Source organism: Pseudomonadota bacterium, from assembly GCA_016719885.1.
Lineage (GTDB): Bacteria > Pseudomonadota > Gammaproteobacteria.
The window spans coordinates 1-101141 of the sequence record JADJYF010000017.1 but is presented as its reverse complement, the minus strand read 5'-3'; the positions used below and the strand labels follow the sequence as shown (position 1 = coordinate 101141).

Genomic DNA, 101141 nt, shown 5'->3' with positions numbered 1-101141 from the left:
CCGGATCGTCGCTCGAATACGCACTGGCGAGGCCGCGGCGAGCGTGCGGGAGCGCGGCGTCAGACCACACCGGCGGCATCGTCGAAAAGCTGAACGCCACCAGCGTGCTGGCATGCACGGCGGAGCATGGGGGCGAGACACAGGCCGGAAAGACCGGCGCGCAGGCGCCGAGGCGTGAAAGGATATCCATATCCAAACTCCTTTGATGAATGCAACGCCGTCCACGGCGTTGGACGCAGAACGATTAACAGAACGGCGACCGCGCGAGATCAGAGACGCCGGCGGCGGGCAGCAAGCCTGATGCGGATCTTCGAGCAAGGCGGCGGTGCGGCCCGGACCGGTTTCGACGGTGGACAGGTTCCGACTGCCGCTTGGCGCCAAACGAGATGAAGATGTGCTTGAGATAGGTGCGCGCAGTGTTGACCGCGATGCCGATGACATGCGCGACCACTCTTCGGGCTGGCCGCTGGCGAGTGCCTGCACCAACGATTTCGGCGCGCGTAGGCCCGTAAGATCTGCTGCAGCACACAGGCCGACAATGGCCGAAGCCCAGCGGGTGATTCGAACACCAGCAGCGCGACCGTCACGTTACCGTCAGCCCGGCACCGGCGTGGCCACGGGGATCACGCGGCGATCGATACTCGGCGCGGATGTTACCCAGATCTCGCTCGTGACCGTCGGGCGCCTGTTGCTGACCGCGCCACGCGCGCACCACGCCGCACAGGCTGGCGCGTGGTCGTGGTCGCTGGTCGCACGCAGGTGGCCGCGCGTCACTGACACCGTGGCGTGGTTTCAGGGATCTCGTCGGCCATCAGGTGTGACGTAAGCAGCAGCTTCGACTGCTTGTCGACCGGCACAGTAGCCATCAACGCTAATCGAACCCTGAAGCGCACAGCGCATTGCTGGCTTCTTGACGGCGCGGCGGGGGCTCGCGCGGGTGGTCGATTCGCTCGTACGCAGCGCGACATGAAGGCTTACTGGCCGCGGGCGTCGGTGAGGGCTTCAAGGTGTCGTTGCCGCGCTGGTGTCGTCGGCCAGCACCGCCTGTTCGGCATTGAGTTTGAAGGTGCGTTTAACCGCGCTAGCATCGTTGGCGTTTCAACTCGTTACAGCGTCGCGAGGGAATGTTAGCTGCGTTGCTGGCCGACCAGCGCGTCACGCGTCGGCCAGTCAGGCGTTCGGCACGACGATTGTTGAAAGTGATGCAGGCGTCGCGATCGGCGGTGATGGATCCTTCCTGGTCCTTGCCCTCGCGGTTGCCGACCTCATCCTGCTGACGCCTCTTCCTGCTTGTGCAGGGCGAGGTTGATGGTGGTCAGCAGGTCCTTGGTGGTGAACGGCTTGTTGATGAAGCCGGCGGGGCAGGGTGTCACTCGCTCGATCGGATCCGATCGCGGTCGGCGTAGCCGACAGCGGCTTACCCACCGGGATGTCGTACTGGGTGCGGATGCGGTGTTCGGCTACGATGCCGTCATGCCATCGCCGAGGACGGATGTCCATCAGGATCAGATCGGGACGCAGTTCGCGCGCGCGTTCTATCGCCCCTCGTTGCCGTCTTTGGCGATGCCGACCGACTCGTGACCGAGCCCGCGCAGGCGCCAGCGCAGGAGGGCGCGCGACCGCGCGCTGATCTTCGACGACAAGTATGTTTGCTCCGCCGCTTCTTTATACCGCCGCTGCTGTCAGCCGACTGACGAAGTGTCACGCGGATATCGTCACTCGACCGTACTATACCGCATCCTGCTCGTTGCCATGGCCGCGACGCGTGGCGGCAATTTCGGCGCGACGGGGCGTCGCGACCGAACTCAACGATCGTCGCGAAACAGCTTCTGGGAGAACTCGCGGCGTTCCACCGCGCGTCGACCGTGGGCGTAGCGATCGGACGCCTCGAAGCGCGCGGACCGATGTCTTCACCGGTCTCTTCCGCCCGAGACCCATGGCAGCCGTTCTTCGATGAGCCAGTGGCGTCGTCGATCTTCTTGAGCAGCTTGCGGTAACGATCGCGCGTGCCAATTCCGAGGATGTTAGTCCGACTCGCGGCTGGCGCAATTCCAGCTTCGTCGCCGACGTCGCGGATCTCGGAACACCAGATGATCGAGGGGTTTCCTGTGATTCGGCGGTCAATCCGTCGCGCCAGTTGCAGCTTGTTGCGGAAATACAGGAGCTGCATGGGGTTCGTATACTCTGCGTCCTTGCTCGACGCGTAGCCGGCGGCGCAACCAACTTCGTCGAGATTGATCCTGCGGGCGCGCGGCGGCTTGCTTCGGCTCATGCGTCGGGGCCTTGGCCTATCGCGGTCGCGGCGCGCCACCTGGGCAGGCGGGGTATCGGTGTCGCTGGCTTTCTTGCGCACGCGGGTCTCTTTGGCAGGGGTAACTTTCTTGGCGGCCTTGGCCAGCGCCGGTGCCGCAGCGGGAGCGGGGGCGCGGCGACGGGCTTAGTGGCGCTGCCGCCTTCGGCAATTCGGGCTTCTTCATAACGGGCTTCGGAGCAGGTCTTGGGCGCAGGCGTCTTGGCCGGCGCGGCTTTTCGGCGGCGCGGACCGTGGTCACTGCGGGCTTGGCTCGGCGGCGGGCCTGGGCGCCGCTTTGGCGACGACCTTCTTCGCTGCCTTTCATGGTTTGGCTGGCGTGTGGGGCGGGGCGGCCTTCTTGACCAGCGCCTAATAGAGCTTTTTTTCGCGACAGCCTTCTTGGCCGGTGCTTTCTTGGCCGCCGCCTTGGCAGGCGCAGCCTTCTTGCCTGGTTTCGACGCCGGCGTCTTCTTCTTTACCGGGGCACGTGGGCTTGCCTTCTGCTTGGCGGAAGATTTCTTCTTTGCGTTGGCCGTTAACCACCTCTTGTCCGTGTCGCGCGCATTGCTTCGACGTCACGTATTATCCACGTTTCCCGGCAAGACAGGTCATAAAACCAGGGCGCAACGTTAATCATTTTCAGCGGTCAGCGCAATGCTGCTGGGTGTCGACAGGCGTCGTCCGCCGCGCCGGATCAGGCCGCGATCGGGGCCGACTCCAATCGTCGGGTTCCATCACCAGCAGGCCCGCTTGGGACCCTTGGCGCTGGTCTGTTCAGTGGCGTTCCCTCCGCACAGGCCGACGCCCGGCGCATGCCGCTCCACGCGTCGTCGCTTCGAGTGTGCGTGGCGCCGACGCCGTTGCCGGATCGCTGTCGGCCTGGCCCTGGCCTTCGAGCAGCAGGCAGCGCTCGAAGTCGCCAGCCGGCGTGCTGGCAACTGCGTCGAGCGCCGCGACGCGGAAGCGCATTACCAGCGGCACCTGCACGCGGAACAGCGTCTCCACGGCGCCGCCGAGCTCTCAGCACGGCGGTGGCGCTGCGGCCTTCCACTCTTGCGCAAGCGCCGGATGCAGCAGCATGACCATTTGTGGTTGGTCGTCGTCGGCGGCGCGCGGACCACGGCTGCGCTCGACGCCGACGCGCCATGTGCCGTCGTCGTTGATGCGATAAAGATAGCGTTGCCCGTCGAGCGTCGCGCGCACGCGCAGATCGGCCGGCTGATTGGCGAGCGGGTCCAGCACCGACAAGGCGTGACGCAGTTCGCGGCGGCCATCCATGGTGGTGCGCTCGACGCGATACTGCCAGCGGCTGCCGGGCTCGAGCGGGAAATAGCTGTCGTCATGCTTGCCCTGGCCACACGCCGCGACACCCAGCACCAGCAGCAACAGACACAGGCGCGCGACGGCGCCGCGATGGATGGCAATGATCGACATGTCCAGCGATGGTAATGGAAAGCACGCGTGGCCCGCACCGTCGATGCGAATGCGCCTCAGCTTCCACTCGGCAGGCGGGTCTGGTAGTATTCGCGCGTTCGCGCAGACTGCCCTCGTGGCCACGCGCGGATGGCGGCTGCGGGTATGGGGTACCTGCTGGCGTCGAGATGGACGGTGTCGTGGGGTGGCTCGGCGGTGCCGGCGACGGCCGCCGCCCCACGCTGTCACTCAGCGGCGCGCCACGCGCCAGTCAGATCAAACAACACAAGACTGTCACGGTGCGCCGTGATGGCTACCGTCGCTGGCGTCGGCGCCGGCAGAGGGACCTGATGAATTTGCGAAAGAGCTCGGGTCTTCACCGCCGTCCTGCTGCTGCCCGGCTCCGCCAGCGCGTTGCCGATGGCGATGCGGCGGCCGGACGCAAAGGCGGAAACCTGCCTGGGCTGCCATGCCGTGCGGGCTATTTCAATGTGTATCCCCAGCTATCGTGCCGATGCTGGGCGGACAGAGTGGCAAGTACATCGAGTCGCGCTCAAGCAATACCGCGATGGCGGCCGTCAGCACGACACCATGCATGCGAACGCGGCCAACCTGAGCGATCAGGACATGGCCGACATCGGCGCTTACATCGAAAGCTACCGCAACAAGTAGTCGGTCAATAAGGTCGCCGGAGTACCACGCATGAACACCAAATGATTTTCTCTTTCGTCTGTGCGCTCGGCCTGGCCGCGTTCACCAATCTCGCCAGCGCCAGACAAGCGGCCGCCCCCCGCCGGCAACGGCATGACTTCGACGACACCAGCTCCAGGCCTGTGCCGCCTGCCAATGGCGAAGGGTGACAAGCCGCTGGCGCCGACTACTCGGTGCTGGCCGGTCCCCACGCCGACTATCGTGCAGTCGCCACGAAGAACTATCGCGACGGGCGCCGCAATCCTGCCGATCATGGGCATGCAGGTCAAGGCGCTCGGCCTCACCGACGAAACATGGTCAAGCTTGGCCAGCACTTCGCGCAGCCAGACCGGCCTGAAGACGCTCGATATCAAGTAATCCGGCGGTTTATTGTGCAGGTCGACTTCAGTCGGACCACAATCATTTCTGCCTCTCACGCGCTCCTGACCGCTCTGCCTGGGCCAAGGCCCCCACTCGCTCGTCGTCAAATCCCAATTCCTCAGCAACGCCTGCGTATCCTCGCCGAGGCGCGGCGCGCCACGGCGTATGTCGCCCAGGGCGTGACCGAAAGCGCGCCGCAGGCCACTGGCGCAGCGCGCCAACCTGCGGGTGTTCGGCATCCTGCAGCGGATCGTTGGCCAGCACCTGCGGGTGTTGAATCATCTGGTTGCGCGTCAACACCGGCGCGCAAGGCGCCTTCCGCTTCGAGGCGCCAGCCGTATTCGGCGCTGTGGCTACGCAGTCGTTCCTGGATGAGCGCGAGCCGTCGATAATACGATCCCGCAGGGCCGGCGTGGCGAAGCGCGGGATCGTCAGCCACGCAGGGCGTGTCGGGGCGCGGGTGAGTGGCGCGCCATTCCTCTATCCGACGGCATCACCGCCACTTGATATGGCCGCTGGCGGTGTCATAGAGCTGGATCGATGAAACTCGCCGCCGCCTGTTGCGGAATGTCGGCGCCGACCGGTCTCTGGCTGCCCATGTCGGACTGCCACAGAAAGCGACAATCGCGTCGAGCATCGACAGCGCACGTCCAGCCGGGCGCGCCGCGGCGCGCGCGAGCAGCGCGGCGGTAATGATCGCCTGCGCCATCAGGGCGCTGACCTTGTCCGGCACGATGGCGGGTGCACCGAGGCGCGGCCGCGCTTCGTCGAGCCGGAACCTGCGGTGGCGAGTCCCGACAGCGCCTGGATCAAGGGTCGTAGACCGGTCGCGACGCGTAAAGGGGCCATCGAAGCCGAAGCCGGCGATGGACACGTACGATGTCGGAGGCGCGCCGCACGCACCACCGCTTCACCCAGGCCCGTACGTTCGATGACGCCGGGCCGGAAATTCTGCACGAACACATCCGCGCCGCGCGCGGTTCCAGCAGCAGCGCCGCGCCGCGCAGGTCTTTCAGATCGAGCGCCGGTAAACGCTTATTTACGGTTGTTGTTGAGAAGGCGGCCGAGAAGTCACCGCGCCGGTTGCCGGCGCATTGCACGTAATCACCGCCGTCAGGATTCTCGACCTTGATGGCTTCCCGCGCCTTGGTCAGCCAGCATCATGGTCGCGGGCAAACCGGGATCATCGACGTCAGGTCGATGGCACGGGCGCCGTGCGGGGACCGGGCATGTGGCGATTCTCCGCTGCGGCTGAAAGGTTCGATGGCCGGCGTCGCGTAAGTCGTCCGCCGTGGCTATCATCCCGGCTGAGGATGGGCCATCATCGCCGATCATTGCCATCGAGAAGGGAGTTCGTCATGTCGCATCACGTTCCATTCGCCGCATCATGCTCGCGGCCGTCATCGCCGCGTTGCCCGCAGATGACGCCCGAGAACTTCCAGAAGTTGAACGCGGTGGTGCCGGGCATGAGCGCCTATCTCGGCGCCGCGCCCGCCTTCCTGCCGGGCGAACAGGCGTCGGCGACGACGACACCGGGGGGCGGGCTGGCCCAGGGCGCGGCGCTCGCCGGCGCGGCGGGCGCGGGTACCTCGGTCGGCGCGCTGGCGGCGGCGGCCGGTGGTCGTTCGACGGCCGGCACCTTGGCGGCCGCAGCCGCCGGTGGTGCTCCCGCCGGCAGCCTCGCGGCGGCGGCGGGCGGTGGTTCGACGACGGGCGCGCTGGCGGCGGCTGCGCTCGGTCAGCCGGTGTCGCCGACCGACGCGCTCAAGGGCGCGGCGCGCGACAAGCTGGCGGCTTCCGTGGGCGGTGCGGTACCGGGCGCGCAGGGCGGACTCGCCGGCGTCGCGGCCGGCGCCCTGGCCGGCAATGCCGGTGGGCAGAGCGGCGTCGGCGCGGCCGGCGCATTGCTCGCGGGCACCGCGGTGGGCGACAAGCTGCAGGCCGTGCAGGCGCTGGCGCCGGCCTTCTCACAGCTCGGCATGAACCGGGACTCGGTCGCGCAATTCCCGCCGATCGTGGTCGGCTACGTGAAGTCGGTCGGCGGCAAGTCGTCGTCAGGGCTATTGACCCACGCGCTGGGGCTATAGCGCGACCATGCAACGCTGACGAGATGCGCGGGCGAGGCGCATGACGATGGCGCAAGTGACACCGATGCAAGCCGGGCCCGGCGCTGCGCCCGCCACGCCGCGCCGCGCCATTACGTGCGCGTGACACGCGCCAATCATCGCGGCTACACCGAGTTCCAGTTCTCCATCGGCGACCCGACGTTGTACCTCGAAATGACACTGCCGCCGGCGGCCTTCGCCGAATTCTGCGCCCGTCACCAGGTGGTGCACTTGACGCCGGCCGAAGCGCGCGCGGTCGATGCCGCGTCGCGACGCTGGCAGGCGGACGACGAGCACGAGGAGCAAAACCGTGTCGATTGATCTCAAGACCACCCACGTCGAGCCGCTGCGTCGCACCTTCGATCACATCGCCGACAAGCTCGGCGGCGACAAGCCCGCCACGCGCTACCAGGAAGCGGTCTGGGGCCTGCAGCCGAACGTGAATTTCCACTACCGCCCGACCTGGGACCAAAGCCACGCGCTGTACGACCCGCGCCGCACCGCCGTGGTGATGAAGGACTTCGACGATCTCGTCGACCCGCGCCAGTACTACTACGGCACCTGGACCATACAGCGCGGCCGGCAACAGGTTCCAGGAACGCAATTTCGACTTCGTCGAGAAGCGCGGCCTGCTGGCGGCGCTGACGCCGCAATGGCGCGAGCGCATCACGCGTTTCGTGCTGCCCATGCGTCATGTCGCGTGGGCGGCCAATACCAACAATTCCTATATCTGCGCCTACGGTCACGGCGGGCCGCTGACCTCGGCGGCCGGCATGCACATGATGGATGAACTCGGTGTTGCGCAGTACCTGTCGCGCGCCGGCCTGATGCTCGGCGACAACGACCCGACCTTGCTCGACGTCGCCAAGGCGGCGTGGATGAGCGACGTGATGTGGCAGCCGCTGCGGCGCGTGGTCGAGAACTCGATGGTGACGCGCGACTGGTTCGAACTGTTCGTGGCGCAGAACCTCGTCATCGATGGACTGGTGCATCCGCTGGTGTTCGAGCGTTTCGACGCGCGCCTCATCCAGCAAGGGGGGGCGGTGTTCTCGATGCTGTCGGAATTCATGGTCGACTGGTACGCCGAATCGAGTCGCTGGGTGGACGCGGTGCTGAAGACCGCCGCCGCCGAGGCGGCCGACAATCGCGCCTTGCTGCAGGGCTGGACCGCGCGCTGGCTGGGCGACGTCGCGCAGGCGCTGCTGCCGCTCGCGGACTACGCCTTCGACGGCGACGGTGCGGCCGAGGTGGCCGCGCTCGACAGCGCCCTGCGCGCGCGCGTCGCGCGTCTCGGCTTTGCCCTCGAGGCTTGAACCATGGCCGACAAAGTCTTCATCTCCCTGCAGAACAACGCCGAGGCGCAGCCCATCATCACCGCCATCCTCGCCGACAACCCGGCGGCGGTGCTCAACGAATCGCCGGGCATGGTCAAGATCGATTGCCCTTCGCGCCTCGTGATCCGGCGCGAGTCGGTCGAAGCGGCGCTGGGTCGCGAATTCGACCTGCAGGAAATCCACATCAATCTCATCTCCCTCGGCGGCAACATCGACGAGGACGACGACGAGTTCGTGTTGTACTGGCAGGCCTGAGCGGCCGCCGCGTCCACGTCACGCGCACACGGGAATAGATCATGGCCAAGAAGCTCGGACTCAAGGAACGCTACGCACTGCTGACGCGCGGCCTGGACTGGGAAACGACCTACCAGCCGATGGGCGCGGTGTTTCCTACGACCAGTACGAAGGCATCAAGATCAAGGACTGGGACGCGTGGGCCGATCCCTTCCGTCTGACCATGGATGCCTACTGGAAATACCAGTCGGAGAAGGAGCGCAAGCTCTACGCCATCCTCGACGCCTTCCAGCAGAACAACGGCCAGCTGAATATTTCCGACGCGCGCTACCTGTCGGCGGTGAAGCTGTGGCTGCAGGGCATCACGCCGCTGGAATACGCCGCCCATCGCGGCTTCGCCCATGCCGGGCGCGCGTTTCGCGGCGCCGGCGCGCGCATCGCCTGCCAGATGCAGTCCATCGATGAACTGCGTCACGCCCAGACCCAGCTGCACGCGTTCAGCCACTACAACAAGTTCTTCAACGGCTTTCACGGCTTCGCGCACATGCGCGATCGCGCCTGGTACCTGTCCATCCCCAAGAGCTTCTTCGAGGACGCGATGACGGCCGGCCCGTTCGAGTTCGTCACCTCGATCTCGTTTGCCTTCGAATACGTGCTGACCAACCTGCTGTTCATGCCCTTCGTGTCGGGCGCCGCCTATAACGGCGACATGGCCACCACCACTTTCGGTTTTTCGGCGCAGTCCGATGAATCGCGGCACATGACCCTCGGCCTCGAGGTGGTGAAGTTCATGCTGCAGCAGCACGAGGACAACGTGCCGATCGTGCAAGGCTGGCTGGATAAATGGTTCTGGCGCGGTTACCGGCTGCTGGGCCTGGTCGGCACCATGATGGACTACATGCTGCCGAAGAAGGTCATGTCATGGGCCGAGGCCTGGGGCATCTACTGGGAAGAGAACGGCGCGGCGCTGTTTCACGATCTCGGCCGCTACGGCATCCGCCTGCCCAGGCACCACGAAGTCGCGGCCAAGGAAAAGCAGCGTCTGACCCACGAGATGTGGACGGTGCTCTATCAATACGGCAATGCGCTCAGCCTGCATACCTGGGTGCCGGACGACGAGGAAATCGCCTGGCTCAGCGACAAATACGGCGCGACCTTCGACACGCTGTACAAACCGCGCCTCCTGTTCCTGCGTGAACGCGAACAGCGCGGCGAGCGTTATTACAACAATCGCCTGCCGATGGTGTGCCAGGTGTGCCAGATCCCGATGTTTCTACACCGAGCCTGACGATCCGCTGACCCAGAGCGTGCGCATCGTCGAGGCGGCCGGCACCCGGCACCATTGCTGTTCCGACGGCTGCGCCGACATCTTCAATCACGAGCCGATGAAATACGTGCAGGCGCTGATCCCGCCGCAGCAGATCTATCGCGGCGAGGCGGGCGGCGCGCGCGACATCTTCGAATACGCGGCCTGGCTGCATCTCGAACGCGATGTCGATACCGGCGAGTACCGCGGTTCGCCCGATCAGAAGAACTGGGACGCCTGGCAGGAAGCACACAAGACCAAGCCGGCCAACGCGGCGTGAGGGGGCATCGATGAGCACCCGGTATCTCGGCGAGCGCTACGAATATCTCTCGGAGAACCGCGTAGAACAGTACGGCGGCGACATCAACATCTACGTGCGTTGGGAAAAGCATTTGATGTTCGCCTGTCCGTCGGCCTACCGCGTAGCGACCGCGATGCGGCTCGGCGACTTCCTCGAACAGATGCTGAAGCCCGACTATGCCGCCCACCCCGACTGCGCGGCGCTGGACTTCGCGCGCTGCGCCTGGAAGCTCGACAAGGCGCCGTGGCAGCCCGACTTCGACAAGTCCATCGCCGACAACGGCGTCGGCCACATGAGCTATATCGAGTTTCACGCGCCCGGCCTCGACGGTCTCAACGGCCTCGGCTACTGAGCGCAGCGCCACGCCGTGGGCTACCAACTGACCATCGAGCCGCTCGGCGAGACGCTCGAAATCGAGGACGGCCAGACCATGCTCGATGGCGCGCTGCGCGCCGGCATCTACCTGCCCTATGCCTGCAATCACGGCCTGTGTGGCACCTGCAAGGTGACGGTGCTGGATGGCGAAGTGGAGCATCATCACGCCTCGTCGTTCGCGCTCATGGACGTCGAGCGCGACGAAGGCCGGGCGCTGGCCTGCTGCGCAACGCTGTGCTCGGACGTCACCATCGAGGCCGATGTCGATGAGGAGCCGGACGCCGAGCGCTTGGCGGTCGGCGACCATCGTGCGCGCGTGTCGCGCATCGAGGATCTCACGCCCACCGTCAAGCTCATCGGTCTCGCGCTCGAAGACGGCGCGCTGTCCTTCCAGGCCGGCCAGTACTTGAACCTCCATGTTCCCGGGCTGGACCAGCCGCGTGCGTTCTCGATTGCGAGCGCGCCGTCGGCGCGGCGCGACATCGAGTTGCACGTGCGCAGGCTCGAGGGCGGCGCCGGCACGACTTACCTGCACGAGCGCCTGCGTTGCGGCGACGAGCTCACCTTCACCGCGCCGCTCGGGCGGTTCTTCATCCGCAAGTCAGCGCCCGGGCCGGTCTTGCTGCTGGCCGGCGGCTCGGGCGTGTCGAGCCCGAAGTCGATGATTCTCGACCTGCTGGAGACCGGCGACCAACGCGCCATCACGCTCATCCATGGCGTGCGCAATCGCGGCGAGCTGTATGACCAGGCGCTGTTCGAAACGCTGGCGCAACACCATCCCCACTTTCGCTACGTGCCGGCGCTGTCCGATGGCACGCCCGACGATGGCTGGATGGGGGAGCGCGGTCACGTGCACGAAGTCGCCGAGCGCCTCTTCGACGCGCGCTTCGCCGGCCTGAAAGCCTATTTGTGCGGTCCGCCGCCGATGATCGACGCCTGCCTCACCAGCCTCATGCGCGGCCGCCTGTTCGAAGAACACATCTTCATGGAGCACTTCTTCACCGCTGCCGATGCCGCGACGCCGGCGCGCCGCAGCGCGCTGTTCAAGAAGTTCTAAACCGTGGGCACGGGCACGGAGTTCCTCATCACGCTGGCGGAAGACGGCGCATCCTTCCCGTGCAAGGACGGTCAGAACGTGCTGGCGGCCATGGAAAGGCTAGGCCGCCGCGGCATTCCGGTGGGCTGCCGTGGCGGCGGCTGCGGTATATGCCGCGTGCAGGTGGTGGACGGCACGCGCTATCGCACCCAGAAAATGAGCCGTGCCCAGGTCAGTGAAGAAGATCTCGCGGCCGGCATCTGCCTCGCCTGCAAACTGATTCCCGAGGGCGATCTCACCGTGCGCGCCCTCGGCCTCCTGCGCCGCTACGGCGGCTAGGCGCGGCGCGCGGCTTGCGCGGCGCGCTACGCGCTGGCAGCGGCGGCAGCCTTGCCGCGACTTCCACTACCGTCTCGCGCAGCCAGCGATGGGTCGCATCGTCGTCGTATTGCGGATGCCAATAGAGCTCGAGCTCGAGATCCGGGTAGGCGATCGGCGGTGTGACGAGTTTGAGCGGCACGCGCTCGGCCATGAAGCGCGCAAGGCGCTCCTGCATCACCGCCACGCCACGGGTCTCGGCGACGATCAGCGGAATGGCCATGTAGTGGGGCGTCAGCACGCGGTTGCGGTAACGCACGTTCAGCGCATCGAGGTGCAGGGTCTCGTGGCTGTACTGGCGCTTGGGTTCGATGGTGTAGCCGACCTGCGGCAGGCGGCGGAAGTGCTCGAAGTCCATCCCTTCGTGAACCTCGGCGTTGTCGCGCGCGGCGACACACACGTAGCGATCACGAAACAGCGGCGCCGAACGCAGCGCGGCCGCGTCGATCGCGCCCGACGGCACGATGAAGAACTCCATCTCGGCCGCGCGGCGGCGCTCCAGCATCCGCGGGTTCACATCGACGAAGAACAGCGTGAGATTGGGCGCCTCGTCCTCCAGGCGCCGCATGAGCTGACCGCCGAGCAGCCAGTCGATGTAGTCGGCGGTGGCGATGGTGAAGTCGCGCTGCGCGAGGCGCGGCTCATCGACGCCGGACTCCAGCGTCTCGTGCACCTGCTTGATGATGGCGCGGATGCGCGGCGCGAGCTGTTCGGCGCGCGCTGTAGGCTGCATGGCGCGACCGCTCCAGCGAAACAAGGGATCGTCGAAGGCCTGGCGCAGCCGTTCGAGCGCGAGGCTGACGGCGGACTGCGTGCGCGACAGGCGTCGCGCGGCGACGCTGACGCTGCGCTCGGTCCACAGCACGTCGAACACGCGCAGCAGGTTCAGATCGAGGTTGCGCAGGGTGGTGGCCATGGCGCTTGCCTGTGCATGAATGAGTTTCGATGATACTAGATATTGAAAGTATCAAATTGAACAATTTCATGGCTTCCTTAAGCTGCTCCTCACCACGACGTTCGCGAGGGGAGACGCATGAACACACGAGTCCAATCCATCACCGCCGTGCCTACGGGCGATGAACTGCGGCGCCGCGCCCATGCGCTGGTGCCGGTGCTGCGCGAGCGCGCCGCCGACTGCGAACGCCAGGCCAGCGTGCCGGCCGCGACCATCGAAGCGTTCGAGGGCGCCGGCTTCTTCCGCATCCTGCAGCCCGCCCTCTACGGCGGCTACGAGATGTGGCCGACCGAGTTTTTCGAAGTGGTCACCATCCTCGCCCGCGGCTGCCCGTCCAGCGCCTGGGTGCTGTCGGTGCTCGGCATCCACAACTGGGAGGCGGGCCTCATCGACCCGGCGGTCGCGCAAGCCCTGTGGCGTGACGACCCCGAGGTGCGCTTCTCGTCCTCCTATGCGCCTTTCGGCAAGGCGCGCCGCGTGTCCGGCGGTTATCGCCTGGAAGGGCGCTGGCCGTGGTCCAGCGGCTGCGACCACGCGACCTGGGTGATCCTCGGCTGCGACGCCGAACAGGACGACGGCTCGTTCAACCGCGTGGCCTGCATGGTGCCGCGCGATGGCTACGAGATAGACGACTCGTCCTGGCGCTCGGCCGGCATGAGCGGCACCGGCAGCAAGGATATCGTGGTGCGCGACGCTTTCGTCCCGGCGCGCCACGTGCACAACATCCAGCGCGCCATCGAACTCAACGAACCCGGCACGCGCAGCTTCACCGCCGACACCTACAAGCTGTCCTTCGGTGTGTGTTTCGCCTACTCGCTGGCGAGCGTCGCGCTCGGCATCGGCGAGGCGGCGATCGCCGACTACCTGCCCTACATGCGCAAACGCTGCGCCGCCTACGACGGCAGCCGCTTCCAGGACGACCCGGTGGTGCAGCGCACGCTCGCCGAGGCACATTCGATGGTCGACAGCGCGCGGCTCAAGTACGAGCGCGACTTTCGCGAAATGGCCACGTTCGTCGCGCGCGGCGAGGCGGTGCCGCTGGAGCGGCGCATCTTCTACAAGTGGAACTCGGCGGCCGTCGCGCGCCTGTGCCGCGACGCGGTGAATCTCCTGATGCCGAGCTGCGGCGGCTCGGCGTTCAATCTCGCCAACCCCATGCAGCGCTATTTCCGCGACATCAACTGCGTTGCCCAGCACCTCTATCTCAGCTTCGACCGCGGCGCGTGCAACTACGGCATGCACCTGCTCAGCGGCAGTAACAAAGACGTGATGGTTTGAAGGGGCGGCCACCATGACACTCAAAGTGGGATAGCTGGGATTCGAAGTCTCCGATCTCGCGGCCTGGGAGCGCTTTGCCGGCCTGGTGGGCCTAGCTGGCGCCCATCATGGCGACGTGACCTGCCTCCTGGTCGACGACGCCTGGCAGGTCGTCGAGTGCGACAACTTGAGCCTGTGGGCACCAGCGCGCCGCGGCCTGAATGGGCCACGGCCCTGGCGCGCAGACCATGAACGGTGCTGGCGGTCTTCGAATCCGCCACCAGCCCGCTAGGTCGCACCGCCTGTTTTGATTATCCTTGCCCGACACAGCGCGCCCCGAATCCCGGGCTGCGAGCAACAGGGGAGACGCGTGCCATGTCATTCACGGGAGTCTTGCGGCCCGGCCATTGCGCCATCCGGGTCATGGAAATGGGCCCGGCGCTGACGCATTACATCGATCGCCTCGGCATGCTCAAGACCGGCGAGGACGCCCAGGGCCGGGTGTATCTCAAGGGCTGGGACGAACACGATGCGTTTTCCATCGTGCTGCGCGAGGCCGATGCGCCGGGGCTCGACTATCTCGGCTTCAAGGTGCTTTCCAACCAGGACCTCGACCGCCTCGAACTCGCGCTGCGCAATCATGGCTGCGCGGTCGAGCGCATACCCGCCGGCGAACTCAGCGGCTGCGGCCATCGCGTGCGTTTCCAGATCCCGACCGGCCACATGCTCGAGCTCTACGCGGACAAGGACTACGTCGGCACGCTGACCGGCAACCACAATCCCCATCCCTGGCCCGAAGGCTTGAAGGGCATGAAAGTGTGCCGCTTCGATCACTGCCTCTTGTACGGGCCGAATCTCGCCGACACCGCCGACCTGTTCATGAACGTGCTCGGTTTCAGTCTTTCCGAGCGCGTCGTCACGCCCGATGCGAAGATGATCGGCGCCTTCTTCACCTGTTCCAACAAGGCCCATGACATCGCTTTCATCGAGCATGCCGAACCCGGCAAGCTGCACCATGCATCGTTTCTCCTGAATACCTGGGAAGAAGTGCTGAACGCCGCCGATCTGATGAGCATGCACGACATTCCGATAGACATCGGCCCGACCCGCCACGGCATCACGCGCGGCCGCACCATCTATTTCTTCGACCCGTCGGGCAACCGCAACGAAGTGTTCTGCGGCGACTACACCTGGTATCCGGATCGCGAGCCCATCACCTGGGAGACCGAGCAGCTCGGCCGCGCGATCTTCTACCACGACCGCAAGCTCAACGAGAATTTCCTGGGCGTGGTGACCTGAGATGGCCGCACAAACGGAATTGAAGAACTTCATCAACGGCGAATTCGTCGCGGGCGCCGCGCAGTTCGATGATTTCGATCCGACCACCGGCCGCGTGCATGCGCGCGTGCACGAAGCCGACGAGGCGGCGGTCGATCGCGCGGTGCGCGCCGCGCGCGCGGCGATGAGCGGCCCGTGGGGGCGCATGAGCATCGCCGAGCGCAGCGAGCTGTTGTTCAAGGTCGCCGATCGCATCAACGAGCGCTTCGATGAATTCCTCGCCGCCGAATGTCTCGATACCGGCAAGCCGTTCTCGCTGGCGCGTCATATCGACATCCCGCGCGGCGCGGCCAACTTCAAGGTGTTCGCCGACATCATCCGCAACGTGCCGACCGAATGCTTCCGCATGGAAACACCGGACGGCGCCGGCGCGCTCAACTACGGCGTGCGCGTGCCCAAGGGCGTGATCGCGGTCATCTGTCCGTGGAACCTGCCGCTGTTGCTGATGACCTGGAAAGTCGGGCCGGCGCTGGCCTGTGGCAACACGGTGGTGGTCAAACCTTCGGAGGAGACGCCCTATACCGCGACCCTGCTCGGCGAGGTCATGAACGAAGTCGGCGTGCCGCCCGGCGTATACAACGTGGTGAACGGCTTCGGCGGCGATTCGACCGGCGAGTTCCTGACGCGCCATGCCATGGTCGACGCCATCACCTTCACCGGCGAAACCATCACCGGCACCGCCATCATGAAGAACGCCGCGGTCGGCGTGCGCGATGTCTCGTTCGAACTCGGCGGCAAGAACGCCGGCGTGGTATTCGCCGATTGCGACTTCGACGCTGCGCTCGACGGCATCGCGCGCTCGACCTTCGCCAACTGCGGCCAGGTGTGTCTCGGCACCGAGCGCGTGTACGTCCAGCGACCGATCTTCGAGCGCTTCGTCGAGGCGCTGGCGGCGCGCGCCAAGGCTCTGAAACCCGGCTTGCCCGCCGATGCCGCCACCGGTATAGGCCCGATGGTGAGCCGCCAGCAGCGTGACAAGGTGCTGGGCTATTACCAGCGCGCCAAGGCGCTGGGCGCCAACATCGTCACCGGCGGCGGCGTGCCCGCCATGCCGGAGGCCTACGCCAACGGTTACTGGATCGAGCCCACGCTGTGGACCGGTCTGCCGGAAGACTCCCCCATCATCCGCGAAGAAATCTTCGGCCCCTGCGCGCACCTCAGGCCTTTCGACGACGAGGACGAAGTCATCGCACTCGCCAACGACACGCCCTATGGCCTGTGCACCACGGTGTGGACGCAAGGTGCGGCGCGCGCGCACCGCGTGGCGGAGAAGATCGACGTTGGCATCACCTGGGTGAACTGTTGGTTCCTGCGCGACCTGCGCACCTCCTTCGGTGGTGCCAAGCATTCCGGCATCGGCCGCGAAGGCGGCGTGCATTCGCTGGAGTTCTACACCGAGTTGCGCAACGTCTGTTTGAAACTTTGACGCGCGAGCGCGCCAACCCACGGAACCTTCGACCCATGGATCAAAAGCAAATCACGGCCTTTGGCGACGCCCTGTTCGACGCCATGACCACTCGCACCACCATCGCGCCGCTCACCACCCAGGCGCCCGACATCAGCATCGATGATGCCTACCTCATTTCGCGGCGCTTCCTCGAGCGGCGCCTCGCCACCGGCGAGCGCGTGGTGGGCACCAAGATCGGCGTGACCAGCAAGGCGGTCATGACCATGTTGAACGTGCACCAGCCGGATTTCGGCTACCTCACCGACAGCATGATGTTCGCGACCGGCTCGGAAGTGCCGGCCAGCCAGACCTTGATCGCACCGCGCGCCGAAGGCGAGATTGCCTTCATCCTGAAAAAGGATCTGTGCGGCCCCGGTGTCACCAATGCCGACGTCATCCGCGCCACCGATTTCGTCATGCCGTGCTTTGAAATCGTCGACTCGCGCATCACCGACTGGAAGATCAAGATCCAGGACACCGTCGCTGACAATGCGTCCTGCGGCGTGGTGGTGCTGGGCGACAAGGCGGTGCGTCCGACCGCCGTCGACCTGTCGACCTGCGGCATCGTCGTCAGCTTGAACGGCGAGATCGTCTCGACCGGCGCCGGCGCCGCGGCGCTGGGTTCGCCGGTCAACTGCATCGCGTGGCTGGCCAACACGCTGGGCGCGCGCGGCGTCACGCTGAAAGCCGGCGAAGTGATCCTGTCCGGCTCGTTGGTGCCGCTGCAGCCGGTCAAGCCCGGCGACAACATGCACATGGCCATCGGCGGTATCGGCCAGTGCTCGGTTCGATTTACCTGACATACGTTCCGTCGCGAAATAGAAAAGGAATCCTCATGCCCATCAACGCAGCCCTGATCGGTTCCGGCAACATCGGCACCGATCTCATGATCAAGGCGCTACGCAGCAAGCTCATCAACCCGGTGTGGATGGTCGGCATCGACGCCTATTCCGACGGCTTGAAGAAGGCGCGCAACGCCGGCCTCAAAGTGACGAGCGAGGGCATCGAAGGCCTTCTGCCGCATCTCGAGGAAGACAACATCCAGATTGCCTTCGATGCGACCTCGGCCTACGTGCACGCCGCCAACGCCAAACCACTGATGGCGCGCGGCGTGCTGGTCATCGACCTGACGCCGGCCGCCATCGGTCCTTACTGCGTGCCGCCGGTAAACCTGCGCGAGCATGTCGGCAAGATGGAAATGAACGTCAACATGGTGACCTGTGGTGGCCAGGCGACGATTCCGATGGTGGCGGCGGTGTCGCGCGTGCAAAAAGTCGACTACGCCGAGATCGTCGCGACCGTCGCGAGCCGCTCGGCGGGCCCGGGCACGCGCAAGAACATCGATGAATTCACGCGCACCACCGCTGGCGCGGTCGAACAGGTCGGCGGCGCCACGCGCGGCAAGGCCATCATCATCCTCAACCCCGCCGAGCCGCCGCTGATCATGCGCGACACCGTGCATTGCCTGACCGCCGATACGCCGGACGAGGCCGCCATCACCGCCTCGGTGCACGCGATGATCGCGGAGGTGCAGAAATACGTGCCTGGCTATCGCCTGAAGAACGGCCCGGTATTCGACGGCAAGCGTGTCTCCATCTATCTCGAAGTGGAAGGCCTCGGCGATTACCTGCCGAACTACGCCGGCAATCTCGACATCATGACCGCGGCGGCCTTGCGCACCGCCGAGATGTTTGCCGAGGAGATCCAGGACGGCAGCCTGCAATTGACCGCCGTCAACGCCTGAGGCACGGAGGAACAGAAATGAATCTCAAAGGAAGAAAAGTCGTCCTGCACGACATGACGCTGCGCGACGGCATGCATCCCAAGCGCCACCAGATCTCGCTCGAGCAGATGATCAACGTCGCCAGCGCCCTCGATGCCGCCGGCGTGCCGCTCATCGAAGTGACGCACGGCGACGGCCTCGGCGGCGCATCCATCAACTATGGTTTCCCGGCCCACCAGGACGACGAGTACCTGAAAGCCGTGGTGCCGCACATGAAGCAGGCGCGCATCTCGGCGCTGCTGATCCCCGGCATCGGCACGGTCGAGCACCTGCACATGGCCAAGGATTGCGGTGTCGGCACCATCCGCGTCGCCACCCATTGCACCGAGGCCGACGTCTCCGAACAGCACATCGCGCGCTCGCGCGAGCTCGGCCTCGACACCGTCGGCTTTCTCATGATGGCGCACATGGTGTCGCCGGAAGAACTGCTGGTGCAGGCCAAGCTCATGGAGAGCTATGGCGCCAACATCGTCTATTGCACCGACTCGGCCGGCTACATGCTGCCGGAGGATGTCACCGCGCGCATCGGCAAGCTGCGCCAGGGCCTGCGGCCCGAGACCGAGGTCGGTTTTCACGGCCACCACAATCTCGCCATGGGCGTGGCCAATTCACTGGCGGCGGTGGAAGCGGGCGCGGCGCGTATCGATGGCTCGGTGGCGGGGCTCGGCGCGGGCGCCGGCAACACGCCGCTCGAAGTGTTCAACGCGGTGCTGGCGCGCATGGGCGCCGAGACCGGCGTCGACGTCTACAAGCTCACCGACGTCGCCGAAGATCTCGTGGTGCCGATGATGGACCACCCGATACGCGTCGACCGGGATTCCTTGATCCTCGGCTATGCCGGCGTCTATTCCTCCTTCCTGCTGCACGCCAAGCGCGCCGCCGCCAAGCACGGCGTGCCGTCGGCCGAGATCCTGGTCGAACTCGGCAAGCGCAAGACCATCGGTGGCCAGGAAGACATGATTGAAGACGTGGCGCTCAACCTGCGCGCCGCACGCGCGAGGACCGCACCATGACCTTGGACAAGACCACCATCGCGGCGCTGGCCGCGCGCCTCGAAGCGGCGGAACACCAGCGTGCGCCGCTGACCAAGATCACCGACGAGTATCCGAACCTCGACTGGGATGACGCCTATGCCATCCAGGACGCGATTCGCGCCTCCAAGCTTGGCGCCGGCGTGCGCATCGCCGGCCTGAAATGCGGACTCACTTCGCAGGCCAAGATGAAGCAGATGAACGTCACCGAGCCGGTGTTCGGGTTCCTGTGTGACTACGGCGCCTATGCCGATGGCGGCGACGTGCCGTTCGACAAGTTCATCGCACCGCGCATCGAGGCCGAGGTGGCGTTCGTCACCCACACCGAGCTGTCCGGCCCCGGTTGTCACATCGCCCAGGTGCTGGCCGCCACCGAGTTCGTGATGCCGGCCGTCGAGATCCTCGATTCGCGCTACCGCGATTTCAAATTCGATCTGATCAGCGTGGTGGCCGACAACACCTCGGCGGCAGGTTTCGTGACCGGTGGTCGCGCGCGGTGTGTGGATGAACTCGACCTGCCGACCCTGGGCCTGGTGGTGGAGAAGAACGGCCGCATCGTCGAACTGGCGGCCGCCGCCGCGGTGCTGGGACATCCGGCGGCCTCGGTTGCCATGCTCGCCAACAACCTCGCGCGCCGCGGCCAGGTGATCCCGGCCGGCAGCTTCATCATGACCGGCGGCATCACCGCCGCGATCGGCATCGAACGCGGCGATGCGATCAGCGTGCGTTTCCAGGATCTGGGGTCAATCTCGTTGCGGTTTGTTTAGGCGCGATCGCCTTGAAGCGTCAGACTGAAGTCTGACCCACAATCATGCCGCCACCGACCTGTGGGTCAGACTTCAGTCTGACATTCATCGCGTAGCGGGGCAGAGGTGAAAAAAAGAGGGCGCCATCGGCGCCCTCCTGTCCCTACGGCCTTCTGTGTCGAAGGCTCCCCTGGTCGTGATCGTGCTTGCCGTCAACGCAGATCGGCGTTCTCCAGCATGAATTCCAGCAGCTCTTCCGCCACCGCCAGCGGGTCCAGCGTGGCGTTCCAGTCGTACTCGCAGCCATAGACGAACTCGATGCCGTCGATGTGGCGGTGGCGCACATGACAGGCGATGCGCCGTACGCCGTCGCGTCCCGGCAGACGCAGAGTCAGCGACAGTTCGTCGTGCTGGCTCAGGTACTGGTTGGCGCCGGCGTTGATCCTGAGGCTGATGCCGACATTGGAAAGATTGCGCACGGCCACCGGGTATACGCGCAGGCTGCGATCCGACGCTTCGGCGGGCGTGACTTCGGCTTCGAGGTTGATACCCGCCGCCGGCACGATGCCGCGCTGCAGGGTGCGGCGATTGAACAAGGCGAAATGTTGATTGCTGTGCATGGGCATGTCCGCATGGGCACCTTCGAAGGCCAGGTGCACGGTCTGCGCGCGATCGCTGTCGCGGAGCGAAACGATACGGGCGAGCATGTGATTCTTGTACCGGTAGCGCGGCGAGTGCAGCGCCAGCGCGACCTGCGCGCCGGGCATGAGGGCCGTCTCGCTGGCTGCGGCCCGGGCCAGCCGCACGCACACTCCGCCGAAGGCCACGTCATGCACCACCGCCATCACGAGCTGGCGATGCGTGTTCAGAATCGCGATATCGAGCGGGTTCTCCGCGTCGGCGACCACGCGATAGGCCGCGCGGCGGTTGCTCTGGTCGAGGGTGGAGGCGTACGCCATGCTGTCGGTTCGGGTGTTCATCGCTCTGATGCTCGAATTCTATTGCCGCGCACCGCCGGGGAAGCTAAAACCCCACACACAAATGGCCGGGAATCGGTTATAGATTGTTAAATCGCCATGAGCGGCGCGAGTCGTTCAGGCCGCGGTGGCGATTCGAGCGGCTCGACATCCCTGCGCGGCGCGAGAGGCAAGGTGGACACATGAACAGCACAGCGCGGCTCGCCGCCATACACTCGCTCGATCATTTCGCGCTGCGCGTGCCGGACTTGAACGTCGCCGCGTCCTTTTACGAGGCCTTTGGCCTCTCCGTCGCGCGCGTCGGTGAAGTGTTGACCTTGAAGTGCGCCGGCAGCGGTCATGTGTGGGGGCGTGTCGTGACCGGTGCGAGCAAGGGCCTGGCGTGGTTGTCCTTCGGCTGTTCCGATACCGATTACCGTGGACTGTTACGGCAGCTCGAGGCCTGCGGCGCGCAGCGTCAGGACGGGCCGCGCGAAGCCGAGTCGGGCGGCAGCTGGTACACCGATGTCGACGGCAACCTGCTGCAGGTCAAGGTCGGCCCCAAGGTCTCGCCCGGCGCGCGTCGCACGGCGGTGGCCAATGTCGTCGAGCGCGCGCGGGCCGTCGAGCCGGGGCGCCGCGTCGCGCCGCGCGTGCGGCCGACGCGACTGTCCCACGTGCTGCTGTTTTCCCACGATGTGCCGCGACAGACCGCCTTCTACGCCGACGCGCTGGGCCTCGGCGTGAGCGATACCTCGCTCGACCTGCTGGCGTTCCTGCATGGTCAGCACGGCTCGGATCACCACCTGCTGGCCTTCGCCAAGTCAGCGCGGCGCGGCTTTCATCACGTCGCGTGGGAAGTGCCGGGCATGGAGGAATGCGGCCTCGGCGGCATGCAGATGCGCGACGCCGGCTATCGCCACGGCTGGGGCGTCGGCCGTCACGGTGTCGGCTCCAATCATTTTCAATACGTGCGCGATCCTTGGGGCTCGTACTGCGAGTACTCCGCCAACATCGACTTCATCGCGGCCGGCAGCGCCTGGCAGAGCGCGCAACACGACCCGCTCGACGCCCTGTGCTACTGGGGGCCGGATCTGCCGCAGGCATTTCTCGAAAACGACGAAGCGCAGGACTGATCCGATGTGGCGGGGGCGGCGCCAGGCGCGCCTGCCTGTACTCGTTCACCGGCCGCCAGCACAATAGCCCGCGTGCGACCGCAGCCCGGCGCGCCGTCATCATCACCGCCAGGGGAGAGCAAGGTGTGAAAGACTTTACCGTCGAGAATCTGACCGAAGAAGTGATCAAGGCCTACAGCGCGAATACCGCCTCGCCACGCATGCGCGAGATTTTCGCCTCGCTCATCACGCACCTGCACGGCTTCGTCAAGGATGTGCAGCTGACCGAGCCCGAATGGTTCGCCGCCATCCAGTTCCTCACCGACACCGGCAAGAAGTGCGACGACAAGCGCCAGGAATTCATCCTGTTGTCCGACACCCTGGGGGTGTCCATGCTGGTCGACGCCATCAACCATCCCAAGGGCGGCGCCGGCACCGAGTCGACGGTGCTCGGCCCGTTCTTCGTGCCGGGTTCACCGGACCTGCCCCACGGCGCGGATATCCGTCGTCGCCATCTCGACGCCGCCGAAACCTGCCTCGTCACCGGCAAGGTCACCGATCAGAACGGCAAGGCCCTGGCCGGCGCCACGCTCGAAGTGTGGCAGACCGCCGCCAATGGCTTTTACGACGTGCAGGACGCGAGCGCGCCGGAATGGAACCTGCGCGGGCGCTTCACCACCAATGCCGAAGGCGAATACGCGCTGGTCACCGAAAAGCCGGTGTCCTACCCGGTGCCTACCGATGGCCCGGTCGGCCGCATGCTCGACGCCGCCGGTCGCCACGCGTTCCGTCCCGCGCACCTGCATTTCATGGTCAAGGCCGAGGGCTGCGAGCCCTTGATCACCCACGTGTTCGTCAAGGGTGATCCTTACCTCGATTCCGACGCGGTGTTTGCCACCAAGGAAAGCCTGGTCGGCGATTTCACGACTTGCGGTGACGTCGCCGAAGCGGCGCGTTACGGCATCACCGCGCCCTATAGCCGTCTGCGCTTCGATTTCGGCCTGATGCGCATGTAGGTGCGAATTCATTCGCGCATTCAGGGGCGCGGTCTCGACCGAATGTCAGGCTGAAGCCTGACCCACAGGAAGATCGCTTGGCCCAATTGTGGGTCAGGCTTCAGCCTGACATTAAAACCAGGTTCGCCATCCGTCGGTAAGGCTCGAATGTGCGAATGAATTCGCACCTACAAGGCATCGCGTGCCGCGAACATGCCGGCCAGCTCCACGCCCAGCACCGTCAACCAGGTCGCGATCGCGATGCCGGCCGCGGCGGCGGCAATATCCTTGATGACTTTGATCTTCTCGTTGTGCCGCGCCTCGACGAAATCACACAGCGCCTCGATGGCGCTGTTGAAGATCTCGGCCACCAGCATGAAGGCGGTGGCGACCAGGATGAGCAGGAAATCGAGGGTCCCACGCGCGACGAACGCGGCCACCAGCACCAGCGCCGACAACACCAGCTTGTAAGTCACCGACAGGTCGTAGACCACCGCGTAGCGCAGGCCGGAAAAAATCGTGCGCAGTTTGCGTAGCGGGTTGTAGCCCGGTGTGCCGGTGCCGAGGAACTTGTTTCTCATGGACGTTCGCCAACGGCGTCGAAAGCCAGGCGCAGCGCCACCACCCACAGCGCGCCGGCCGTCACCGCGAACAGCACGTCGCTTGGGTAATGCACCTGCAGATACAGGCGCGATGCGCTCACCACCGCCACCGCGAGGGTCAGTGCGACCAGGCTTGCGGGCCGCGCCCGCGAGCCCGGGCGCAGCAGCCAGGCACAGGCGAGAGCGGTCACCTGCGCGGCATGGGCGCTCGGAAAGCTGTTGTCGGCGGGCAAGGCGATCAAGGGTTCGAACAGCCCCGGTCGCGGCCGCTCGACGACCAGCTTGGCGATGTGCACCAGCGCCCAGGTGCTGAGCAAGGCCAGCGGCACGAAACTGCGTCGCCACGCTGAGGCGGCGCGCTCGCGCGCCGCCGCCAACAGCGCGAGGGGCATCAGCATGTACATCGAACCGCCCCAGGTCAGCGTGGCGAACAGCAGGTCGAGGCCGGGGGTGCGCCACGCGTGCATGGCCGTCAGCACCGCGTTGTCGAAGGCCAGGGCGCGACAGTGAGGGCCGCCGCACACCATCAGCGCGCCCACTTTCAACAGCGCCAGGCTCGTCAGCGCGACGAGCGCGGCGCGTCTGGCGCGACCGGCCGGCGTCATGCGACCGAGCGCGTGGCGGCGGGTGCGGCGCTGCGCCGCAGTGACAGCACCACCGAGACCGCGATGATCATTGCCACCACGCCCAGCGAGACCGCCACCGGGATCTTGTAGACCTCGAGCAGCAGCATCTTCACGCCGATGAACATCAAGACCAGCGCCAGGCCGTACTTCAAGAGCGTGAAGCGACTCGCCATGTCGGCCAGCAGGAAATACATCGCGCGCAGACCGAGGATTGCGAACACGTTGGAGGTCAGCACGATGAAGGGATCGGTGGTGATGGCGAAGATGGCCGGAATCGAATCGACCGCGAAGATGACGTCGGACGCTTCCACCAGCACCAGCACCAGGAACATCGGCGTCGCATAGCGCACCCACTTGCCGCCTTCCTCGCGCATCACGAAAAAGCGTTCACCCTCCAGGCCGTCGGTGATCTTCATGTGGCCACGCATCCATTTCAGCAGCGGGTTGTTGGCGAGATCCGGCGCATGGTCGGCAAACAGCCACATCTTGATGCCGGTCACGAGCAGGAAGGCGCCGAACACGTAGAGCAGCCAGTGGAACTTCGCGATCAGCCACACGCCCGCGAAGATCATCACGGTGCGCAGCACGATGGCGCCCAGCACGCCGAACAACAGCACGCGCTTCTGCAAGTCCAGCGGCACGGCGAAGAACGAGAACAGCATCAGCCACACGAACACGTTGTCGACGGCGAGAGATTTTTCGATGAGATAGCCGGTGATGAATTCCACCGACTTGGCGTTGGCGACCTCGCGGCCGACGGTACCGTCGAGATACCACCACAGGCCGCCGGCGAAGGCCAGCGACAGCACCACCCAAACAACCGACCAGGTGGCGGCCTCCTTGACGCTGACGCGATGCTCGCGGCCACCGCCGACCATGAACAGGTCGACCGCCAGCATCACCAGCACCACCACCGTGAAGGTCACCCACATCGAAGTCGTGCCCACGCTTTCCATGACAGCCACCCGTAATGATTGATGCGGGGCAGTATAGGCAGCGTGGCTTGTATGCCTTAGTCGAATATAAAGACAAGACTGTTCGGCTTTGCCGAATCAGGCGGGCGCCGCGACGCGGCTAGATCTTGATGTGAGCCCAGCGCTGGCCGTGCCAATAGCCGGCGAAGATCAGCGCCTGCAGGCAGCGCGACAGCACCTGCAGCGCCCACAGCGCGGTCAGACCCATGCCCAGCACCGGGCCGACCATGTAGGCCGCCGGCAGGAACAGCAGCCATTGATTGGCAATGGTGGTCAGCATCACGCGCCGCGTGTCGCCGGCGCCGAGCAGCGAGTTCTGCAGGATGGTACCGACAGCCTCGAACACCATGCTCAGGCCGACCAGCCGCAGCGGCCACAGCGCCACCTCGAGGGTTTCGCGATTGAGGCGGTAGATGCTGTTCAGCACCGCTTCCGGCGCCAGCACCATGGGCAGGCCGATCACCGACATCGCCAGCAGGGCCACGCGTACCACGTCCCACGCCCAACGCGCTGCGTCGTGCGGGTCGCCGCGGCCCAGCGCCTGGCCGACCAGGGTCGCGGCCGCGAGGCCAAAGCCCATGCCCGGCAGGTAGGCGACCAGCATCAGATTCATGAGCACGTTGGCGGCCGCCACTTCGGCGGTGCCGACCTTGCCGATGATCCAGAACAGGGCCAGGAAGCCGGCCGAGAAGAACATCTGCTGCACGCCGTTCGGCAGCGACAACTGCACCAGGCGCTTGATGTCCGCACGCGCCGGCAGGCGTTGCAGGAAGCCATGGCCGCGCGCCCAGCGCATGCCCAGCCAGAAATAGATGGCGGTGCCGAAGCCGAGCGCGATCACCGAGGCATAGGCGGCGCCGCGCACGCCCAGCGCCGGCGCGCCGAAGTGACCGAAGATCAGGTGGTCATGTACAGGCGCGTCAGGTCGACCGCGTTCCAATAGCCGCGAAAGGAGAAATTCATGGCCACGAAGATGATGCCGGCCGAGCGGATCTGCAGATAGGGCACGCCCAGCGCGATCACTTCCGGATCGTGATTGATGTAGGGATACAGATGCGGAATGAGCTGGTACAGCGCTACGCTCAGCAGCGGCGCGACCAGCGCGATGATGATGAGGGCGGCGTTGAGGAAATGGCCGGTCTCGTCGAGTCGGCCCTGGCCCTTGCGTCGCGCCGCCGAGGCCTGCACGCCGGTCGAGAGGCCGAGGATGATCGATTGCGCGAGGAACAGCGCGAAGCCGCCGTAGCCGACCGCCGCCAGCGCGGCGTCGCTGTTGGGCAGACGGCTGACCATGGCGGTGTCCACCAGGTTGAGGACATTCTGCGACACCATGCCGGCGATCACCGGCATGGCGAGGTTCATGATCCGTTGTAGCCGTTCTTTGGCGGGCAAGGACAAGGGCGCTGCTTTCGGGCTTCGGGTTGAGAGCGCGCCACCCGCGCCCGGCGCCGGCATTCTACATGAGCCACGCGCCGGCCGGCGGGCCTGCGCCAAATTCGAACACCCGGCCTGCCGCCGCCGCCGCCGTGGCGCAAGCATTGATGTGGATCAAGCCTCCCGCCGCCGCCCTCCGTGAGCATCCCCTGCACGCGCCGCGCGCGCGGTGACGATTTTCTTCAACGCAGGGGCAAGCCCCGGGGAGTGCAGCATGAAAGTTGGCGCATTTTATTTGCCGTCCATCGGTAGCTTTGCCGATATCCAGAAAGGCATGGCCGGGCGCCGTACCGACCTCTACCAGAACATGCTCGGCGAGCTGTCCGAGCAGATCTGCTACATGGACGAACACGGTTACTACGGCGTCGGCTTCACCGAGCATCACTTCCATATCGAAGGCGAGGAAGTGTCGACCAACCCGATCATGCTCGACCTCTACTTCGGCATGCAGACCAAGCGCATCAATGTCGGCCAGCTCGGCCTGGTGCTGCCTTCGCACAACCCGCTGCGCATCGCCGAAGACGTGGCAATGCTCGACCAGATGACCAAGGGCCGTGCCTTCGCCGGTTTCGCGCGCGGTTACCAGCCGCGCTGGGTGAACGTGCTCGGCCAGCAGATCCGTGGTCTCGACGGCGCCTTCAGCGAAGAATCCTACGAGGCGCTGAAGAAGGATCTCTATTACGATCATTTCGAGATCATCAAGAAGTGCTGGCAGAAGGACGCCTTCTCGCACCACAGCCCGCATTGGCAGATCCCGGCGCCCAACACCAAGTGGGCCGCGGCGCACGTCACCCGCAACTACGGCACCGGCATCGACGACAACGACATGCTGACCGAAATCGGCACCGTGCCGGCCACCTACAACAAGCGCATGCCCGACCTGTTCCAGCCGTTCAGCGTGTCGGAGTCCTCGATCCGCTGGGCGATGGAAAACAACTGCGTGCCGGTCACCATCCTCACCCATCCCGAGGTCGCGCTGTCGCAGTTCCGTGCCGCGCAGGACGCCGCCAACAAGGCCGGCAAGAACTACAAGCTCGGCGAGAAGATTGGCCTCGTGCGTGAAGTGATCGTGGCCGACACCGATGCCGAGGCCGAGGCCATCGCGCGCCAGGCGGGTTCCATCATCTGGTGCAACTTCTTCGCGCCTTTCGGCTTCAACGCGGCGGTCGCCAATCCCGGCGAAGGCGCGTTCGACGTGCCGAACAACTTCGAGACCATGGCCGAGCGCGGGCTCGTGATCTACGGCAGCCCCGACACCGTCAAGCGCAAGCTCGCGGACCTGTTCGAGAAGCTGCCGGCCGAGTATTTCTGGATGTTCACCTACAACGGCCTCATCCCGCAGAAGCAGATGATGCGCCACCTCGAACTCGTCACCACCAAGGTGCTGCCGGAGTTCTGTGACGGCGTGAAATAAACGCAAGACGCTTTCCCCGCTGACTCCCCTTTGCGCCCCGGTCGTCATCAAGGCCGGGGCGCCCTTTGTCACACGCCGCGCCTGGTCTAGAGCTGGTCTCAGAGTTATTCGCGCGCGCCGGCAGCCATTTTCGCGCAGTCCTAGGCGCGAGGAGCGTGGTTTTGCACCGCTAAATGAGCGACGAGCAACGACGGAATGCGTGAAAATGGCTGCCGGCCCTCCGGGTTGCCCAGCGAAAAACGCCCTGGCCGCGTTGCGGCGCTTGGAAATAGAACCACTATTCCCCGCGCACCGCGCCTTGCCATGACGCTTTTCGCGGCGCAACGCGCACGTGAATAATTCTGAGACCAGCTCTAAACTGCGGTCGTTCACACCATCATCGTTCAGCCACTTTCAGCGCCCGCGCGGCGCACCAGGGGAGACCATGCCTAAGATCACCGGAACGCCCGAGGACCGCGAACAGATCCGCGAACTCTACGCCCGCTACGCCATCACCATCGACAACGAGCGCTTCGAGGACTGGGTGCAGTGCTTCACTCCCGATGGCACGTTCGACAGCCCCATCTTTGGTCAATTTCCCGGCCACGAAAAGCTGCGCGAGTTTTCGCAGTCCTACTACCGTTCATGGGAAGGCGGCAAAGTGCGGCACATGATGGTCAATGTCAGTTTCGACATCGACGGCGATACCGCCACCGGCTTTTGCAACCTGATTTATTTCTCGCTCAAGGGCGGCAAGACCGAGCTGACCGCGGTCGGCGGCTACAACGACAAGCTGCGCAAGGACAACGGCGAGTGGCGCTTCACCTACCGCAAGGTGCACATCGATCACTGAAGATGGGCGAGTGATACTGCCGGTGCGAATTCATTCGCACATTGCTGGCGTTGCACGGCGCCTCGTTACGGTTACAAGGTGCGAATGAATTCGCACCTACGGATCTTTCTTTCCCAATAACCCCGCCAGCGCCGCGAACGGCTGGTGAGTGGCGACATTCGTGCCGCCCGCCGCGCCTTTGGTCGGCCCCAGCTGTTCGAGCAGGCGTGCGTGCTCGTTGTCGTGGCAATACAGGCACAGCAACTCCCAGTTGCTGCCGTCGGCGGGATTGTTGTCGTGATTGTGATCGCGATGATGCACCGTCAGTTCAGCCAGATTGGCGCGCGTGAATTCGCGCGCGCAACGGCCGCATATCCACGGATAGAGCTTCAAGGCCTGCTCGCGATAGCCGCGCGCGCGTTCTTCGCTCGCGCGGCGTGCCTCGGCCACCACCTTGTCGAGTTTGCCCTCGTCCAGGGGCCCGCGCTGCCTGGCCATCAGGCGTCGAGCTCGGCGATGTTGCGACCGCCAGCGTGGCGCAAACGCACTTTGCGCCCAACCTGGTTCTCACCGCCGAAGGCCGCGAAACTCGCGGCGCTGCCGTCGGTGTTGGCGACGAAACGCAGGCCCGCGTCGGTGCGGCCGTAGAGCAGGGCGCGCGCCGGCTGCTGCTCGCGATCGTAGATGACGGTGTAGGTCTCGATGGTGCCGGCGCCGCTCGCCTGGTCGGCGATGGCGACCGGCGCCGCGCCGGCTTCGGGATGGGCTTCGTCTTCCAGGTCATGAGCGCTGACATCCACGCCGTTGGGCGTCACGCCATAGAGGCCGACCGCGTACTTGTGCATGAACCAGCCGAGCGCGGTGGTCATGCCGCTGCGGTAACGGCCAGCCGCCAGCGCTTCGGCCATGGTCGCGACGCCGTGCAAGGCGTAGTTGCTGCCCGGGCCGCCGAAGAAGCCGAGGCCGCCGGTCAGGGTCAGGGGGCGTGGGTCGCCGTCGTCGAGGCCGAGCGTATTGCGCGCGACGCTCACCGCGCACGGAAAGCAGCTGTACAGGTCGAAGCATTCCACGTCGTCGGCGCCGAGCCCTGCGCGTCGCTGCGCCTTGTCGGCCGCCTGCTCGAGCGCCGGGCTGCGCGTGTAGCGCTCCTTCTGCACCATGAAGCGCTGCCTGTCCTTGGCAAAGCCGCCGCCGAGAAAGTACACCGGCATGCCGGCGCCGCCGCGCATCGCGGCCGCGCGCTCGGCGGTGGTGAGAATGATGGCGGCGCCGATGTCGGCCATCACCAGCGACACCATGCGCTTGGTGTAGGGCAGGGCGATGGGGCGATTGTCGGGGCCGGGCGTGGTGATGTCGCTGGCGCTGAGCGGTGTGCGCGTCCAGGCATTGGGGTGACGCGCCGCCGCTGCGCTGAAACCCGCCCACATCGCGCCGACCTTGGCCAGCCACGCGTCGCGCTTCAAGCCCGACTGCGCCCACAGCGCGACCTCGAACAGCGGAAAGCCGTGGATGGGCAGGGACAGGCCATGGCGCATCTCGAGTTCGTTGCTGCCGACCGCGTCCTCTTCGCCATAGTCGGCGGGGATGCCCTGGATCAAGGCCTGCTCGCCGCGCACCGCCTCGGCGCTGCGCGGGTAATAGGTTTCGGCGCCGACCAACAGCACGGTGTCGGCTTCGCCGCGTGCCAGGAGGCCGGCCGCGCGGTTGACGTACTGCTGCGGTACCTGGCCCCCGATGCCGGACAACTCGATGCGGCGCGGCTGGATGCCGAGACGTCGCGCCAGCTCCTCGCCCGGCCGGTCCGGCACGCGGCTCTGCGGACGCACCACCAGGATAGTGTCGATGGCGCTCAAGGCGCCGATGCCGGCCTGCGCGGCGGCGTCGCGCGCGGCGCGCTCCATCATGTCGATGGGCTCCATGTAGGGCGGCGTGGCCTCTTTGCGCTGCGTGACCTGGCCCCAGCCGGTAATCATGATGGCGGACGTCATGGATGATGCTCTCAAAGTGCGGGTTGCAGGTCTTCGACGCGTTTGGCCAGGTTGTCCAGCCACACCACGCGCACATCGTCGAGGGCGACCTTGGCGTCGAGTTCCAGCTGCGCGAACGACTGGCCGCGCTGCGCGCGCTCGATTTCGGTCAACTCGAGACCCGCGTGGCCGTGGTAATAGACATAGCCGGTGTGGGCCAGCGCGATTTCGTGGCCGCCGGTATCGCGCAGGCGGGCGGTGACCGAGCCGAGCGGGTTGCGGGCTTCGAACCGGGCCGGCGCGGCGCCGCGCACGAACAGCACCATGCGCACGCCCGCGCCGCGCGCGATCATGGCCTGGCGCAGTTCCACGCGCTGGTGTCCGACGCCGACATCGAAGGGCGCGATCGGCAGACCGTCGGGATGCAAAGGCAGCGCGCCGGCGATGGCGAAACAGAACACGAGGACGTTCATCGAGTGCGTTCCTGATGGCCTTTGCATCGAGTATACGGGAAGCGCCGTGGCGGCGGCCGTCGCGCGCCGCGCGCGAGTTCCGCCCTCGCCCCGGCGCGGTTACTCTATGGCCTGGGGTCGGCGCGCGGTGCGCCGGCACACGCTGCGGCGAGGCCGGCGCATCATGCGCCGGGCTTAGCGCGACGGGACAGACGACTCACCATGACAGACACCACGCGTCGTAGTCCGCGACGCTCTCTCGAGGCGGTCGCCGAGGCGCTGGGACAGTGGCTGGCCACGCGTCCCGGCTACGCCGGCGCGGTCGTGCAGGGCCTCGCGCGCCCCCAGGGCGCCGGTCTTTCCAATGAAACCTACCTGTTCGACTGCCAGCTCGGTCGTCGCCGCGAAGCCCTGGTGCTGCAGGTCGGCCCGGCCAGCGGCGGACTGTTCCGCGATTACGACCTCGGCGTCATGGCGCGCGTGCAGCAACGCGTGGCGGAAACCTCGTCGGTGCCGGTCGCGCGGGTGCGCTGGTACGAGCCCGACCCCGCCGTGCTCGGTTCGCCGTTCTACGTCATGGACCGCGTCAGCGGCCAGGTGCCGTCGGACAATCCCTCCTACCACAGTGGCGGCTGGCTGGCCGAATTGCCCGCCGCCGCGCAGGCCGAATGCTGGTATTCGGGCATCGCCGCGATGGTGGCCTTGCACAGCCTCGAGCCTCTCGCCGATGGATTCGAATTCCTGGTCGATGCGCCATGGGGCATGGCGCTCGATGCCGATCCGCCCTTGCGCCGCATCGAGCAATGGCGTGACTTCATGCACTGGGGCGCGAGCCGGCCCCTGCCGCAGCTCGAAGACGCCCTCGATCGACTGCGTGACTGTCGTCCGCCCGCCGTGCGGCCACGCGTACATTGGGGCGACGCCAAGATCAGCAACTGCGTGATCGAGAACAACGCGGTGCGCGCGCTGCTCGACTGGGAACTGTGCGGCCTGTCGGATCCGCAGGAGGACCTCGCCTTCTGGCTGCTGCTCGACTATGCGCAGTGGCGCTCGCTGGGCCTGCGACGGCTGCCGCACCTGCCGTCGCCGCAGGCGAGCGTGGTGTATTACGCGGCGCTGGCCGGGCAGCCGCAGAATCACGTGCTGTGGTGGTTCAAGTTCGGCCTGGTGCGCCTGGCCATCATCTATCATCGTTTCTTCGAACGTCGCATCGAAGCCGGGCGGCTCGCCGCCCACGAAGACCTGGCCGCACTGAACCCGATGTGCGCGCTGTTGCCCGAAGTACTCGCCTTGGAACAATTGCCATGACCCGCACCGCCACCGCCATGCACCCGGACGATGAATTCCATCCGCCGCTGGACGGCGATCACGAGCGCACCGAAACCTGCTGGTTCACGTTCACGGTGCCCGAGCATCGCATTTCAGGCCAGCTCTATCCGTTCTTCCGCCCCAACCAGAAAGTCATGGCCGGCGGCGTGTATTTCTGGGACGAGCACGGCGACCAGCACTGGAACTGCCTGTACGCGAAAAATTTCTGGCATTTGCCGCTGCCCGGGCAACCGCTCTCGAACATCGTGTGCCCGAACGGCATACGCATTCGCTGCCTGGAGCCGCTGACGCGCTACGAGGTTGGCTACAGCGACCCGGACGGCAATGACGAGATTGAAGTGCAGCTCACCTTCACCGCCATTGCCAAGCCCCATTACCTCGGCAAGGGCCATCTCGACCAGCCGGGTCGCTACCAGGGTCGTATCGTGCTGCACGGTCGCGAGTATCCAGTCGATTCCTTCGGCTTTCGCGATCGCTCCTGGGGTCAGCGCTCACAGTTCGGGCGCGGCCTGGTGCCGAAGGGGCCGACGCGCGGCGGCTATACCTACGCCACGGCGTCGGCCAACGATGCCTTCCACACCATCACCGCCTGGCGCGGCGGACACTTCGAGTCCTACCACGGGTATCTCATACGCGACGGCGAGTGGTCCAAGCTCGCCAGCGGTCGCCGCGAAGTGCTGGAGCGCGACAAGGCGACCGGCTACCCGACGCGCGTGCGCTTCACGGGGGTCGACGAGTTGGGTCGCAAGCTCAACGCCGAAGGTCGCTGCCTGAACAAGCTCGGCGTGCCCCTGAATCCCAACATGCTGTCGATCAACTGCCTGACGGAATGGGAGTTCGATGGCGTGTCGGGCTATGGTGAGGATCACGAGAACTGGACGCCGGCCGAGGGCCGCAAGTTCTTTCGGGAGTTCCTGGGGTATTCGAAATAGGTACGGGCGGCGCGAATGAGACTTCGCACCTTGCCAATGAATCGTCAGCTGAAGGCTGACCCACATTCAGGTCAAGCCCCACCTCGCCGCCTCAAACCATCGCCTCGGCGCGCGCCAGGTCCGCCTGCAGATGCTTGCCGCCGAGATAGAAATGCCACGCCACCCACAGTCCCAGCACGCTGAAGCCGAGCAGGCTGTAGCGCAGTGAATCGGCGCCGTAGCTTGGCGCGAGCAGGTCGCTGACCGCACCGATGGCCCACGGCCCGGCGCCGAGACCGATGATGTTGGCAATGAAGAGCAATATCGCCGAGGTCTGCGCGCGCATGCGCAGGCGCACCATCGACTGCGCCTGGGCGAGCGTGGTGGCCTGCCAGAAATTGGCGGCGATGATCGGCGGAATGAACAGCGCCAGGGCCAGGTGCGGATCGGCGGCCAGATAGGCCGCCACCCCGAAAGGCAGTCCGACGAGATTCGCGACCGTCACTATCCACGCGCTCCAGCGCGTGTCACGGGTGCTGAAGCGGTCCGCCAGCACACCGCCGACGAACATGCCGATGCCGCCGACCACGCCTATCAACAGGCCCAGCCACAGACCGATGTCGGTGGTTTTCATGTGGTGCGTGCGAATGAGGAAGGACGGGAACCAGGCGATGAAACCGTAGCCGACGAAACAGGCCAGCGCCGCGCCGAAGGACAGGTGCAGGAAGGCCGGCCGACGTTTCAGGAAGCGCACCGTCTCCATGATGCTCGGCCGCTCTTCGCTGTCGCTGCGCGCATCGGCGAGGCCGCGCTTCGGTTCGGGCACGCTGAGTCTTACCAGTACCGCCAGCGCAAGGCCGGGCAGACCGACGATGAAGAATGCGCGCCGCCAGCCGAACAGCTCGTTGATCCAGCCGCCGATGAACAGGCCGAACATGATGCCGAAAGGAATGCCGAGCGCGTAGATGCCGATGGCGGTGGCGCGTTCGTTGGGCGGGTAGTAGTCGGAGATCATCGAGTGCGAAGGCGGGCTGCAACCTGCTTCGCCAATGCCGACGCCGACGCGCGCCAGCGCGAGGTGCATGAAATTCTGGGCCAGGCCGCAGGCCGCCGTCATCGCGCTCCACAGCGCCAGCGACGCGGCGATGAGATTGCGTCGATTGCCGCGATCGGCCCACAGCGCCATCGGTATGCCGAGCGTCGCGTAGAAGGCCGCGAACGCGAAACCCGACAGGAAGCCGAGCGCCTGGTCCGAGAGACCCAGATCGCGCTTGATGGCTTCGAGCAGGATGGAAAGGATCTGGCGATCGATGAAGTTGAAGGTGTAGACCACCAACAGGATGCCGAGCACGTAACGGCGCACCCACGGCGTGGAGGTAGCGGTATTCATGGCGACGGCCGCGCCGGATCAGCCCAGCGGGCCGCGGGTGATGGCGGAGAGCTCGGAGTTGACGTCGAACAGGCAGGCGCGGATGCCGGTGATGCCGAACGACGCGAGCCGCGCGCTGTGCATGCCGAGATAGGCTTCGGCGCTGGCCTTGTCGTCGAACAGGTAGATGCCGCCGGCCGTGCCGCTGGCGGCGTTCTCGGTCCAGATCTTCCAGCGGAGGCCCGCTTCCTTTTCGATCGACTCGGCCAGTCCGCGCAATTGTGCGGCCATCTCGGCGCCGAACGGTCCGGCAAACGGGAAATCGATTTGCAGCAGCTGCGCCATGGTGGTCCCCCCCATTATTGTTGCGGCCATGCTAGCCGCTCATGCCGGTCTTGGGTATGGGCACGTCGAACCCGCGCGCCGCGCACGGCGGCCAGTTCAAGGCGCGGGTGGGATGGCGGCTCAGGTGCCGGTGAGATTGAGCGTGGCGTTGGACAGCCACGCCAGGGCGCTGGCGCGGTCGGTGAAGCAACGCACTTCGAAGCCACGGTTGGCGCAGGCGTTTTCCCAGAACGTCGCGTCGTTGGCGCGTTCCGGCAGGGCCGGCAGGATGATGGCTTCACGCGCGCCCGGCGGCAGGCCGAGCGCGTGCAGGCTTTCGGCCAGGCCGTAGAGATCAAACACGGTGTGGCCGCCGACCAGGCCGACCGCATCGCACAGAAACCGCAGCGTGCCGTGGGTCTTGGCCGCGGCGAGCGAAGCAATGATGCTGTCGGTGAGATCGGCGCGGCTGAGTTCGCCTTCGAGCCGCACTTCAACGCTGCGCCGGTCGGTGAGATACGAGACTTGCCACGGCATGGTCTGTCTTCCTGTATGAACTCGAGCGCCGCCGTGCCGCGCTGCCGGTTTGATGTTCGACAGGCCCATTGCCCGCCGTCCCTGACAACACCGAAATAGGGGCGGCGTGCGATTAATCAAGTGTCATCGGGCTCATCCCGATGAAATTCGCCATACGCCGGCGTTTAGTAGCCGATGGCCTGGCCCTCCTTGCGATGGTCCGAGCCGCCGACGTAGCCGTGTGCCGCGCGCAGGATCAACTGCGCGCCGCCAAAGCCGCGCGCGACAGGATCGACTCTCACCACGTGTCCGCGCGCGCTGAGTTCGGCGGCCACGCGCGCATCGAAGCTGCTTTCAAGCGCGACGCTGAAATCGGGCTCGACGCGCCAGCGTGGCGCGTCGCTGGCGGCCTGAGGATTCTGAGCGTAATCGACGAGGCGCGTGACCATCTGCACGTGGCCCTGGGCCTGCATGTGCCCACCCATCACGCCAAAGCTCAGCAGTGGCTCACCGCCCCGTGTGACGAAGCCGGGAATGATGGTGTGAAAGGGACGCTTGCGCGGTGCCACGCAGTTGGGATGCGCGGGGTCGAGGGAAAAGCCATGACCGCGGTTCTGCAAGGCGATGCCGGTGTCCGGCACCACGATGCCGGAGCCGAAGCCGTGAAAGTTCGACTGTATGAACGACACCATCATGCCGCTCGCATCGGCCGCGCTGAGATACACAGTGTCGTGCGAGATTGGCAGCGAAACCGGCGGCAAGGCCATGGCATGGCGACCGATGCGCGCGGCGGCGCGTGCCACGCTGCCGGGCTCGAGCAATTGTTCCGGCGTCACGCGCATCGCGCGCGGGTCGGCGAAGTGCTGGGCCGCCGCGCCGAGCGCGAGCTTCATCGCTTCGATCTGCTGGTGCATGGCGTCCGCGCTGTCGAGCGGCGGCACATCGAGATGCGCGAGTATCGCCAGCGCGATCTGCGCGGCGAGGCCTTGCCCGTTGGGCGGGATCTCGTGCAAGACCACGTCGCGATAGGGCTGCGCGATGGGCGTCACCCAGTCGGCGTGATGTTCGGCGAGGTCGTCCACGGACAGCGCACCGCCATCGGCGGCGGCCGCCGCCGCCATGCGCGCCGCGAGTTCGCCGCGGTAGAACGATTCGCCCTCACTGGCCGCGATGTCGCGCAGCGTGCGCGCGGTGGCGGGCAGGCGCACGCGTTGGCCGGCGGCCGGCGGCTGACCGAAATGACGCGCGAATTCCGGCCAGGCATCGAACTGCGCCGCGTCTTCGCGCCATTGACGAGCCGTGACCGGTCCGACCGCATAGCCATGCTCGGCGTAATGGATGGCGGGCTCGAACAACGCGGCGAATGGCAGCTTGCCGTGACGCCGTGAAAGCTCGACCCACACGCTGACCGCGCCCGGCACCGTCACCGCGTCCCAGCCGAGTCGCGGCATCACCTTGTGACCGGCAAAACGTTGCAGCGTCCACGCCGCCGGTGCGCGCCCCGAGCCGTTGATGCCCGTGAGCCGCGTGCCGTCCCACAGCAGCGCGAAGGCATCGGAGCCGAGACCGTTGCTGGTCGGCTCCACCACCGTCAGCGTAATGGCGCTCGCCAGCGCCGCGTCCACCGCGTTGCCGCCACGTTCGAGCATGAGCAGCCCGGCGCGCGCCGCCAAGGGCTGCGAGGTGGCGACCATGTTGTCGGCCAGCAGCGGTGCACGGCGTGAATCGTAGGGCAGGGCGTCGTTGAACATGCGCTTGGCTCGCTTTGGAAATCGGCGGATGACCTGCGCCGATTGTAGCGCCACGCGACGCCTTGGCCGGGCTGTAACTTTTTCGGCGCGCGTCGCGAACTAGCCCAAGACGGTCGCATCGACCGACACCACGGCCCTGGTATTCGGCGTCCCGCTCGATGTCATGCGTGCCTGCGTACAACCAGCTAGAGGTAAGCCATCATGAAAAAATTCAACGTCAATTCGCGGGCGGCCATCATCGGTACGTCCTTCGCCGTCACGCTCGCCGCCAGCCCGCTGGCCGGCGCCAACGACAATCCCTTCGGCATGAGTGAACTGCGCGGCGGCTTCACCGTGGCGGCAGCGGAAGAGAGCCGTCAATGCGGCAACTTCTGCGGCGGCAAGAACCCGACCTTCACCGACAAGGGCGAGATCGTCAAATGCGGCAGCAGCTGCGGTGAAGTCGCCAAGTGCGGCAACATCTGCGGCGGCTTCGGCGCCAAGAACCCGACCGCGCCGGGCGTCGCCATGAAGGATGGCGAAGTGGCCAAGTGCGGCAACATCTGCGCGGCCGCCAAGTAGGCCACGCCGTCACGACCCGCACTGTCACGAGGGCGACCTGATGACTTCGAAGCTCCCATCATTACCGCGCGACAGTGCGGGTCTCGGTTTGCGACGCGTGCATTTCGACGATTTGCTGGACGCCGTGCCGTCCACCATCGACTTCATGGAGGTGGCGCCGGAAAACTGGATGGACGTCGGCGGCGCCGGCGGCCGCAAGTTCCGCGCGCTGGCCGAGCGTGTACCGCTGGTATGCCACGGCCTGGCACTGAATCTCGGTGGCCACGCGCCGCTGGACGCGGCGTTTCTCGGCCGCCTGCGCGGCTTCCTGGCCGAGGTCGGCGCGCGCTGCTACTCGGAACACCTGAGCTACTGCGGCGACCACGCGCATCTGTACGACCTCATGCCCTTGCCCTTCACGCAGGAGACCGTGCGCCACGTGGCGGCGCGCATACGCCAGGCGCAGGACATGCTCGGCATGCGCATGGCGGTGGAAAACGTGTCTTACTACGCGCAGCCCGCCACCGATCTTACGGAAATCGAATTCCTGAACGCGGTGCTCAGCGAAGCCGATTGCCTGCTGCATCTCGACCTCAACAACATCTACGTCAACAGCATCAACCATGGCTACGATGCCGCGGCCTTCGTGCGCGCGGTGCCGGGTGAGCGCATCGTCTATGCGCACGTCGCCGGCCATCATTACGAATCGGAACATCTGCGCATCGACACCCACGGCGCCGATGTCATCGAACCGGTATGGCAACTGCTCGAGCTCGCCTATGCCGAGCACGGCGTGTTCCCGACCTTGCTCGAGCGCGATTTCGACATACCGCCGCTTGCCGAGGCGGTCAAGGAAGTGGAGATCATCGCGGCCGCCCAGGCCCATCACCGCGCACCGCGCATGCGGAGGTTCGCCCATGTCTGAGTCGATACACCAGGGCTGCGACGCGCCCGGCCTGGTGGCCTTCCAGCGCGCCTTCACCGGCTACGTGCGTGACCCCGAGCACGCCACGCCGCCCGCCGCGATACCGCTGGAGCGCATGCGGCTCTACGCCGAACTCGTGTTCGGCAATGTCGAGCGCGTGATGGGCAACATGTTCCCGGTGCTGAAGTCGCGGCTCGACGCCTGCCTGTGGCATCGCCTCGCACGCCAATTCTTTCGCGATCACGACATGCACGACCCCTTGTTCCAATCCATGCCGCGCGAATTCCTGAGGTTTCTCGAACAACGCGCCCGTCACCCGCGGACCCGCCCTACCTGCTGGAACTCGCCCACTGGGAATGGGTGGACTATGCGCTGTCGATAGACAGCACCGAGATCACGCTCGATGGCATCGAGCGCGACGGCCTCCTGCTCGACGGCCTGCCGGTGTTGAACCCGCTGCTGTGGATGCTGCGCTACGAGTTCCCGGTGCACCGCTATCGCGACGAAACGCCGGGCAATGAAGCGCCAACCTATCTCGTCGCCTGGCGTGACCTCGACGACCGCGTCGGATATCTCGAGTTGAACGCGCTGACGGCGCGCCTGCTGGAAATGTTGGATGGCGCGGAGCACGGCCGCGGCGCGCAGGTGCTCGAGGCCTTGGCCGCCGAGATGGGTCGGGACTGCGATGAACCATTCCTGCGCGCGGGAAAGGAGATCCTCGAAGACCTGCGCCAGCGGCACATCGTGTTGGGTGTGCGTGAGATGTCAGACTGAAGTCTGACCCACGAATCCAGGCACTCTCCGCGCGTCCGACGCCAGTCTGGTCTTCCTGTGCCCAACCCCGGTCGGCATGCTCATGCGCTCTTCAGTGCCAGCAGCCGCACCAGCACGATCGCCGCCAGCGGCACCACGAGACCAATCAAGGTGCAGGTCAGCAACAAATCGCCGAGCTGGCTGTAGTCGGCCGGCACGCTCACCACGTGGGTCTTGGGGTCGGTCACTTCGCGGGTGACTTCGAACACCTGGTTGAGATACTTGGTGCCGAGCTGCGAGGCGGACAGCGCGAGATTGGTGAACGACGCCATCACCGCGAAATAGGTGGCCTTGAGATTGTCCGGCGCGGAGCGCGCGATCCAGGCCAGCATCGGCACCATCGAGATCTGGCCGAGCGGCGATTCCAGCGCGGTGTCGACCAGCGCGATGAAACGCGCGTCGACCACGCCGCCGGTATGCGCGGCGGTCCATTCGTGCAGGCCGTGGTACATGCCGAGCACCGGCAGCGACAACACGGTGCCGGCGACGGTGAGGAAGGCGACGATGCGTGTGATCGGGCGCTCGGCCATGAAACGCCGGAACAGGAACAGGCCGGCCAGGGTCAGCACGCTGGCGATGGCCGACAGCCGCGCCAGGAAGGATTCATCGAAGTGCAGCTGGTCGATCATCCACCAGGTCGAACCCGGGCCCGGGCCGGGCATGGCGCGGAACACGAAGATCACCACCGCGGTGCCGACCAGGGTGGCGCGCGCATCGGCGTCGAGCGCGCCCAACAGGCGCCACATCAGGAACAGCACGATGCTGAGCGAAGCGCCGAACACGATCTCCTGCGCACCCGGTACGCCCAGCAGGCCGACCGTCAGCGACACGCAGGCGAAGCCGAGACCGCCGAGCAGTATCGACCAGTTCACCTCGGGGCGTTCGCCGTGCACGCTCATGAGGTTGTCGATCTGCGCGGCGCTGAAGCCGCGCGCCGCCAATCGCTTTTCATCGCGCCGGCGAATGCGGCCGGCGAGCGCCACGCCCAGCACCGACACCAAGGGGATCAGCATGGCGTATTCGTAGATGCGCAGGTAGGCGGCGAGTTTGCCGTCGGGCGGCAGGCTTTCGACGCCCGCCAGCAGCACCACGTTGACCAATGACACCAGCACGCCGCCACCGATGATGGCGACACGGCCGAGGGTCTGCATGGTGGTGTGCATGAGCGTGCGCTGCTCGTTGGGCAGACTACGGCCATCGGCATCGACGCGTGGCACGGCCTCGACCGTCATGGCATCGGCCACCACGTCCTGAATGACATAGCCGATGGGCGCCAGCAGCGCCGTCAACACGTACCAGGCCTCGGCCGGCATCACCGCGCGCATGGCGTCGGGCGCGGACAGCAGGCCAATCATGATGCCGAGACTGGTCGCGATCAGCGCCGCGCCCAGCACCACCAGCAGGCCTTTCCATTTCCACATGAGATCGACCAGGTGGCCGAGCGGCATCTTGAGCGCCCACGGCAGGCCGGCCCAGAAGCCGAGCGCGGCGAGAAATTCCGCCGACAGGCCAAGGTAGCTCTTGACGAAGAACGTGCCGACGATGCCGGTCAGGCCGGAGATGCCGGCCGCCACGTACACCATCAGCGGCGGCAGGTAGGACAAGCGCATCTCGCGGCCGAGCGCGAGCACATTGCGCTCCCACCAGCCGCGTGCGTCGTGGGTCGATGATGAGGTGTTGGTCATGGTGTGAGGCAAGCGCGAAACAGCGTGGCACGGTCGCCCGGGTGCGCACGGGATGGAAACGTGGCGCGCTGCACGCCGCGCCGTCTGGCGGCAAATGATGCGCGAATGCACAACGCGCGTCGACCGCGTGCCGTGCGCGACTTATCCCCTACAATGCCGCGCCATGAATGCCGCCCTCGCCCGTATGAACCGTAAAGCCCTCATCGCCGCCGTTGCCGGCATCCTGTGTGTCATCGGCAGCTGCGCGCCGCTCGGCAAGGCCGCCTGGCACACCTGGCAGGGGCAGGCGCCGCGCGTGCTGCCCGTGTCGCCCGCGGCGCCCCTGCAAGCGGTGACGGTCGAAGTCGAACCGCGGCGCCATGCGCGCGTGGCCTTGCTGATCGCGCTGAAGGCGAGCGAGCAGGCCTCGACGTCCAGCGCGGCCGCGGTGCCGGCCACGATCCGCGTGCGCGACAGCGCCGGCCGCGTGCTGCTGGAAGAAACACGCAACACCGCGAGAGGCGCCGCGCGGCATCAACATGCGCGCATCGCCAAGGCCGGTGACGGCCATCTGAGTCTGCATTACGACTTTGCGAAATTCGCGGCGCCCGCCGATGGCCGCATCGTGCTCGATGTGACGCTCGCCGCGCAGCGCGATGACGGCGCCGCGCTGGACAAGGCCGAAGTGACCATCAACGACGACATCGGTGACTACGCGGTGGGGGTGACGTTCGGCGTGTTCATGCTGCTGGCGGGCTGGATAGCGGCGGTGGCCGGCGTGCTTACGCTGCTCGGCAACCCGGCGCCGCCGGCGCCGCAGTCGGTGGTCGCACCCGACGATCGCCGTCTCGCGCGCCGCGCTCACCTGCTCGGCCTGCTGGCCTACCCGCTGCCGCTTGCGCACCTGGTGGTGATGGCGGTGCACTGGCTGCGCGTGCGCAGCGCGTCGCCGTTCGTCGAGGAGCACGGCCGCGAAGCGCTCAACTTCCAGCTCTCGATACTGGTCTACCTGCTGATCGCGTTCACCTTGAGCATGGCCCTCATCGGCTTGCTGATGCTGCCGCTGGTGCTGTTGATGCAGGTGGTGATGAGCATCGAGGCGGCCACCCAGGCGCGCGCCGGGCACCGCTTTCGTTATCCCTTGACGTTCAGGTTCCTGCGCGCGCCGTGAGGCGGACTTGCAGGCTCGTCGTTGTGGGTCAGGTTGCTGCATTTTGCGCCGTGCGGCGCGAGTGCGATGAATCGGCCTAAGCCTGACCAAGTTTCGCGCCCGTTGCCGCTCAGCGCGGCATCACCACCGTCGAATCGGGATCGAAGTTCATGTGCTTCTCGAAGAAGTTCAGCGTGCGATCGAGCGCGATCGAGGCGCTGGTTTCGTCGTAGCTGGCGCGTTCATCGCAGTTGAAGCCGTGGTCGGCGTCGTAGACGAAGATCTGCACATCGGGCTGCGCGCGGCGAATGGTCTCGACATCGCTCATGGGGATGTGCTTGTCCTTTTCGCCGAAATGCATCATCACCGGGCAGCGCGGCCGGCGTTGGGCTTCCTTGGCGGTGCCGCCGCCGTAGTAGCAGGACGCCACCGCGACCTTGTCCAGTGCGCAGGCCGACAGCCAGGTCAACAATCCGCCGAAGCAATAGCCCACCACGCCGACACGGCCGAACTTGGCTACATGGTCGATGGCGGCCTGCAGGTCGAGCAGGGTGTCGGCAATCTTGAGATCCTGAAAGGCGATGCGCAGGCCCTTATCGAAATCGGGTTGTTCGGTGTAACCGAGTTCGACGTTGCGTTCGACGCGGTCGAAGATCTGCGGGGCGATGGCGACATAGCCGGCCGCCGCATAGCCGTCGACCACGGCGCGGACGTGGTGATTGACGCCGAAGATTTCCTGGATGACCACCACGCCTCCCTGGGCATCGCCCTTGGGCTTGGCGACATAGGCGCCGAGCTTGAAGCCGTCGGCTGCGGTCAGTTCAACATTTGCCATGAATCGCTTCTCCGAGGGTGGGAAAAAGGGTGGAGACTGTGGCCGTCAGTATAGCCCCGTGCCTGCCGCCGAACTGGTTACCGGTAGACGTAACGCCGATAGTCGCTGGCGGCGGTGGCGCCCAGCAGCACCGCCGGCCGCTGATGGTGCAAGGCCTTGGCGCGATGCGCGGCGTCGTCGGGCTGCGGGCCGATGTAGCTGCCGAGATCGCGACTCCAGGCCACGGTCGCGCGCGCATAGGCGAGACGCGCATCCTGCCACGCCGCGAGCGCGTCGCCGCCCTGGTCGAGCGCGCGGGCGAAGGTCGCGGCATCGACCGCCGCTTTCGACACGCCCATGCCGCAATGGGGGCGCGCGGTGGCGGCCGCGTCGCCGAGCAGTGCAACGCGGTCGTACAGGAAACGCGGCGCGCAGAAGTCGTACATGCCCTGCAGGAACGGCCGCGCGGTGGCATCGATCACCGTTTGCACCTGTGGCGGCAGCCAGGCGTGCGCTTCAGCGCGCATGGCGCTGATCAATTCGGCGCGGATGAGATCGTGCGGGATGCCATTTTCATGGTGGCGACCGCCGGCGTCGGTCAGGTGGTCGCGCAGCGTCGCGGCGCTGGCGGTGCGATACCAACCCCAGTTGTACCAGCGCCGGCCGGGTTCCAGGGCATCGTCGGGGCCGGCCACCAGGTAGCCCAGCCAATGCCCGCCCGGCGCCATGGCGAAGGCCATGCGCTGATCGAACTGCGCCAGCACTGCCGGCGCTACCAGCGCTTCGTCGATGAGTCCGCGCCAGCCGAAATAACCGCAGTATTGCGCCGGCGCCTCGGGCGCGACGATGCCGCGCACGCTGGAACGCGTGCCGTCCGCGCCCAGCAGCCAATCGGCTTCGACGCGCACGCCGTTGTCGAACACCGCCACCACGCGTTCACCGCGCTGCTCGATGCCGCACAGCGTATGACCGTTGTGGTAGTGGGCATCGTCGACCTGTGCGCGCAGGAATCGATAGATGAGTCCCCACGAGGTCATGATCTGCGGCAGGTCGTGGCTGCCGAGCAGCGCGCCGTCGCGGTCGAACATGATGCGGCCCTTGGAGCGCACCCCCATTTCTTCGCGCAGATCGATGCCCGCATCGCGCACCGCGGCGTAGAGCTCGTCATGGGTGGCGATGCCTGCGCCGCGGTTGGCCAGCGCTTCGCCGGCGCGTTCGTAGATGTCGGCCTGCCAGCCCAGGCTGCGCAGGGTCACGGCCGCGAACAGGCCGGCCATCGATCCGCCGATGATGATGACCCGGCCCTTGCCCGAACCTGATGCCGTCATGTCTCGAGCCTCGCGGACCTTGCTGGCGCGATGGCGATTCAGCCGCCGTCGACCAACAGCGCGCGGCGCAGCGCCGCGGCGGCGTCGTCGAGCGCGGTCAAGGCGCGATCCACGCGGCCGCCCATGCGCATGAATCCATGCACCATGCCGGCGTAACACTTGCGCTCCACCGCCACCCCGGCGTGTTCCAGGGTGTCGGCATAGACGTGCGCTTCATCGCGCAGCGGATCGAATTCGGCGCTGAGGATACACGCCGGCGGCAGGCCGGAATGATCGGGCGCGAGCTGCGGTGAGGCGCGCGGATCGGTGCGCGCGATGCGCGTCGGCAGGTACCAGTCGATGAACTGCTCCATGGCGTCGCGCGTCAGCAGGTAGCCGCTGGCGTTTTCGCGCATCGAGGCGGTGTCGGCGGTGAAATCGGTCGACGGGTAGAGCAACAGCTGCAGGCGCAGCATCGGCCACGCCTCGTCGCGGATCGCCAGCGCGCAGGCCGCCGCCAGGCTGCCGCCGGCGGAATCGCCGCCCACCGCCAGGCGTTTGGCGTCGACCCCGAGTTCGTCGGCGCTGGCCGCCACCCAGCGCACCGCAGCCACGCAATCATCGAAGGCAGCCGGGAACTTGTGCTCGGGCGCGAGCCGGTAATCGACCGCCACCACCACCACGCGCGCCTGGGCCGCGAGGTAGCGACACAGGTGATCGTGGGATTCGAGATTGCCGACCACCCAGCCGCCGCCGTGGAAATACACCAGCGCCGGCGCCGGTGCAGCGACACCCCGTGGGCGATAGATGCGCACCCTGATGTTGTCGGTGGGGCCGGCGAACACCACGTTCGCGACGCTGTTCAAGGGCGGCGTGTCGTGACGATAGACCAGCGTGCCGGCATCGTAGCCGCGCCGTGCGGCGCGCGGATCGCTGCTGTCGAAGGGCGAGCCGCTGCGCGCCGCGGCATCGACCAGGGCCTGGCATTGGGGATCGAGAGGCATGGCGGCGCGACCGTCGCTGACTATTCGCCGCCGAGGATGAACACGCTGTCCATGCCTTCGGTGCGTGCCGGGATCGCGGCCTGGTATGCGGGCGAGTTGTACCAGGCGGTGGCGGTGGCGCGGTCCGGGAATTTCAGGATCACCATCACGCCGTGCGGGTTGGCGCCCGACAGCACTTCGCTCGCACCGCGGCACACGAATTCGCCGCCGAAGCTCGCCACCGTCGGCGCGGCGGCGGCGCCGTATTCGGCGAGTTTCTCGGCATTCTTCACGGTGGCGTGAACGACGACATAAGCGGTCATGAATCATTCCTCGATTGGGTGCATAGGGCAGGGCGCGAGCCCCGGGGCGCGTTCGATTGTCTGCACTTCGCCAAGTCGTCGCAAGTCTTGGCGGGCAGGGGGCTCAACGCCGTTCGCGCCATATCCGTAGGTGCGAATTCATTCGCACACGCCACGGCGCGCCTTTCAGTGTGCGAATGAATTCGCACCTACAGCCAGGCCGCGAGGCGTTCCTGCGATGCATTCCACAATGCGTCGACCAAGCGGCTGTCGCGCGCGCGACGATCGGCGTCGCGTTGGCGGCAGTCGTCGAAATAGGCGCCGGTGACCGTGGCCAGCGTGGGAGACGTGGCAAGAAACACCGAGGTGCGCGCACCGTCGGCCGGCGCCGCGCCGCGCATCGCAAACGCCGACTTCAAAAGCTTGGTGCCGATGACGCCGGGGTGCAGGGCGTTGGCCGTGACACTGGCGTGACGCACCGCCAGCGCGCGCGTGAACAACACGTTGGCGAGCTTGGACGTCGCATAGGCGCCATAGGCACTCCAGCCACGCGTGAGGTCGAGATCGTCCATCGCCAACGCCGCGCCGTCATGGGTCATGGAACTGACGTTGACGATGCGTGCGCCCGGCGTCGCGCCGAGCAGCGGCAACAGGTGATGGGTGAGCAGGAACGGCGCGAAATGATTGACGCCCATGGTCAGTTCGAAACCGTCGACCGTCATGCTGCGCGTCTTGGCGTAGAGCCCGGCGTTGTTGATCAGCACGTCGAGTTTGGGCGTCAGCGCGCGCACCTGCGTCGCCAGCTCCCGCACTTCGGCGAGATGCGCGAAATCACCCCATACCGGCAGCGCCGCGCCGCCCGCCGCGGCGAGCCGCGCGACGCCGTCCTCGGCGCGCTGGCGGTGACGACCATGCACCAGCACGGTGTGACCAGCGCCGAGCAGCGCACGCGCGGTTTCGAAGCCGATGCCATCCGTGGCGCCGGTCACGAGCAGGGTCTTGGCGGTCATCGCGGCTGGCGACAGGACGAACGGCGCTGCATGCCTATTCAGGGCATGGGGATGGTGGCGGCGGTCGGCACGCTGTAGCCCCGTATCACCGCCGGCCGCGCCGCGAGCTCGCGGTACCAGCGCAGCACGTGCGGGAAGTCGTGCAGCGACACCGCCTGCCACTCGTAGCGCGCCACCCACGGCCAGATGGCGATGTCGGCGATGCTGTAGTCCGCGCCGGCCACGTAGGCGTGCGCCGCCAGCCGGCGATCGAGCACGCCGTACAGGCGCTGCGCCTCGCTGGCGTAGCGCTCGCGCGCGTAGTCGGATTTGTCCGGGTTGAAATGCACGAAGTGATGGGCCTGGCCGAGCATGGGGCCGAAACCGCCCATCTGCCACATCAGCCATTCGAGCGTGGCCATGCGTGCGTGGGGCGCGCGCGGCAGCAGGCGATCGGCGCGTTCGGCGAGGTAGATGAGGATCGCGCCCGACTCCATGAGCGTGAAGCCGCTCTCCTCGTCGACGATGGCCGGGATCTTGTTGTTGGGGCTGATGGCGAGGAAGTCCGGCGCGAACTGCTCGCCCTTGGTGATATCCACCGTGTGCACGGTGTACGGCCAACCCAGCTCCTCGAGCAGGATGGAGACCTTGCGGCCGTTCGGTGTCGACCAGGTGTAGAGATTGATCATGCGCTGCGCTCCTCGCCGTCCCGCTTTCCATCATAGGGGAGGCCTTGGGCCGCGCCCAGCGCGGTGCGGCGCCGCGCCCGGCGTCAGGGCGGCTTGCCTTGCCGCTGGCCAGAAGCGCGTGCTAGCTTGGCGCGGCCTTGCAGTCGGCCGTTCGAGTGCCATTGCGCGCCAGGTCGCGGCAAGCGCAGCCGTCACGAATCCTCATTCAAACGAACGGAGAGCGCCCATGTCAGCAACGCCCGGCAGCTTCATCACCCGTCATCATCACATCACCATCGCCACCGGCGGTGCGCAGCAGGATTACGATTTCCACACCAAGGTGCTGGGCCTGAAGAGCGTCAAGAAGACCGCCTTCTACGACGGCGAGGCGCCCATCTACCACCTTTATTACGGCAACGACGCCGGCGAGGAGAGCTCGCTGGTCACCACCTTCCCGGTCGCCCACACCGGTGTGAAGGGACGCAAGGGCAGCGGCCAGATCAGCTACGTGAGCCTGTCGATTCCGCCGGCGGCGCTCGACTTCTGGCGCGAGCGCCTGGGCGCGCACGGCTTCGAGGTCACCGACAACGAGCGTTTCGGTGAGCGCTATCTCGACTTCCAGCACCCCTGCGGCGTCGACTACTCGCTGGTCGCGGTGGCGGACGATGCGCGCAAGCCGCACAGCAAGGGGCCGGTGCCGGCGGAACTCATGATCCGCGGCACGCATTCGATTTGCGTGTCGACGCGCGACGCCGAGCCGATGGAAGAATTCATGCAGCTCGGCTGGGGCGGCACGCGGGTCGCCGCCGATCGCAACCTTCTGCGCTACCAGCTCGGCAACGGCGGCAGCGGCACCATCATCGACTTCGAAGTGCAGCCCGAGCGCAAGGCCGGCACCTGGATCGTCGGCGAGGGCACGGTGCATCACATGGCGTTCCAGGTCGGCAGCCACGCTGAGCAGGACCAGCTCAAGCTGCATCTCGAAGGCATGGGCTACACCGATGTCTCGGACGTGAAGAATCGTGGCTATTTCGATTCCATCTACGTGCGCACGCCGTCCGGCGCGATGTTCGAAGCGACCGTCACCCACGACGACGGCTTCACCTGCGACGAACCGCGCGACAAGCTCGGCCTGGAAGTGATGCTGGCGCCACAGCTCAAGATGAGCCGCGAGGAAATGCTCGCGCAGCTCGGTTACCTGAAAGACTGATCACTCACGCGCCTGGGCGCGCATGCCCGCGCCCAGGCGCTCTCGAGCTCGCCTGCACGGCCTCATCGTCGTCAGCCGGCGACATCGCCCTGCGCCACTTCACATTTTTCCCGAGGGCTTTTGCGACGCAAGTCCGCAATCGGCGGTTTCGCGCGCCGTCACGGCGTTTGGCCCGCATCCTGCAACGTTCATCGCACACAACGAGGCTGGCGTTTCGCGACCAGCCCACGGCACACGAACGTCAAGGAGAACATCATGCCCAGCCTGGCACAGGGTCTGCGCATCGCCGCCATCGCAAGCACACTGGTCTTTACCGCCAGTGCCATGGCCTATCCCATCAACGACACCTACTACGGCGGTAATGACCATGGCTATGGCGACATCGTCGGCGGACCGGTGTTCGACGTGCAGGGTGCGAGCATTTCGCGCAACGGCAGCAAGCTCACGGTCAAGATCTACACGACATTCGCCGGTCATGCCGACGAGTTCCTCTATCCGCAATACACCCAGCGCGCGGCGAGCCGACTGGATGGCGTGGCGATGGGCATCGGCTATGGCGACCTGTTCCTCGCCAGCGAATGGACGCCGTTCGGCAACGACCCGCACCATCTCAATGACAACAACGTCACCGGCACGCACTGGACCTACGGCTTTTCCATCGACCGTGACCGCTGGACCGACGTCGGCGGCAGCGGCACCCTGTACGCGCTGACCGGCGCGAGCAACGATGCCAACGCGCTGCTCAGCAATGATTTCCTGTCGGGCGCCATCTTTCGCGACGGCCAGGAAGTGGGCGTCGACCGCGCGTCGCGTACCGTGCACGCGCTGGGTCAGGGCACGTGGTCGGTGGACAGCACCGCCGGCAATCGCCACCTGCGCTTCGACTTCGATGTCGCCAACACCGCGCTCGCCCAGGGCGACAGCATGGCCTTGCACTGGGCCATGAGCTGCGCCAACGACACCATCGAGGGCGAGCAGTACGTGCCCGAGCCCGGCACGCTGGCCCTGTTGCTGCCTGGCCTCGCAGTCCTGCGTCGTCGCCGTTCCGCTTGAGGCTTTGCCTCGCGTCGCACATGCTGCCCGCTGTTGTACGCTAGACGCGCTGCCCGGCCGCGACCGGCAGCGCCACGAGTGAGCGCGGCGCCGGCATGGCGCGACCAGGGGGGAGCATGCAGTTTGGACTTTTCGATCATCTCGACCACAAGCCCGAGGCGCCGGCGCGCACGCTGAAGGACCGCATCGAATTCATCCGCCAGGCCGAGGCCGGTGGCTTTCGCGCCTATCATCTCGCCGAGCATCACGGCACGCCGCTGGGCATGGCTTCGTCGCCCAGCGTATTTCTCGCCGCGGTCGCGCAGGCCACCACGCGTCTGCGCTTGGGCCCGCTGGTCTACCTGCTGCCGCTCTACGATCCGCTGCGTCTGCTCGGCGAAATCGCATTGCTCGATCAACTGAGCGAAGGGCGCCTGGAAGTCGGCGTGGGGCGCGCCATCTCGCCCATCGAACTCAATTTCTACGGCGTCGGCGACGATATCGCCGCGGCTCGCACCGCCGAAGCGCTGGCGGTGTTGCGCGCCGGCCTCGGCGCCGAACGCCTGACTTTCCACGGCCGCTTCTTTCACTACGATGACGTGCCGCTGCCGTTGGCGCCGCTGCAGCAGCCGTTGCCGATGTGGTCGGCCTCGATGTCGGTCGAAGGCCTGACCGAAGCCGCGCGCGCCGGCATGCATACCGCGGCGCTCGGCAACGTCGAGATGATTCGCACCGCCGTCAGCACCTATCGCGAGGCGTTCGCGAACCTGAAGGACGATCCCTTGCGTGGGCGCTTCGGCGTGCAGGCGCCCTTGAACGGCATGTATCGCATGGTGCTGGTGGCGCCCAGCGACGCCGAGGCCGAGCGCCTCGCGCGCCCGTCCTATCTCAACTGGTTCGGCAAGCTCATCAAGCTGTGGCGCGAGCATGGCATCGAAGCGCCGCTGATTGGCTCGTTGGACAACTTCGAGACCGCGCGCGCGGTGGGCATGCTGGTGTGCGGATCGCCCGCGCGGGTGGCGGACGAATTGGCCGCGCAGATCGAAGCGACCGGCGTCAACTACGTGATCGCGCAGATGGCCTATGGCGACCTCGCGCACCGCGACGAGATGGCGTCGCTGGATTTGTTCGTCGAGCGGGTGATGCCGGCGCTGCGCGCCTGAGCGGCGCCGGCCACGGTTCGGATCAGCGCTTGCCGAGGCCGAGTTCGGTGAGATGTTCCTCCAGGAACTCGAGGCGATCGTTGCCCCAGAAGATCTGATCGCCCACCACGAACGTCGGCACGCCAATTACGCCGAGGCTCGTCGCTTCCTGCCAGTTTTCCTGCAGGCGCGCGAGATGGGTGAAATCATCGAGCGCGCGGCGTACCGCGTCGGCGCCGAGACCGATGTCTTCCGCCACGCCTTCCAGCACCGGCGTCATGCCGATGTCCTGGCCCTCGGCCCATTCGCGCCACATCACGCGTTCCACGTAACGCGGCAGGAGGCCGGCCTCTTCCGCGGCGAACGCCACCAGTGCGGCCGGCGTCGGGTCGGTCGAAACCGGCGGTGGATTGAAAGGCACCCCCATGCGTCGACACCAGCGCGCGACGTCCTGGCGCGTGAGTGGCACCTTGACCTTGGCCCGCTCCGGCGCCGAGCGTCCGTCCCAACCTCCCAGCGAGCGCCATTGAATGTCGACGTCGAAGGCCGCGAGCCGTGCAAACAGCGTGTGCGACGCGAGGTAGCAATAGGGGCTGCGGAAGTTGAAGAAGATGCGGACGGCGGTACGGCTCATGGGCGAGGTCCTTGCCGGTAGGTGACTGGGCGCGATTCTAGCAGTGCGCGCGATGCGCCCGAAGGGTGACGGGGCGCCGCAAATCCGCCGCTTCGCAGCCTGGACTGCTTGGGTATACTGCCAACGAACGCGCCACGCAGGGGAGAGTTGAGTGACACGTGCCATCGTGCTTCGAGAACTGGGCGGCCCCGACAACCTCGTGGTCGAGGAGGTCGAGCTGCGTACACCCGGCGTCGGCGAAGTGCTGGTGAGGCACACCGGCATCGGCGTCAACTTCATCGACACCTATTTCCGGCGCGGCCTGTACCCCATCAAGCTGCCCGCCATCATCGGCGACCAGGCGACCGGCGTCATCGAAGCGGTCGGCCCGGAGGTGCAAGGCTTCAAGGTCGGTGACCGCATCGGCTACGGCTCGGCCGGCCCGTCCTATGTCGAGGCGCGGGTCATGAAAGCGCAGTCGATAGTGCACCTGCCCGACGCCATCGCCGACGACGTGGTGGCGGCAAGTCTCACGCGCGGCATGACCGCCGAATACCTCTTGTTCCGCCTGCATGAGCTGAAAGCCGGCGAGACCGTGATCGTGCACGCCGCGACCGGCGGCACCGGCCTCATGGTGTGCCAGTGGGCCAAGGATCTCGGCGCCACCGTCATCGCCACGGTCGGCGCGGAAAACAAGTTCGAGATGGCGCGTGAAGCGGGCGCCGATCACGTGCTGCTGCACGGCGCCGATGATTTCGTCGCCCAGGTGCGCGAGCTGACCGGCGGGCGCGGCGTGGACGTGGCCTACGATTCCATCGGCCGCGACACCTTCATGAAGTCGATTGAATGCATCCGCCCGCGCGGCCTGATGGTTGCCTACGGCAATGCTTCCGGCAAACCCGATCCGCTCGACGTGCTGGCCTTGTCGCGCCACGGCTCGCTGTATCTCACGCGGCCCAATCTCGGCCACTACGTCGGCACGCGCGCCGAGCTCGAGCTCTCCACCAGCCGTTTCTTCGACGCGCTGGAACGCGGCATCGTGTGGCCGCACCCGGTCGAGCGTTTCTCTTTCGACGAAGCGCCCGCGGCGCACCGTCATCTCGAGGATCGCGCCAAGCACACCATTCCGATCCTGGTGCCATGAGCGAACGTTTGAGCGGCGGCCAGTTGCTGGTCGAGGCGCTGATCGAACACGGCGTGCCGCGCCTGTTCTGCGTGCCGGGGGAATCGTTCCTGGCGGTGCTCGATGCGCTGTACGACGTGCCCGAGCACCTGCCGCTCATCACCTGTCGCCACGAAAGCGGCGCGGCCTTCATGGCCGCCGCCAGCGCGCAGCTCAGCGGCCTGCCCGGCGTGTGCTTCGTGACGCGCGGGCCGGGCGCCGCCAATGCCTCGATTGCGCTGCACGTCGCACGCCAGGCGTCGATCCCCATGCTGCTGTGCGTCGGCCAGGTGGCGCGTGACAATCTCGGCCGTGAATCCTTCCAGGAAGTCGATTACGAGACCTTCTTCGCGCCCTTCGCCAAGCATGTCGAACAGGTGACGATAGGCGAGGCGCTGCCGGGCGCGGTGGCGCGCGCCTTCCACATCGCACGCAGCGGGCGTCCGGGGCCGGTGGTGTTGGCGCTACCCGAAGACGTGCTCGGCGAGCCGAGCTTTGCCGCGCCCGAACCGGCGCGTCCGGTCCAACGCCGCGGCCTCGACGCCGCCCAGCTCGAACAGGTCAAGCGCAGCCTCGACGAGGCCGAGCGGCCGCTGGTGATCTTCGGCGGCGGCGTCACCAGTGACGCCATGAGCCGCGACCTCGAGCAGTTCGCGCGTCGCAACCGCGTGCCGGTGTGCGTGGCGTGGCGGCGCAACGATGCCTTCGACAACGAGCACGCGTGCTATGCCGGCGCGCTGGGCCTGAGCGCCCACGCCGAGCTGTATGCGCTCGCCGCCGAAGCCGACTGCGTGCTGGTGATCGGCGCGCGCCTCGACGAGCCGACCACGCGCGGCTACACGCTGTTCCGCGATCAGCGCGCGCGCGAGTTGATACACATCTACCCGAACGCCGCGGACATCGGCCGCAACTACCCGCCGACGCTCGGCATCTGCGCCGACATCGGCGAGACCGTCGGCGCGCTCGCCACCACCACGCTTGCCGCCAGTGACGCGCGCGGCGAGTGGTGTCAGCGCCTGCGCGACGCCTGCCTGGCGGCGCGTCAGCCGCCGACGGTCGAAGGCGGACTCGATCCGGGCGAAGTGATGGCGACCTTGAACCGTCGTCTGGCCAGCGACGCCATCGTCACGGTCGATGCCGGCAACTTCACGCTGTGGCCGCAGCGTTATCGTGCCTATTCGCGACCGGGACGCCTGCTGGCGCCGATCAACGGCGCGATGGGCTGGGGCGTGCCGGCCGCGATCGCGGCGGCGCTGGCCGAACCCGCGCGCCGCGTGGTGGGCTGTGTCGGCGACGGCGGCATGCTCATGACCGGCATGGAACTCGCGACCGCCGCCAAGTACGGTGCCAAGCCGCTGATCCTGGTGTTCAACAACAGCAAGTTCGGCACCATCGAGATGCACCAGGACCGCCGTTACCCCGGCCGGCGCATTGCCAACGACCTGGTCAATCCGGACTTCGCGGCGTTTGCGCAATCCTTCGGCCTGTACGGCGCGCGTGTCGCCGACAACGCGGCCTTCGACGCGGTGCTGCCGGCGGCCCTGGCCGCCGACAGCGCGGCGGTGATAGAACTCGTCATGGAAGACGTCTGAGCCGGGCTCGGACTGACGTCTGCGTTGTCGACCTAGGACAGACGCCGGATGGCGTCCTGGGAGTGTCATGAAGCTCAGTTATTTCACCATGCCGTTGCATCCGCCGGGACGCGATTACAGCGCGACCTTGCACGAAGACCGCGCAGCTTTCCTGCTGGCCGATGAACTGGGATTTGCCGAGGCGTTCTGCGGCGAGCACGTCACCGACCGCGCCGAGACCATCACCTCGTGCCTGATTTTCCTTGCCTCGCTCGCCTACCAGACGCGGCGTATCAAGCTCGGCAGCGGTACGGTCAACCTGCCCAATGCGCATCCGGCGGCGGTCGCCGCGCAGGTCGCGATGCTCGATCACATGCTGGCCGGGCGATTCATCTTCGGCATCAGCCCCGGCGGACTGCGTTCCGATGCCGAGGTGTTCGGCAACCTCGACAAGGACCGGCGCGCGATGTTCGCCGAGGCCATCGAACAGGTGCTGGCCATTTGGAGCGGTACGCCGCCCTACGATCTGAACGGCGAGTTCTGGCAGATCTCCACGCGCCGCACCATGGATCTCGAGATCGGGCAGGGCGCCATCGTGCCGCCGCTGCAGCGTCCGCATCCGCCCATCATGGTCGCGTCGATGTCGCCATTCGCCGATTCGGTGGCGCAGGCGGCGGCGCGCGGCTGGTCGATCATCTCGGCCAATTTCCTGCAGCCGGTATGGGTCGCGAGTCATCGCGCCAAGCTCGTCGAGGGTTGGGCAGGCGCCGCACGCCCGTTCAACTTCGGCGACTGGCGGGTGGCCAAGAGCATTTTCGTCGCCGACGATGAAAAGACCGCGCGTGCCTACGCCATGAACCCCGCCGGCCCCTATGGCAACTACTATCGCAGCCTCATGCGCAAGCTCATCGGCAATGGCCGCCCGGATCTTTTCAAGAACCGCGCCGACATGGCCGACGCCGACGTCACCCACGACTTCGTCATGGAGTCGCTGGTGATCTGCGGCACGCCGGCGCAGGTGGCGGAACGCATCCTCGCGCTGCGCGACGAAGTGGGTGAGTTTGGCACCCTGGTATATGCCGGCCACGATTGGGAGGACGTCGCCCTGTCGCGGCGTTCCATGGAACTCATGGCGCGCGAAGTGATGCCGATGGTGAACCGCGCGCTCGGCGAGACGATGGAGTGAACATGCTGATCAATACCGCAGGTACGCGTTTGAATGTGTTGGACGAGGGGCCGCGCGACGCGCCGGTCGTGATGTTCTCCAATTCACTGGCCTCGAATCTCGACATGTGGGCGCCGCAGGCGGCGGCGCTGCGCGGCGCCTACCGCGTGATCCGCTACGACACGCGCGGCCATGGCGCCAGCGAGGTGCCGCCCGGCCCCTATGACTTTGCCGACCTGTGTGGCGACGTGATTGCCGTGCTCGATGCGCTCGCCATCCCGCGCGTGCACTTCGTGGGCTTGTCGCTGGGCGGCATGACCGCCATGGGGCTCGCGCTCGAGCATGCGGAGCGGGTGGCGAGCATCTGCGCCGCGTGCTGTACGGCGCAGGCGCCGGCCGACGGCGGCGCGATGTGGGACGAACGCATTGCCATGGCCCGTGAACAGGGCATGGCGGCGCTGGTGGACGCTACCATTGCGCGCTGGTTCACCGCCGACATGCTGGCCACGCGCGCGGCCGAGGTCGCGCCGGTACGCGCCATGATTCTCGACACGCCGGTGGCGGGCTACATGGGCTGTTGCGAAGCGTTGAAGGGCCTGGCCTACCGCGATCGCCTGGCGGCGCTGCGCGTGCCGGCGCTGTTCGTGGCCGGCGCGCTCGATCCGGCGGTGCCGGTGGCGGCCATGCAGGACATGCATGCACGGGTGGCGGGTTCGCGCTACCTGGAATTGCCCGGCGCGCATCTCGCCAATCTCGAGTGCGCGGCGGCGTTCAACGCCGCGCTCGAGGATTTTCTGCGCGCCCAGGCCTGAGCGCCGCGCGCCTCAGCCGATTGAGGCGATGGCACGATCCTGCGCGTCCAGCACTTCGTGAGCCTGCTGCAGCAGCCGCTGCGAAGCGCCGATGTTGTTGTTGAGGTTGTCGACCGAGGCGATCACCAGCGCCGCTATTTCGACGGTTCTGCGCGTGGCCTGCGAAGCGCTGGTGGCGATGGAGGTGATCTCCTGGGCTGATGCCTGCGAGCTGCCCGCCAGCTTGCGCACCTCGTCGGCGACCACCGCGAAACCACGTCCCGCTTCGCCCGCGCGCGCCGATTCGATCGCGGCATTCAAGGCCAGCAGGTTGGTCTGTTCGGCGATGCCCTGGATCTGCGTGACCAGCGAATTGATCATGTCGTTCTTGGCCGCCACTTCCTCGATCAGGCCGCGCAGATCGTTGATGTGACCGATGCCGATTTCGGCGGTGGCGCTCGATTCACTGGTGCTCGCGTGCAGGTTGCCGATGAAGCCGCGCATCGAGTTCGCCATCGCCGCGACCGTTTCCCCGACTTCATGGATGCGCGCGTTGAACGCCGCATCCTGGTCCTGCTTGGCCACCGCGTTCTGTTTCTCGTCGTCGATGTCGACTATTGAACCGCAGCAGCGGATCGGGTTGCCGGCCGCGTCGCGCTCGGTGCCGGCGCGTCCGCGAAACCAGCGATAGCCGCCGCTGCGGGTGCGGGCACGGTATTCCATGTCGAACGGCGTCATGCCGCTGCGATCGCGGATATGGGCGTTGAAGTTGGCGAAGGTGCGATCGACATCGTCGGGATGCAGACGGCCTGTCCAGCTGCCGAGTTCGGGCGGGAATTCGCGCGCATCGTGATAGCCGAGCAGGGCGAGGAAGCCCGGCGACCAGTAGGCCGGCGTGTTGACGCCCACCACGCCGTCGGCGCTGAGTTCGATATCCCACAGGCCGACGCCGGCATGGGCGCCCCACAGTCGCACACGCGAGGCGTTGTGAGCGTTCTCGTGGCCGGCCTGCTGCAGGTGGTTGAGCTCGGCGACCAGGCGCTCGGCGAGCTGCGGCTCGTCGCACAAGGGCGCCAGCGGCGCGGCGTGGAGAGGCTCGCCGGCAGCGAGCGCCGACAGCCATTGTTGAATTGCGGGGGCGACGGAAGCTTTCGGTTTGCGATTGAACATGCCGGGTCCTTTCGAGTAGCCGCGGGCGTGCGGACGGCTGACCAATGGGGCGCCCGAACGCGTTGCAGGCGTCCGGTCCAGTGCTTGTGCAAACGTTTTCGGCGGCCGCGTGTAAAGCTTGAATGCGAAACTCTCCGCATCGGTGGCGGGCGCCTACACTGGCGGCTCATGTCACCACCGCGAGCCGCCATGGACATCATCCTGCATCACTACGACGAGTCGAGTTTTTCGGAGAAGGTGCGGCTGATGCTGGGCTGGAAACGGCTCGCCTGGCATTCGGTCGAGATCCCATCCTACGGACCCAAGCCCGAGTACACGCCGCTGACCGCGGGCTATCGACGCACGCCGGCGCTGCAGCTCGGCGCCGACGTCTATTGCGACACGCGCCTCATTGCCGAGGAGCTGGAACGTCGCGTGCCCGAACCGAGCCTGTTTCCGGCGCGCGAGGACGTGCGCGCCCGCGCTTTGTCGGAAGTGCTGACGAGCTGGGCCGAGCAGCAGTTGTTCCGGCCGCTGGCGGTGGCGGTGACCGGCGAACACGCGGCGCGCTTCCCGGCCGCTTTCCACGCCGACCGCGCCGCCTTGCACGGCAAGCCGCGGCCCGATGTCGCGCAGGTGATGGCCGCCGCGCGCCATTATCGACCGCAATTCGAAGCGCAGTTGCGCTGGCTGGAAGATCTGCTCGCCGATGGTCAGGCCTTCGTGCTGGGCGCACGGCCCTGCGTCGCCGATTTCGCCATCTATGCCGCGCCGTGGTTCCTGGAAACGGTCGGTGGCCGCAGCGAATTGTTGGACGCTCTGCCCCTGACGCGAGCCTGGATGGCGCGCGTCGCCGCTATCGGTCACGGACATCGGCGCGCCATGCGCGCCGCCGATGCCTGGTCGGCGGCCGCCGCCTGCGCACCGTTGCCGTGCATGGCCAGCGGCGCGTGCATGGCGACGGGAATTGCGCTCGGTGAGATGGTGCGCGTGGCGGCCTTCGATCAGCAGGCGCAGGCGCAGGGTCGCCTGGTCGCGCTCGACGATGAGCGCATCAGCTTGCGCAACCATGTTGACGGCATGGGCGAAATCGTCACGCATTTCCCGCGTCTCGGCTACCGCCTCCGCGCCGTGCATGCGTGATGGTGCGCGGCCTGCCGTGGAAAGCGTTCCGAGTCAATCCCGGCGCGCGCATGCCGCTATTGAAGGGGGCCGCGACACGTGGCAAGCGCACTGGCCGTCTATCGCTGGAGTGGCCGTTTATTGTAAATTCGCTGGTTGTAACGGCCAGCGACGACGGGTGCAGGACGCCGGAAGAGTGTCCGCATTCCGAACGTGGGGAGCGCGGGTGTCGGCCGGCTACCCAGATCAACGAACCAAGAGGCGTATTTCATGAGCACGGACAAGAACAAACAGCCCGGCGCGACCGCCAAGCTCGACACGTTGGGCGGCACGCATGCCTTCCCGATCATGGAGGGCACCGTGGGCCCGAGCGTGATCGACATCTCCAAGCTCTACGCCCAGACCGGACAGTTCACCTATGACCCGGGCTTCACGTCCACCGCCAGCTGCGAATCGAAGATCACCTATATCGACGGCGACGAAGGCGTATTGCTGTATCGCGGCTACCCGATAGATCAGCTCGCCGAGCAGAGCAATTTCCTCGAGGTGGCCTACCTCTTGTTGAACGGCGAACTGCCGACCCAGGCCAAGTTCGCCGAGTTCGAACATGCCATCACTCACCACACCATGATCCACGAACAGCTGCGCGACCTGTTCTCCGGCTTCCGCCGCGACGCGCACCCGATGGCGGTGATGTGCGGCGTGGTCGGCGCGCTGTCGGCCTTCTATCACGACTCGACCGACATCAACGATCCCTACCAGCGCATGGTCGCCAGCCGTCGCCTGATCGCCAAGATGCCGACCATCGCGGCCATGGCCTACAAGTATTCGGTCGGTCAGCCCTTCGTCTATCCGCGCAACGATCTCGACTACACCGCCAACTTCCTGCACATGTGTTTCGCGGTGCCGGCCGGTGAGTACAAGGTCAGCCCGACGCTGGCGCGCGCCATGGACCGCATCTTCATCCTGCATGCCGACCATGAGCAGAACGCCTCGACCTCGACCGTGCGCCTGGCGAGCTCCTCGGGCGCCAATCCGTTCGCCTGCATCGCGGCCGGCATCGCCTGCCTGTGGGGGCCGGCGCACGGCGGCGCCAACGAAGCGGCGCTCAACATGCTGCGCGAGATCGGCACCGTCGACCGCATTCCGGAATACATCAAGAAGGCCAAGTCCAAGGACGCCCCCTTCCGCCTGATGGGCTTCGGTCATCGCGTGTACAAGAACTACGACCCGCGCGCGCGCGTCATGCAGCAGACCTGCCACGAGGTGCTGGGCGAACTCGGCATCAAGGACGACCCGCTGCTCGACGTCGCCATGGAGCTCGAGAAGATTGCGTTGTCGGATGAATACTTCATCGAGAAGAAGCTCTACCCGAACATCGATTTCTATTCCGGCATCACCTTGAAGGCGATGGGCTTCCCGACCACCATGTTCACCGCGTTGTTCGCGTTGGCGCGCACGGTCGGCTGGGTGGCGCAGTGGATGGAAATGATCGATGACCCGGCGCAGCGCATCGGCCGCCCGCGCCAGCTCTACACCGGCTACACCCACCGCGACTACGTGCCGGCCAGCAAGCGCTGAGCGGCGCCGCGATGACGGCCGCGCGCCCGCGGTCGTCATCGGCCCGGCTACATTTCCGCCATGACCATCACGCAGTTCGCCGTTCCCGCTGACCAGCGCTATTTCGAGGACTACACCCCGGGTGCGGTCTTCGAGTTCGGCGCGACTGTCGTCAGCGAGCAGGAATTGGTGTCGTTCGCCCAGGCCTACGACCCGCAGTCCTTCCATGTCGACCGTGAAGCCGCCGCGCACTCGATGTTCGGCGGGCTGATTGCCAGCGGCTGGCATACCGCGTCGCTGACCATGCGCATGCTGGTCGATCACTACCTGTCCTCGGTCGCGAGCCTGGCTTCGCCCGGCGTCGATGAGCTGCGCTGGCTGGCGCCGGTGCGACCCGGCGACGTGCTGCGCGTGCGCGTCACGGTCGATGACGCGCGACGCTCGCGCTCGCGCGGCGATCGCGGCGTGGTGACATCCAGCGTCGAAGTGCTGAACCAGCATGGCGTGGTGGTGATGACGCTCAAGGCCGTCAACCTGTTGCTGACGCGCTCCGCGGCCTGAGGAATCCTGCGTAGGTGCGAATGAATTCGCACCTGCAGTGCCATGCATCCCGGAGGACACGACCATGACCACCACTGGCAGCAGCGCTGACAACTACGTCGAGGTCTACGACGAGCCCTTGCACCGCGTGCAATGGAGCAACGACTACGCGCTGGTCTACACCGTCAACATTCCGCTCGGCGCCTTGACGCTGTGGCATCGCCATTGCCAGGACACCGTCTACTGCGCCATCGGTAACGTGGCGGTGGCCGAGACCTTGCCCGGTCAGTCGCCGATCACGCGTCACAGCGTGTGTGGCGCGGCGGTGTCGCGCGCCCATCGCGCCGAGCCGCTGGTGCATCAGATCCGCAACGTCGGCGATGAAGTGGTGCGCTTCGTCGCCGCCGAGGCGCGGGCGCGGCCGCCTGAAGTCGTGGCGACGCCGCTCGCCGCGCAAGGCCATCGCTTCGATTGGGAAGGGGAGCGCTTTCGCGTCTACCAGCTGGAACTCGACGACGCCGACACCGAGGTCGAATACGGCTTTCACGGCCTGCTGGTGGCCTTGCAGCCGCTGCGCGTCGCGCTCGGTGACAAGGCGCAGGTCGAAACCCTCGCCGATGGCGACTGGCGCTGGTTGACGCCGCCGCTGCGCTGCCGCTATGCCACGCCGGCGCGTGGCATCGTCATCGAGTGGCGCTGACGGTGCGGCCTCCTGCCGCACCCTCAACGCCGCGTTTCATGCTCAGTCCTTGTTCAACACCTTGATGGTGACCTTGGGCGCGGCGCTGACGAGATCGAGCTTGCGCTGGCCCGCGACCAGGCGATCGATGCGCTTCAGATTCTCGTGCGGCAGGTTCATGGCCGTATCCACCCATTCGTCCGCGATCGCGTAGAGCTCCTTGCGATCGACGGCGCGCGCACGGTTGAGCGCGCGACGGAAGGCCAGCACGCCGGGACGATGGGCCTGGCGCGAGATGTAGGAATACACCGCGTGCTCGCCCTCACCTTGCTCGCACAGCACATCGACGATGCCCATCGTGTGCAACTCCTCGGCGCTATAGTTCTTGGCGCCAAGGATGATCTTCTCGGCGGTCGCGCAGTCGACCCGGCGCCGCAGCAGGGTATAGGCGCCCATGCCGGGGAACAGGCCAAACAGCACTTCCGGAAAGCCGAGCCGCGCACCGCGCTCCGCCACCACCACGTTGCCGGCCAACGTTGCTTCGAAGCCGCCGCCCATCGCCGTGCCTTGCACCAGCGAGAAGGTCATGACATCGGCGGTGTTGGCGGCGTGATGGAAAATCGCGTCGGTCGCCTTGCGTGAATACAGTTCGAGGCCATGGCGATCGCGACGCGCGATGAGATCTCGAAACAGGCGCAGATCGCCGCCGAGACTGAAGATGCCTGGCACCTTCGAGCCGAACACCAGGTACTTCAATTTCGCGGCGTCGTAGTTCGGCAGCGCCAGCAGGAGACCATCGCGCACCGCATTCTGCACGGTGCGGATGTCGTCGAGTTGCGCATGGGAGAAGTGCGGGGTGGAATGTTGCGCGATGTATTTCCAAAGCACGCCGACCTTGTGATCGAAGCGCAGCTCGAGGTTGGTCAAGACACTGGTGTCGACGCGGTTGGCGGCATCCTGGCCGGCGTCCAAATTCGAGTTTAATGCTGACAGCATGAGAGCCCTCCTCAGGTGGGATCTGGATCTTCTGGAATGATCATTGTTGGGTGAGTGCGTTCGAACGAATGCCGAAATGACACGACAGGGAACCTGTTGCGTTCGATATTAAGCGTTGAAATACAAACTACATAGCAATCCACCGGGCAGGCCGGTGATGCGGGTCACGAAGCGCGCGGACGGGCGCCGGTCATTGCGACCGGCGCCGGAGATTGGCCCGCCGTCAGTTGGCGAGAGCGGCCTTGATGAGTTGATTGACCAGCGCCGGATTGGCCTTGCCGCCGGTCTTTTTCATGACCTGGCCGACCAGGAAGCCGAGCACCTTTTCCTTGCCGGCACGAAACTGTTCAACCTGATCCGGATTCTGCTCGAGGATGTCGCGCACTGCTACCTCGATCAGGTGAGTGTCCGACACCTGGCGCAGGCCTTCGGCGGCAATGATGTCATCGGCATCGCGACCGGACGCCCACATCGTCGCGAACACCTGCTTGGCGAGCTTGCCGGACAGCGTGCCGTCCACGATGCGTTCAACCAGCTGGCCCAGTTGCGCGGGCTTGATCGGGCTCGCGGCGATGCCGAGGTTGTCGCGATTCAGCGCCCCGAATAATTCACCGCTCACCCAGTTCGCCACCTGTCGGGCCTGCGCGGGCTGCGCGGCGATGGCGAGCTCGAAGTAGTTCGCGGTGTCGGGATCGTTGGCGAGCGTCGACGCCTCTTCGGGCGACAGGCCCAGCGTTTCCACGAAGCGCGCAAGCTTGGCGCGCGGCAGTTCCGGCATGCTGGCGCGAATCGCGGCGATGTCCTCGGCGCTGACCGTCACCGGCAGCAGGTCGGGATCGGGGAAGTACCGGTAGTCATGCGCATCTTCCTTGCTGCGCAGTGGCCGTGTCTCGTCCTTGTCCGGATCGTAGAGGCGCGTTTCCTGCACCACCTTGCCGCCGTTCTCGATGATCTCCACCTGGCGCTCGACTTCGAATTCGATCGCGCGTTCGATGAAGCGGAACGAGTTCAGGTTCTTGATCTCGGCGCGCGTGCCGAACGCTTCCTGGCCCTTGGGTCGCACCGAGACGTTGGCGTCGCAACGGAAACTGCCTTCCTGCATGTTGCCGTCGCAGATGCCGAGATAACGCACCAGGCGATGGATCTCACGCATGTAGGCGGCCGCTTCGGCGGCGCTGCGCATCTCCGGCTCGGACACGATTTCCAGCAGCGGCGTGCCGGCACGGTTCAGGTCGATGCCGCTCGCGCCATGGAAATCCTCGTGCAGCGATTTGCCGGCGTCTTCCTCGAGATGCGCGCGCGTGATGTTGATGGTTTTGGACTGGCCGTCGACATCGATGGTGATGCGACCTTGCGCGACTATCGGGGCTTCGTATTGACTGATCTGGTAGCCCTTGGGCAGATCGGGATAGAAGTAATTCTTGCGCGCGAACACCGAGCGCGGCGTGATGTGCGCGTCGATGGCGAGACCGAAGCGCACCGCCATGGCGATGGCCTGTTCATTGATGACCGGCAGCACGCCCGGCAGGCCGAGGTCGATGGCGCAGGCCTGGGTGTTGGGTTCGGCGCCGTAGGCGGTGGAGGCGCCAGAGAAGATCTTGCTGCGGGTCGCGAGCTGGGCGTGGATTTCCAGGCCGATGACGGTTTCCCATTGCATGGGCTAATCCTCAGGTAAAAGCGGCGGGCGCGCGCAGGTGCCAATCACTGTCGCGTTGGTATTGGTGCGCCAGTCCGAGCAGGCGCGCCTCGTCGAAATGGGTGGCGGTCATCTGCATGCCTACCGGCATGCCGTCGACGAAGCCGGCCGGAATCGACAGGCTGGGCAGGCCGGCGAGATTGGCGGCGGTCGTGTAGATGTCGCCGAGATACATCGTGACCGGATCCTTGCTGTGCGCGCCGGCCGCGTAGGCGACGGTCGGCGTGGTCGGTCCGATGATCACGTCCACCGTGTTGAACGCGTCGAGGAAATCATCGCGCAGCAGGCGGCGAACCTGCTGGGCCTTGCGGTAATAGGCGTCGTAATAGCCCGACGACAAGGCGTAGGTGCCGACCAGGATGCGGCGCTTGACCTCGGCGCCGAAGGCTTCGCCGCGCGAGCGGCAGTAGAGATCGGTGAGATCCTTCGGATCGGCGCAGCGATAGCCGAAGCGCGCGCCGTCGTAGCGCGACAGGTTGGACGAGCACTCGGCGGGGGCGATGACGTAATAGGCCGGGATCGCCAGCGACATGTGCGGCAGCGAGATCTCGTGCAGCGTGGCGCCGCGCGCCTCGAGCGCCTTGACCGCCGTTTCCACGCAGGCGCGGATGCCGGCGTCGAGTTGGTCGTCGAAATACTCGCGCGGCAAGCCGATGCGCAGGCCGGCGACCGGCGCGTCGAGCAGGCGCGTGAAGTCCTCGTCGGCGCGCTCGACGGAAGTCGAATCGCGGCGGTCGAAGCCGGCCATGGCGTTCAGCATCAAGGCCAGGTCCTCGGCGCTGTGACCCATGGGGCCGCCCTGGTCGAGGCTGGACGCGAAGGCAATCATGCCGTAGCGCGACACCCGCCCGTAGGTGGGCTTGATGCCGCTGATACCGCAGAACGCCGCCGGCTGGCGGATTGAGCCGCCGGTGTCGGTGCCGGTGGCGAGCGGCGCGAGGCCGGCGGCGACCGCGGCCGCCGAGCCGCCCGAGGAGCCGCCCGGTACGCGGCCGAGGTCCCAGGGGTTGGCGACCGGCCCGTAATAGCTGCTCTCATTGGAAGAGCCCATCGCGAACTCGTCCATGTTGGTTTTGCCCAGCATCACGAGCCCCGCGGCGCGCAGTTTCGCCACCGCCGTCGCGTCGTAGGGCGCGATGAAGTTGTCGAGCATGCGCGAGGCGCAGCTGGTGCGGACGCCGCGTGTACAGAAGATGTCCTTGTTGGCATAGGGGATGCCAGTCAAGGGCCCGGCCGTGCCGGCCGCGCGGCGCGCATCGGCGGCGGCGGCCTCGGCCAGGGCCTGCTCGGCGCACACCGTGATGAAGCTGTTCAGGCGGCCGTCGAGGCTCGCGATGCGGTCGAGGTAATGACGGGTCAGCTCGACGCTGGAATATTCGCCGGCGGCCAGGCCCTGGGCCAGGCGCGCGACGCTACGGGGAAGCTTGTCGCTCATGGTCTACTCGATCACCTTGGGTACCAGGTACAGGCCGCGTTCGACCTCGGGGGCGATGCTCTGGAACAAATCGCGCTGGTCGGACTCCGTCACCACATCGGGCCGCAAACGGGCCGCGAGGTCCAGCGGGTGGGCGAGCGGCTCGACGGCGCGGGTGTCGACCTCGTCCATGCGCGCGACGAAGGCCAGGATGCCGGACAGCTGCTCGGCATAGCCGGGCAGGTCGTCGGGGGCTATGGCCAGGCGCGCCAGCCGCGCCATCGCGCTGACTTCGTCATTACTGATCGCCATGAAGGTGTCTCAATTATTTGATTGATTAGAAAGAAGTTTGATCATGTGGCTCGCTTGCCACTCGTAAATCGCACTGTTACATTAGCCGACCATTTTATACGGCGATGAAGGGGGCTGGCCTACCCAGCGCCGCTCGAGGGCGGGCTCATTGCGCTCGACCCGCGTAGCCCCACGCCACCCTGCACCACATACGCGCAATCCGGCTGGTCGCCGCGACCCGGATGCCTTTGAATTTGAAGAGGCTCGAATTTAATGCTTCGCATGCTGCGAGGAATGTTTTCCAACGATCTGTCGATCGACCTGGGAACCGCCAACACCCTGATCTACGTCCGCGGCAAAGGCATAGTGCTGAACGAGCCCTCGGTGGTCGCTATCCGCCGCGGCCGCGATTCCAGCAGCGCCAAGGCCATCGCCGCCGTCGGCCTCGAGGCCAAGCGCATGCTGGGCCGCACGCCCGGCCACATCGAAGCCATCCGCCCCTTGAAGGACGGCGTCATCGCCGACTTCACCATCACCGAGAAAATGTTGCAGCACTTCATACGCAAGGTGCATGGCAACCAGTTGTTCAAGCCCAGCCCGCGCGTGCTGGTGTGCGTGCCCTGCGGTTCGACCCAGGTCGAACGGCGCGCCATCAAGGAATCCGCGCAGGGCGCCGGTGCCCGCGAAGTCTATCTGATCGAGGAACCGATGTCGGCCGCCATCGGCGCCGGCATGCCGGTCAGCGACGCCAGCGGCTCGATGGTGCTGGACATCGGCGGCGGCACCACCGAGGTGGCGGTGATTTCCTTGAACGGCATCGTCTATTCCGCCTCGGTGCGCATCGGCGGCGACCGCTTCGACGACGCCATCATCAACTACGTGCGCCGCAACTACGGCAGCCTGATCGGCGACGCCACCGCCGAGCGCATCAAGTTCGAGATCGGCTGCGCCTATCCCGGCAACGAAGTGCGTGAAATCGAGATCAAGGGCCGCAACCTCGCTGAAGGCCTGCCGCGCAGCTTCACGCTCAACAGCAACGAAATCCTCGAAGCCCTGCAGGAACCCCTGGCCGGCATCGTCGAGGCGGTCAAGACGGCGCTGGAAAAGACCCCGCCGGAACTCGGCTCCGACGTTGCCGAGCGCGGCATGGTGCTGACCGGCGGTGGCGCGCTGCTGAAGGATCTCGATCGCCTGCTCATGGAAGAGACCGGTCTGCCGGTGATCGTCGCCGAAGATCCCTTGACCTGCGTCGCGCGCGGCGGTGGCCGGGTGCTGGAGATGATCGAAGAACATGGACCCGAGGTGCTGGCACTGGAGTAGAATCCGCGAGACGACTGACGGGGGACACGCCGATCAAACCTCTGTTCATCAATACGCCCTCGCCCACGGCGCGCTTCGCCGCGTGCGCGATCCTCTCGTTCCTGTGCATTTCCATCGACCACGCCAACACCCATCTCTCGTCCTTGCGCTCGGCGCTGTCGGTGGTGGTCTATCCCCTGCAATACGTCGTCAACGCGCCGGTACAGGCGGCGGCCGACGTGATGGACGATCTGCGTTCGCGCCAGGCGCTGGTCGAGGAGAACGCCAGGCTGCATGCGGAAAACGCGCTGTTGAGCGTCAAGTCGCAGCGATACTCGGCGCTCGAAAGCGAGAACCAGCGCCTGCGCAAGCTCCTCGATTCGTCCTCGGCGTTCGAGCAGCAGGTGGTGGTGGCCGACGTGCTGGCCATCGAGACCGCGCCCTCGGCGCGCCAGATCGTGCTCGACAAGGGCTCCAACCAGGGCGTGTTCGTCGGTCAGCCGATGCTCGACGCCTACGGGGTGATAGGCCAGGTGTCGAACGTCAGCATGTTCTCCAGTACCGGGCTGCTCATCACCGATCAGCGCCACGCCCTGCCGGTGTTGCTCAATCGTACCGGCCTGCGCGCCATCGCGGTCGGCGGCGACCTGCCCGACGAACTCAATCTCTCGTTCATCTCCATCAATGCCGACATCAAGGAAGGTGACCTGGTGGTGACCTCGGGCCTGGGCGGGCGCTTCCCCGCCGGTTACCCGGTCGGTCGCGTCAAGGCGGTCAGCGTCAAACCGGGCGACGCCTTCTCCACCATCGTCGTCGAGCCCACCGCCAAGGTCGGGCATTCGCGCGAAGTGATGCTGGTCGGCCCGCAGACGCACGACATCGGACAAGAGCGAATCTCCGCGTCCGAATAGCGCAGGGCGGCAGCGCATGGACAAACCGCATCGCATCTGGGTCATCGCCCTGTCGTTTCTCGCCGCTTTCATGCTGACCGCCATGCCGCTGCCGGACTGGGCCTTGCCGTGGCGGCCGGCGTGGATAGCGATGGTGCTGGTCTACTGGTGCATGGCCCTGCCGGAGCGCGTGGGTGTCATCACGGGCTGGGTCATCGGTCTCATTCTCGACGTCATGCACGGCTCGATCCTCGGCCAGCACGCTTTCGGCCTGGCTTTCGTCGCCTACATGGTGCTGCAGTACCACCAGCGCCTGCGCGTGTTCCGCCTGTTGCAGCAAGCGCTGGTCATCGCTTCCATCGTGTTCGTGTACCTGCTCACCATGCTGTGGGTCTACAACCTGCTCGGATCGGTCAAGTACAGCTTCAGCTACCTGTTCGGCGCGGTGACCACCGGCGTGTTGTGGCCGTGGGTCTACATCGTGCTGCGCGACGTCAGGCGTCGCGCGCGCGTCGCCTGATGCGCGGCGCCGTGGTTGCCCCGCGCGCGCTGTCGCGCGTGCCGGCGCAGGTGCACGGCGCGTCGCGCATGACGGCATGAAACGTCTGCCGGCCCTCAAGGACGCCGGCCGCGAGCGGCGCCTGTTCACCCATCGCGTGCTGTTCGCCGGCCTCACCATGGGCGTGCTGATGGCCCTGGTGCTGGCGCGCCTGTTCTTCCTGCAGGTCATCAATCACGACCATTTCACGACGCTGTCCCACGACAATCGGCTCAAAATCCTGCCCCTGCCGCCACCGCGGGGTTTGATCTACAGCCGCGATGGCACCTTGCTGGCGGAGAACCGGCCGTCGTTTTCCCTGACCCTGGTGCCGGAGAACGTCGCCAACATGGACAGCGCGCTGCACGAACTGCGCGGCATGCTGAACCTGTCCGACGACGACATCGAACAGTTCAAGAAGCAGCTCAAATTCGCGCGCCGCTTCGAGAGCGTGACTTTGAAGGGCGATCTGACACCCGAGGAACTGGCGACCTTCTCGGTCAATCGGTTTCGCTTTCCCGGCTTCACCATCGAGGCCGGCCTCGCGCGCCATTACCCGCACGGCGAAGCGTTTGCCCACGTGCTCGGCTATGTCGGACGCATCAGCGAAAACGATCTCGCCACCATCGAGCAGTCGAACTACGCCGCCACCACCCACATCGGCAAGATGGGCGTGGAAAAATCCCGCGAACAGGTGCTGCACGGACGTGTGGGCTATCAGAAGGTCGAGGTCAACGCCCAGGGCCGCATCCTGCGCGTGGTGGAACGTACGCCACCGGTGCCGGGCAGCGACATCTATCTCACCCTGGACGCCGGCCTGCAGGCCGAGGCGATTGTCGCGCTGGAAAACTACCGCGGCGCGATCGTGGTGCTGGACCCCAACACCGGCGCGATCCTGGCCTTCGTCAGCAAGCCCGCCTACGACCCCAACGCCTTCGTCAACGGCATCAGCCGCCCGCTGTATCAATCCTTGAGTACGTCTCCGAACCGGCCCTTGTTCAACCGTGCCTTGCAGGGCCAATACCCGCCGGGCTCGACGGTCAAGCCGCTGGTGGCGTTGGCCGGCCTGCAATACGGCGTGCGCAGCGCCGACAAGACCACCTGGTGCTCGGGCTGGTACACGCTGCCGAACGATCCGCACCAATACCGCGACTGGCTGCGCACCGGTCACGGCAACATGAATCTCAAGTTTTCCATCGCCCATTCCTGCGACGTCTATTACTACACGCTGGCCCACGATTTGGGCATACGTCGTATGCACGAGATGCTGGCCAAGTTCGGACTCGGCACCATTACCGGCGTCGACATTCCCGGCGAAGCGACGGGCCTGTTGCCATCGCCCGAATGGAAGAAGCGCGCGCGCAAGCAACCCTGGTACCCGGGCGAGACCTTGATCGCCGGCATCGGTCAGGGCTACATGCTCGCCACGCCCCTGCAACTGGCCTATGCCACCGCGATCGTCGCGACGCGCGGCGAAGCGCTGATTCCGCACTTCCTCGGCCAGATCGAAGACCCGGTGACGGACGCTACCCAGAGTCCCGATGTCTATCGCCGGCCGCATGTGGATCTCGCCAATCCGCGCTACTGGGATGCCGCCATCGAGGGCATGGACGAGGTCGTGAACGGCACCACCGGCACCGCGCACAAGAGTGGCATTGGCGCGCCGGTGCGTTTCGCCGGCAAGACCGGCACGGCGCAGGTGTATGGCATCGCGCAGGGCGAGAAGGCCAAGACCTCGGGTGTGCCCGAGCACCTGCAGGACCACGCGCTGTTCATTTCCTTCGCGCCGGTCGAAGCACCGCAGATAGCGATAGCGGTGGTGGTGGAACACGGTGGCGGCGGCAGCCGCACGGCCGCGCCCATCGCGCGTCGCCTGATCGATTACTATTTCAAGGATTCGGCTGGCAAGGATTCGACTGGCAAGGACGCTGCGGGCAAGGATTCCTCCGGCACGGATTCGCCGGCGAGCAACAACGGCGCCGACGCGCCGAGCACGGCCGGCATCGGTAACGAAGGCCATGCGCACGATGAGGCGCCCGCCGGCACCGACGCCGCGCCTGCCGCCAATTCGTCCTCGCCCGCCAGTGACGCCGCCGCGCCGGCCGCTGCCGTCCCGCCCGAGCCTGATTATGATTAGAACGCCGAGCCTGCTTTACCGACTGCACATCGATGCGCCGCTGCTGGGCGGCGTGCTGGTGATGGCGGCGCTGGGCCTGGTGGTGTTGTACAGCGCCGCCGACCAGTCCATCGACGTCGTCATCAAGCAGGCCATGCGCATCCTGCTCGGGCTGACCTGCATGGTGACCATCGCGCAGGTGCCGCCGCGGCGCCTGGCGCGCTGGGCGCCGGTGCTGTACGTCATCGGTACCCTGCTGCTGATGCTGGTGTTGGTCATCGGCCAGGGACGCGGCGCGACGCGCTGGCTGGATTTCGGCGTGATTCGCTTTCAACCCTCGGAGATCATGAAGCTCGCCGTGCCGCTCACGGTGGCCGGCTTCATGGCCGACAAGGTGCTCCCGCCGCAGATGAAGACCACCGTCGCGGCGCTGATGATGGTGTTGTTGCCGGCCGGACTCATCACCGATCAGCCGGATCTCGGCACCGCCATCCTGGTCGCGACGTCGGGCCTGTTCGTGCTGTTCTTCGGCGGCATCAGCTGGAGCTTCATGCGCAACAGTCTCTTGCTCGGACTGGCCGCCGCGCCGTTTGGATGGTTCTCCATGCATGAATACCAGCGCCAGCGCGTGCTGACCTTGCTCGATCCTTCGCAGGACCCGCTCGGCACCGGGTATCACATCATCCAGGCCAGCATCGCGGTCGGCTCCGGCGGTGTGTACGGCAAGGGCTGGTTGAACGGCACGCAGTCCCATCTCGAGTTCCTTCCCGAGCGCGCCACCGATTTCATCTTCGCGGTGTACTGCGAGGAGTTCGGCCTCATCGGCGTGGTGGTGCTGCTGCTGGCCTACACCTTGATTCTCGCGCGCGGCATGCGCATCGCCATGGAGGCGCAGGACATGTTCGGGCGCCTGACCGCCGCCAGCCTGACCATGACCTTGTTCATCTACATCTTCGTCAACATGGGCATGGTCAGTGGCGCGTTGCCGGTGGTGGGTGTGCCACTGCCGATGGTGAGCTACGGCGGGACGTCTTTCGTGACTATCCTGGTCAGTTTCGGTATCCTCATGTCCATCCATACGCATAGAAAATTTATTTCTGAAACCTGAGAGTTAGCGTCCGTTTCTCAGTCGAATGCGAAGATTTTTACTCCTACTGCTGTGTATCTTGCTGGGCGCCGGCAGCGCCGCCCCGGCGGCGCCGCTCGACACCTCCGCGGTGCGTGGCTTCATCATCACCATGAACGAGAAGCATGGCTTCGATGCCGATGCCCTGACGCGCACTTTCACGCGCGTCAATCGCATCGACCGCATCATCGAACTGATTGCCAAGCCCGCCGAGAAGGTCAAGCCCTGGTTCCAGTACCGCGAGATCTTCATCACCGACAAGCGCATTCGCGACGGCGCGGCGTTCTGGCGCGCCAACGAGCACGCCGTGCTGCGCGCCGCCGAGACCTACGGCGTGGCGCCGGAAGTGATCGTCGCCATCATCGGCGTCGAAACCTCCTACGGCGCCAACGTCGGCAGCTACCGCGTCATCGACGCCCTGTCGACGCTGGCCTTCCACTACCCCGGCAATAACAGCGCGCGCGCGTCGTTCTTCCGCACCCAGCTCGAACAGTTCCTGTTGCTGGCGCGCGACGAGCATCTCGACCCCTTGTCGCCCACCGGCTCCTATGCCGGCGCGATGGGTATGCCGCAGTTCATGCCCGACAGCTACCGCCGCCTGGCTGTCGATTTCGATGGCGATGGCGTGCGCAATATCTGGAACGACGCCGACGATGCCATCGGCAGCGTGGCCAATTACCTGCACGAACACGGCTGGCGGCGTTCCGGCCCCGTCACCACCAAGGCGCGCCTCGGCGGCGCCGACCCGAGCGCGTTCCTGACGACCACCATCAAGCCGGGTTTCCGCCTGTCGGACTTCACCGCCGCCGGCATCATGCCGGTGCGTAGCGGCGATCCGGAGGACGAAGCGGCGCTGTTCGAGCTGGAAGGCGCGAACGGCAACGAATACTGGATTGGCTATACCAATTTTTACGTCATCAGCCGCTACAACCCGCGCGTCAAGTACGCCATGGCGGTCGCGCAACTGTCCGAGGAAATCCGCAAGCTGCACGGTGGACCGGGTAGCTGATCGCGAGGCGCGGCGGATGGCTCGCGCCGCGTATCGTCCGCTGGCCATCGCGGCCTTGTGCGCGGCGCTGTCCGCCTGCGGCGGCCTCGATACCATCCGCCCGCGCGACCTCAACCCCGATGACATCGCCAATGCGGTGCCGGGCGAAGAGCCGCGCAGCGCCTATGGCAATCCCGACAGCTACGTGGTCAACGGCAAGCGGTACTACACGCTGCGCACCGCCGAGGGCTTCGCCGAGCGCGGCATTGCCTCGTGGTACGGCAATCCTTTCCATGGGCGGCGCACCTCGAGCGGCGAGGTCTACGACATGTACCGCATGACCGCCGCGCACAAGCAGCTGCCGCTGCCGACCTACGTGCAAATTCGCAATCTCGACAACGGCCGCACCGCCACCGTCAAGGTCAACGATCGCGGACCGTTCAAGGACAACCGCGTGATCGATTTGTCTTACGCCGCCGCGCTCAAGCTCGGCGTGGTGGCGAAGGGCACGGCCTTCGTCGAGATCCGTGCGGTCAATGCACGCGGTGAAGTGAGCTCGGCGCCGGCGCGCGACGTGGCCGCGGTGTCGTCACCTGCGCCCTCATCCGCCGCCCGCGTGCCCGCCGCCCCGGCGCCCGCGGTGGTGGCCGGCGCGCCGGCGCGCGTCGCGGCGCCGAAACCCGCTGCACCGGCGCCCGTCGCACCTGCGCCGCCGCTGGCCAGCGGCATGTACTTGCAGGCGGGCGCCTACGCCGACCGGCGCAATGCCGAAAAACTCAGCCGAGAGCTTGCCCAGGCCGTCACGTCTCGCGTCGAGATACGTGAAATCAAGAGCAACAACAAGGTATTTTATCGCGTGCAGATCGGGCCGTTGCCCTCCACCGACGTTGCCGACAGCGCCGTCACCGCGCTCGAGAAGCTCGGTATCACTCAACACTACTTCATCACGAACTGAACGATGCACTACGCCAAATCCTTTTCCCGATCCGCATTTGCCGCGCGCCTGCTGTTGGCGCTCACGCTGGCGTTGAGCTTGGCGTGGCCCGGCGCAAGCTTCGCCGTCAACGGCCTGTCGGCCAGCGTGCCGGCGCCGTCCATCGACGCCAAGTCCTACATCCTGACCGACTTCCGCACCGGCGCGGTGCTGGCGGAGAAGAACGCCGACGAGCGCGTGGAGCCCGCCAGCCTGACCAAGATCATGACCGTCTACGCCGCCTCCCATGCCTTGAAGGAAGGCCTCATCCATCTCGACGACCAGGTCACCATCAGCAAGAAAGCCTGGAAGATGGAAGGCTCGCGCATGTTTCTCGAAGTGGGCAAGACGGTGTCGGTGGACATGCTCCTGAACGGCATCGTCATCCAGTCCGGTAACGACGCCAGCGTGGCGCTGGCCGAGCACGTGTCCGGCAGCGAGGAGGTGTTCGTCGGCCTCATGAACAAGCATGCCAAGGCGCTGGGCATGACCAACACCAGTTTCTCCGATGCCACCGGCCTGCCCGACCCCAACAACTACACCACCGCGCGTGACATGGCCAAGCTGTCGGCGGCTCTCATTCGCGAGTTTCCCGAGGAATACAAGCGCTCTTCGGTCAAGGAATTCAGCTTCAACGGCATCCGTCAGCACAACCGCAACCGCATGCTGACGCGCGATGCGACGGTCGACGGCATCAAGACCGGTCACACCGAGTCGGCCGGCTACTGCCTGATCTCCTCGGCAGTGCGCGATGGCATGCGCGTGATCTCGGCGGTGATGGGTACCGCTTCCGACGATGCGCGCACCGAGGCCAGCTACGCGTTGCTCAACTATGGCTACCGTTTCTTCGAGACCAAGCAGCTCTATGAAGCCAAGCAGGTCGTCGCCGAGCCGCAGGTGTGGGGCGGCGCGGCGGAGAAGGTCGCGCTGGGATCGATGCAACCGGTATGGGCGACGCTGCCGCGCGGGCGATTCAAGGACGTGAAGGCCGTGGCCAAGCTCGACGAACCGATCATGGCGCCGCTCGAGGCCGGCCAGGTGCTGGGCAAGATGGTGCTCAATCTCGACGAACACGAGATTACCGAGCTGCCGCTGGCGGCGCTCACCGACGTGGCGCAAGGTTCGCTGTTCTCGCGCTTGTACGACGACCTGCGCCTGATGCTGAAATGAGCGTCGGCGCCGGACGCATCTGCTATCTCAATGGCGACTACCTGCCGCTGGGCGAGGCGCGCGTATCGGTGTTGGATCGCGGCTTCATCTTCGGTGACGCGGTCTACGAAGTCATCATCGCCAGCGGCGGGCGCATCTTTGCGCTCGAGGAACATCTCGAGCGTCTGACCAACAGCCTCAACGCCATCCTGCTCGACAACCCGCTCGGCGCGCGCGAGTGGCAAACCGTGTTGCAACGCCTGGTCGACGACAACGGCGGCGGCGAGCAGAGCCTCTACGTGCAGGTCACGCGCGGCGTGGCCGAGCGCGATCATGCGTTTCCGCGTGGCGTGGCGCCGACCGTGTTCGCCATGAGCCGGCCGCTCAGCATCAGCGGCGGCCTGGCCGAAGTCGAGGCGGTGGTGTTGCCCGACAACCGTTGGCAGCGCTGCGACATCAAGTCGACGTCGCTGCTGCCCAATGTCCTGCTGCGCAACCAGGCCATCGCCGCCGGCGCTTACGAAGCCGTGCTGGTGCGCGATGGCTTCGTCACCGAAGGCTCGGCCAGCAACGTGTTCGTGGTCCATGGCGGCTGCGTCCGCACCGCGCCCTTGTCGGCGCAGATCCTGCCGGGCGTGTCGCGGGCACTGTTGATTGACGTCCTGCGCGGTAACGACATCACCGTCGAAGAAGTGGCGGTGCCGGTCGCCGCGCTCGCCGATGCCGATGAAGTGTGGTTGACCAGCACCACGCGCGACCTGGTGGCGGTGACGCGCATCGATGGCGTGACGGTGGGTAAGGGGGAGTATCCGCTGGCCGCACGCGCCTATCGCGAGTTCCAGCTCTACAAGGCATTCCGCCTGCGCTGACGCGCAGGCGGAAAAAAGTACGATGGCGGCGCCCGGGGTAAGGCCGCCATCGCAGGGGATACGGGACGCGCCCTAGTTCGCGCCTTCGGCTTTGCGCTCGTCGGCCGGACCGCTTTCGTAGACGAACACCGGGTCATCGAGATCGATGGCCGGCACCGCGTCCTTTTCACGCCAGTAGTCCTGGGTGTGCTGCCACTCCGGCTTGTCGCCGCGCTTGGGCAACAGCTCCAGGCCGCGCAGCATGTAGCCGGGGTTGAAGTCCTCGGTGTCTATCCACGGCAGGAGCTTCATGTCACGGTCCTCGGGGCGCAGCGCCACCGAGACCTTGGTCGCGCCCTTGGCCTTCATGTGCTTCAACAGGCGGCACAGGAAGTCCGACAACAGATCCACGCGCAGCGTCCAGCTGGCGCGGAAGTAGCCGAAGATCCACAGCATGTTGGGCACGCCGGTGAACATCATGCCGTGATAGGTCACGCTGTCGGCGAAGTCGAGTGGCTTGCCGTCGATGGTGAAGGCGATGTCGCCGAGGATGCTCAGGTTGAAGCCGGTCGCGGTCAGGATGATATCCGCCTCGAGTTCACGGCCCGATTTCAAGAGGATGCCTTTCTCGGTGAAGCGTTCGATTTCATCAGTGACGACGCTGGCCTTGCCGGCGGCCACACCCTTGAAGATGTCACCATCGGGCACGAACGCGATGCGCTGACGCCACGGCCGGTATTTCGGCGTGAAATGCTCGGCGACGGTTTCCTCCGGCAGGTAGGCGCGCACGCCGTTCAACAGTTCCTGCGTCACCACTTCCGGCTCTTCCACCGAACGGCGCGTGAATTCGCGCTGGTCCATCAGGATCTGACGACGCACGATTTCGTGGATCCACTCTTCCTTGATCTCGAGCTTGCGCAACTGGTCGGCGAGCGTGTTCTGGTTCTGGCCGGGAATGAAATAGGTCGGTGAACGCTGCAGCACCGTGACGTGCTCGCAGTCGGCGGCGATGGCCGGCACCACGGTCGCGGTGGTCGCGCCGGAGCCGATGCAGATGACTTTCTTGCCCTTGTAGTCGAGATCCTTGGGCCAGGTCTGCGGATGGACAATCTTGCCCTTGAAGTCGCCCATGCCCTGCCACTCGGGGGTATAGCCCTTCTCGTGACGGTAGTAGCCCTGGCACATCCACAGGAAATTGGCGGTGAAGGTGAGCTGCTGGTTGGTGTCGGTGCGCACCGCTTCGATGGTCCACAGGCTGTCGCGGCTCGACCAGCTCGCCGACAGGATCTTGTGGCCGTAACGGATGTGCTGGCCGAGGTTGTTGTCCTCGATCACTTCACCCATGTATTTCAGGATCTCTTCGGCGGTCGCGATCGGCGGCCCGATCCAGGGCTTGAAGCGATAGCCGAAAGTGTAGAGATCGCTGTCCGAACGCACGCCCGGATAGCGGTGCATGAGCCAGGTGCCGCCAAAGTTTTCCAGCGCCTCCAGCACCACGAATCTTTGGTCCGGACACTGGGTGGACAAATGGTAGGCGCCGCCGACGCCCGAAATGCCGGCGCCGACGATCAGAACGTCGAAATGTTCGGCCTTCTGGGCTTTGGACCGGCTGGCAATGGATGACACGCTCATGTAATTCGATTCCCTCGCTAGGTAGTCGGGCAAAGTTCGCCGATGGTGGCCCGGCGTGGCCTGATCTGGATCAAGGGTCGGGGGCGGGCCGGATGTGAAAGATTGCGACCGGCGGCGCGGCCAAGACGAGCTCTGAATAAGCTACTGCCTGCTCGCGTGCCGCCCTCCCCATTTCGCTGCGCTCCAGCGCGCGAGCATGCTCGCGCATCGATTCAGAGCTTTCTGAAGTCTGACCCACAATTTAAAGGCCACCGTCCTGTGGGTCAGACTTCAGTCTGACATTCAGGCGCGTCGCAATTCATGGGAATGGATTCGCGCCTACACCCCCGACCCGCGGCCGCGGGATCGGATGCAGGCTCTCGTAGGCGCGCGCCGCGCGCAGCACCAGCGCATCGCCGAACATCGGCCCGACGAACTGCAGGCCGATGGGCAGGCCGTCGCCGGTGAGGCCGCAGGGAATGGTGCAGGCCGGCTGTTGGCTGAGATTGAACGGGTAGGAGAACGGCGTCCAACCGAGCATGGACTCGGGCGTCATCGCTTCCTGCGCCGGCGGGCGCGCGTCGAAGGCCGGGATAGCCAGCGTCGGTGTGACGATGAGGTCGTAGTGCTCCATGAACTGTCGCAGTTGCGAGCCGAGCAGGCCGCGGCGCTGGTTGAGCGCCTGGATGTCGAGCGCCGAGTACCGCTTGCCGAGTTCGGCCTGGGCGGCGAAATCCGCATCGGCCACCGCGCGCTGCGCTTCGCTCAAGCCGTTCCATACCGTCAATGAACCGATGAACCACAGGCCGGTGGTGATCTCGAGCGGACAGTCGAAGCCCGGGTCCACCGCTTCGACATGCGCGCCGAGGCTCTCCAACTCGGCAACCGCGCGCGCGCAGGCCGCCGCCACTTCCGGATGCACGTTGTCGACGTAGCCCAATGTCGGCGACCACGCGATGCGCAGCCCGCGTATGCCGTCCTCCAAGCCGATGGTGTAGTCGCGACCGTCAGGCGGCAGCGCCGTCCAGTCGCGCGCGTCGCCTTGCTTCATGACGTTCATGGCCAGCGCCGCGTCGCGCACCGACATCGTATGCGGGCCGAGATGGGCGACGCTGCCAAACGGCGACAGGGGAAAGGCCGGCACCCGGCCGAAGCTCGGCTTCAGGCCGAAGTTGCCGCAGAACGCGGCCGGGATGCGCACGCTGCCGGCGCCGTCGGTGCCGACCGCGAGGGGGCCGAGGCCGGCTGCCACCGCCGCCGCCGCGCCGCCCGAGGAGCCGCCGCTGGTCTTGGCGGTGTTCCACGGATTGCGCGTGATACCGGTTGCCGGCGAGTTGGTCTCGCCCTTGCAGCCGTATTCGGGCGTGGTGGTCTTGCCGAGCAACACCGCGCCCGCCTCGCGCAGGCGGGCCGTGACCGGCGCGTCGACGTCCCACACCTGGTCCGGCGAAATGCCGCGGCTGCCGCGCAGGGTCGGCCAATGGCGGGTGAGGATGAGATCCTTGATCGAGACCGGCACGCCATCCAACGCTCCGCAGGGCGCGCCGGCCTGCCAGCGTGCTTCGCTGGCGCGCGCGCTCGCCAGCGTGTCGTCGGGCGCGAGATGGCAGTAGGCATTGAGCGCCGGGTTCAACTGTTCGATGCGTTTCAGCACCGCCTGCGTGACTTCCACCGGCGAGGCTTCACGCGCGCGGTAGAGCGCCAGCAGTTCACTGGCGGTGCACTCGGTCAGTTGGGTGGCGGTGGCCGACATCGACGCAGTCCTCGCGGGGGTTGGATGCGCCGATTTTGTCACTCGGGGGGCGTGTTCGTCGAACCCTGGGCTGGGGTCGAATGTTCGCGTTTCGCTGTGGGTCAGACTGAAGGCCGACCCACAAAATGAAGCGCGTTCCCGCCCTTCAACTCCGAAGCCCGACCCCGCGCTCGAGCAGGTACAGGCTCCACGCTGTCAGCAGTACCACGAACGCGCCGATGACGCCGAAGGCCTGGCCGAGCGCGATGTCGCTGACGCCGAGAATGCCGAAGCGAAACGCGTTGACCATGTACAGGATGGGATTGAGCAGTGACAGGTGACGCCAGAATTCCGGCAACAGGTCGATGGAATAGAACACGCCGCCGAGGTAGGTGAGTGGCGTCAGCACGAAGGTCGGCACGATCGAGATGTCGTCGAACTTGCGTGCGAACACCGCGTTGATGAAGCCGCCCAGCGAGAACAGCGCCGAGGTCATCAGCACCACCGCGAACGTCACGCCATAGGAATGCACGGTCAGATCGGTGAAGAACGACGCCACCACCGTCACCAGCGCCGCCACGCACAGGCCGCGACAGATGCCGCCGCACACGTAGCCCGCCAGGATCAGCACGTTCGGCACCGGCGCCACCAGGATTTCCTCGATGTGGCGCTGGAACTTGGCGCCGAAGAACGACGAGGTGACATTGGCGTAGGCGTTGGTGATGACCGCCATCATGATGATGCCGGGGGCGATGTACTGCATGTAGCTGAAGCCGCCCATCTGGCCGATACGCGGCCCGATCAGATGGCCGAAGATCACGAAATACAGTCCCATGCTGATGCCGGGCGGCAGGATGGTCTGCAGCCAGATGCGCCCGAAGCGATTGACTTCCTTGATGAGGATGGTGGTGAAGGCGACGCTGTAGAAGCGCCAGCCCAGGCTGCGGGTGCGCGCGTGCTCACGCATTGTTGCTGTTCTCCTGCACCAGGCGCAGGAACAATTCCTCGAGGCGATTGGCCTTGTTGCGCATGCTGGTGACGGTGATGCCCTGGCCCGACAGGCGCTCGAACACTTCGTTGAGATTGCGGCCGCGTTCCAACTCCACTTCCAGGCAATGGTCGTCGACGCGCTGGATGATGAAATCGCCGACCAGCGGCGCGGCCGGCAGCGCCTCCGCGCAGTCCAGCACGAAGGTTTCCTTGTTGAGCTTGCCCAGCAGTTCGCGCATCGCCGAGTTCTCGACGATTTGCCCGCCATCGATGATGGCGATGTTGCGACACAGCTGCTCGGCTTCCTCCAGGTAGTGGGTGGTGAGGATGATGGTGGTGCCGTCGCGGTTGAGGCGCGACAGGAATTCCCACATGGAGCGTCGGATCTCGATGTCGACGCCGGCCGTCGGTTCGTCGAGGATCAACAGGCGCGGCTCGTGCACCAGCGCGCGGGCGATCATGAGCCGGCGCTTCATGCCGCCGGAAAGGTTGCGCGACACCTCGAAGCGCCGCTCCCACAGCGACAGCTGCGAGAGGTATTTCTCGGCGCGTTGCAGCGCCGTGCGTCGCGGGATGCCGTAATAGCCGGCCTGGTTGAGCAGGATCTCCAGCACCGTTTCGAACTGCGAGAAATTGATCTCCTGCGGCACGATGCCGATGTAGGACTTGGCCAGCGAGAAATCCCGATCGATATCCACGCCGAAGATCTCGACACGGCCGCTGCTCTTGCGCACCAGCGAACTGACGATGCCTATGGTGGTGGACTTGCCGGCGCCGTTGGGGCCGAGCAGGGCGAAGAAGTCGCCGTCCTCGACCACCAGGTCGATGCCGCGCAGGGCTTCGTTGCCGTTGCCATAGACCTTGCGCAGATCGGACAGGACGAGGGCGTGGGGCGTTTCGGGCATGGTGTGTGGCTGGCGTCGACTCGGCCGCGCATGGGGTCGCGAATGTAGCACGGTTCGGCGCCGTTCCCGCCGCGCACCACGCGCCGCCAGGCAGCGCCGCGGTCTGCGCAAGCCGGCACGCGCCGCGCGCGCTCCGAGCGTCGCGCCGGCCCTTGCATGGCGCGCCGCCGACGGGTTTGATAGTGACCCCGCCGCTGCCCGGCAGCCGGCCCCACATTCAAGGACGTTCGTCGAAGAGGGACAACATGGCCAACACTTCCCGCCTGGTGCTGATGCGCCACGCCAAGTCCGACTGGTTGAGCGGTGAAGGCGATGACTTCGCGCGGCCGCTGGCGGAGCGAGGCATACGCGACGCGCGCCAGATGGGCCAGTGGCTGCTGGCGTCGGGCTACCTGCCGGACGCCATCCTGAGTTCGCCGTCGCGCCGAACGCGCCAGACCCTGGAACTCATGGCCGACAGCACCGGTCTCGACCTTGAGGCACGCACCGAGTGGCTGGACGAGCTCTACCATGCCTCCGTCGCGACCCTGCGCCAGGCATTGCGGCGCATGCGCGGTCCGTCATCGGTGATGATGCTCGGGCACAATCCCGGGCTGGAGGAGTTCCTGGCGTTCCTGGTCGATGATGACCGCGCGCTCGGCAATCACGGCAAGTGCTTTCCGACCGCGGCGGTCTACGTGCTGGAAGTGAAAGGCGGGTGGGACGAGGTCAAGGCCGGCTGCGCGCGGCTCATCGCGCATCAGCGGCCGCGCATGCTGGCGACATGAGCCGCATGCGCCGGGCTCAGGGCAGGTAGGCGAAATACAGCATGGGGAACAGCAGCACCGCGATCACGTACACCACCCACTCCAGGCCGCGGTCGGCCAGCCAGCCGATGTAATGCAGCACGATGACGACGATGGCCGCCACGTAGTAGAGCGCGATCAGTATATTTTCCATTCCGTGATTCCCCCCAAAGAATCACAGCGCCATCCATCGCTGATGAGGCACAATTGTTGTGCGTCATGGTACACCGAGCAGGCAGGTCGCCGATGTTCGAACTTCGCCCGCCGTTCGGACTTAAGGAAAGTTAACAATTGTCACCCACACCACCGTCCGTGGTCGTAGCGGCCGCCGGCCGCCGCACTTGAACCGCCGTCACGTCCGCCGCGTCGGCCTTGCATGAGAGAACGCTAGCGCCATGCCCACCAATGACAGTCTGCTGGAATTTCCCTGCCAGTTTCCGATCAAGATCATGGGACTGGCGGCGCACGACTTCGATGCCCTGGTGCTCGAGATAGTCCGGCGGCATGTCACCGATCTCGACGACAGCGCGGTGCGCGCGCGGCCCAGCCGCGAAGGCAAGTACCGCGCGCTGACCATCACCATCGAGGCCCGCAGCCAGACCCACCTCGACGCCATCTACACGGAATTGTCCACCCACGAACGCATCCTCATGGTGTTATGAAGCTCAGGGTGCGCGAATTCGGCGAGGTCGATTACCACGCCTGCTGGCAAGCCATGCGTGACTTCAGCGGCGCGCGCGACGCCGCGAGCGACGACGAGCTGTGGTGCGTGCAGCATGCGCCGGTGTTCACGCTGGGGCGCGGCGGCAAGCCGGAACACATCCTCATGGCGGGCGACATCGCGGTGGTGCACAGCGACCGCGGCGGGCAGGTGACCTACCACGGGCCCGGGCAGGTGGTGGTGTACGTGCTGCTCGATACGCAGCGGCTCGGCATCGGGCCGCGCGAACTGGTGCGGCGCCTGGAGCAGGCGGTCATCGATGTCGTGGCCGAATTCGGCATCGTCGCCGAGCGCCGTGCCGGCGCGCCGGGCGTGTACGTGGCCGACGCCAAGCTCGCGGCGCTGGGGCTGCGCCTGCGCAACGGCATGAGCTATCACGGCCTCGCGCTCAATGTCGACTTGGACCTCGAGCCGTTCCTGCGCATCAACCCCTGTGGCTATGCCGGGCTCAGGGTCACGCGCCTCGCGGATCTCGGCGTCGGTCTCGACTGTGGGGCGGTACTCGAACGCTTCATTCCGCATCTCGCGCGTTGCCTGTATGGCGGCGCGTCGCCAGAAGTGCTGCACGACGAAGCGCATTGGCCAGGCGCCAAGGTTTGAATCACCGACGCGGTGGCGAGTCACTGCAAATGGGTGGACACTAGCCCTGTAGGTGCGAATTCATTCGCACTCACACGTGCCCACATTTGCTTCCGTGGTGCGGTTCTCATGTGCGAATGAATTCGCACCTACAGGGGGCGGTTCGCCGCCCTTGGACAAATAGCATGAACAGCCAAAGCCCCGACAAACCCAGCCGCGCCCAACGCGGCGCCGACAAGGTGGCGCGCATCCCGGTCAAGGTCGAGCCGACCACCGGCGCCCTGCCGCGCAAGCCGCCGTGGCTGCGCGCGCGCGCGCCGACCGACCCGCGCGTGGTCGAACTGAAAGCCCTGCTGCGCGCCGAAGGCCTGCACACGGTGTGCGAGGCCGCGTCCTGCCCGAACCTCGGTGAATGTTTCGCGCACGGCACGGCGACTTTCATGATCATGGGCGACCTGTGCACGCGCCGCTGTCCGTTCTGCGACGTTGCCCATGGCCGGCCCAAGCCGCTGGACGCCGACGAGCCCGAGCACGTCGCCAATGCCGTGGAACGCATGGGTCTCAAGTACGTCGTCATCACCTCGGTCGACCGCGACGACCTGCGCGACGGCGGCGCCGCGCATTTCGCCGCCTGCATCAGCGCCGTGCGCGCCCGCACGCCGGCCACCCGCATCGAAGTGCTGGTGCCGGATTTCCGTGGCCGCATGGACGTCGCCTTGGACATCCTCAAGGCCACGCCGCCCGACGTCTTCAATCACAACCTCGAATCCGTGCCGCGCCTCTATCTGAAAGTGCGGCCGGGCTCCGACTACGCCTGGTCGCTGCAACTCATGCAGCGCTACAAGGCGGCGGTGCCCGCGGTGCCGACCAAGTCGGGCCTGATGCTGGGTCTAGGCGAGACCCTCGACGAAGTCAGGCAGGTGATGCGCGACATGCGCGCCCACGACGTCGACATGCTGACGCTCGGGCAATACCTGCAGCCGAGCCGCTCGCACCTGCCGGTGGAGCGCTTCGTCACGCCCGAGGAGTTCAACGAACTGAAAGCCTATGGTGACAGCCTCGGCTTCACCAATGTCGCCAGCGCACCCCTGGTGCGCTCGTCCTACCACGCCGACCTGCAGGCCAGCGCCCGCACTTCCGACGGCTAGCGGCCACGCGTGATGGGCCTCGGCGAGGCGCTTTATCCATTCATCAAGTGCCTGGTGCTGCCGCCCGGTTTGCTGGTGCTGGTGGGCCTGGCGGGGCTCGCCTTCTACCGCCGCTGGCGGCGCCTGGGCCTCACGCTGCTGTTGCTCGCGCCGCTCGTGACCTGGGTGTTGAGCATGCCCTTGTTCGCCGCCGTTACCGCACGGCCCTTCGAAACCGCGCCGCCGCTCGACCCCGCCACGCTCGCCGCGCGCCATGCCGAGGCCATCCTGGTGCTGGGCGGTGGTATCTATGGTCACGCTCCTGAGTACGCCAACCGCGCCAACCTGCGGCCCCTGACCCTCGAGCGCCTGCGTTACGGCGCCCATCTGCAACGCCTGACGCAGCTGCCTTTGGCGGTCAGCGGCGGCCGCTCACGCTTCATTCCGGCCACCGAGGCGGAGGTCATGAAGCGCGCGCTGGAAGAGGATTTCGGCGTGCCGGTGGCGGCCATCGAGGGCGGCAGTCGCAATACCGCCGAGAACGCGCGCATGAGCCGCGCGGCGCTGCCCTATCAGACCATCGTGCTCGTCACCCACGCCATGCACATGCAGCGCGCCCAGGCGCAGTTCGAGCGCGCCGGCTTCACCGTCATCCCGGCGCCGGTCGGTTTCGTCAGCGATCACGAGCTCGACTACGTGCCAGCCGATTTCGCGCCGACCCTGCAAGGCCTCGCCGACAGCTGGTACGTGATCTACGAAGCGGCCGGTGCGCTGTGGTACCGCTATGCCTACGACTGAGCGGCGCCGTCCTCGCCGTCGACGCCGAGTTCGCGGCGCGTGACCTCGGCGTCGAAGCGGCCGCGCGCGAGGCGCGCGGTGACGGTGGCGCCGGCTTCGACATCACGCGCATCGCGCAGCACGCGGCCTTCGCTGTCGGTGACGATGGCGTAACCCCGGTCCAGCGTCGCGCCCGGTCCGAGCGCGCGCAGCAGCTGTTCGCAGCGCGCAAGGCGCGCCTCGCGCAGTTCGAGCTGGCGGCGCATGGCCGCCGTCAGGCGATGGCGCGCATGTTCCAGTTCACCCTGGTGGGCCGCGAGCCTGGCGCGCGGCGAATGGCTGGCGACCCGCGCTTCGAGCGCGCGCAGCTGGCTGCGCTTCAGCGACAACTGGGTGGTGAGCGCGGTCGGCAAGCGCGCCAGCAGTTCATCCAGGCGCTGGAAATGCAGTTCCAGGCGGCGGCGCGGAGACACCAGTCGCCGTCGCAGCTGCTCGAGTTCGCGGGTTTGTCGTTTCAGGCTTTGCGAGACGGTCAGCACCAGGCGCTGGCGCGCACGCTGCACGCGCGCCTCGATTTCCAGCATGTCGGGCGACACCAGCTCGGCGGCCGCCGAGGGCGTGGCGGCGCGCAGGTCCGCGACCAGGTCGGCGATGGTGAAATCGACTTCATGACCAACCGCGCTTACCACCGGGATGGCCGAGGCATGGATGGCGCGCGCGACGATTTCCTCGTTGAACGACCACAAGTCTTCCAGCGAACCGCCGCCGCGCCCGACCAGCAGCACGTCGCACTCGGCACGGCGGTTGGCAGTGGCGATGGCGGCCGCGATCTCGGCGGCCGCGCCCTCGCCCTGCACGGACGTCGGGTAGATGATGACGGGCAGCGCCGGGCAGCGCCGCCGCAGCACGGTGATGATGTCGCGCACCGCCGCGCCGCTGGCCGAGGTCACCACGCCGACCGCGCGCGGCCAGCGCGGCAGGGGTCGCTTGCGCTCGGCATCGAACAGGCCTTCCTCGTTGAGCTTGCGCTTCAATTGCTCGAAGCGCAGGCGCAACAGGCCTTCGCCGGCCGCTTCCAGGGCTTCGACAATGAGCTGGTAGTCGCCGCGCGGCGTATAGAGGCTGACGCGGCCGTAGGCCACCACCTTCATGCCGTCGCGGGCTTCGAAGCCGACCGCGCGGTTGCGGGTGCGGAACATCGCGCAGCGCACCTGTGCGCCGGCGTCCTTGAGCGAGAAGTAGACGTGGCCCGAGGCCGGGCGTGCGAGGTTCGACACCTCGCCCTCGACCCACACGTTGCCGAGCCCGGTCTCGAGCAGCGCTCGCGCGGTCTCGTTGAGGCGCGAAACGCTGAATACATTGCGGCCGTCGCCGTTGGCTTCCCCTGCCGGGACCCCCCGTGCGCCGCCGCTGCGTCGTTTACCGTTAATACCTGAGCCCCTATAATCCCCGCCTGCATTTTACGGGATGAACCCCACCCATGCGCGTTGTTGGCGACGGCCTCACTTTCGACGATGTCCTGCTCATTCCTGACTACTCGGACATCCTTCCGCGCGAAGTCGAACTCAAGACCCAGCTGACCCGCGACATCGAGCTCCAGATCCCGCTGCTGTCGGCGGCCATGGACACCGTCACCGAGTCGCGCCTGGCCATTGCCCTCGCCCAGGAAGGCGGCATGGGCATCATCCACAAGAACATGACGCTTGAGGAGCAGGCCGCCCAGGTGCGGCGCGTGAAGAAATTCGAGAGCGGCGTCATCCGCGACCCGATCACCGTCAGCCCCGAGGTCACCATCGGCGAAGTGCTGGCCCTGACCCGCGCCTCGGGCATCTCCGGCGTGCCGGTGGTCGACAAGGACCAGGTGGTGGGCATCGTCACCAGCCGCGACCTGCGTTTCGAGAAGCGCTTCAACATCCCCGTCACCGCCATCATGACGCCGCGCGAGCGGCTGGTGACGGTGGGCGAGAACGCCGCCAAGGACGAGGTCATTTCGCTGCTGCACAAGCACCGCATCGAAAAGCTGCTGGTGGTCAACGACCGCTTCGAGCTGCGCGGCATGATTACCGTGAAAGACATCCAGAAGGCCGAGCAATACCCCAACGCCTGCAAGGATTCCCAGGAACGCCTGCGCGTCGGCGCGGCGGTCGGCACCGGCGCCGGCACCCATGAGCGTGTCGCGGCGCTGGTCGAGGCGGGCGCCGACGTGCTGGTGGTCGATACCGCCCACGGCCATTCGAAAGGCGTGCTCGACATGGTGCGCTGGATCAAGCAGCACTATCCCCAGGCTCAGATCATCGGCGGCAACATCGCCACCGGCGACGCCGCCGACGCACTGGTCGACGCCGGTGCCGACGCGGTCAAGGTCGGCATCGGCCCGGGCTCCATCTGCACCACGCGCATCGTCACCGGCATCGGCGTGCCGCAGATCACGGCGGTTTCGAGCGTTGCCGAGCGCCTCGCCAAGCGCGGCATCCCGCTCATTTCCGACGGCGGCGTGCGCTATTCGGGCGACATCGCCAAGGTGCTCGCGACCGGCGCCCACAGCGTCATGGTCGGCTCCCTGTTCGCCGGCGCCGAGGAAGCGCCCGGCGACGTCGAACTCTTCCAGGGCCGCTCCTACAAGTCCTACCGCGGCATGGGCTCGCTGGGCGCGATGGCCCAGACCCACGGTTCCTCGGACCGCTACTTCCAGGAAGCCGGCGAAATCGAAAAGCTGGTGCCGGAAGGCATCGAAGGCCGCGTTCCCTACAAGGGCCCGCTGTCCGCCATCGTGCACCAGATGCTGGGCGGCCTGCGCGCCGCCATGGGCTACACCGGCTGCCGCAACATGGCGGAGCTGCGCAGCAAGCCCAAGTTCCTCCGGGTGACCGCCGCCGGCATGCGCGAAAGCCATGCCCACGACGTGCAGATCACCAAGGAAGCGCCCAATTACCGTCTCGATTGATCCCCGTCGCGCGTGGCGCGGCGCTCCATGAGTAAGAAAAGCATGTCCAGCACGCCGGGCACCGTGGCCGATTTGCACGCCGATCGCATCCTCATTCTCGACTTCGGCGCGCAATACACCCAGCTCATCGCACGTCGCATCCGCGAAGCGCAGGTCTACTGCGAGATTCGTCCCTTCGACATGACGATGGAGGCGGTGCGCGCATTCAATCCGCGCGGCGTGATCCTGTCGGGCGGCCCGGAATCGGTCTACGAGAACGAGACCTTCCGCGCGCCGGCCGGCGTGTTCGAACTCGGTGTGCCGGTGCTCGGCATCTGCTACGGCATGCAGACCATGGCCGTGCAGCTCGGCGGCAAGGTCGAGCGCGCACCGGAGCGGGAATTCGGTTACGCCCAGGTGCGCGCGCGCGGCCATTCAGAGCTGTTCCGCGACATCCAGGATCACACCAACGACCAGGGCCATGGCCTGCTCGACGTGTGGATGAGCCACGGCGACCACGTCACCGAGCTGCCGCCCGGCTTCAAGCTCATCGGCTCCAGTGACAATGCGCCCATCGCCGCGATGGCCGACGAGGCAAGGCGCTTCTACGCCGTGCAGTTCCACCCCGAGGTCACCCATACCCACCAGGGCCAGGCCATCCTCGCGCGCTTCGTGCACGAGATCTGCGGCTGCGCGTCCTTGTGGAACCCGGCCAACATCATCGAGGACAGCATTGCGCGTGCGCGTGCGCTGGTCGGCGAGCAGCGCGTGCTGCTGGGCCTGTCGGGCGGTGTCGATTCATCGGTGGTGGCGGCGCTGCTCCATCGCGCCATCGGTGACAAGCTCACCTGCGTGTTCGTCGACAACGGCTTGCTGCGGTTGAACGAAGCCGAGCAGGTGATGGCGACCTTCGCCGCCAACATGGGTGTGGACGTGCGTTGCGTCGATGCGTCGGAACAGTTCCTCGGCGCACTGGCCGGTGTCGAAGACCCGGAAGCCAAGCGCAAGATCATCGGCCGCACCTTCATCGATGTGTTCGACGCCGAGGCCAACACCATCGAAGGCGTGGCCTTCCTCGCCCAGGGCACCATCTACCCCGACGTCATCGAGTCGGCCGGCGCCGCCTCGGGCAAGGCCCATGTGATCAAGTCACACCACAACGTCGGCGGCCTGCCGGAAACGATGAAGCTGAAGCTCATCGAGCCTCTGCGCGAACTGTTCAAGGATGAAGTGCGCCAGGTCGGCATGGCCTTGGGCCTGCCACGCGAGATGGTCTATCGCCATCCCTTCCCCGGCCCCGGTCTCGGTGTGCGCATCCTGGGCGACGTGCGGCGCGAATACGCCGAAACCCTGCGCCGCGCCGACGCCATCTTCATCGAAGAGCTGTATCGCCACGACCTCTACAACAAGGTCAGCCAGGCCTTCGCGGTGTTCCTGCCGGTCAAGTCCGTCGGCGTGCAGGGCGACGCGCGCCGCTACGAGCACGTGATCGCGCTGCGCGCGGTCGAGACCATCGACTTCATGACCGCGCATTGGGCGCACCTGCCCTATGACTTTCTCGACCTGTGCTCACGGCGCATCATCAACGAAGTGAGTGGCGTGTCGCGGGTCGTGTATGACATCTCGGGCAAGCCGCCGGCGACGATTGAGTGGGGTGAACTCCGTCACCTGTGGATAGGCAGCTCGACGCGTGTCACCTCTATCGAACCGTTCGCGACGCTCGGCGGGCTGCGCTTTTTGAGCATCGAGAATTTCAAGCTCATCGACGACTTCACGCCGCTCGAACAACTCACGTCGCTGGAGACGCTGTGGGTGACGGGCAGCATGTGGACGCGCCAGCACGTCGGTGCGCTCGAACCCTTCGCGCGCATGCATTGGCTGCGTTCACTCGCGCTCGACACCAAGTACGTCAAGAGTCTGCGCCCGCTCGCGGCGCTCACGGCACTCGAGTCCCTGGATGTCGGCGGCAATCTGCCGCTCGAAGAATACGCGTGGCTCGCCGCCAGGCTGCCCAACACCGAGTGTCGCTGGTTCGCGCCGTGGCTGGATGTCGGCGGGCGCGGCTTCAATACCTGCGAGCGCTGCAAGCGCGACGCCAAGGTGTTGGCCACCGGTCGCGGCGCGGGTCTGCTGTGCCGTTACTGCGATGCCGATAAGCTCGGTAAGCGCAGCGCGGTGTTCGAGGCGGCCAGGCGAGCGGCGGCAGCAGGCGCGGAGTGACAGGACGCCGCGCCTTCACGAACGAGGAGAGCGGCGTATCACGGGTCATATATGACAATTCGGGGAAGCCGCCGTCGACGATTGACTGAGAGTGATACACGGTCGTCCCGTAGAGCTCCCGAGCGCCTCACGACAACCCGATTTTGTGACGCATGGCTCAGGCGGTTGGCGCTCGCCGACGCCGCAACCTGACTCGCCAGAGCCCCATATCAAAGTTTTACAAATGCGTATGCGTTCTTTACGTTGGAGTGAAAGTACTTTCCCTTTGAGTCGGCTGTAAGTATCCCTTCGTATACTGCATTTGGTACGCCGGAATACTGGTAGACAGTGCCGCTGATGAACTCTATCTCCAAAATCTCTTGGTCTGGGTCGTAGCCAACACTAAGAATGTTGGTCGAAGTTACCGGTGTGCGTTCCATAGGTGGATATCCTGGAAAATATGTACTCACGCCTTCGCCGCAGTGGCGGGCGGTGCCTGAGGCGCATTCGGATCTTGTCTCCGCCAAGCTTCTATCAGCGGCTTGTAATCCTCGCCAACTGTCGGTTCGGTCCACCCACCACTCTTGACGCGATTTCCGTAGGAGTCCTTTGCGACAACCACTGCCGGATCGTCACTGTCGGGGCGCCTTCCTTCTTCCGGCCTATCGATGATGGCGCGTATGGGCATGTTGACCGCCTCCCGACGATCAGCGCCTCCCCGTCCGGAGGATCGGCAGCATCGAAAACAGGCCCTTAAGGTTGTCTGAAGCGCACGACGTGACTTGCGAGCGGTCAGAGTCATTGGTTAGGCGCAAGGAGATAATAGTGCCGCATTGTGAAAGGATCGTTGAATCAACTTCCGAAGGGCGTTGACTCACCAGCATCATTCCGACGCCGTACTTGCGTCCCTCCTTGGCGATGCGGCGGGCAGCCAAGGCAGCGCGGCTCTTTGCTTGGGAACTGAGGTATGTGTGTGCCTCTTCGAGCACGATCAACAAAGGTCGCTCCCTTCCCCCTTCCTTCTTAAGTCGACCCCAGAATATTGCGTCGTAGAGAATTCGCAGGATAGCGCCGACCATGTCGTCGACGATAGCCGTGGGGATGCCTGACAGGTCAAACACGGAGATGGGGGCATCCGCGCCAATCCACGCGTTCAACAGCGTGTCCAGATCGGATTGCGTAATACCGTGCTTGTCGACAGCCCATTCTCCAGGCTTGAAGAGGAACTGCATTCGCGGATCCCGGAGTTTCCCCTCCAGGACGTCCAAGTGCGCGCGGGGCAGATCACTATACAAGCCAGCGAATACCTTATCCGGATCGTCCTTCACGTCCTTTAAGGGCCGAAAACGCGGGCGCTCTAGTTTGTCAGGGTCACCCGTGTCCAAGGATGTTCGAGTGCCCTCTACCTGGTTCTGGTTCTTGCTTACGCTGTGCGTTGCGCAGTGAATTGAATACAAGTCGAACCAAAGCTGGTAGACGGAGAAAGGTAGCGGCGTATCGACCGTCACTGAAAGATCTGGCAATCCGTGGGCATTGCCTCCGGCCTTGGCTCCACGTTTGCCCGCGAGCAGGCGATCTTGCAATAGGGCCAAGGGTGTTCCAGAGACGGAACCCATCGATATTGATATGAACTCTTCAGAGGTAAGAGCCCAGAACGGGACATGAAGTTCACGCTCGCCGGCAGCCTGATCCGCGCCGACGCGGAAGACCCTTGCTTCGGAGCCGAAGGCCTTTGCGTATTCGCCATGAAGGTCAAACAAGACCACGCGTGCGGACTGAAAACGCACACGATCAGAGACGGCTCCAAGAATGTTCGCTACCGCATTTGACTTGCCCGAACCTGTACTGCCGACCACCGCAGAATGTCGGCTCACCAACCGATTGAGATCGATGTAGGCGCGGATGGACTCGGCGCTGGCGACGCGGCCAATCGCAACGTATCCGTCTTCATCGCCGGGCGCATAGACAGTTTTCAAATCAGACTCAGTGACGACATGAACGAAGTCGCCGATCGATGGATATTGAGCGATGCCGCGCTCAAATTTGGTGCCGCGGCGACCCTGCCCCACAAGCTCGACGCGTAGCCAGCGGTTGCCAAATTGCGGGGCAAATTCCTGCGGGCCCGGAACTGCTCCAGCGCCGACCTGCGATATCACACCGTAAAGATCAACGTAGCCGGAGGGGATGCGGACGAATCCACCTACCTGGCCAACCCGATACGCCTCGCCGCTCACGAACATGAGGCCGCCTGGCGTGTTGTCGGACAGCTTGACGCTAATGCTTGACCCGTTCACATCTTCGACGGTGCCAAGCCTTGACGGGTCGGGACTAGACGACTGGTTTCGCACCATGATCGCCCCCACCGCAAAGTTGTTCAAGGAAGAGGCCGAAGTAGTGGAAGTCGCCTAACCGACTATAGGGAACCAACACCTTCGGGTCTCCGCCCGGAGCCGCCTGTTCGTGCAGCCACGGGAAATGCTCGTCGCCGGCAGTGGTTCCAGGTCTGTACAGGCCCCGCCGCGTTCCAACGACCGCGCCATCCCATGCAAGCACAGTCAGGTTGCTTTGCCTTTCGGCGTAGTCGACTGCGCGCGAATGGGCGTCGAGGCGCGAGTACATCAACGCGAAGCACTGCGCATTTCGATTTCCGCGCAGTCCATCCAGGAGGACTTCGTTCAAATGGTCGTCGAGGAAAGAGTACCCGCAGACGATGAGTCGTGGCGCATCCTTTCCGTGGAAGAACGCGCGCAGCCGGTCGAGCATTGCGAGGTAGGGCATACGGCGGCTTTGGTCGTATTTGAGATGCGACGGAAAGATCATCACTTTGCCAGCTGCTGCCTCGCGCGTGACACGCACGACCCTGGTGATCTTGTTGCCATTAGCGGTTTCCTCGATCCGCTCCCAATTGATGGAGCCGTGAAGCTTCCATAGTCGAGTCCAGCGCGGCGGAATGGCGTCACGCTCGATCGAGGCCAGTCGAACCAAGGCTCCCGCGACCCGACGAACCCGTCAAAGTGCGGGAGCGGATGCTGCTCAAGCGCTTGCTCGAAGAGTAAGTCGTAGTTTGGAGTGAATACCTCAGCTGGTGCGTCGCGATGCATAGACCTCCTATCCATGAGGCGAACCGGTTGTAGGCGTTTCGGTAAGCCGGCAAGGTCGTGCGCAGTTCGTTTGCGATGAGGGCACAGATCTGTTCGTCAAGAACGGTGAGGTCGTTCTTGGACATGCCAAGTACCGTTGCAGTGCCTCTCCGATTTGCCAGTGTGCGCAGCTCAGTCAGTACATCCTCAACGGTGGGATCTTTGCCGTCGCCTGGCCTAGACATTCGTCACACAAGGCTTGCCAATGAGCTCCAAACTTTGTAGTGCTCCCAGGAGCGGCGTCGATCGCCTTGAGGCCGGCGGCGATACGCCTCGTGAGTTCGACAACTGCTGGGATGAGAACGACACTCGACGTCCCTTCCTCGTTGTAGACACCCAGGGACAACCGGCGCCGAGAAAGCACCCGATACGCTGCTTGTCGTCTTGCAGAACTTGACGAAGATTCCGCGCCTTGCTGGGCGGCATCGTGGATCGCGGGCAGCGCAGGTAGACTGCACTCACACTTGGCAGGGCTGGACTTGCGTCCGCCGCCCCGTTAAGCCGCTGCTTGTTGTAAGCGAAGTCACAGCAAATTCTCTCCCTTGTCGCCTTTGCTAGGCGGAGGTGGGGTAGCTAAGTTGATCCTGTATCTTCCTTGAGGTTACTCGCCGGCTGTGCTAACTGGATTACCGAGGTTGCCAAATGTAACTTGCAGGCGGCGCGCGCGACTAGTACTGCTAATCCTTCGGCATTGCGCAGACTGTGGCCCTATAAGATTCCACGATAACAGTCACGAGCTTCTATCCCACGGTTCCTCGACACATCAGATTTTCAGGGCCGACGCAATTACAGTCCGTTCGGCTTCAATGATGTCGTTCCGAAGGCCGACGTGCGTATAGTGGTCGTGTCAGTCATAGCGGGACTTGTGTCGGTGCGTGGAGGACCGACGTGGCCCCGACGTTGGTCCTCGAGCCTGCTGAGCGGGATACTGATCAGCACGCTGGTGGGGCCCACGAAGTCGAATACCCCACGCTTGCTTCCAAGTTCCGGAAAGTGACGCCTTTTCGACTTTCCTCCGGCCCTGCTCCAATCCTGGCATGCCGTCCACGACACTGATGCCTCGCCTCATGCGGGCCATGGCCGCCCTTATCCTGTGCGCCGCGGTGGCCTACGTGCTGTGGCAGCGCTTCGGCGCGACCGATCCCAACGCCGGCCTCGCCAGCGGCAACGGCCGCATCGAGGCCGTGGAGATCGACGTCGCGACGAAGGGTGCGGGGCGCCTGCAGGAACTGTTGGTGCGCGAAGGGGAGTTCGTCACGGCCGGCCAGGTGCTCGCGCGCATGGATACCCAGGCACTGCAGGCCGAGCTGCTGCAGGCGCAGGCCCAGGCGCAGCAGGCCGAGGCGAATCTCGCGACCGCTCGCAGCCAGGTGGAACAGCGCGAGAGCGAGCGCACGGCGGCGCAGGCGGTGGTGAAGCAGCGACAGTCGGAACTCGGCGCCGAGCGCACGCGCGCCGAGCGCATCACCGCCCTCGTCAAGCGCGGCGCCATTTCACAGCAGGGCGCCGATGACGCACGCGCCGCGGTCGACACGCGCAGCGGCGCGCTCGCGACGGCGCGCGCGCAGCTCGCGGCCGCCGAGGCGGCGATCGTCACCGCGCGCAGCCAGGTCACTTCCGCCGGTTCCGCCATCCAAGCGGCGCGGGCCACGGTCGCGCGGGTGCAGACCGAGTTGGACGACAGCGTGCTGAAGGCGCCGCGCGAAGGGCGGGTGCAGGTGGTCCTGGTGCGACCGGGCGAGGTGCTCGGCGCCGGCGGCCGCGTGCTGAATCTCGTCGACCTCACCGACGTCTACATGACCTTCTACCTGCCTACCAGCGCGGCGGGCCGCATCGCGCTCGGCACCGAGGCGCGTATCGTGCTCGACGCCGCGCCGGAGTTCGTCGTGCCGGCGCAGATCTCCTACGTTGCCGACGTCGCGCAGTTCACGCCGAAATCGGTCGAGACCGCCGCCGAGCGCGAGAAGCTGATGTTCCGCGTGCGCGCGCAGATCCCGCAGGAACTGCTGCGGCGTCACATCCGCCAGGTGAAGACCGGGCTGCCGGGCGTGGCCTACGTGCGCAACGATGCGTCGAAGCCGTGGCCCGAACACCTCAAGGTGAAATTGCCGCAATGACCGCCGTGGCGCGGCTGGCCGGCGTCACACTCCGCTACAAGGACGTCACGGCGCTCGACATCCCGCGCCTGGAACTGCCGGCCGGCGTGGTCGTCGGGCTCATCGGGCCCGATGGCGTCGGCAAGTCGAGCCTGCTGTCGCTGGTGGCGGGCGCGCGCGCACAGCAGGGCGGGCGCCTCGAGGTGCTGGGCGGCGACATGCGCGACCGACGACACCGTCGCGCCCTCTACCCGCGCATCGCCTACCTGCCGCAGGGCCTCGGCCGAAATCTCTACCCGACACTCTCGGTGTTCGAGAACGTCGATTTTTTCGGTGGGCTGTTCGGGCTGCCGCCCGACGAACGTCGCCGCCGCATCGCCGCGTTGCTGGAGGCGACCGATCTCGCCGGATTCGCCGACCGCCCCGCGGGCAAGCTCTCCGGCGGCATGAAGCAGAAGCTCGGCCTGTGCTGCGCCTTGATCCACGACCCGGACCTGCTGGTGCTCGACGAGCCGACGACGGGCGTGGACCCGCTGTCCCGGCGTCGGTTCTGGGAGCTCGTCAATGGCATTCGCGCCAGCCGCGCCGGCATGAGCGTGCTGGTCGCCACCGCTTACATGGAGGAGGCGGCGCGCTTCGACTGGCTGTGCGCGATGGATGCGGGGCGCGTGCTCGCGACCGGAACACCGGCGGAACTGCTCGCGCGCAGCGGACGCGACAGCCTCGAGGCGGCATTCATCGACCTGTTGCCGGAGGCGCGCCGCGCCGGCCACGCGCCGGTCGTCGTGGTGCCGCGGCCGGCGAGCGACGCGGACCCGATAGCCATCGAGGCGCAGGATCTGACGATGCGCTTCGGCGATTTCAGGGCGGTGGACAAGGTGAGCTTCCGCATCCGCCGCGGCGAGATCTTCGGCTTCCTGGGCTCCAACGGCTGCGGCAAGACCACCACCATGAAACTCCTGACCGGCTTGCTGCCGGCGAGCGAGGGGCGCGCCTGGCTGTTCGGCCAGCCGGTCGAAACCGGCGACCTCGCGACGCGCCGCCGCGTCGGGTACATGACCCAGGGCTTCTCGCTCTACGTGGAACTGACGGTGCGCCAGAACCTCGAGCTGCACGGGCGCCTGTTCGGGTTGGAGGAGTCGCGCGTACACGCGCGGGTCGAGACCCTGGCCGACCGCTTCGAGCTGCGCGCGCTGCTCGGCGAGCTGCCGGGCACGCTGGCGCTCGGGCAGCGTCAGCGTCTGTCGCTGGCGGTCGCATTGATTCACGAGCCGGAGCTGGTGATCCTCGACGAGCCGACCTCGGGCGTGGACCCGGTGGCCCGCGACGCGTTCTGGCGCGAGCTCATTGCGCTCGCGCGCGAGGAGCACGTGACCATCTTCATCTCCACCCATTTCATGAACGAGGCCGAGCGCTGTGACCGCATCTCGTTCATGCACGCGGGCAAGGTGCTCGCCAGCGGCACGCCGGCGGCGCTGGTCGCGCAACACGGCGTCGCCACGCTGGAGGACGCCTTCGTCGCCTGCCTGCAAGAAGCCGTCGGCGAGTCGGCGGCACGGACCTTGCCGGCGGTGTCCGCTGCGTCCAGCGCGGCCGGACGCGCAGGCAACTGGCGACGCCACTTCGACGTCCGCCGCCTGATGGCCTATGCCGGGCGCGAGGCGCGCGAACTGCGTCGCGACCGCATCCGCCTGACGCTGGCGGGCCTCGGCAGCGCGATCCTGATGTTCGTACTCGGCTATGGCATCAGCATGGACGTGGAGAATCTCGGTTTCACGGTGCTCGACCGCGACAACACTTCGCTCAGTCGCGACTACGCCGACACCCTTGCCGGCTCGCGCTATTTCACCGAGCAGGCGCCGGCGGCCGACGAGGCGGATATCGACCGCCGCATGCGCGAAGGACGCCTGAGTCTCGCACTCGAAATTCCCGAAGGTTTCGCGCGCGACGTCGCGCGTGGCGAGCCGGTGCAAATCGGCGCCTGGATCGACGGCGCGATGCCGCAGCGGGCGCAGACCGTGTTGGGCTATGTGCAGGGCATGCACCAGCACTGGCTGTTGTCGCGCGCCCGCGCGGCGCGCGGTGACGCCGCGCTCGCCACGCAGTTCCGCATCGAGACCCGCTTCCGCTACAACCCGACCGTGCGCAGCCTGAACGCCATCGTGCCGGCCATGATCCCGCTGCTGCTGCTGCTGATCCCCGCCATCCTCTCCGCGCTCGCGGTGGTGCGCGAGAAGGAGCTGGGCTCGATCGTCAACCTGTACGTCACGCCGGTGACGCGCCTCGAGTTCCTGCTCGGCAAGCAGTTGCCGTACATCGGCGTGGCGATGGCGAATTTCCTGTTGCTCACGCTGCTGGCGGTGACCGTGTTCGGCGTGCCGCTGACGGGCAGCTTCGCGACGCTGGCGGTGGCGGCGGGGCTCTATGTCATCTCGGCCACCGCGCTCGGCCTGTTGATCTCGGGCTTCGTGCGCAGCCAGGTGGCCGCGCTGTTCGGCACCGCGGTGCTGACCATCCTGCCGGCGGTGCAGTTTTCCGGACTGCTCAATCCGGTGTCGGCGCTGGAGGGCTTCGCGGCCGTGATCGGCCGCCTCTGGCCGACCACCTATTTCATCACCGTCGCCCGCGGCACTTTCGCGAAAGGGCTGGGATTCCATGACCTGCAGGGCGCCCTGTTGCCGTTGGTCGTGGCGGCGCCCGTGATCGTGTGGCTGGCCGTGCTGGCGCTGCGCAAGCAGGAGCGCTGACATGCGCGGCAACCTCCTCAACCTGACGGTCAAGGAACTGCGCAGCCTGCTGCGCGACCCCGTGCTGCTGGGGCTGATCGTGTACGCCTTCAGCGCCGCGATTTACATCGCCGCGACGGCCATGCCCGAACCGCTGAACGGCGCCGCCCTCGCGATCGTCGACGAGGACGCGTCGCCGCTCTCGGCGCGCGTCGCGGACGCCTTCTATCCGCCGCGCTTCCTGCCGCCGCGCTTCATCACGACCGCCGAGATGGATGCCCGCCTGGACGCAGGCCTCGATACCTTCGCGCTGCACATTCCCGCCGGCTTCCAGCACGACCTGCTGGCCGGGCGCTCGCCGGCGCTGCAGCTGAATGTCGATGCGACGCGCATGAGCCAGGCCTACATCGGTAGCGCCTATATCGAGGGCATCGTCAGCGGCGAGCTGCAGGAATATCTCGAGCACGAGCGTCGCCTGGATGCCGCGCCCGTCGATCTAGCCCTGCGCGCCCGCTTCAACCCGGAACTCGACGACAGCTGGTTCGGATCGGTGATGGAACTGATCAGCAACGTCACGATGCTGTCGATCATCCTCACCGGCGCGGCGCTGATCCGCGAGCGCGAGCATGGGACCATCGAGCACCTGCTGGTGATGCCGGTGACGCCGGCGCAGATCATGGGCAGCAAGGTCATCGCCATGGGCATGGTGGTGCTGCTGGCCACCAGCCTGTCGTTGCTGGTGGTGGTGCAGGGCTTGCTGCGCGTGCCGATCGAAGGCTCCATCGCCCTGTTCCTCGCCGGCGCCGCGCTGCTGCTGTTCGCCACCACGTCGATGGGCATCTTCCTTGCGACCATTGCCCGCTCCATGCCCCAGTTCGGCCTGCTGATGCTGCTGGTGCTGATGCCTCTCGAAATCCTCTCCGGTGGCATGACGCCACGCGAAAGCATGCCGGACCTCGTGCGCTGGCTGATGTTTGCCGCGCCCACCACCCACTTCGTGGCGCTCGCGCAGGCCATCCTCTACCGCGGCGCCGGTTTCGCGATCGTGTGGCCGCAGTTCCTCGCCTTGCTCGTGATCGGGGCCGCGCTGTTCGGTGCGTCGCTGGCGTGGTTCCGCCGCACCCTGGCGCGCATGGCCTGAGTGCGGCGCGGGTCCTTTCGCTACCTTGGTGCGAAGCGCCTCAGTCCACCAATTGCTGGATGGTGAGCTTGCCGAGCTGCGACATGTGCACTTCATCCGGACCGTCGGCAATACGCACGTAGCGCGCGTAGGCGAAGATCTCGGGCAGCACCGTGTCCTGGCACACGCCCATGCCGCCGTGGGACTGCATGGCGCGATCGGCGACACGCTGACACATGCGCGGGATCTCGATCTTGACCATCGCCAGCGCGTCGCGTGCGGCCTTGTTGCCTTCGCGGTCGAGCCTGTCGGCAGCCCACAGGCACAGCAGGCGCGCCTGTTCGATCTCGCCGCGAGACTTGGCGATGTCCTGGCGGATGCTCGACTGGTCCGAGAGCTTCTTGCCGAAGGCGATACGGCTCTCGACGCGGCGGCACATGATCTCGAGCGCGCGCTGCGCGCCGCCGATGAGGCGCATGCAGTGATGGATGCGGCCCGGTCCGAGACGGCCTTGCGCGATCTCGAAACCACGGCCTTCGCCGAGGATGAGGTTGGAGGTCGGCACGCGCACGTTGACCAGGCGCACCTCGGCATGGCCGTGGGGTGAGTGCAGGTCGTTCAGCACCCGCAGCGGACGCACGATCTCGAAGCCCGGCGTGCCGGCCGGCACCAGGATCATGGACTGCTGCACGTGGCGCGCGGCCGAGGTGTCGGTCTTGCCCATCACGATGTAGATCTTGTTGCGCGGGTCGTAGACGCAGGAGCTCCACCACTTGCGGCCGTTGATCACGTACTCGTCACCGTCGCGACGGATCTCGGTCTCGACATTGGTGGCGTCGGACGATGCCACCTGCGGTTCGGTCATGAGGTAGGAGGAACGGATCTCGCCGTTCAGGAGCGGCTCCAGCCACTGCTTCTTGTGCTCCGGGCTGCCGTAGCGCGCCAGCACTTCCATGTTGCCGGTGTCGGGCGCCGAGCAATTGAACACTTCCGAGGCCCAGTGCACGCGGCCCATTTCTTCGGCCAGCGGCGCGTATTCGAGGTTGGTGAGGCCGGGGCTGTAGTCGGTGTATTCGTGGGGCAGGAACAAGTTCCACAGGCCCTGGGCCTTGGCCAGCTTCTTCAGTTGCTCGATCTGCGGCGGCACCACCCACAGGTTCTTGGGATCGTGGTTGAAGTCAGTCACTTCCTCCTCGATGGGATAGACGTGTTCCTTCATGAAGGCGCGGACCTGCTCGCGCAGCTCACGGCTCTTGGCGTTCAACTCGAAATTCATGGCGAATACTCCTGGCATGAGGGGGAAGGCGCCGACGGGGTGATGGCCCACGCGACATGACGTCATGCTAGGGCCCGCTCTACAATCACTCCAGACTATTCTTGTGATGGAAAACCATCATTACTGGTGATGATTCATGCGTGCACAAAAACTCGACCTCAATCTCTACCGCGTGTTCGAGGCCATCTACCAGGAGGGCAGCCTGACCCGCGCCGGCGAGGTGCTGCACATGACCCAGCCGGCGGTCAGCAACGCGCTGACGCGCCTGCG

97 protein-coding genes and 6 pseudogenes are annotated in these 101141 nt (G+C 66.0%); 60 read left to right on the top strand and 43 right to left on the bottom strand.

The window, feature by feature from the left end; all coding sequences use genetic code 11:
* Nucleotides 1-2662: 2662 nt before the first annotated feature.
* The 3 genes from IPM80_18015 to IPM80_18005 form a co-directional block, all read right to left on the bottom strand.
* A complete protein-coding gene (locus tag IPM80_18015) occupies nt 2663-2872 on the bottom strand; it encodes a hypothetical protein (GenBank protein MBK8960251.1) in 210 nt (69 codons plus the stop codon).
* A gap of 195 nt (nt 2873-3067) precedes the next feature.
* Nucleotides 3068-3298, bottom strand: a complete 231-nt coding sequence (locus tag IPM80_18010) for a hypothetical protein (GenBank protein MBK8960250.1) — start codon at nt 3296-3298, stop codon at nt 3068-3070.
* 15 nt (nt 3299-3313) lie between these two features.
* Nucleotides 3314-3727 (bottom strand): hypothetical protein, encoded by a 414-nt coding sequence (locus IPM80_18005; protein ID MBK8960249.1) that lies wholly within the window; start codon nt 3725-3727, stop codon nt 3314-3316.
* A 399-nt stretch (nt 3728-4126) separates the two neighbouring features.
* Here IPM80_18005 and IPM80_18000 point away from each other — a divergent pair, with 399 nt between their 5' ends.
* Nucleotides 4127-4378, top strand: a complete 252-nt coding sequence (locus tag IPM80_18000) for a cytochrome c (protein ID MBK8960248.1) — start codon at nt 4127-4129, stop codon at nt 4376-4378.
* Between the two features lie 438 nt (nt 4379-4816).
* Here the strand turns inward: IPM80_18000 and IPM80_17995 are convergent, their stop codons facing one another.
* Both IPM80_17995 and IPM80_17990 read right to left on the bottom strand, forming a co-directional pair.
* Nucleotides 4817-5077: a hypothetical protein gene (locus tag IPM80_17995; protein MBK8960247.1), complete on the bottom strand. Its 261-nt coding sequence runs from the start codon at nt 5075-5077 to the stop codon at nt 4817-4819.
* Between the two features lie 193 nt (nt 5078-5270).
* The gene (locus tag IPM80_17990) at nt 5271-5651 is read right to left on the bottom strand and encodes a hypothetical protein (GenBank protein MBK8960246.1); all 381 of its coding nucleotides are present in this window, start codon (nt 5649-5651) and stop codon (nt 5271-5273) included.
* A gap of 5 nt (nt 5652-5656) precedes the next feature.
* Between IPM80_17990 and IPM80_17985 the strand changes: the two genes are divergently transcribed.
* The 9 genes and pseudogenes from IPM80_17985 to IPM80_17945 all read left to right on the top strand — a co-directional run bounded on the left by IPM80_17985 (nt 5657) and on the right by IPM80_17945 (nt 11807).
* Nucleotides 5657-5881 carry a hypothetical protein gene (locus IPM80_17985; protein MBK8960245.1) on the top strand — a complete coding sequence of 75 codons (225 nt, stop codon included), beginning with the start codon at nt 5657-5659 and terminating at the stop codon, nt 5879-5881.
* A 254-nt stretch (nt 5882-6135) separates the two neighbouring features.
* Nucleotides 6136-6864 (top strand): DUF2780 domain-containing protein, encoded by a 729-nt coding sequence (locus tag IPM80_17980; protein MBK8960244.1) that lies wholly within the window; start codon nt 6136-6138, stop codon nt 6862-6864.
* A gap of 114 nt (nt 6865-6978) precedes the next feature.
* Nucleotides 6979-7203, top strand: coding sequence for a phenol hydroxylase (locus IPM80_17975; protein MBK8960243.1), 225 nt, complete (start codon nt 6979-6981; stop codon nt 7201-7203).
* Nucleotides 7193-8195, top strand: a pseudogene (locus IPM80_17970) (phenol hydroxylase). Before IPM80_17975 ends, IPM80_17970 begins: the two are co-directional and overlap by 11 nt.
* A 3-nt stretch (nt 8196-8198) precedes the next feature.
* The gene (locus IPM80_17965; GenBank protein ID MBK8960242.1) at nt 8199-8471 is read left to right on the top strand and encodes an MmoB/DmpM family protein; all 273 of its coding nucleotides are present in this window, start codon (nt 8199-8201) and stop codon (nt 8469-8471) included.
* Nucleotides 8472-8512: 41 nt separating this feature from the next.
* A pseudogene (locus IPM80_17960) lies at nt 8513-10036 on the top strand (phenol 2-monooxygenase).
* Nucleotides 10037-10046: 10 nt separating this feature from the next.
* Entirely contained in the window at nt 10047-10409 is a 363-nt protein-coding gene (locus IPM80_17955) for a phenol hydroxylase (protein MBK8960241.1), read from the top strand.
* A 15-nt stretch (nt 10410-10424) separates the two neighbouring features.
* Nucleotides 10425-11489, top strand: a complete 1065-nt coding sequence (locus IPM80_17950) for a 2Fe-2S iron-sulfur cluster binding domain-containing protein (protein ID MBK8960240.1) — start codon at nt 10425-10427, stop codon at nt 11487-11489.
* 3 nt (nt 11490-11492) lie between these two features.
* Nucleotides 11493-11807 (top strand): 2Fe-2S iron-sulfur cluster binding domain-containing protein, encoded by a 315-nt coding sequence (locus IPM80_17945; GenBank protein ID MBK8960239.1) that lies wholly within the window; start codon nt 11493-11495, stop codon nt 11805-11807.
* Here IPM80_17945 and IPM80_17940 read toward each other — a convergent pair.
* A complete protein-coding gene (locus IPM80_17940; protein MBK8960238.1) occupies nt 11764-12762 on the bottom strand; it encodes a LysR family transcriptional regulator in 999 nt (332 codons plus the stop codon). The two genes, IPM80_17945 and IPM80_17940, sit on opposite strands and share 44 nt — an antisense overlap.
* Nucleotides 12763-12879: 117 nt before the next feature.
* Between IPM80_17940 and IPM80_17935 the strand changes: the two genes are divergently transcribed.
* From IPM80_17935 to dmpH, 7 genes are all read left to right on the top strand, one after another.
* Entirely contained in the window at nt 12880-14079 is a 1200-nt protein-coding gene (locus IPM80_17935; GenBank protein MBK8960237.1) for a flavin-dependent monooxygenase, read from the top strand.
* Nucleotides 14080-14433: 354 nt separating this feature from the next.
* Entirely contained in the window at nt 14434-15357 is a 924-nt protein-coding gene (locus IPM80_17930) for a catechol 2,3-dioxygenase (protein MBK8960236.1), read from the top strand.
* A 1-nt stretch (nt 15358) separates the two neighbouring features.
* Nucleotides 15359-16822 (top strand): 2-hydroxymuconic semialdehyde dehydrogenase, encoded by a 1464-nt coding sequence (locus IPM80_17925; protein MBK8960235.1) that lies wholly within the window; start codon nt 15359-15361, stop codon nt 16820-16822.
* A 35-nt stretch (nt 16823-16857) separates the two neighbouring features.
* Nucleotides 16858-17643, top strand: a complete 786-nt coding sequence (gene dmpE / locus IPM80_17920; GenBank protein ID MBK8960234.1) for a 2-oxopent-4-enoate hydratase — start codon at nt 16858-16860, stop codon at nt 17641-17643.
* 29 nt (nt 17644-17672) lie between these two features.
* Complete coding sequence (locus IPM80_17915) at nt 17673-18587, top strand: acetaldehyde dehydrogenase (acetylating) (protein MBK8960233.1); 915 nt, start codon at nt 17673-17675, stop codon at nt 18585-18587.
* A 17-nt stretch (nt 18588-18604) separates the two neighbouring features.
* Nucleotides 18605-19639, top strand: coding sequence for a 4-hydroxy-2-oxovalerate aldolase (gene dmpG / locus IPM80_17910; protein MBK8960232.1), 1035 nt, complete (start codon nt 18605-18607; stop codon nt 19637-19639).
* Entirely contained in the window at nt 19636-20424 is a 789-nt protein-coding gene (dmpH, locus tag IPM80_17905) for a 2-oxo-3-hexenedioate decarboxylase (GenBank protein MBK8960231.1), read from the top strand. Before dmpG ends, dmpH begins: the two co-directional genes overlap by 4 nt.
* Nucleotides 20425-20615: 191 nt before the next feature.
* On the opposite strand, the gene IPM80_17900 is transcribed toward dmpH, so the two are convergent.
* Complete coding sequence (locus IPM80_17900; GenBank protein ID MBK8960230.1) at nt 20616-21362, bottom strand: PilZ domain-containing protein; 747 nt, start codon at nt 21360-21362, stop codon at nt 20616-20618.
* 200 nt (nt 21363-21562) lie between these two features.
* Between IPM80_17900 and IPM80_17895 the strand changes: the two genes are divergently transcribed.
* Nucleotides 21563-22495, top strand: coding sequence for a VOC family protein (locus IPM80_17895; GenBank protein ID MBK8960229.1), 933 nt, complete (start codon nt 21563-21565; stop codon nt 22493-22495).
* Between the two features lie 200 nt (nt 22496-22695).
* The gene (locus IPM80_17890) at nt 22696-23490 is read left to right on the top strand and encodes a 6-chlorohydroxyquinol-1,2-dioxygenase (GenBank protein ID MBK8960228.1); all 795 of its coding nucleotides are present in this window, start codon (nt 22696-22698) and stop codon (nt 23488-23490) included.
* 167 nt (nt 23491-23657) lie between these two features.
* Here the strand turns inward: IPM80_17890 and IPM80_17885 are convergent, their stop codons facing one another.
* The 5 genes from IPM80_17885 to IPM80_17865 form a co-directional block, all read right to left on the bottom strand.
* Nucleotides 23658-24050 carry a diacylglycerol kinase gene (locus IPM80_17885; protein MBK8960227.1) on the bottom strand — a complete coding sequence of 131 codons (393 nt, stop codon included), beginning with the start codon at nt 24048-24050 and terminating at the stop codon, nt 23658-23660.
* Nucleotides 24047-24676 (bottom strand): phosphatase PAP2 family protein, encoded by a 630-nt coding sequence (locus IPM80_17880; protein MBK8960226.1) that lies wholly within the window; start codon nt 24674-24676, stop codon nt 24047-24049. The genes IPM80_17885 and IPM80_17880 overlap by 4 nt, the downstream gene beginning before the upstream one ends.
* Nucleotides 24673-25653 (bottom strand): TerC family protein, encoded by a 981-nt coding sequence (locus tag IPM80_17875; GenBank protein ID MBK8960225.1) that lies wholly within the window; start codon nt 25651-25653, stop codon nt 24673-24675. The genes IPM80_17880 and IPM80_17875 overlap by 4 nt, the downstream gene beginning before the upstream one ends.
* 118 nt (nt 25654-25771) lie before the next feature.
* Nucleotides 25772-26536, bottom strand: coding sequence for a hypothetical protein (locus IPM80_17870; GenBank protein ID MBK8960224.1), 765 nt, complete (start codon nt 26534-26536; stop codon nt 25772-25774).
* A gap of 32 nt (nt 26537-26568) precedes the next feature.
* A complete protein-coding gene (locus IPM80_17865) occupies nt 26569-27033 on the bottom strand; it encodes a hypothetical protein (GenBank protein ID MBK8960223.1) in 465 nt (154 codons plus the stop codon).
* Nucleotides 27034-27319: 286 nt separating this feature from the next.
* Here IPM80_17865 and IPM80_17860 point away from each other — a divergent pair, with 286 nt between their 5' ends.
* The gene (locus IPM80_17860) at nt 27320-28519 is read left to right on the top strand and encodes an LLM class flavin-dependent oxidoreductase (GenBank protein ID MBK8960222.1); all 1200 of its coding nucleotides are present in this window, start codon (nt 27320-27322) and stop codon (nt 28517-28519) included.
* A gap of 424 nt (nt 28520-28943) precedes the next feature.
* Nucleotides 28944-29351: a nuclear transport factor 2 family protein gene (locus tag IPM80_17855; GenBank protein MBK8960221.1), complete on the top strand. Its 408-nt coding sequence runs from the start codon at nt 28944-28946 to the stop codon at nt 29349-29351.
* Between the two features lie 96 nt (nt 29352-29447).
* Here the strand turns inward: IPM80_17855 and IPM80_17850 are convergent, their stop codons facing one another.
* From IPM80_17850 to IPM80_17840, 3 genes are read right to left on the bottom strand one after another with little or no spacing between them, the layout of a single operon-like run.
* Nucleotides 29448-29828 (bottom strand): HNH nuclease family protein, encoded by a 381-nt coding sequence (locus tag IPM80_17850; protein MBK8960220.1) that lies wholly within the window; start codon nt 29826-29828, stop codon nt 29448-29450.
* Nucleotides 29828-31318 carry a hypothetical protein gene (locus tag IPM80_17845; protein MBK8960219.1) on the bottom strand — a complete coding sequence of 497 codons (1491 nt, stop codon included), beginning with the start codon at nt 31316-31318 and terminating at the stop codon, nt 29828-29830. The genes IPM80_17850 and IPM80_17845 overlap by 1 nt, the downstream gene beginning before the upstream one ends.
* Before the next feature lie 11 nt (nt 31319-31329).
* Nucleotides 31330-31770, bottom strand: coding sequence for a hypothetical protein (locus tag IPM80_17840; GenBank protein ID MBK8960218.1), 441 nt, complete (start codon nt 31768-31770; stop codon nt 31330-31332).
* Between the two features lie 201 nt (nt 31771-31971).
* On the opposite strand from IPM80_17840, the gene IPM80_17835 reads away from it, so the two are divergent.
* A complete protein-coding gene (locus IPM80_17835) occupies nt 31972-33057 on the top strand; it encodes a phosphotransferase family protein (protein ID MBK8960217.1) in 1086 nt (361 codons plus the stop codon).
* Nucleotides 33054-34010, top strand: coding sequence for a hypothetical protein (locus IPM80_17830; GenBank protein MBK8960216.1), 957 nt, complete (start codon nt 33054-33056; stop codon nt 34008-34010). The genes IPM80_17835 and IPM80_17830 overlap by 4 nt, the downstream gene beginning before the upstream one ends.
* Before the next feature lie 91 nt (nt 34011-34101).
* On the opposite strand, the gene IPM80_17825 is transcribed toward IPM80_17830, so the two are convergent.
* The 4 genes from IPM80_17825 to IPM80_17810 all read right to left on the bottom strand — a co-directional run bounded on the left by IPM80_17825 (nt 34102) and on the right by IPM80_17810 (nt 37949).
* Complete coding sequence (locus IPM80_17825) at nt 34102-35379, bottom strand: MFS transporter (protein ID MBK8960215.1); 1278 nt, start codon at nt 35377-35379, stop codon at nt 34102-34104.
* Between the two features lie 18 nt (nt 35380-35397).
* Nucleotides 35398-35703 carry a monooxygenase gene (locus IPM80_17820; GenBank protein MBK8960214.1) on the bottom strand — a complete coding sequence of 102 codons (306 nt, stop codon included), beginning with the start codon at nt 35701-35703 and terminating at the stop codon, nt 35398-35400.
* 120 nt (nt 35704-35823) lie between these two features.
* Nucleotides 35824-36219, bottom strand: coding sequence for an STAS/SEC14 domain-containing protein (locus IPM80_17815; protein ID MBK8960213.1), 396 nt, complete (start codon nt 36217-36219; stop codon nt 35824-35826).
* Between the two features lie 164 nt (nt 36220-36383).
* Nucleotides 36384-37949, bottom strand: a complete 1566-nt coding sequence (locus tag IPM80_17810; protein MBK8960212.1) for a gamma-glutamyltransferase family protein — start codon at nt 37947-37949, stop codon at nt 36384-36386.
* A gap of 201 nt (nt 37950-38150) precedes the next feature.
* Between IPM80_17810 and IPM80_17805 the strand changes: the two genes are divergently transcribed.
* From IPM80_17805 to IPM80_17790, 4 genes are read left to right on the top strand one after another with little or no spacing between them, the layout of a single operon-like run.
* Complete coding sequence (locus tag IPM80_17805; GenBank protein MBK8960211.1) at nt 38151-38510, top strand: hypothetical protein; 360 nt, start codon at nt 38151-38153, stop codon at nt 38508-38510.
* 40 nt (nt 38511-38550) lie between these two features.
* A complete protein-coding gene (locus IPM80_17800; GenBank protein MBK8960210.1) occupies nt 38551-39414 on the top strand; it encodes a DUF692 domain-containing protein in 864 nt (287 codons plus the stop codon).
* Complete coding sequence (locus IPM80_17795; protein MBK8960209.1) at nt 39407-39796, top strand: putative DNA-binding domain-containing protein; 390 nt, start codon at nt 39407-39409, stop codon at nt 39794-39796. The genes IPM80_17800 and IPM80_17795 overlap by 8 nt, the downstream gene beginning before the upstream one ends.
* On the top strand, nt 39775-40188 hold the full coding sequence (locus tag IPM80_17790; protein ID MBK8960208.1) for a hypothetical protein: 414 nt from the start codon (nt 39775-39777) through the stop codon (nt 40186-40188). Before IPM80_17795 ends, IPM80_17790 begins: the two co-directional genes overlap by 22 nt.
* 80 nt (nt 40189-40268) lie before the next feature.
* Here IPM80_17790 and IPM80_17785 read toward each other — a convergent pair whose 3' ends face one another.
* On the bottom strand, nt 40269-41912 hold the full coding sequence (locus IPM80_17785) for a hypothetical protein (GenBank protein MBK8960207.1): 1644 nt from the start codon (nt 41910-41912) through the stop codon (nt 40269-40271).
* Between the two features lie 184 nt (nt 41913-42096).
* Between IPM80_17785 and IPM80_17780 the strand changes: the two genes are divergently transcribed.
* Complete coding sequence (locus tag IPM80_17780) at nt 42097-43062, top strand: DUF4870 domain-containing protein (protein ID MBK8960206.1); 966 nt, start codon at nt 42097-42099, stop codon at nt 43060-43062.
* Between the two features lie 109 nt (nt 43063-43171).
* On the opposite strand, the gene IPM80_17775 is transcribed toward IPM80_17780, so the two are convergent.
* The 6 genes from IPM80_17775 to IPM80_17750 all read right to left on the bottom strand — a co-directional run bounded on the left by IPM80_17775 (nt 43172) and on the right by IPM80_17750 (nt 48125).
* The gene (locus IPM80_17775) at nt 43172-43876 is read right to left on the bottom strand and encodes a dienelactone hydrolase family protein (GenBank protein ID MBK8960205.1); all 705 of its coding nucleotides are present in this window, start codon (nt 43874-43876) and stop codon (nt 43172-43174) included.
* 77 nt (nt 43877-43953) lie between these two features.
* Entirely contained in the window at nt 43954-45183 is a 1230-nt protein-coding gene (locus IPM80_17770) for an FAD-dependent monooxygenase (protein ID MBK8960204.1), read from the bottom strand.
* 38 nt (nt 45184-45221) lie between these two features.
* Nucleotides 45222-46166 carry an alpha/beta hydrolase gene (locus IPM80_17765; GenBank protein MBK8960203.1) on the bottom strand — a complete coding sequence of 315 codons (945 nt, stop codon included), beginning with the start codon at nt 46164-46166 and terminating at the stop codon, nt 45222-45224.
* A 20-nt stretch (nt 46167-46186) separates the two neighbouring features.
* Nucleotides 46187-46468 (bottom strand): DUF1330 domain-containing protein, encoded by a 282-nt coding sequence (locus IPM80_17760; protein MBK8960202.1) that lies wholly within the window; start codon nt 46466-46468, stop codon nt 46187-46189.
* Between the two features lie 188 nt (nt 46469-46656).
* Entirely contained in the window at nt 46657-47457 is an 801-nt protein-coding gene (locus IPM80_17755) for an SDR family NAD(P)-dependent oxidoreductase (GenBank protein MBK8960201.1), read from the bottom strand.
* Nucleotides 47458-47495: 38 nt separating this feature from the next.
* Nucleotides 47496-48125, bottom strand: coding sequence for a glutathione S-transferase N-terminal domain-containing protein (locus IPM80_17750; protein ID MBK8960200.1), 630 nt, complete (start codon nt 48123-48125; stop codon nt 47496-47498).
* Between the two features lie 226 nt (nt 48126-48351).
* Between IPM80_17750 and IPM80_17745 the strand changes: the two genes are divergently transcribed.
* The 3 genes from IPM80_17745 to IPM80_17735 all read left to right on the top strand — a co-directional run bounded on the left by IPM80_17745 (nt 48352) and on the right by IPM80_17735 (nt 51509).
* On the top strand, nt 48352-49314 hold the full coding sequence (locus IPM80_17745) for a VOC family protein (protein ID MBK8960199.1): 963 nt from the start codon (nt 48352-48354) through the stop codon (nt 49312-49314).
* 255 nt (nt 49315-49569) lie between these two features.
* Nucleotides 49570-50367, top strand: coding sequence for a PEP-CTERM sorting domain-containing protein (locus tag IPM80_17740; protein ID MBK8960198.1), 798 nt, complete (start codon nt 49570-49572; stop codon nt 50365-50367).
* A 116-nt stretch (nt 50368-50483) separates the two neighbouring features.
* Nucleotides 50484-51509 carry an LLM class flavin-dependent oxidoreductase gene (locus IPM80_17735; GenBank protein MBK8960197.1) on the top strand — a complete coding sequence of 342 codons (1026 nt, stop codon included), beginning with the start codon at nt 50484-50486 and terminating at the stop codon, nt 51507-51509.
* Between the two features lie 22 nt (nt 51510-51531).
* On the opposite strand, the gene IPM80_17730 is transcribed toward IPM80_17735, so the two are convergent.
* Nucleotides 51532-52122: a 2-hydroxychromene-2-carboxylate isomerase gene (locus tag IPM80_17730; protein MBK8960196.1), complete on the bottom strand. Its 591-nt coding sequence runs from the start codon at nt 52120-52122 to the stop codon at nt 51532-51534.
* 151 nt (nt 52123-52273) lie between these two features.
* On the opposite strand from IPM80_17730, the gene IPM80_17725 reads away from it, so the two are divergent.
* From IPM80_17725 to pcaD, 4 genes are all read left to right on the top strand, one after another.
* A complete protein-coding gene (locus IPM80_17725) occupies nt 52274-53245 on the top strand; it encodes a quinone oxidoreductase (GenBank protein ID MBK8960195.1) in 972 nt (323 codons plus the stop codon).
* The gene (locus IPM80_17720) at nt 53242-54855 is read left to right on the top strand and encodes a thiamine pyrophosphate-binding protein (GenBank protein ID MBK8960194.1); all 1614 of its coding nucleotides are present in this window, start codon (nt 53242-53244) and stop codon (nt 54853-54855) included. The genes IPM80_17725 and IPM80_17720 overlap by 4 nt, the downstream gene beginning before the upstream one ends.
* Before the next feature lie 67 nt (nt 54856-54922).
* Nucleotides 54923-56020: an LLM class flavin-dependent oxidoreductase gene (locus IPM80_17715; GenBank protein ID MBK8960193.1), complete on the top strand. Its 1098-nt coding sequence runs from the start codon at nt 54923-54925 to the stop codon at nt 56018-56020.
* A gap of 2 nt (nt 56021-56022) precedes the next feature.
* Entirely contained in the window at nt 56023-56811 is a 789-nt protein-coding gene (gene pcaD, locus IPM80_17710; protein ID MBK8960192.1) for a 3-oxoadipate enol-lactonase, read from the top strand.
* 12 nt (nt 56812-56823) lie between these two features.
* Here pcaD and IPM80_17705 read toward each other — a convergent pair.
* Together IPM80_17705 and IPM80_17700 are read right to left on the bottom strand one after the other, a co-directional pair.
* Nucleotides 56824-57168 (bottom strand): annotated as a pseudogene (locus IPM80_17705) (methyl-accepting chemotaxis protein).
* Between the two features lie 228 nt (nt 57169-57396).
* Nucleotides 57397-57960, bottom strand: a pseudogene (locus IPM80_17700) (PAS domain-containing protein).
* A gap of 189 nt (nt 57961-58149) precedes the next feature.
* Between IPM80_17700 and IPM80_17695 the strand changes: the two are divergent.
* The 4 genes from IPM80_17695 to IPM80_17680 all read left to right on the top strand — a co-directional run bounded on the left by IPM80_17695 (nt 58150) and on the right by IPM80_17680 (nt 61861).
* Nucleotides 58150-59082, top strand: a complete 933-nt coding sequence (locus IPM80_17695) for a glutathione S-transferase family protein (GenBank protein MBK8960191.1) — start codon at nt 58150-58152, stop codon at nt 59080-59082.
* Nucleotides 59083-59331: 249 nt separating this feature from the next.
* The gene (gene gltA, locus IPM80_17690; protein ID MBK8960190.1) at nt 59332-60642 is read left to right on the top strand and encodes a citrate (Si)-synthase; all 1311 of its coding nucleotides are present in this window, start codon (nt 59332-59334) and stop codon (nt 60640-60642) included.
* A 60-nt stretch (nt 60643-60702) separates the two neighbouring features.
* A complete protein-coding gene (locus IPM80_17685; protein ID MBK8960189.1) occupies nt 60703-61182 on the top strand; it encodes a MaoC family dehydratase in 480 nt (159 codons plus the stop codon).
* A 64-nt stretch (nt 61183-61246) separates the two neighbouring features.
* Entirely contained in the window at nt 61247-61861 is a 615-nt protein-coding gene (locus tag IPM80_17680; protein MBK8960188.1) for a hypothetical protein, read from the top strand.
* Nucleotides 61862-61903: 42 nt separating this feature from the next.
* Here the strand turns inward: IPM80_17680 and IPM80_17675 are convergent, their stop codons facing one another.
* The 4 genes from IPM80_17675 to gatC all read right to left on the bottom strand — a co-directional run bounded on the left by IPM80_17675 (nt 61904) and on the right by gatC (nt 66258).
* Nucleotides 61904-62836 (bottom strand): enoyl-CoA hydratase/isomerase family protein, encoded by a 933-nt coding sequence (locus IPM80_17675; protein MBK8960187.1) that lies wholly within the window; start codon nt 62834-62836, stop codon nt 61904-61906.
* Nucleotides 62837-63059: 223 nt separating this feature from the next.
* The gene (gene gatB / locus IPM80_17670) at nt 63060-64493 is read right to left on the bottom strand and encodes an Asp-tRNA(Asn)/Glu-tRNA(Gln) amidotransferase subunit GatB (GenBank protein ID MBK8960186.1); all 1434 of its coding nucleotides are present in this window, start codon (nt 64491-64493) and stop codon (nt 63060-63062) included.
* 10 nt (nt 64494-64503) lie between these two features.
* On the bottom strand, nt 64504-65967 hold the full coding sequence (gene gatA, locus IPM80_17665; protein ID MBK8960185.1) for an Asp-tRNA(Asn)/Glu-tRNA(Gln) amidotransferase subunit GatA: 1464 nt from the start codon (nt 65965-65967) through the stop codon (nt 64504-64506).
* A gap of 3 nt (nt 65968-65970) precedes the next feature.
* Nucleotides 65971-66258, bottom strand: a complete 288-nt coding sequence (gatC, locus tag IPM80_17660; protein MBK8960184.1) for an Asp-tRNA(Asn)/Glu-tRNA(Gln) amidotransferase subunit GatC — start codon at nt 66256-66258, stop codon at nt 65971-65973.
* Nucleotides 66259-66510: 252 nt separating this feature from the next.
* On the opposite strand from gatC, the gene IPM80_17655 reads away from it, so the two are divergent.
* From IPM80_17655 to IPM80_17615, 9 genes are all read left to right on the top strand, one after another.
* On the top strand, nt 66511-67557 hold the full coding sequence (locus IPM80_17655) for a rod shape-determining protein (protein MBK8960183.1): 1047 nt from the start codon (nt 66511-66513) through the stop codon (nt 67555-67557).
* Nucleotides 67482-68447 (top strand): rod shape-determining protein MreC, encoded by a 966-nt coding sequence (mreC, locus tag IPM80_17650; GenBank protein MBK8960182.1) that lies wholly within the window; start codon nt 67482-67484, stop codon nt 68445-68447. The genes IPM80_17655 and mreC overlap by 76 nt, the downstream gene beginning before the upstream one ends.
* A gap of 16 nt (nt 68448-68463) precedes the next feature.
* Nucleotides 68464-68946, top strand: coding sequence for a rod shape-determining protein MreD (mreD, locus tag IPM80_17645; GenBank protein MBK8960181.1), 483 nt, complete (start codon nt 68464-68466; stop codon nt 68944-68946).
* Nucleotides 68947-69022: 76 nt separating this feature from the next.
* Nucleotides 69023-71101, top strand: a complete 2079-nt coding sequence (mrdA, locus tag IPM80_17640) for a penicillin-binding protein 2 (protein MBK8960180.1) — start codon at nt 69023-69025, stop codon at nt 71099-71101.
* Nucleotides 71094-72188, top strand: a complete 1095-nt coding sequence (rodA, locus tag IPM80_17635; protein MBK8960179.1) for a rod shape-determining protein RodA — start codon at nt 71094-71096, stop codon at nt 72186-72188. Before mrdA ends, rodA begins: the two co-directional genes overlap by 8 nt.
* A 25-nt stretch (nt 72189-72213) precedes the next feature.
* Entirely contained in the window at nt 72214-73215 is a 1002-nt protein-coding gene (gene mltB, locus IPM80_17630; protein ID MBK8960178.1) for a lytic murein transglycosylase B, read from the top strand.
* 16 nt (nt 73216-73231) lie between these two features.
* Nucleotides 73232-74149: a septal ring lytic transglycosylase RlpA family protein gene (locus IPM80_17625; protein MBK8960177.1), complete on the top strand. Its 918-nt coding sequence runs from the start codon at nt 73232-73234 to the stop codon at nt 74147-74149.
* Nucleotides 74150-74152: 3 nt separating this feature from the next.
* A complete protein-coding gene (locus tag IPM80_17620) occupies nt 74153-75337 on the top strand; it encodes a D-alanyl-D-alanine carboxypeptidase (GenBank protein MBK8960176.1) in 1185 nt (394 codons plus the stop codon).
* Nucleotides 75334-76185, top strand: coding sequence for an aminotransferase class IV (locus IPM80_17615; protein MBK8960175.1), 852 nt, complete (start codon nt 75334-75336; stop codon nt 76183-76185). The genes IPM80_17620 and IPM80_17615 overlap by 4 nt, the downstream gene beginning before the upstream one ends.
* 72 nt (nt 76186-76257) lie before the next feature.
* Here the strand turns inward: IPM80_17615 and IPM80_17610 are convergent, their stop codons facing one another.
* The 4 genes from IPM80_17610 to IPM80_17595 form a co-directional block, all read right to left on the bottom strand.
* The gene (locus IPM80_17610; GenBank protein MBK8960174.1) at nt 76258-77796 is read right to left on the bottom strand and encodes an NAD(P)/FAD-dependent oxidoreductase; all 1539 of its coding nucleotides are present in this window, start codon (nt 77794-77796) and stop codon (nt 76258-76260) included.
* Between the two features lie 298 nt (nt 77797-78094).
* Entirely contained in the window at nt 78095-79528 is a 1434-nt protein-coding gene (locus IPM80_17605) for an amidase (GenBank protein MBK8960173.1), read from the bottom strand.
* A 145-nt stretch (nt 79529-79673) separates the two neighbouring features.
* Nucleotides 79674-80474, bottom strand: a complete 801-nt coding sequence (locus tag IPM80_17600; GenBank protein MBK8960172.1) for an ABC transporter permease — start codon at nt 80472-80474, stop codon at nt 79674-79676.
* Nucleotides 80467-81402 carry an ABC transporter ATP-binding protein gene (locus tag IPM80_17595; protein MBK8960171.1) on the bottom strand — a complete coding sequence of 312 codons (936 nt, stop codon included), beginning with the start codon at nt 81400-81402 and terminating at the stop codon, nt 80467-80469. Before IPM80_17595 ends, IPM80_17600 begins: the two co-directional genes overlap by 8 nt.
* A 245-nt stretch (nt 81403-81647) precedes the next feature.
* Here IPM80_17595 and IPM80_17590 point away from each other — a divergent pair, with 245 nt between their 5' ends.
* Nucleotides 81648-82169, top strand: a complete 522-nt coding sequence (locus IPM80_17590) for a histidine phosphatase family protein (GenBank protein ID MBK8960170.1) — start codon at nt 81648-81650, stop codon at nt 82167-82169.
* A gap of 16 nt (nt 82170-82185) precedes the next feature.
* On the opposite strand, the gene IPM80_17585 is transcribed toward IPM80_17590, so the two are convergent.
* On the bottom strand, nt 82186-82341 hold the full coding sequence (locus tag IPM80_17585) for a hypothetical protein (protein ID MBK8960169.1): 156 nt from the start codon (nt 82339-82341) through the stop codon (nt 82186-82188).
* A 241-nt stretch (nt 82342-82582) separates the two neighbouring features.
* On the opposite strand from IPM80_17585, the gene IPM80_17580 reads away from it, so the two are divergent.
* The 4 genes from IPM80_17580 to IPM80_17565 all read left to right on the top strand — a co-directional run bounded on the left by IPM80_17580 (nt 82583) and on the right by IPM80_17565 (nt 85412).
* Nucleotides 82583-82849: a DUF493 domain-containing protein gene (locus IPM80_17580; protein ID MBK8960168.1), complete on the top strand. Its 267-nt coding sequence runs from the start codon at nt 82583-82585 to the stop codon at nt 82847-82849.
* A complete protein-coding gene (gene lipB, locus IPM80_17575) occupies nt 82846-83508 on the top strand; it encodes a lipoyl(octanoyl) transferase LipB (protein ID MBK8960167.1) in 663 nt (220 codons plus the stop codon). Before IPM80_17580 ends, lipB begins: the two co-directional genes overlap by 4 nt.
* Nucleotides 83509-83672: 164 nt before the next feature.
* Nucleotides 83673-84635, top strand: coding sequence for a lipoyl synthase (gene lipA / locus IPM80_17570; protein ID MBK8960166.1), 963 nt, complete (start codon nt 83673-83675; stop codon nt 84633-84635).
* Nucleotides 84636-84644: 9 nt separating this feature from the next.
* Nucleotides 84645-85412 carry a YdcF family protein gene (locus IPM80_17565; GenBank protein MBK8960165.1) on the top strand — a complete coding sequence of 256 codons (768 nt, stop codon included), beginning with the start codon at nt 84645-84647 and terminating at the stop codon, nt 85410-85412.
* On the opposite strand, the gene IPM80_17560 is transcribed toward IPM80_17565, so the two are convergent.
* Nucleotides 85403-86821, bottom strand: coding sequence for an exodeoxyribonuclease VII large subunit (locus IPM80_17560; protein ID MBK8960164.1), 1419 nt, complete (start codon nt 86819-86821; stop codon nt 85403-85405). The two genes, IPM80_17565 and IPM80_17560, sit on opposite strands and share 10 nt — an antisense overlap.
* 50 nt (nt 86822-86871) lie before the next feature.
* Between IPM80_17560 and guaB the strand changes: the two genes are divergently transcribed.
* The 3 genes from guaB (at nt 86872) to IPM80_17545 (ending at nt 90623) form a co-directional block, all read left to right on the top strand.
* Complete coding sequence (gene guaB / locus IPM80_17555) at nt 86872-88335, top strand: IMP dehydrogenase (GenBank protein MBK8960163.1); 1464 nt, start codon at nt 86872-86874, stop codon at nt 88333-88335.
* Nucleotides 88336-88398: 63 nt separating this feature from the next.
* Entirely contained in the window at nt 88399-90534 is a 2136-nt protein-coding gene (gene guaA / locus IPM80_17550; GenBank protein ID MBK8960162.1) for a glutamine-hydrolyzing GMP synthase, read from the top strand.
* A complete protein-coding gene (locus IPM80_17545) occupies nt 90531-90623 on the top strand; it encodes a hypothetical protein (protein ID MBK8960161.1) in 93 nt (30 codons plus the stop codon). The genes guaA and IPM80_17545 overlap by 4 nt, the downstream gene beginning before the upstream one ends.
* A gap of 120 nt (nt 90624-90743) precedes the next feature.
* Here IPM80_17545 and IPM80_17540 read toward each other — a convergent pair whose 3' ends face one another.
* The 3 genes and pseudogenes from IPM80_17540 to IPM80_17530 form a co-directional block, all read right to left on the bottom strand.
* Complete coding sequence (locus IPM80_17540) at nt 90744-90953, bottom strand: KTSC domain-containing protein (GenBank protein ID MBK8960160.1); 210 nt, start codon at nt 90951-90953, stop codon at nt 90744-90746.
* 26 nt (nt 90954-90979) lie between these two features.
* Nucleotides 90980-92864, bottom strand: a pseudogene (locus tag IPM80_17535) (ATP-binding protein).
* Nucleotides 92842-93921: pseudogene (locus tag IPM80_17530) on the bottom strand (SIR2 family protein). Before IPM80_17530 ends, IPM80_17535 begins: the two co-directional pseudogenes overlap by 23 nt.
* 769 nt (nt 93922-94690) lie before the next feature.
* Between IPM80_17530 and IPM80_17525 the strand changes: the two are divergent.
* Genes IPM80_17525 through IPM80_17515 form a run of 3 tightly spaced genes read left to right on the top strand, consistent with a single transcriptional unit; the run spans nt 94691 to nt 99616 of the window.
* Complete coding sequence (locus tag IPM80_17525; GenBank protein MBK8960159.1) at nt 94691-95770, top strand: HlyD family efflux transporter periplasmic adaptor subunit; 1080 nt, start codon at nt 94691-94693, stop codon at nt 95768-95770.
* Nucleotides 95767-98496 (top strand): ribosome-associated ATPase/putative transporter RbbA, encoded by a 2730-nt coding sequence (gene rbbA / locus IPM80_17520; GenBank protein MBK8960158.1) that lies wholly within the window; start codon nt 95767-95769, stop codon nt 98494-98496. The genes IPM80_17525 and rbbA overlap by 4 nt, the downstream gene beginning before the upstream one ends.
* A 1-nt stretch (nt 98497) precedes the next feature.
* On the top strand, nt 98498-99616 hold the full coding sequence (locus IPM80_17515; protein MBK8960157.1) for an ABC transporter permease: 1119 nt from the start codon (nt 98498-98500) through the stop codon (nt 99614-99616).
* 40 nt (nt 99617-99656) lie between these two features.
* Here IPM80_17515 and IPM80_17510 read toward each other — a convergent pair whose 3' ends face one another.
* Nucleotides 99657-100871: an acyl-CoA dehydrogenase family protein gene (locus IPM80_17510; protein ID MBK8960156.1), complete on the bottom strand. Its 1215-nt coding sequence runs from the start codon at nt 100869-100871 to the stop codon at nt 99657-99659.
* Nucleotides 100872-101007: 136 nt separating this feature from the next.
* Here IPM80_17510 and IPM80_17505 point away from each other — a divergent pair.
* Nucleotides 101008-101141, top strand: a 134-nt coding sequence (locus tag IPM80_17505) for a LysR family transcriptional regulator (GenBank protein ID MBK8960155.1), incomplete at its 3' end; no start/stop codon positions are given.

Excerpts from the sequence above, each read along its gene's own strand:
- IPM80_18005 (MBK8960249.1), bottom strand. The coding sequence starts at position 3,727 with ATGTCGATCATTGCCATCCATCGCGGCGCCGTCGCGCGCCTGTGTCTG.
- IPM80_18000 (MBK8960248.1), top strand. The coding sequence starts at position 4,127 with ATGGCGATGCGGCGGCCGGACGCAAAGGCGGAAACCTGCCTGGGCTGC.
- IPM80_17985 (MBK8960245.1), top strand. The coding sequence starts at position 5,657 with ATGTCGGAGGCGCGCCGCACGCACCACCGCTTCACCCAGGCCCGTACG.
- IPM80_17980 (MBK8960244.1), top strand. The coding sequence starts at position 6,136 with ATGTCGCATCACGTTCCATTCGCCGCATCATGCTCGCGGCCGTCATCG.
- IPM80_17965 (MBK8960242.1), top strand. The coding sequence starts at position 8,199 with ATGGCCGACAAAGTCTTCATCTCCCTGCAGAACAACGCCGAGGCGCAG.
- IPM80_17955 (MBK8960241.1), top strand. The coding sequence starts at position 10,047 with ATGAGCACCCGGTATCTCGGCGAGCGCTACGAATATCTCTCGGAGAAC.
- IPM80_17940 (MBK8960238.1), bottom strand. The coding sequence starts at position 12,762 with ATGGCCACCACCCTGCGCAACCTCGATCTGAACCTGCTGCGCGTGTTC.
- IPM80_17935 (MBK8960237.1), top strand. The coding sequence starts at position 12,880 with ATGAACACACGAGTCCAATCCATCACCGCCGTGCCTACGGGCGATGAA.
- IPM80_17930 (MBK8960236.1), top strand. The coding sequence starts at position 14,434 with ATGTCATTCACGGGAGTCTTGCGGCCCGGCCATTGCGCCATCCGGGTC.
- IPM80_17925 (MBK8960235.1), top strand. The coding sequence starts at position 15,359 with ATGGCCGCACAAACGGAATTGAAGAACTTCATCAACGGCGAATTCGTC.
- dmpE (MBK8960234.1), top strand. The coding sequence starts at position 16,858 with ATGGATCAAAAGCAAATCACGGCCTTTGGCGACGCCCTGTTCGACGCC.
- dmpG (MBK8960232.1), top strand. The coding sequence starts at position 18,605 with ATGAATCTCAAAGGAAGAAAAGTCGTCCTGCACGACATGACGCTGCGC.
- dmpH (MBK8960231.1), top strand. The coding sequence starts at position 19,636 with ATGACCTTGGACAAGACCACCATCGCGGCGCTGGCCGCGCGCCTCGAA.
- IPM80_17900 (MBK8960230.1), bottom strand. The coding sequence starts at position 21,362 with ATGGCGTACGCCTCCACCCTCGACCAGAGCAACCGCCGCGCGGCCTAT.
- IPM80_17895 (MBK8960229.1), top strand. The coding sequence starts at position 21,563 with ATGAACAGCACAGCGCGGCTCGCCGCCATACACTCGCTCGATCATTTC.
- IPM80_17890 (MBK8960228.1), top strand. The coding sequence starts at position 22,696 with ATGCGCGAGATTTTCGCCTCGCTCATCACGCACCTGCACGGCTTCGTC.
- IPM80_17885 (MBK8960227.1), bottom strand. The coding sequence starts at position 24,050 with ATGAGAAACAAGTTCCTCGGCACCGGCACACCGGGCTACAACCCGCTA.
- IPM80_17880 (MBK8960226.1), bottom strand. The coding sequence starts at position 24,676 with ATGACGCCGGCCGGTCGCGCCAGACGCGCCGCGCTCGTCGCGCTGACG.
- IPM80_17875 (MBK8960225.1), bottom strand. The coding sequence starts at position 25,653 with ATGGAAAGCGTGGGCACGACTTCGATGTGGGTGACCTTCACGGTGGTG.
- IPM80_17865 (MBK8960223.1), bottom strand. The coding sequence starts at position 27,033 with ATGAACCTCGCCATGCCGGTGATCGCCGGCATGGTGTCGCAGAATGTC.
- IPM80_17860 (MBK8960222.1), top strand. The coding sequence starts at position 27,320 with ATGAAAGTTGGCGCATTTTATTTGCCGTCCATCGGTAGCTTTGCCGAT.
- IPM80_17855 (MBK8960221.1), top strand. The coding sequence starts at position 28,944 with ATGCCTAAGATCACCGGAACGCCCGAGGACCGCGAACAGATCCGCGAA.
- IPM80_17850 (MBK8960220.1), bottom strand. The coding sequence starts at position 29,828 with ATGGCCAGGCAGCGCGGGCCCCTGGACGAGGGCAAACTCGACAAGGTG.
- IPM80_17845 (MBK8960219.1), bottom strand. The coding sequence starts at position 31,318 with ATGACGTCCGCCATCATGATTACCGGCTGGGGCCAGGTCACGCAGCGC.
- IPM80_17840 (MBK8960218.1), bottom strand. The coding sequence starts at position 31,770 with ATGAACGTCCTCGTGTTCTGTTTCGCCATCGCCGGCGCGCTGCCTTTG.
- IPM80_17835 (MBK8960217.1), top strand. The coding sequence starts at position 31,972 with ATGACAGACACCACGCGTCGTAGTCCGCGACGCTCTCTCGAGGCGGTC.
- IPM80_17830 (MBK8960216.1), top strand. The coding sequence starts at position 33,054 with ATGACCCGCACCGCCACCGCCATGCACCCGGACGATGAATTCCATCCG.
- IPM80_17825 (MBK8960215.1), bottom strand. The coding sequence starts at position 35,379 with ATGAATACCGCTACCTCCACGCCGTGGGTGCGCCGTTACGTGCTCGGC.
- IPM80_17820 (MBK8960214.1), bottom strand. The coding sequence starts at position 35,703 with ATGGCGCAGCTGCTGCAAATCGATTTCCCGTTTGCCGGACCGTTCGGC.
- IPM80_17815 (MBK8960213.1), bottom strand. The coding sequence starts at position 36,219 with ATGCCGTGGCAAGTCTCGTATCTCACCGACCGGCGCAGCGTTGAAGTG.
- IPM80_17810 (MBK8960212.1), bottom strand. The coding sequence starts at position 37,949 with ATGTTCAACGACGCCCTGCCCTACGATTCACGCCGTGCACCGCTGCTG.
- IPM80_17805 (MBK8960211.1), top strand. The coding sequence starts at position 38,151 with ATGAAAAAATTCAACGTCAATTCGCGGGCGGCCATCATCGGTACGTCC.
- IPM80_17800 (MBK8960210.1), top strand. The coding sequence starts at position 38,551 with ATGACTTCGAAGCTCCCATCATTACCGCGCGACAGTGCGGGTCTCGGT.
- IPM80_17795 (MBK8960209.1), top strand. The coding sequence starts at position 39,407 with ATGTCTGAGTCGATACACCAGGGCTGCGACGCGCCCGGCCTGGTGGCC.
- IPM80_17785 (MBK8960207.1), bottom strand. The coding sequence starts at position 41,912 with ATGACCAACACCTCATCATCGACCCACGACGCACGCGGCTGGTGGGAG.
- IPM80_17780 (MBK8960206.1), top strand. The coding sequence starts at position 42,097 with ATGAACCGTAAAGCCCTCATCGCCGCCGTTGCCGGCATCCTGTGTGTC.
- IPM80_17775 (MBK8960205.1), bottom strand. The coding sequence starts at position 43,876 with ATGGCAAATGTTGAACTGACCGCAGCCGACGGCTTCAAGCTCGGCGCC.
- IPM80_17770 (MBK8960204.1), bottom strand. The coding sequence starts at position 45,183 with ATGACGGCATCAGGTTCGGGCAAGGGCCGGGTCATCATCATCGGCGGA.
- IPM80_17765 (MBK8960203.1), bottom strand. The coding sequence starts at position 46,166 with ATGCCTCTCGATCCCCAATGCCAGGCCCTGGTCGATGCCGCGGCGCGC.
- IPM80_17760 (MBK8960202.1), bottom strand. The coding sequence starts at position 46,468 with ATGACCGCTTATGTCGTCGTTCACGCCACCGTGAAGAATGCCGAGAAA.
- IPM80_17755 (MBK8960201.1), bottom strand. The coding sequence starts at position 47,457 with ATGACCGCCAAGACCCTGCTCGTGACCGGCGCCACGGATGGCATCGGC.
- IPM80_17750 (MBK8960200.1), bottom strand. The coding sequence starts at position 48,125 with ATGATCAATCTCTACACCTGGTCGACACCGAACGGCCGCAAGGTCTCC.
- IPM80_17745 (MBK8960199.1), top strand. The coding sequence starts at position 48,352 with ATGTCAGCAACGCCCGGCAGCTTCATCACCCGTCATCATCACATCACC.
- IPM80_17740 (MBK8960198.1), top strand. The coding sequence starts at position 49,570 with ATGCCCAGCCTGGCACAGGGTCTGCGCATCGCCGCCATCGCAAGCACA.
- IPM80_17735 (MBK8960197.1), top strand. The coding sequence starts at position 50,484 with ATGCAGTTTGGACTTTTCGATCATCTCGACCACAAGCCCGAGGCGCCG.
- IPM80_17730 (MBK8960196.1), bottom strand. The coding sequence starts at position 52,122 with ATGAGCCGTACCGCCGTCCGCATCTTCTTCAACTTCCGCAGCCCCTAT.
- IPM80_17720 (MBK8960194.1), top strand. The coding sequence starts at position 53,242 with ATGAGCGAACGTTTGAGCGGCGGCCAGTTGCTGGTCGAGGCGCTGATC.
- IPM80_17715 (MBK8960193.1), top strand. The coding sequence starts at position 54,923 with ATGAAGCTCAGTTATTTCACCATGCCGTTGCATCCGCCGGGACGCGAT.
- pcaD (MBK8960192.1), top strand. The coding sequence starts at position 56,023 with ATGCTGATCAATACCGCAGGTACGCGTTTGAATGTGTTGGACGAGGGG.
- IPM80_17695 (MBK8960191.1), top strand. The coding sequence starts at position 58,150 with ATGGACATCATCCTGCATCACTACGACGAGTCGAGTTTTTCGGAGAAG.
- gltA (MBK8960190.1), top strand. The coding sequence starts at position 59,332 with ATGAGCACGGACAAGAACAAACAGCCCGGCGCGACCGCCAAGCTCGAC.
- IPM80_17685 (MBK8960189.1), top strand. The coding sequence starts at position 60,703 with ATGACCATCACGCAGTTCGCCGTTCCCGCTGACCAGCGCTATTTCGAG.
- IPM80_17680 (MBK8960188.1), top strand. The coding sequence starts at position 61,247 with ATGACCACCACTGGCAGCAGCGCTGACAACTACGTCGAGGTCTACGAC.
- IPM80_17675 (MBK8960187.1), bottom strand. The coding sequence starts at position 62,836 with ATGCTGTCAGCATTAAACTCGAATTTGGACGCCGGCCAGGATGCCGCC.
- gatB (MBK8960186.1), bottom strand. The coding sequence starts at position 64,493 with ATGCAATGGGAAACCGTCATCGGCCTGGAAATCCACGCCCAGCTCGCG.
- gatA (MBK8960185.1), bottom strand. The coding sequence starts at position 65,967 with ATGAGCGACAAGCTTCCCCGTAGCGTCGCGCGCCTGGCCCAGGGCCTG.
- gatC (MBK8960184.1), bottom strand. The coding sequence starts at position 66,258 with ATGGCGATCAGTAATGACGAAGTCAGCGCGATGGCGCGGCTGGCGCGC.
- IPM80_17655 (MBK8960183.1), top strand. The coding sequence starts at position 66,511 with ATGCTTCGCATGCTGCGAGGAATGTTTTCCAACGATCTGTCGATCGAC.
- mreD (MBK8960181.1), top strand. The coding sequence starts at position 68,464 with ATGGACAAACCGCATCGCATCTGGGTCATCGCCCTGTCGTTTCTCGCC.
- mrdA (MBK8960180.1), top strand. The coding sequence starts at position 69,023 with ATGAAACGTCTGCCGGCCCTCAAGGACGCCGGCCGCGAGCGGCGCCTG.
- rodA (MBK8960179.1), top strand. The coding sequence starts at position 71,094 with ATGATTAGAACGCCGAGCCTGCTTTACCGACTGCACATCGATGCGCCG.
- mltB (MBK8960178.1), top strand. The coding sequence starts at position 72,214 with ATGCGAAGATTTTTACTCCTACTGCTGTGTATCTTGCTGGGCGCCGGC.
- IPM80_17625 (MBK8960177.1), top strand. The coding sequence starts at position 73,232 with ATGGCTCGCGCCGCGTATCGTCCGCTGGCCATCGCGGCCTTGTGCGCG.
- IPM80_17620 (MBK8960176.1), top strand. The coding sequence starts at position 74,153 with ATGCACTACGCCAAATCCTTTTCCCGATCCGCATTTGCCGCGCGCCTG.
- IPM80_17615 (MBK8960175.1), top strand. The coding sequence starts at position 75,334 with ATGAGCGTCGGCGCCGGACGCATCTGCTATCTCAATGGCGACTACCTG.
- IPM80_17610 (MBK8960174.1), bottom strand. The coding sequence starts at position 77,796 with ATGAGCGTGTCATCCATTGCCAGCCGGTCCAAAGCCCAGAAGGCCGAA.
- IPM80_17605 (MBK8960173.1), bottom strand. The coding sequence starts at position 79,528 with ATGTCGGCCACCGCCACCCAACTGACCGAGTGCACCGCCAGTGAACTG.
- IPM80_17600 (MBK8960172.1), bottom strand. The coding sequence starts at position 80,474 with ATGCGTGAGCACGCGCGCACCCGCAGCCTGGGCTGGCGCTTCTACAGC.
- IPM80_17595 (MBK8960171.1), bottom strand. The coding sequence starts at position 81,402 with ATGCCCGAAACGCCCCACGCCCTCGTCCTGTCCGATCTGCGCAAGGTC.
- IPM80_17590 (MBK8960170.1), top strand. The coding sequence starts at position 81,648 with ATGGCCAACACTTCCCGCCTGGTGCTGATGCGCCACGCCAAGTCCGAC.
- IPM80_17585 (MBK8960169.1), bottom strand. The coding sequence starts at position 82,341 with ATGGAAAATATACTGATCGCGCTCTACTACGTGGCGGCCATCGTCGTC.
- IPM80_17580 (MBK8960168.1), top strand. The coding sequence starts at position 82,583 with ATGCCCACCAATGACAGTCTGCTGGAATTTCCCTGCCAGTTTCCGATC.
- lipB (MBK8960167.1), top strand. The coding sequence starts at position 82,846 with ATGAAGCTCAGGGTGCGCGAATTCGGCGAGGTCGATTACCACGCCTGC.
- lipA (MBK8960166.1), top strand. The coding sequence starts at position 83,673 with ATGAACAGCCAAAGCCCCGACAAACCCAGCCGCGCCCAACGCGGCGCC.
- guaB (MBK8960163.1), top strand. The coding sequence starts at position 86,872 with ATGCGCGTTGTTGGCGACGGCCTCACTTTCGACGATGTCCTGCTCATT.
- IPM80_17540 (MBK8960160.1), bottom strand. The coding sequence starts at position 90,953 with ATGGAACGCACACCGGTAACTTCGACCAACATTCTTAGTGTTGGCTAC.
- IPM80_17525 (MBK8960159.1), top strand. The coding sequence starts at position 94,691 with ATGCCGTCCACGACACTGATGCCTCGCCTCATGCGGGCCATGGCCGCC.
- rbbA (MBK8960158.1), top strand. The coding sequence starts at position 95,767 with ATGACCGCCGTGGCGCGGCTGGCCGGCGTCACACTCCGCTACAAGGAC.
- IPM80_17515 (MBK8960157.1), top strand. The coding sequence starts at position 98,498 with ATGCGCGGCAACCTCCTCAACCTGACGGTCAAGGAACTGCGCAGCCTG.
- IPM80_17510 (MBK8960156.1), bottom strand. The coding sequence starts at position 100,871 with ATGAATTTCGAGTTGAACGCCAAGAGCCGTGAGCTGCGCGAGCAGGTC.